We start from the raw sequence: 115,343 nt of genomic DNA on the forward strand, positions 1-115,343 counted from the left end.
CGCCGATGCCCGAGCCAACGCCGTTACCCGCGTCGATCGATCGCCCGGCCTTGCCGGATCCGCCGGCCAAGCCCGCGCCGATGCCACCATCGGCCCGGCCGAACAACACGGAGGCGGCACCGCGTCGCGGCAACGAAGCGGCTGGCGATTGCCCGTCGCCGCTGCCCGCCAACGGCGAGCCGATGACCATCGTCCGTATTGCGGATCGTCTCGGACCCGGCCAGCGTCGCGAGCGTTTGAACATCACAGTCGAAGGCTGCGGCACGCTGCGCATGGAGCTGAGCCGTGCGCGCCCCCGCGCCGAGCTTCGGGTGCGGGTGCCGCCGTCCGGCGCCATGTACCGGCTCGATGGCGACACCGACTACGACGATGGTCGACGGCTGACGATCGCCGGCGACGGCTGGCTGGACGCAGAAGCGGCGCGTTACGAACTGCGCCTGCTCGACGAGTACAGCGGGGTTTATCAGCTGGAGCCGCAGTATTGAGCCGCGGCTGAGTCGCGCGTGGCGCACGACTACAATGGTGGCACTGGCAGCGGAGGGTTGAGATGAAGATGCGGTCTTGCTTGCAGGCGGTGTTGATTGGCGCCGCCGCGTTGCTGGCGACAGCTTGTGCGTCGAACAAGGCCGTTGATGCGCGGTCGCCGCAGGCGGTCATTGACGCCGTCAACATCGGCGACGAAGTCGACATCAACACCAAGGGCGGCCAGCACTATCGGTTCGCGGTGACCAAGATCACCAACAAGGCGCTCTACGGCGACGGTTACCGCGTCGGCTACGGCGAGATCGAGCGCGTCGGCGTCAAGCGCAAGGACTCGGGCTCCTTCTTGTTCGACTGACTGCCGCGCAGGACGCGCCGCTTCGATCGGCGCTGTTACGCCAAGGCGGCGACCGCGGTCGGTGCCGTGGTCAGCGAGCGCAGCAGCACGCCGGCCAGCGCCGACACATGGCGGCGCAATTCCGGGACCGCCGTGGCTTCCCACAGCTGTGCACGCAAGAACGGTCCGACGTAATGCAGCGTCGTCGACGAATGCCCTTGGCGGTCGACGAGCCGGTATTCGTGGTCGACGATCAGGCCCAGGCCCAGCTCATCGGGCGTCAGTAGGCCGGCGTCGCGCAGCTGGGCGATCAGCGGTTCGCGCACGCTGCGCGTGTCGCTCTCCGGCCCGGTGCAATTGATCACGGTGCCGGCGGCGGTGCGTTCGATGCGATTGCTGCCGCGCGGGCGCCACAGCACCTCGACCCCATCTTGGGTTTCGTCGTAGCCGACCACGCGACCGGCGTGGATGCTCAAACTGCCATCGGCGCGCTCGGCATCCAGCAACCGGCCCAGCGCTGGCGCGCAGCGGTGACGATGCGTGTCCCAGAACGTGCGCAGATGCCGCAGGAAACGCTGCCGCTCGCGTAGCGACAACGATTTCCACAGCGCGGGCGTGGCGCCGCGCAGGCCGCCGATGATGTCGCGCCAGTCGACGTCTTCGGTACGCGCCAACTCCAGTTCGTGACGCAGCGCATGCAGCCAGTCGTGCACGTTCGGCGTGGCCGGCAGCCGTTGCGGCAGGCCGGTGGTGTAGACCGGCCGGATTTCGAGTTCGCGGTGCGCTTGCGGGAGCAGGCCGCGCCGCGACAGCGCATGGATCGGCGCGTGATGTCCGCGCGCCCGCAAGCTGAGCAGCGTGTCGAGCATCGTCAGGCCGGTGCCGATTAGAAACACCGGCTCGTCGGGACGCGCGACCCACAGCGCATCGGCACGCCAAGGGTCGCGGACGTAGCGCGGGCTGCCGTAGAAGTCGCCGCTGCCGGTCTCGACGCGAGGGTCGGCAGGCGCGAAGTTGCCGAGTGCCAACACGACGCGATCGGCCTCGATTTGCTGACCCCCGGCCAGGCGGACCCGAGCGCCAGCGGCCAGCGGTTGGATCTGTTCGACGTCGCCCACGATCGGGCGATAGCGGCTGCCGGCCGGAGCCCGCCGGGCGGCTTCGCGGGTGATCCACTCCAGGTAGTCGCCAAACAGCCGGCGCGATACGAAACTGTTGGCCGATACGTCGGCGTCGAAGCGCTGCGCGTATCGCAAGAAGCTGTCTTCGTCGTCTGGGAACGCACTCATGCGGCCCGCTGGCACGTTGAGCACGTGCTCGTCGGTACGCGTGCCGTAGGCCAGCCCGCGGGCCATCAAGCCGGACCGGTTCAGCAGCACCACGTTGATCGGTTCGGTGGTCCCGCGCAGCAACTGCGCGGCGGTCACAGCACCGCAGAAACCTGCACCGATGATGACGACGGTTTTCATGGCAGACGGACCGGTTGGGCGTCGGAAAGACGGTCACCCAAGGCTATCGGTCTGAAGAGCGCATCGACCAATAGCCAGTGCGTCTAAAAAATACGGCCAACCTGGCGTGTAAGAAAACGCTTACACGCCAGGTTGGCGTCGTGATGCGCCTCAGTTCAAGTCTGCAAATCGATCCGTTGCCGCAACCAGACGCGACAGGATGCCCGGCTCGCTGGCCGCATGGCCGGCGTCGGCGACGATTTGAAGGTCTGCCTCGGGCCAGGCGCGGTGCAGGTCCCAGGCCGACCGTAGTGGACAGACCACGTCGTAGCGGCCTTGCACGATCACCCCCGGAATGTGACGGATGCGGTAGGCATCTTCCAGCAACTGGTCGGGCGAGCGGAAGAAGCCGCCGTTGACGAAGTAGTGACATTCGATGCGCGCGAATGCCTCCGCAAACCGGTCTTCACCGAAGCGCTGCACCATGTCGCGACTCGGCAGCAGCTTGCTGGTCGCGCCCTCCCAGATGCTCCAGGCGCGTGCGGCTTCGCGACGCTCGTCGACGCGTTCGCTGGTCAGTCGGCGGTGGTAGGCGCTGACCATGTCGCCGCGTTCTTCCTTCGGAATCGGCCGCAGGAAATGCTCCCAGGCATCGGGGAAGATCCAGCTGGCACCCTCCTGATAAAACCAGCGAATTTCGGCCGGGCGGAGCAGGAAGATGCCGCGCAGGATCAGCGCCCGAGTGTGGTCGGGATGGGTCTGCGCATAGGCCAGCGCCAGCGTCGAACCCCAGGAGCCGCCGAACACGACCCAGCGGTCAATCCCCAGCAGCTTGCGGATTTGCTCCATGTCGCTGACCAGATCCCAAGTCGTGTTCTCGGCCAGCTCGGCGTGCGGCGTCGACCGGCCGCAGCCGCGCTGGTCGAACAGCACGATCCGATAGGCTTGCGGATTGAAAAACTGACGATGCCAGGGCTCGGTGCCGCCACCAGGGCCGCCGTGGACGAAGATCACTGGTTTGCCGCGCGGATTGCCGCATTCCTCGACATGGATTTCGTGCAGATCGGAGACTTTGAGGCGGTGAGTCTTGTACGGCTCGATCGCGGGGTAGGGCTGGGCCATCGTCGAAGATCCTGTTGTCGTGCGTGACAGTTGCAATCGGGTCGCGAGCGCGCGCTGCGCCGGGTCGCGAGTAGCGTAGCGTACCCGGCCGATGAACTTGCGATCGTCGCGGCCTGCGCGTCGACGGCTTGAGTTTGAGTGCACACTGACCGTGGGCTAGCATCGGTCGTCCCGACGTCAATTTTGTTCGTGAGTGCGGAGTTCGTAGTGGCTGCTCAGTTTGTGCGTGTTTTGACGATTTCGGCACTGTTGGCTGCGGTCGGAGTGGCAGCGGCGCAGTCGCCGGATCAAGAGCCGTCGGCCGTTATGGCGCCGGCTGAATCTCCGTCGCCCGCTGCCGATGCGCCCGACGCCCCAGCGTCACCGACGACGACGGCTCCCGCTCCGATCGACGAGCACTTGTTCCCACGCTACGAGGTGCTCAAGCCCAACGTTGCGTTCTGGACCAAGGTGTTCAGCCAATGGTCGGAGCATCAGAGCGCGGTGCATTCGACGCAGTACCCGAACAAGGTGTTCGAGCTGCTGGACTTCCGCGGCGAAGCGCGGGAGCTGAGCGCCGGCCAGCTGGCGCGATACAAGGCCGACGCCGAATCCGATGCCAAGGCGCGCGTCGACCGGCTGCTGCGCCAGGTGCACGAGTTGCGCAACGCGCCTGACCAGATGAACGAGCAACAGCGTCGCGTCTACCAGATGTTTGCCGACGTGCGCAGCGACAACCGCTTTCTCGATGCGGTCGGTACGTTCCGCGCCCAGCGAGGGCTCAAGGAACGCACCGCCGTGGCGCTGGAAACCTCGGGCAGCTACCTGCCGGAGATGGAAAGCATCTTCGGCCGCTATCGCCTGCCGCTGCAGCTGACGCGCCTGCCGCTGGTGGAATCGAGCTTCAACGTTGATGCGTATTCTAAGGTCGGCGCCGCTGGGCTTTGGCAGTTCATTCCGTCGAGCGCCAAGATCTACATGCGGCTCAACGAGCTGGTCGACGATCGCCGTGATCCGTGGACCAGCACCGACGCTGCTGCGCGTCACTTGCGCGACGACTACGCAGCGCTCGGTAGCTGGCCGCTCGCGCTGACCGCCTACAACCACGGCCGCGGCGGGATCGCGCGCGGCTTGCGCGAAACCGGCGGCTCGGCGCTGCCTGACCTGATCGCGCGCTACGACGCCAAGAGCTTTGGCTTTGCGTCGCGCAACTTCTACGCGGAGTTCCTGGCTGCTACCGACGTGGAACGCAACTGGAAGCAGCATTTCGGCGAGATCCGTCGCCGCGACGCGTTGCGCTTCGACACGGTCGAAACCAAGAACTATGTTCCGTATGACACCTTGCGCCGCTTGTGCGATGCCGACGACGAGGTATTCCGCCGTTTGAATCCGGCATATCGCCCCGAGGTGATTGAAGGCAAGTTGTACGTGCCTCCGGGCCATGTGATTCGCGTGCCGGCAGGCCGCGCCGACGCGTTCAACGTGGCCTACGCCAAGCTCGGCAGTTCAGAACGCTTTGATGCGCAGCGCAGCTTTTTCCTGCTGCATAAAGTCGGCAAGGGCGACAGCCTCGGCAAGATCGCGCGTCGCTACGGCGTGCCGCAGGCCGCGATCAAGAGCGCCAACGGGCTGAAGGATGCGTCCAAGCTCAAGCTCGGCCAGGTGCTGAAAGTGCCGCCGCGCGAAGAAAGCCGGCCGGGCCCGGTGGTCGTCGCCGTCGGCGAATCCAAGCCGACGCTGACTCGCGACCAGACCGTCGCTGCCGTCACCGAGCGGGTCCGCAGCGAGGCTGCTGTATCGTCGCCGCGCGGCAAGCGCGTGGCCGTGGCGCGCTTGCACAAGGTGCGCAGCGGACAGACGCTCGGCGAGATTGCCAAGCGCTACAAGGTCAGTGTCGCGGAGCTGCGCTCGGCCAACGGCCTGAACGAGAAGGGGCACATCCGCGTCGGGCAGCAGCTGAAGATTCCGGCCAGCTGACGCCGACCGCGCCGATCGCCTGACGCGGCTAGCGCAGCAGGCCGATCACGCCGACGGCGATCAGATACAGCGCCACGACGTAGTTCAGTAGCTTGGGGCGGATCAGGATCAAGACGCCGGCCAGCAGCGACAGCGTCGGAATCGGGTCGAGGTGCAGGGTCATTGTTTGCGTCCTTGCAGCAACAGCATCGTGGCGCCTGGCTTACACCAGCCAGGCGAAGGCGAACACGCCGATCATCGCCAGGCCAATGGCGAGCTTGGCGATCGTACCGAGCAGCAGGCCGACCCAGGTGGCAACGCCCGAAGCAGCAGCCTGATCGAGCCCGCGACGTGCGCCCAGTTCGCCGATGACGGCGCCGATGAACGGCCCGAGTATCAGTCCGGGCAAGCCGAAGAAGATACCCACCACGCTGCCCAGCGTGGCGCCGAGCACAGCCTTGGGGCTGGCGCCGACGCGCTTGGCACCCAGGCTGCCGGCAATGAAGTCGAGCGCCATGCCGACGGCCAGCATCACGCCGAGGATGCCGAGCGTCCATTTGCCGACATGGACAAAGCCGTCGACCCAGGCGCCGAGCAGCAGCCCGCCGAATAGCATCGGCAGTCCGGGCAGCAACGGCAGCACGGCGCCGGCAAGGCCGCCGAGCACCAGCGCGATCGCCAGCAGTCCGAGCACCATCTGCAAGGTCGGGTCCATCAGCGCGCCTCCGGTGCTGACAGGCCGTCGATCAGCGTCTTGGCCAGCAGCGCGTAATTGCCCTCGAAATGATGGCTGCCCGGCAGAATCCGCATCCGATGACGCGCTGGGTCAAGCTCGGGACAGATTGCAGCATCGTCGTTCTGGCCGCAGATGATCAGCAGGTCCTGTGCGCCCGCAAGCTGATCGACTTCTGGTCGCGTCTCGAAGTCGCCGGCCTGGCCGGCCCAGGCGCCGACATGGAACTCGAAGGCCGCATGTTTCGACAGCGCGATGGCGGCCGTCAGCGTGATCTGCTGACGCAGGCTCGGCGGCATCCGGTTCAGCGCAAACGGCAGCACGTCCGCTCCCTGCGAGTAGCCGATCAGCATCACGCGAGGGCGCTTCCAGGTCTCGACGTAATGGTGGATCAGCCGCCCGAGATCCAGCGCCACGTCGTCCGGCTTGCGCTCGGTCCAGAAGTAGCGGAGCGAGTCCAGCCCGACCACCGGGATGCCCTCGGCTGCGAGCCGGTCGGCGATCTCTTCATCCAGGCCGGCCCAGCCTCCGTCGCCCGACAGCAGCACCGCCAACAGGTCGCGATGGCTTGGATCATCACGGCTGGCGGCGACCTCGACCAGCGGCAGATCGGGTAAAGCCTCGGGCTTGCGATGGGCCGGGGCGATATTGGCTGCCAGTGTGCCGTAGGCCAGCAGCGCAGCACCGACCGCGCTCGGCGCGCCGGCTTGACGGCGAACCGGCCACCGCAGCTCGGCGCCGTCGACGCGGTTGGTGAAGTCGCGCGCGCCGCAGGCTTCGCTCGCTGGCGTCGCCACGGCAAAGAAGGGCGACTGCAAACGCGACGTTGGCAGGATCGTGCTGCCGCCGCCCGGCTCGTGACGCTGGCGCAGTCCAGTGCCCGCGCACAAAGGCGGCCGCAGCGGGCTGAACGGGCAAAAGCCCACGCCGACGCCGCCCGAAAAGCTCTTCGGCGGCGCTTGCGACAGCGCCCCGAACACCAGTGCGGCGGACTCGTCCAAGCCCATCAGCAGCGGCGGACGGTAGTCGTCCTGGCGTGTGTACGCCTGAACGAATCGGCTCAGGTTGTCGAGGTCGCCGTCGAGAAACTCGCAGTTGTCGCCGTCCTGCGCCAGCACCTTTAGCAACGCCGGCGTGTCGATGCCGGCGACCAGCGTTTTGCTGCTGCGCAGCGCCCTGGCATAAGCGTCCGCTTCGCGGTCCCAGCCCCGCTGGCTGGAAAACAGCAAGGCCGTGCTGCGCGCCGGGCCTTCGGGTTTGTACAGATACAGTGGCTTGAAGCGGCCGTGTTCGATGCGCTCGTCGCGGGCCGGGTCGGGTGGGCGTGACGCCAGTGCTGGCAGTGCCAGCAAGCCGGCAGCCAACGCCAGCGCGATGGCGGCAACCGAAGCCAAGCACTTCATTTACGCACCATCTCGCGCATGCCACCGGCAATCAAGGTTGCGGTGTCGAGCATGATCCGCGGCAGAGCCAAGCCGCCGGGCGATGCCAGGTAACGGGGCCGCCATACCGGCTGATATTTGTCCTTGTACTTGCGCAAGCCGTCGAAGTTGTAGAACGGCCCCCCGTAGCGGTGCACCAGCAGACCCAGACGGTGCCATAGCGGCGCCAGCGGATGTTGTTCCAGCCCGGCCAGCGGCGCCATGCCGAGGTTGAACCACTGATAGCCGCGCGCCTTGCCCCATAGCAGCAACTCGACGAACAGATAATCCATGACGCCCTTGGGTGCGTCCTGGCCGTAACGCATCAGGTCCACCGACAGCTCGGTTCCGTCGCCCGATTGCCACAGATTGGCGAAGGCCACGATCTGGTCGCCGCGCCGCGCGACCGCGCATGGAAAGTTCGCCAGATAGGCCGGGTCGAAGCGGCCGACCGAAAAGCTCTTTTCGGCCGCCGACTTGTCTGCAAGCCAAGCCGAGGAGACGCGTTCAAGCTCGTCGGCGCGCGCCGCGACTTGCCCCGGCTCTAGCACATCGAACACCAGGCCTTCGCGCGCGCCCTTGCGCTGCGACGTGCGCAATTCGCCACGGGCCTTGCCCTCCAGCGAGAACGTGGTCAGCGGCACTCGCGCTTCTTCGCCCAGCTTCGACAGCGACAGGCCGAGATCCAGATAAAGCGGAAGCTTGTCGGCGGTGACCTGATAGAACACGCACCAACCGCTGTGTTTGTCGCAGAGTTCGCGGAAACGCCATGCCAGTTCGGCATGACGGGCCGGGTTGCCGACCGGGTTGCCCATCGCGATCCAGCTGCGTCCCGATCGCCGATACATGATGAAGGCATCGCGCTGGTCGCTGAACAGCAGCTGCTTGTCGCCGAGCAACACCAGGTTGGGCACGCTGTCGGTGCCGTGGCCGAGACATTGACGCGCAGCTTCGATGTCATCGGCAGTCGGCATTTCGGGCTCGGGGCGGGCCGATCCGAGCAGCGACCACAGCCCGTAGATCAGGCCGACCATCACCGCGACGACGCCCGCGCGCAGCATGCGCGGCGCGTTCTCGTCGAACGCGAAGCGCCACCAGATTTCATCGTCGTACTGGACGTCACGGAACACCACAAAGCCGATCCAGATCGCCGCGCCGATCACCAGTCCCACGTTGACCAGCCATAGCGGTGACAGCCGCGCCTCGGTCAGTGGCGCATGGCGGTAGAAGCGGTCGCGCGACACGGCCAGCACGGCCAATACCACCAGCAGGATCAGCGCCTCCTCGAAGTCGCCGCCCTTGAGCAGCGACGCGGCGATGCCGCCGGCGAGCACGATCAGTGTCAGCCACCAAGCCGCTGCCAGCCGCCGATAAAGGCCGCGTGCCAGGATCAGCAATCCCACGCCCAGCGCGCTGCCGGCCAGATGCGAGGCTTCGAGCACACCCAGCGGCAGCGCTTGCGCCAGCCATTGGACGCGGCTGCCGATCGCCGGCAGCGAGCCGGATACCAGCAGCACGGCGCCGGCGGCGAACACGGCAATGGCAACGGCCTGCGGCACTATCGACTCCAGCGAGCGTCGCAGTGACGTGGCAGCGCGATGAAGCGGACCGCTGAGCGCCGTGGCTTCGCGCGTGGCCAGCATCAGCAGCGCCAGCGTGAACGGCGCGATGTAGTAGACCGCACGAAACAGCAGCAGTGATCCAAGCAGCAGCCCAGGCTCGGGTGTCGGCAGCATCAACAGCAAGGCCGACTCGAACACGCCCAAGCCGCCGGGCACGTTGCTGACGGCGCCCAAGGTAATCGCGATGACGTAGATGCCGAGGAATGTCGGGTAGTGGATCGCAGCTGATGCCGGCAGCAGCACCCACAGCGCGGCCGCCGAGCACGCAATGTCGATCGCGCTGACGAGGAATTGGGAGGCGACTTGAGGGGCGCGCGGCGTTGCGATGCGCCAGTGGCGCAGCTGCAGCGGACGCTGGCGCAGGCTGGCCACAGCGGCGTAGCCGATCATGCCCGACAGCAGCGTCGCGCCGATCAGATGGATCGTCGGGATGCTCAGGTGCAGCAAACGCGCGGCTGCATGCGGCTCCAGCAGCAGGGAGCCGCTCAGCAGTGTGCCGGCGCCGAGCAGGAAGGTCAGCGAAAACAGGCCTTGTACCAGCGCGATGTCGGCCGCGCTGATGCCTTCGTTGGAATAGGCGCGCAAGCGGACCGATCCGCCCGACAACGACGCCAAGCCCAGTGAGTGGGCCAGCGCACACGCGATGAACGAGATCGTCGCCACCCGCCGGTACGGAAGGGGCCGGCCGATGATGTCCAAGGCGAGCGCGTCATATAGTGTTAGGGCGAAGTAGCTGGCGGCCGTCCACCCGATCGCGCCAAACAACTGCTGGGCCGACAATTGGCGCAGCGGCACCAGCAAGTCGGCGGGATCGAGGTGGCGCAGGCTGTCGTCGAGCACCCAGAGCGCGGCCGCGAAGATCCCGAGCGTTAACAGTGCGGCGGCGATCGCGCGCCCTTTTCCCGGTTCCAGTCCTTGCATGCGCGCATTCTAGGGGCTCGGCGTCCGGACGGTATGGTGCCGCCGAAAAGTCACAAAAGTTGACGCGAGACCCTGCTGACGCACGATTCACGAGCCGATTTTCTGCTCAAATGTGCCGTCGGTCAGCGCCCCGGACGCTGTGTCAGCTTCCGTGGGCACCATCCGACCATGTCGTTCGCAAGCCAGGAGGGCAACTCAACCGCGGCCGACGTTCCACGACTAATGCAAGGGAAGCCATGTCATGAATCAGCCGCTCACTCCACTGATGCTCAAAGCGCTCGTGCCTGCTACTGCACGAGGCGAAGCCACGCGCCGCAAGTTGCTCGCTGCCGCCGAAATCGAATTCGGCGCCCGCGGGTTCCACGCCGCGTCGGTCAGCTCGATCACGACCCGCGCCGATGTCGGCCAGGGCACGTTCTATCTCTACTTCCATAGCAAGGAAGAAATCTTCATCACGCTGGTTCGCGAGATCGGCCGCGCCTTGCGTTCGTATGCAGCCAAGGCCGGGGCCGCCGCGCCGACGCGGCTGGCCGGCGAGCGCGAGGGCTTGGTTGCGCTGCTGCGTTACACCTTGGAGTTCCCCGGCCGCTACCGGATCGTCCAGGAGTCCCAGTTCGTCGACGAAACGGTGTTTCGCGAGTACCACGAGCGTTTGGCCCGTAGCTATGCGCAAACGCTGAGCGAAGGTGCGGACGCCGGCATCTTCAAGCCGGGTGACGCGGATACGCGCGCATGGGCCATTCTCGGTATCGGCCAGTTCCTGGCGCTGCGCTACTGCCTGTGGACCGGCCGTATGCCGGCCGACGAAATCATCGACAGCGCGATGGAGATGATCGAGTCGGGCTTGTTGCCCGACAACAGCCCGGCCCGCGCCACGCCGTAGCTCGCACCGCCTCGGCTGCACAGAGCGCCGCCTTCGGGCGGCGTTCTGCTTTCAGCCGGACTGCTTGTCGAATCCGGGTATGACCAAGTGACCAGAGTGCCGGTCGAGCCGCTCGACGGCGGCAGCCGACATCACTATTGGCAATTTTTTGTCACATGGCGTGGATAATGCCGCTGCTAGAATGCAGTAGCCGGTATTGTTCCGGCGCCTGCCGAGGCCTTTGCTTTTTCTATGTCTTCGTCCCCTGCTGACGATTCATCCGGTCAGCCCGTTGTCGCCGCAAAGCGGTCTTACAACTGGCCTGCCATCATCCTGTTTTCGCTGACCACGACGCTCGCCGTTACGGTGTTCCCGTGGTACGCATGGACCCACGATTTCAGCACCGCGGCCTGGGTCTGGTTCGGCGTGTTCCTGTACGCCAGTGGGCTGTCGATCACGGCCGGCTACCATCGCCTGTACTCGCACCGCGCCTACCAAGCGCACTGGAGCTTGCGACTGTTCTATGCGCTGTTCGGTGCGCAGGCGCTGCAGAACAGCATCTTGATCTGGTGCTCGATGCATCGCGTTCACCATCGCGAAGTCGATGATGTCGAACATGATCCGTACTCCGCTCGCCGCGGCCTGTGGTATTCGCACATGGGCTGGATGCTCCGCGACGAACCCTGCCACCAGTTCGACGACAAGATCGGTCGCGACATGACCCGCGATCCGATCGTCCGCTGGCAGCACAAGCACTATCTGGCCATCGCATTGGCAATGAACATCGCGCTGCCCGCGTTGGTCGGCTGGGCGTCAGGTGACTTGTGGGGCACGCTGGTGCTCGCGGGTTTGATGCGGCTGGTGGTGAACCACCACTTCACGTTCTTCATCAACTCGCTTGCGCACTACTGGGGCCGCCAGCCCTATACGACGGAAAACACGGCGCGCGACAACGATCTGTTGGCAGTGTTGACCTACGGCGAGGGCTACCACAACTTCCACCACTTGTTTCAGTGGGACTACCGCAACGGCATCCGCTGGTATCAGTGGGATCCGACCAAGTGGTGGATCGCTGCTTTCTCGTGGGTGGGACTGACCAGCGGTTTGCGCCGCACGCCCGAGTTCCAGATCCAGCGCGCCAAGTTGCAGCGGCAGTTCGAGCGAGCCAAGGAACGGATCGCCAAGGCCGATGCGGGTGGGCGGATCGCGCACCTCCAGCTGCTGCTCGAGCAGGAGCTTCAGACCTTTTCGGCCACGCTGTCCGAGTGGGCGCGGCTGCAGCAGGAAAAGTTCGAGCACGCCAAGCAGCAATTGTCTGATCACTGGGAAACCAGCGAGGTCCGTCGCCGCATGCAGGCGCTTGAGGAATCCCTGCGCTACCAGCAGCGCCGTGTCCGTCTGCTGAGCCTGCAGGCGGCCTGAGTTGGCATTGCCCGCGACACGTTCGCGGGCATCTTCGCGGTCACGGTTCTAGCGCTTGGCCACAGCCAATAAAAAACCCCGCCGAGGCGGGGTTTTTTATTGGGCGGGAAAGTAGCGACCGCTACTTAGACGCCTCGCATCAATCGCGATAACGGCTTTCGCGCGTGTATTCGACGCGACGCTCGTAACGACCGTCGCCACGCGACACTTCGCGCTGATAGCTGACGTTCCGCTCGTAGCCGCGATAACCGCCGTGGCCACCGTGATGATGGTGACCATGGTAGTAGCGCGGCGGCGGCGCGTAGTACACCGGAGCCGGCGCGTAGTAAACGCGGCGCGGTTCGTAATAAACCCGCTCACGGTAATAGACGGGCGGAGGCGGCGGCGCGTAGTAGCGGTCTACGACCACGCCTACCGGCACGCCGACGCCAATGCCGATCGAGACATCCGTACGGGCATTCGCAACGCCGATGCCGCCGATCATCAACAACGCGGCAGCTAACCATTTGTGTTTCATCGAAGCACTCCGACTGAAGGGCAATGTCGCGAGTGCACGATATCGACGTGCAATGAACCCGATCTGAACCAAGCTGAACGGCAAAATGCAGCAGCGGCTGCATTCTGCCGTTCATCGTGATCCAGCGTCCGTTAGTCGCCGGTGACTTTGAATTCGACGCGACGATTATTTTCGCGGCCGACTTCGGTGTCGTTGCTGTCGATCGGGACCGTTTCGCCGAAACCGATCGCCTTGAGACGCGCCGTTTTCGCGCCCTGCTCACCGAGGTAGCGGATCACGGCAATCGCGCGACGCTCCGACAGACTCAGGTTGTACGCATCGGTGCCGAGGCTGTCGGTGTGACCTTCGACATCGAGCTTGAGGTCGGGATAGGCCGAGAGGGTCGCGGCAACTTCATTCAGCGTTTCCTTGGCGGGTGCCGTCAGCCGGTCGGAGTCGAACTCGAACTTCACGCCGCGCAGTACGAAGCGACGATCGAGTGCGCAGCCTCGGGCGTCGACCGGCTCACCTGGGCGAGGCTTGCGGCAGTCGCCAACGGGCGCGCAGCCATCCGGAAGTACCTTGTAACCGGCCGGCGTGTTCGGGCAATCGTCCCGCGAATCGGGGATGCCGTCGCCATCGGAGTCGAGCGGGCAGCCATCCGGGCCAACCAGTTCGCCGCGCGGCGTGTTCGGGCAACGATCGGCGCTGTCGGGTACACCATCGCCATCCGCATCGCGGAAGTCGCAGCCGTTGGCATCGACCTTGACGCCTTTCTGCGTGCCGGGGCACTTGTCGAGATAGTCGGGCACCCCATCGCCATCGGCGTCAGCCGGGCAGCCTCGCGTGTCCACCGGCGTGCCCGGTGGTGTGCCAGGGCACTGATCGGCGTGATCGGGCACGCCATCGCCATCCGAGTCGATCGGGCAGCCGTCGGAGTTGATCGGCGCGCCGGGCGGGGTGTTGGGGCACTTGTCGAGGTAATCCGGCACGGTATCGCCGTCGACATCGGTCGGGCAGCCGTTGGAATAGACCGTCACGCCGGCTGGCGTATTCGGGCAGTCATCACGGCGGTCGGGCACGCCGTCACCGTCGGTATCACGTCCCCCGTCGGCACCGAAGGCATAGGTGAGGCCCAGGCCCAGGTTGTGTGAGCTGTATTCGCTCTCGATCGGCTGATTTAGCGAGGTCCGGTACTTGGGACGATCGGCATCGACGTAGCGATAGTCCAGCGACAGCGTCCAGTCGTCGCTAAGCAGCAGGCCAACACCACCACCCAGCTGGAAGGCGAAGGTCGTGTCCTTGCCATCGATGAAGTTGCCGATCTGGGTTTCGGTGCGCTGCGCGCCGATGCCGCCGCCGAGATACGGGATGTACCGACCGAAGTCGAGGTCGTACCAGAGGCTGCTCATCAGCCGCAACGCTTCGACCTTGCCGTCGGCGCCCGCGGACGGCGTGCCAGCGGTGACGGCGGTGAACGTATCGACGTCGGCCGTGCTGTAGTTCAGCGCCAGCTCCGGGCGCAGGCCATTCTCGAAGCGGTAGCCGAACGTCAGTCCGCCACCGAAGCCGGTCTTGAAGTCGTACGCGAAGTTTTGCGCCGGAATGCCGGCAATGGGATCGACACCGGGCGTGGCCGGTACGTCCGGGCCCAGAACGCAGAGACCGGGAATGCCCAAGTCGAGCGTCGCGCCGCCGAGCGACAGCAGGCAGCTTTGCCCAGGCATCGGCTCTACGCCGTTGGATCCCGGAATGGCAGACGCACGCGCGTCGGCGTCATCGGGCGCGGTAGCGAAGCCCTCGGCACCAACGTACCAGCCGGGCTGCCCGGCAGCCGTCGCCAATGTCGACGACAGCGCGAGGCTGACCCCGACGAGCCAATGTGCCGCGCGGCGGGCGGCAAGGCGGTTTGAAACCATTGTGTTCCCCGTATTGGCCCCGTGGGGGCCTCTTATTGACCTGACAGACGGTTCGTCTGCGGTCCGTATTTACGGGGAACTCCTCAGCAAACGCAAGCCACGACTGAGTAAAAGTCCTCAGTCGTCGCTGCACGAGCCTCGATTAGCCCGAACGCTTGCGCTCGTGTTCCTTCAGGAACTTCTTGCGGATGCGGATCGAGGTCGGCGTCAGCTCAACGAGTTCGTCTTCGTTGATGAACTCCAGCGCCTGCTCCAGCGAGTGCTTCACCGGCGGTGTCAGGATCACGTTTTCGTCCGATCCCGAGGCGCGCATGTTGGTCAGCTTCTTGCCCTTGAGCACGTTGACGACGAGATCGTTGTCGCGGGAGTGGATACCGACGATCTGGCCTTCGTACACCTCGACGGCGGGGTCCACCATCATGCGGCCGCGCTCCTGCAGGTTGAACAGCGCGTAAGGCGCCGTCTTGCCCTGCTCATTGGAGATCAGCACGCCGTTGTGGCGCTGGCCGATGTCGGCGTTGTCGGCTTTGGGGCCGAAGTGGTCGAAGTTGTGGAACAGCAGGCCGGTACCCGAGGTCATCGACATGAACTCGGTCTGGAAGCCGATCAGGCCGCGCGACGGGATCATGTACTGCAGGCGGACGCGACCCTTGCCGTCGACGACCATGTCGAGCATCTTGCCGCCGCGCTCGGCCAAGCCTTGGATGGTGCCGCCCTGGTGGGCTTCTTCCACGTCGGCAACCAGCGATTCGTACGGCTCGCAGATCTGGCCGTCGACTTCCTTGAGGATCACCTGCGGACGCGACACGGCGATTTCGAAGCCTTCGCGACGCATGTTTTCGAGCAAGATGCCCAAGTGCAGCAGGCCGCGGCCGGACACGCGGAACTGGTCGGGTGAATCACCCGGCTCGACCCGCAGCGCGACGTTGGTCTGGAGTTCCTTCTGCAGGCGGTCGCCGATCTGGCGGCTGGTGACGAACTTGCCTTCCTTGCCCGCGAACGGCGACTTGTTGACCTCGAACACCATGCTCATCGTCGGCTCGTCGACGGTCAGCGTCGGCAGCGCCTCGGGCTTCTTCGGGTCGCAGATGGTCTCGGAAATGCCCAGTTCGGTGATGCCGGTGACGGCGATGATGTCGCCGGCCTCGGCTTCCGGAACTTCGACCTTGTCCAGGCCCATGAAGCCCAGCACCTGCAGCACGCGGCCCTGGCGGACCTCGCCGTTGCGGTTGACGACCGACACCGGGGAATTTGCCTTGATCTTGCCGCGCGAAATGCGGCCGGTGCCAATGACGCCGACGTAGCTGGAATAGGCCAGCGAGATCACCTGCATCTGGAACGGGCCTTCCGGATCGACGGCCGGCGGGACGACCTTGTCGACGATCGTCTGGAACAGCGGGTCCATGTTGCCTTCGCGGACATCGGCAGTGTGGCCGGCGTAGCCGTGCAGCGCCGAGGCGTAGACGATCGGGAAATCGAGCTGCGTGTCGTTGGCGCCGAGCTTGTCGAACAGGTCGAACACCTGGTCGACGACCCAGTCCGGACGTGCGCCGGGGCGGTCGACCTTATTGATGACGACGATCGGGTTCAGGCCCATCGCGAACGCCTTCTGCGTGACGAAGCGCGTCTGCGGCATCGGACCGTCTTGCGCGTCGACCAGCAGGCAGACGCAGTCGACCATGCTCAGCACGCGCTCGACTTCACCGCCGAAGTCGGCGTGGCCGGGGGTGTCGACGATATTGATGCGGAAATCGGTGTTGGTGCGCTTGTCCATCCAGCGGATGGCCGTGTTCTTCGACAGGATCGTGATGCCGCGCTCGCGCTCCAGGTCGTTGGAGTCCATGACGCGCTCGCCGAGGTTTTCGCGCGCGTCCAGCGTCTGCGACTGACGCAGCAGCTTGTCGACAAGGGTGGTTTTGCCATGGTCGACGTGCGCGATAATGGCGATGTTGCGGAGGTTTTGAATCACGAGAAGGGCACCGGGAGAAACAAGCGGAGTACAGGGCGGCGACGCTGCCCCGAGTCGACCGTCCGGGCCAAAAAGAGCCCGGCTTTGGCCTGGTATGGCTAAAACGGCCGCGGAGTATACGTGGACGACGATGACACCGCATCTGTCATGCCAATGCCGGCCAGCTGATGACGCTAGAATCACCGATGGCTTTTGCCCCGCCCGAGTCGCATAACGAGACACCCCGCCCGCGATGACGATCCTGAACAAGGCGCGACGCCTGCTCGTCGGCGAGAAGCTCGATCCGTTCGACCCCAAGACCCGGCACAACATCGCGCTGGTCGCGATCCTGGCCTGGATCGGGCTGGGCGCCGACGGCCTGTCATCGTCGTGCTACGGCCCGGAGGAGGCGTTCCTCGCGCTGGGCAGCCACACCGACATTGCGCTGTTTCTGGCCCTCGCAACGGCGGCCACGGTGTTCATCATCGCGGCCAGCTACAACCAGGTCATCGACCTGTTTCCGTCGGGCGGCGGTGGCTACAAGGCCGCGACCAAGCTGATCGGCCCGCGCGCCGGACTGATCAGCGGCTCGGCACTGATCGTCGACTACGTGCTGACGATCGCCATTTCCGTCGCCAGCGGCGCCGACGCGCTTTTCAGCTTGTTGCCCCATTCGCTGGTCGGCTGGAAGCTGGCGACCGAGGCGTTGTTGGTGGTGACGCTGCTGGTGCTCAACCTGCGGGGCATGAAGGAATCGATCCGGGTGCTGGCGCCGATCTTCCTCGGCTTCGTCGTGTCGCATGTGGCCCTGATCGTCTACGGCGTCAGTGCCCACGCCGACGCGATCGGAACGCTGTGGCCCAACAGCGTCGCCGAAGCCGAGTCGCTGTCACGCGAAAGCGGCGTGATGTTCGTGATCGCGCTGTTCTTGCGCGCCTACTCGATCGGCGGCGGCACTTATACGGGTATCGAGGCGGTATCGAACAACATCAATATGCTGGCCGAGCCGCGCGTCAAAACCGGCCACTACACGATGTTCTACATGGCCGTGTCACTGGCCTTGATGGCCGGCGGCATCATCCTGCTGTACTTGCTGTGGGACGCCACGCCGACGCCGGGGCAGACGCTCAATGCCGTGACGTTTCGGCAGATCATTGGCCAGGTGTTCGGTGAAGGGCCTACCGCCGGCGTCGTGCTCGCGATCGTGCTGCTGCTTGAAGCCGGGCTGTTGATGGTCGCCGCCAACACCGGCTTTCTTGGCGGCCCGGCAGTGCTGGCGAGCATGGCGTCCGACCGCTGGGTGCCGCGCCAGTTCCGGCAGTTGTCCAATCGCATGGTCACGCAGAACGGCGTGCTGCTGATGGGCATCGCCGCGCTGGTGATCGTGCTGGCGACCCGCGGCCGCGTGTCGCTGCTGGTGGTGCTGTACAGCATCAATGTGTTCATCACGTTCACACTGACGCTGTTCGGCTTGTCGCGGCATTGGTGGACGCAGCGCCGCTACATCCTGCGTTGGCGTGGTCCGTTGCTGCTGTCGCTGCTGGGCTTGTCGGTGACCGCTTTCATGCTGGCCGTGATCGTCGTCGAAAAATTCCTGCTCGGCGGTTGGGTCACGCTGGTGATCACCGGCGCCGTGGCCGCTCTGTGCATCGTCGTGCGTCGTCACTACGACGAAGTCCGCCGGCTGATGCAGCGGATCGACCAGTACGCGCCGCGCGTGACTTGGATCGAAGATCTGCCGTCACCGCCGTTGGACCCGAAGGGATGCACGGCGATCATCTTGGTGGGTGCCAATCGGGGTGCTGGTTATCGCACGCTGGAATGGGTGCTCGACAAGTTTCCCGGCAAGTTCCGCAACTTCGTATTCGTTGCCGTGGGCGAGGTCGACCGCGACGCATTCGACAGCGAGCGCTCGCTGGTGGCGCTGCAGGCGCGCTTGCAGAATTCGCTGGCGTACTTCGTCGGCTACTGCGCCAGCCGCAATCTGGCCGCTGTCTCGTATGAGAGTTATGGCGCCGATCCGCAGAGCGAGTTGTTCGCGTTGGTCGACCACGTGTTCGACGAGTATCCCGACAGCGTCTGCTTCGCCAGCCGCATCGTGTTCCGCAGCGAAAACCTGTTCACCTCGCTGCTGCACAACCAGCTGCCGCTGGCGGTACAGCGTCATCTGCACGAGCGCAGCCGCGAGATGATCGTGGTGCCGGTCAAGCTGACCGAGACCGACGTGCGGCCGTCGCCGCCGACGCGGGCGCCGGTGCACTAGCGCCCGCGACGCCGACGTCGGCGTCGGCGTCGGCGTTAGACGACCGAGATCGCCGATGCGGCGCGCCGCGCCTTGGCGCGAGCCGCCTCGACATCGGTCGCCAGGGCCAGGGCCACGCCCATGCGGCGACGGCCGACGATTTCAGGCTTGCCGAACAGTCGCAGCTGCGTGTCGGGCTCGACCAAGGCGTCGGCAACGCCGGCGAAGCCCGGTGCGACCCGATCGCCTTCCAGCAGCAGCGCGCACGAGGCCGCCGCACCGCGCTGGGCGATGTTCGGGACCGGCAAGCCCAGGATCGCGCGAGCGTGCAGCGCAAACTGCGACAGGTCTTGCGCGATCAGCGTGACCAGGCCGGTATCGTGCGGGCGCGGCGACACCTCGCTGAAAATCACCTCGTCGCCTTTGACGAACAGCTCCACGCCGAACACGCCGCGGCCACCGAGGTCGGCGGTGATGGCGCCGGCAATCGCCTGCGCGCGCTCCAGTGCCTTGGCCGACATCGGGTGCGGCTGCCAGCTTTCGCGGTAGTCACCGTCGATCTGCAAATGGCCGATCGGCGCGCAGAACGAGGTCTGCACCGCATCGCGCTGCGCGCCATGGCGCACGGTCAGCAGCGTGATTTCGTAATCGAAGTCAACGAAGCCTTCGACGATCACGCGGCCCGCACCGGCGCGACCGCCGGCCTGCGCGTAGTCCCACGCCGGCTGGATGTCGGCCGCTGACTTGATCACGCTCTGCCCCTTGCCTGACGACGACATCAGCGGCTTGACCACGCACGGGATGCCCAGCGCGGCCACCGCGGCTCGATAGTCGGCTTCGTTGTCGGCAAAGCGATACGGCGACGTCGGCAGGCCGAGCGTCTCGGCCGCCAGCCGGCGAATGCCTTCGCGGTCCATCGTCAACCGCGCGGCGCGCGCGGTTGGCACCACGTTCCAGCCCTCGGCTTCCAGCTCGAGCAGCGTCGGCGTGTGGATCGCTTCGATTTCCGGAACGATCAGATGCGGACGTTCCAGCTCGACGATGCGGCGCAGTTCGGCGCCGTCGAGCATCTTGAACACATGAGAGCGGTGCGCGACCTGCATCGCCGGTGCGTTGTCGTAGCGGTCGCAGGCGATGCATTCGACGCCCAGCCGCTGCAGCTCGATGACCACTTCCTTGCCCAACTCGCCGGAGCCGAGCATCAGCACGCGGGTGGCTTGTGAGGACAGCGGGGTTCCGATCGGGGTCATGTTGCGCGCCAACTCAAAAATGAGCGGCGATGATACCTGTGCGAGGCGGCGGTCAGCGTTGGCAGCCGGGGCAGAAAAAACTCGAGCGTTGTCCGATCACCAATCGACGGATCGGCGTGCTGCATTGCCGGCAGGGCAGGGCTTCACGGCCGTACACGTAAAGGTCCTGCTGGAAGTAACCAGCGGCACCGTCGGCGCCAGCGAAATCGCGCAGCGTCGTGCCGCCTTGCGTGATCGCCTCGTCCAGCACGTCGCGGATTTTCTGAGCCAGCACGCGATAGCGTGGCAGGCTGATGTCGCCGGCCGGTCGCGTCGGCCGGATGCCGGCGCGAAACAGCGATTCGGCGGCGTAGATGTTGCCGGCGCCGACGACGATGCGTCCGTCCATGACAAAGGTCTTGACCGCCGCGCTGCGGCCGCGCGATACGCGGTGCAGGTAGTCACCGTCAAATGCGTCCGAAAACGGTTCGGGCCCCATGCCGGTCAGCAGCGGATGCGTGGGCTCGTCGTGCCGCCACAGCAGTACGGCGCCGAAGCGCCGCGGGTCGTGGAAGCGCAGCAGATGGCCGTCGTCGAGTTCGATATCGACGTGGTCGTGCTTGACCAGCGGATGCCCCTGCGCCAACACGAACAGCCGGCCCGACATGCCCAGGTGGATCAGCAGCCGATCGCCGCCATCGAGCGCCAGCAGCAGGTATTTGCCACGGCGGTCGGTGGACAGCACGCGCTGGCCGGCGACACGGCTGGCGAGATCGTCCGGCACCGGCCAGCGCATCCGCGACTCACGAACGACGACCCGCGTAATGCGTCGGTCGATCACATGCGGCGTGACACCACGCCGGATCGTTTCGACCTCGGGCAACTCGGGCATCGATGCGACTCTACGGCGCTGGTGCCGCTGGTGCCGCTGGCGTCGCCGCCGCGTCAGCCGGTGCTGCATCGGCTGGCTTGGGCGCCGGCAGCCGCAGCAGCGTGTCGACATCGGTGCGCGACAGCGTGTAGCGCACGCCCAGGTCGGCGCGCGCCAGCACCAGCTGCGGATCGCGAGCCACGATCGTGAAGCTCAGCGTGCGGCCGTCGGCCAGCGTCAGCGTGGCGGCTTCGCCTTGCGCGTCCTCCGGTTGGAGGCTGCCGTTGAACAGCGCCTTGGCCGAGGTCCAAGCATCGGCGATGGCCTTGAGTTGGTCAGCTTTGGCGTCGGCGTGATCCGGCGAGGCCCAAGCGCCGTCGGCCGACTTTTCCAACGTCAGGCCGGGCACCACGATCCGCGTGATCGCCGCGCCGGCCGGTACCAGATTCTTGGCAACCAGGTCGGAATAGTCGGCGTCGAACGCCGCGCTGCCGGGGTCGGCGATCAGCGCCAGCTCTTTTTCGTTGACGCGAACGTAGCGGCGGTACTTCAGCGGCTCTTCACCGCCGAAGTCGATCGTCTGGTCGTTGATCGTGATCCGGTAGCGCGCCGGCACCAAGCCCAGTTCCTTGAGATCGCCGCTGTCCAGCATCATCTGTACGCCGGTGTCCGACAGCCCCACCAACGCATTGACTTCGAATGGATCGGCGGCAGCCTTCACCGGCTCGGTGATCGCCCACTGGCCGTCTTGCTTCGCCAGCCGGATCGTCGGCGAACCGGGATGTTCGAGCGCGATGGTCTGCACCATCGACGGCGTCAGCGCCGTCAGCGGTGGTTTCTTTTCTTCATCGGGTTTCTGGCCGAGCCAAGCGGCCGTGCCGAGACCGGCCACAGCGACCAGCAGGCCGAGATTCAGATGGTTGCGGTTCATCGTCAGCGCTCCGGAGTTATTTGCGGCGGCGCGAAATCCAGCGTCCAATGCCGATGCCGATCAGCAGCAGCGGCAGCACCAGCACGAAGCCGCCCGCCAGCAATGCGATCGCCCAATCCGGCAGGAACAGATTCACGTCCGGCGCTTTGGGGATGTCGATGTTCATCTGGTTGTCGCGCGCGGCGAGCCACTGCACCGCGTTGAGTCCCAGCTGCTGGTTACCCAGCTGCCCGAGGTAGGCGTTGGAGATGAAGTCGGCGTCGCCGATCACGACCACGCGCTGCTGCGGCTTGGGCGGCGGCGGTGCATCGGGCGACGTGGGCGCCGCTGCCGGTGCCTCGGCGCCAGGCCGGTCGCGGGTCAGCGTCATGCCGATGTTCAGCGGGCCGGGGACGTCGCCGCTGCTCTCGTCCATCGATACCGGGCCACCATCGAGCTTGCCGGTTTCCAGCCACGCCGTTTCGGTGGTGACCAGCATCGGCGATGCCGTCCAGCCGCTGCCGCTGGCCGTGACCGAACGCACCAGCGGGAACAGCGTCACCTGCTGCAGATCGCGCGTCACCGGCGTCGGCGGATAGCCGAGCGCTGCGTAGATGCCCGGGTGGCCGGTGCCCAGCGCTTCGTACTCGGGAAAGATCGCATAGCCGTTCTGCCAGCGGATGCCGAGCGCGTCGGCCACCGCGTTCAAACCGGGGTCGTTCTCCGGGTCGGCCAGCCACAGCAGATTGCCGCCCTTCTCGACGTATTGCTGGATCAGCTTGATCTCGCCGTCGAGCAGCGCCGCGCGCGGGCTGGCGATCACCAGCAGCGAGGTGTTGTCCGGAATCTGCGGGGTCTTGACCAGGTTCAGGCCCTGAACCTTCAGGCCCTTGTCCTTCAGCGCCTGAGCAAACTGCGAGAAATCTTCGGGGCCATTGGCGGCCGTGCTGCGCTCGCCGTGGCCTTCGAGAAACACGATCCAGCTGTCGCCGGTGTAGCTCAAGCGCTGCAGTGCCGTGGTGATCTCCTGCTCCGACAAGCCGCGCAGATTTTCGCGGCGGCCCTGGTACTCGAGCACCACTTCGCCTGGCGTGCTGATCTTGTACTCGCGGACTTTCGCCGGCTGGCTGGCCGGGTCGACAAATTCCACTTCGATGTCCGGCTTGACGCGCTGGTAGCGGCCGACGAAGAAGTCGACCGACGCGCGTTCGTCGGCGCCAGGGTAGGCAAAGGCGATGAACTTGATCGGCGAGTCCATCGACTGCAACTGCTTCTGGCTGGCCTGCGTCAGCGTGTTGCGCTTGCCCACCGTCCAGTCCCAAACCACGTCATAGCGCTTGGACAAGTAGCCGAGCAGGACCAGCACGGCAACGAACAGCAGCGCGCTGATCGCCTGCTGCAACAACAGATTCTTCTTCTTCATGTTTCCAGTCTCACCGGTGTTGAGTCGTTGTGTGCCAGCGGCGTCAGTTGCGCTCGATATCGAGTCGCAGCACGGTCAGCCACAGGAACAACGCGGTGAACAACAGGTAGTAGACGACGTCCGAGCTGTGGAACAAGCCCGAGATCAGGTCTTGGTAGTGACTGATCAGCGACAGATATTCGAGAACGCTCTTGAAGCCGTTATCGAACTGCGCCGGCATCCGCAGCAGCCACACCAGCAATAGCAATCCGAAGCTGCCGATCGCGGCGATCGTCGGCTCGCGCGTCAGCGACGAGATGAACATGCCGGCCGCGCCGAACGACATCGTGATCAGAAACAAGCCGAGCAGGCCGGCGCCGAGTCGCCCCAAGTCGAGGTTGACCGCCGGCAGCAGCGCCGCCGGCATCGCGGCCAGCAGCAGCACCAGCGCGCCGACGAAGCTCAGCAAGCCGAAGAACTTGCCGAGCACGATCTGCGTCAGCGATACCGGTGCTGAAAACAGCAGCGTCAGCGTGTTGCTTTTGCGCTCTTCGGCGAACAGCCGCATCGTCATCAGCGGCATCACCAGCAGCAGCACGATCGTCGCCGTGCCGTACAAGCCGCCGCCGATGAAGTCGGACACGCCGGTGTATTGATCGGCGGTCTGATAGTTCTGCAGGTACTGCATCAGCATGCCGATGTAGACCCAGCCGAAGATCACTTGCGTGACCGCGAGCACGGCCCAGGCCAGCGGCGAGACGAAGATGCGGCGCGCCTCGTGGCGCGCAATGGTCCAGACAGCGTTCATGCGGCCTCCCGCAGCGTGGCATCGCCCGAGGTCAGTTCAACAAAGATTTCTTCCAGCGTGCGCGTTTCTAGCCGCAGCTCGAGCAGCCCCCAACCGCGCTGCACCGCCGCGTTGACCAGCTCGGCACGCGGATCGGCGCCGTCGGCGAGTTCCAGCAAAAAGCGGCCCGCCGGGCCGATGTCGACCTTCTGCACGCCGGTGAACTGCAGCTCGCTGGCGGCGGGTGCGTTGGCGAACTGCGCCACCAAGCCCTTCTTGCCCAAGTGCGCGTCGATGTGCGCGTCGTACACGAGCCGGCCGGCATTGATGATCATCACGCGGCCGCAAACGGCCTGGATCTCCGGCAGGATGTGGCTCGACAGAATCACGCTGTGGTTCTTGCCCAGCTCGGCGATCAGGCTGCGGATCTCGCGAATCTGGATCGGGTCGAGACCAACGGTCGGCTCGTCGAGCACGATCACGTCGGGGCGATGGATGATGGCCTGTGCAAGGCCGACGCGCTGCTGATAGCCCTTCGACAAGTTGCCGATCAAGCGGCTGCTCATATGCGTCAGACCGCAGTCGCGCTTGGCATCGGCCACCGCTTCGGCGCGCTGCTTCTTGCCGATGCCATGCAGGCCGGCGCAGAAGCCCAGGTATTCGTCGACGGTCAGCTCCGGATAGACCGGCGGCTGTTCGGGCAAGTAGCCGAGATGGCGCTTGGCCAGCTGCGGTGATTCGCGCAGGCTGATGCCACGAATCAGCACGTCGCCGCTGGTGGGCGCCAGATTGCCGGTCAGCATCTTCATGCTGGTCGACTTGCCGGCGCCGTTGGGCCCCAGCAAGCCGAGCACTTCGCCCTTGCGCAGCGTCAGATTCAGGTCGCCCACCGCGAGGTTGGGCCCGTATCGGCGCGTCAGTCCGCGCGCCTCGATCAGCGAATCGCTATCCATCGTCGTGTCGGGTTCTGGTGAGTAAGGGAATGAGGCCTGCTGGCCGCCGGACCACGCCGTGCGGGGCAAGGCGCGGCTCTGACCGCGCTCGGCCGGCACGGTTCCATGCCGAGCCGCGCGGCGCCGGCATTGTACGGGCGAAATCATCGCGTGCCGCGTCGCGCGCGTCAGCGCCGTCACCCGAGGGGTCGCTACACTAGTGGCCCCCGATGTGGCTTGGAGCCGACGATGCTGGACCCGCAAAAGATCGAAGACGTCGCCGCGCGCCTGGCCTCGGTGCTGCCGCCGGGCTTGCTCGGTCTGCGTCGTGAGTTGGAAGAAAACTTTCGCGCCGTGTTGCGCGCCAATCTCGAACGCTTCGACCTGGTGTCGCGCGAACGCTTCGACATCCAGGCGCAGTTGTTGTCGCGCACCCAGGAGCGCTTGCTGCAGCTGGAACAGCGCCTCGCCGCGCTGGAGTCGACCGACGCGAGCGGGCGTTCCAACGCCGGCTGAGCGCCGGGTTTGACGGCGCTGCTGTTGCACTGAGCGCTGGTTCGCCACGCCGCTGCGGCCTGCGCGGCATGCTTGGTGGATGTCGCTTGCCACCGTCCTCAGCCGCGCGCAGAACGGCCTTACGTCCGATCTGGTTCGCGTCGAAGTCCATCTCGCCAACGGCCTGCCGGGGCTTGCGATCGTCGGTCTGCCCGAGGCGGCGGTCCGCGAAGCCAAAGACCGCGTCAAAGCTGCGATCACCACCTGCGGATACGAGTTTCCGCAGCGGCGCATCACCTGCAACCTGGCGCCGGCCGACCTGCCGAAAGAGGGCGGCCGCTTCGATCTGGCGATTGCGCTCGGCATCCTCGCGGCGTCGGCGCAGATTCCGTCGGCGCTGCTGGATGGCCTCGAAGTGCTGGGCGAGCTGTCGCTGTCGGGTGAGTTGCGGCCGGTACGCGGCGCATTGCCGGCGGCGCTGCAAGCGCGTCGCGCCGGCCATGCGCTGGTCGTGCCGGCGGCCAACGCCGACGAGGCCGCGTTAGCCGCCGGCGTCCGTGTGGTCGCTGCAGATCATCTCGGCCGTCTGTGCGGAGCCTTGCACGGCGGAGTACTCACCGAACACGAACCCGGCGTATCCCTCGCGCCGTCGGCCAGCGCGGTATCGCTGCCCGACCTGGCCGACGTACGAGGTCAAGCCCAAGCGCGCCGCGCACTCGAAATCGCGGCCGCCGGCGGGCATTCGCTGCTGATGGCGGGGCCGCCGGGCTCGGGCAAAAGCATGTTGGCGGCCCGCCTGCCGGGCGTGCTGCCGCCGATGAGCGAAGACGAAGCGATCGAAGTTGCGGCCATCGCGTCGGTTGCCAGCAGCGGCTTCGACGCTCGGCACTGGATGCAGCGGCCGTTTCGTGCGCCCCACCACACCGCATCCGGCGTGGCCCTGGTCGGCGGAGGCTCGTCGCCGCGCCCGGGCGAGATCACGCTGGCCCATCGTGGTGTGCTGTTTCTAGATGAGTTGCCGGAGTTCGATCGCCGGGTGCTCGAAGTGCTGCGCCAGCCGTTGGAGACCGGGCAGGTCACCGTGTCGCGCGCGGCTCGCCAGGAGGACTTCCCGGCTCGCTTCCAGTTGATAGCCGCGATGAACCCCTGTCCCTGCGGGTATCTGGGCGACAACGGCGGGCGGTGCCGCTGCACGCCGGACCAGATCGCGCGCTATCGCGGGCGCATCTCCGGCCCGTTGCTGGACCGGATCGACTTGCAGATCTTCGTGCCTGCGGTTGATCGCGCGCAGCTGACGCGGCCCGCTGCCAGTGACGCGGAGCCGAGCGCGATGGTGCGCGAGCGTGTTGTCGTGGCCCGGCAGCGGCAGCTGCAGCGGGCCGGCAAGCGCAATGCGGAGCTACAGCCGGCCGAGTTGGATCGCGACGCGGCGCTGGACGCCGCGGCCCGAGCGCTGATGGAGTCGGCCATGAGCCGGCTGGCGCTGTCGGCTCGGAGCTATCACCGCGTGCTGCGGGTGGCCCGGACGATTGCCGACCTGGCGGGTGCCGATCGCGTCAGCTCGGCGCAGGTCGCCGAAGCGCTGCGATACCGCGGCTGGGACTCGGCTGGGGCTTGAGCGTGCGCCACGAAAAAGGCCCGCAGCTTGCGCTGCGGGCCTTGGGTGCAGTCGGCGGACGGGCCGCCGGGCTGCGCTTCGACTTACATGCCGAAGGTGTAGATCGCCTTCACGCCCAGCGTCGGCTGCGTGCCGGTGAAGTCGGTGCCGTCGATGTAGATGTCGGCATCGGCATCGTCGACGCGGCCTTCAAAGAACATCTTGAAGTTCGACGCCGGAGCGTAGGTCAGCGCCAGCGTGGCTTCGTTGATCGTCAGATCGGAGCCGGCATCCGGCTCGATGTTGACGTTCTCGAGGCGCACCGTGGCCGACCACATGTCGTTCAGCTTCAGCGTGGCGTAGCCGGCAACACCGACGACGTCGACCGTGTCTTCCTGAGAGAAGTAGTCGGCGTTGATGGCGAAGCTCAGCGTGTCCGTCGCGGTCAGCGTGCCGACGAAGTCGAGGTAGTTGGTGTTCTTGCCGGTGTCGCCCGCTTCCACGCCGAAGTAGTCGTAGATGCCGACCGTGACCGCCGGGCTCAGCGTGAACAGACCGCCGACTTCGATCGTCTTGGGGTCGTTGGCGTCAACCGAGGCGCCCAGCGCGGCGCTGTTGGCCAGGCCGAGGAACAGCGTGGCAGCGTCCGACGCCTTGTACGCGGCGCGAACGCCGGTGTGGAAGTACGGCTGCGCGTTGATGTAGACCAGCGAGCGCGACAGCGTGGTGTTGCTCGGATCGGCCAGAACTTCGTAGCCGGCCAGCGAGTTGTAACGGCCGGCGATGACCGTCAGGTCGCCCGCGGCGTAGGACAGGTAGGCCTGCTGAACGGCCAGCTTGTCGTCGGTGTCGCCATAGGACGGGTTGATCACGTTGGCGGCGTCTTCGCCGGCCAGCAGCATCACGGTGCCGCCGAAGCCTTCGGTCGGCGCGCTGCTGAGGTTCAGCACGGCCTGGTTCAGGACGAACGAGTCGGCCTGCACGTCAGCGACGCGGCCCTGGATCAGGCCATTGCTGTCGTTGAAGTTGTAGGCGTAGGAGCCGCTGATCCAGCCGCTGGCCGTAACTTCTTTGGCCAGGTCGGCAAGCGTGGCGGCCGAAGCCGTGGTGCAACCAAAAACGGCAGCCGCAGCCGCGAGATAGTGCATCTTCATTATCTGTGCCTCTCCTGAGATGAATAAAAACCCATGGTTGTGGCGCCATCAGCCAACGCGGGCGGCGACCGACCCGTAGGTCCTTGCAACAAACGGCAGAGTCGATCTGCTCGCGTCCTGCAAGGCCTCCCTTCTGATCGACGGCAGCTGTCGACCCCTTTCTTTGTATGCCGGTTGCTGAATCGCACGGCATTTCCCTGCACCGGGGGCTAAGCAAGGTCTGTACCGGACTGAGACATTACCCCTGATTTTTCGTCTGCCAATGCGGTAAGTGGCTCTTGCGTCGGGAATAAAGAGCCGGTGGTGCGCCAGGGCGGGGTCCCTTTTAAGGGATTCGGCGCACCAAGTTGGGGGTTTGCGCGTGCGCCGCGCCGTTGCGGTGCGTGGTTCTGGTGGATTTCCCGATATCGGGCCAAAAAAAACCCCCGAACGAGTCGGGGGCTGTTCCGCTTCTACCGATGGGGCTCAGTTGGAGCTCAATGCCGTCCGGACCTGCTTGACGGCGCCGAGCACGACGGCCTGTTCGGTCTCGTTGACGCTGTTGTGGCCGCTGTCGGTCTGGACCACCAGGCGATCGGTGTCGAGGTCGCGAACCTGGATCGAAAAGTCCTGAAGCCGCGGCAGCTTGTCCTGGACGCTGGTGTAATCGACCGTCGCCACCAGGCGTGGCTTGCTCGCCGCATCGGCCTCCGCCTGGCCTGCGCGAACCTTGGCGACCGCACGCGCGGCCTGTTGCATCGAGATCGGTTCGGCGGTCGTGGTGCCGCCGGCGCTCGCCGGAAGCGCGGTGCGAAGGTAATCGGCGATCAGCGGGCTTCCGACGACGTTGCGGTTGCCGACGGTGTCCGTATCGGTCTGGCCACGCTGAACCATGCCCACGACCCGGCCGTCGGCCGACAGCAGCGGACTGCCGCCGCTGGCGGCGTGCGCCATGCCGGCGACTTCGGCCTGGTGCGGCGTATTGGCCGACCCCGCAACGCTGACCATCGCCGGTGTCAGCTTGGGTTGATGAGCGCTGCTGCCGCGGCCCTGGGCATGTCCGATGGCATAGACCTGCTGCCCGAGCGCCAGTGGTGACTGATGTTGAACGGCCAGCGGCGCCACGTCGGATGAAAGGGGCGTGCTCAGCTTTAGCATCGCCAGATCGCGATCGTCCGAGCGGCTCAGCACGTCAGCAGAGTAGCGCACCCCGTCCAGCCAGACGGTGGCCTTGTCGTGGCCTTCGAGCGTGTGGGCTGCCGTTACCAGATGGCCGTCGCGCGAAACCAAAAAGCCGCTGCCCTCCGCTTTGCCGAGAAACTGCTGAGCCTCGACCGTGTGCACCTTGAAGCCCATGGCTTCGAACTGCTGCGCGACCCGGGGGAACAGCCCGCGGGGATCTTGCTCGGGCTTGACCAGATAAACGTCCTGGTAGCCCGTCGCGGCAAGCGGAGCTGCAGTCGGTGTCGACGCGCAGCCGGCGGCCAGGACGGTCGCCAGTGCAGCGCCGATCAGGTTCAGTCGTAGATTCAGGGGTTTGGCAGTTTTCATGGAAGTCCTCATTGTGGGGCCCAGTATTAGTGCGAACGGTCGTTATGGTGCGCACAAGTACGATCATGGGACATTTATGAATTATTCAAGTGCAGACGCACCAAAAAATATGAAGCGCTGCATTTCTTTGGTGCTTTGGCCCTCAGTCAACTGCCTGGCGCCCAGCGGCTAAACGAAAAAAGCCCCGCCCCCGACCAGTGACGGTGGGGGCGGGGCTTTTGCTTGAGACCGACGGTGCGGGTCGCGCCGTCGGCTGTTGCCATGCGACCGGGGCGGTGGTGCCCCGGTCGACGGTGCGTCTTCTTTAGACGCCGCTTTCCTTCAGCATCAGGGCGACCGCTGCGTGGATCTCCTCATCCGACAGATCCGGATCACCGCCGCGGGCCGGCATGCTGTTGATGCCAGCGATGGCCGACTTGGTCAGCCCATCGACGCCGCCCTTGGCCGCGGCACGCGCCGACCAAGTCGCCTTGTCGCCGACCTTCGGCGCGCCCAGCACGCCAGCGCCGTGGCAGGCGGTGCAAACCTGGGCCAGCACCTGCTCGGCCGCCAGCGGTGCCCGTGCAGGCTTGGCAGTGACTTTCAGCAGCGCGGCCGGGTCGGTGACGACCTGCGTGACCGGCTTGATGCGATCGCTCAGCACGGCGAGCTGCTCGGGGTCGGCCCCTTCTTTGTCCGGTGTAACCAAAGCGGCAACGCCGGCAATCACCAGGGCGATGCCGGCAAGAATGCCGAGCACGACACTGAAATTGACGAAGAAAACCTTGTCGTGATTCTGGTGTTCCAAAGCGAGCTCCCAACGAAAATGTCGCGACCTGTTAGCCGCAGGAGTATAACGGGCAAGCCGCTGAGCTAGTAAGGCGTATGCAGCAGGAATTTGCATGCCCGTGCGCCACTAGCCGAAGCAGGCAGCGCTTCCTGTAGAATCGCGGCTCGCAATACGTCGCGCTCGTAGCTCAGCTGGATAGAGTACTGCCCTCCGAAGGCAGGGGTCACTGGTTCGAATCCAGTCGAGCGCACCATCTCAGTAGCCCGCCCAGGTATTGCCCTGCGGTCGCGGCAATCTTCGGCACTCTCGTAAAGCTCGCTTGTTATTCCGGTTGCCGCCCGGTCTTCAACGCGCCCCGCGTTCGGGCCCAGCGAGTTTCCATTTGCGCGGATGATGCTGCCGACACAGCGCACCAGTGGGCTCTTCAGGGTTCCGTCTAGAGCGCTGCCGCCGAGTATCGCTATGGGGATTTGACGACGGCGGTGAAGTCGGACCACTGCTCGATGCGGAAGGCCCGGATGTCTAGGACCGACTTCGGGAACCAAGTGCGGGACTTCAGCGCCTGCATGGCAAGGAACAGAATCGCCATGTCCTCGTTGTCGCTGACATACAAGCTGCCCTATACGCGCCGAAAACCATGCTCACTCAGGATTGACCCGATGTCGGCATAGGCTTGCGAGACGCCTTTCGGATGATGCAGTTCGGTATCGGCGACAACGAGGTCGAACGCAACGGCATACATCTAACGCGCCTCTGGATCATCGTTCACATGCGTCAATCGACACTCAGCTTTCTCGCCTATCTCGACCAGCATCACTTAGACCATCCAGTCGCCGTCATCAAGCGCGCGCAGTGCCTCACGCACTTCGTACTTGGGGCCAAAGGCGCTCAAGCTTTTGATTTTCCCGACCGGAACGGGGGGCACGCCCAACTTGCCCATGCTCGCTCCTGCGACGATCCCGAGGAACGATAGCGGTGTCGCAATAGTGACGCGACGGCTTAACACGCTGGCGGCGGTCTGTAGTTGGGTTGGGGCGATCGGCCAGATCGATGGCGACATCGAGTGGATCCGTCGTCCACCACGCTAAGCAATTCACCCGTACGACATTAGTAACGGGCCGTCAGTGGAAACGCGCCAAGCAGGCCAGTCATGCGGAGCTGAACAAGCTCGAAGAGCGCGGCATCGACCTTCATGTCTTCACCGAGCGGTTGCTTGGTTGCGACCGTCACATCGCAAACTGTCCAAATGCCGCTTGTCATCCAGTTCGGTGAACGAGTTCACGCTCCTCGATTGATTCCAGCGGCCGGTTCGTGCGCAGAATTCTGTGCAGATCCCATCTTCTTGATCGCGAAAGCTGCCCGAGAGTGTGAATGGACCCGATTACGCCCTCCGAGCTGAAGTCGATCCTCCATCTGGATCCGCGGGCGTGATCACAGCGAGCTGCTATGGGTTGTCGGCGACAGCAGTCGCTTCAATGCCCATGGCGCGGTGCCGACCAACACCACAACGAGGGACATCTTGCGCAGCGACGATGAAAACGACTGGCATAGCCTGCAGATCATTCATCTGCTGTCAGCGCTCGCGTCCCTGCTGCACGATCTCGGCAAGGCCAGCCGCGCGTTCCAAGAGCGGCTCGTCGGTAAGCGTGTGGAGCGCAACGAGTATCGGCATGAATGGACCTCGCTGCGCTTGTTCCAAGCCTTCGTCGGAATGGATGCGACCGATGAGAGCTGGCTGGCACGGCTGATCGCGCCTTCGGCTGCCGACGACCAAAGCTGGCTCGTCAGGCTTCAACGTGATGGCTTGGACACGGTGGTCGACAAGCCGCTCGCTAGCCTGCCGCCGCTGGCTCAGGCCGTGGCTTGGCTGGTGGTGACGCACCATCGGCTGCCGGTGAAGCCGGCGACTGACCGCAGCGGCAAACATTTGTGGTTAGGGGCCAGAGATGACGGGTTCGCTGCCGGTCAGCTCGACAATCTCCTCAAAAAGATTACTTCCGACTGGAATGAACGCCCTTTGGGCCTCGATCGCAAACAGGTCGAAGCCTACTGGCATTTCCCGAATGGTTTGCCCGTGACCAGTGCACCGTGGCGCAAGCGTGCCGCGAAGATCGCCGAGCGACTGCTGACACTCACCAGCCGCGCAGGCAGTGAATGCTGGCTGGACGATCCTTATCTGATGCACCTGTCCCGCCTAGCACTGATGCTCGCCGACCATCACTACTCGGGGCTCACTGCGCTATCGGAACGTGAGAAAGGCGAAGACGGCCACGCCTTGTATGCCAACACCGATCGAAAGACCGGCCGCTACAACCAGCCGCTAGACGAACACCTGATCGGTGTCGAAAAGCACGCCGGCCTCATCGTCCACGCTTTGCCGGGCTTCGAGCGCGAACTGCCGCGGCTGGCGCGCCATAAGGGCCTGCGCAAGCGCAGCCAGGACGAGCGCTTTCGCTGGCAGGACCGCGCAAGCGACACCGCTGCATCGATCCGCGAGCGCGCGTCACGGCAGGGCGCATTCATCGTCAACATGGCCTCTACTGGCTGCGGCAAGACGCTGGCCAACGCACGGATCATGTATGCGCTGGCCGATCCGAACCAAGGCATGCGCTGTGCGTTCGCGCTTGGCCTGCGTACCTTGACGCTGCAAACGGGTCAGGCCTTCCGCGACCTGCTCCACGCCTCCGACGAAGAACTGGCGATTCGTGTCGGCGGAGCTGCGAGCCGCGAGCTGTTCGAGCACTTCGAGGCGCTGGCCGAGCGTTCGGGCTCTGCATCGTCTCAAGATCTGCTCGACGAAGACGGTCGCGTGCTCTATGAGGGCCATCTCGATCAGCCGCTGCTGAAGCGAGCAATGAAGGATCCGCAGGTGCGTGCGCTGCTCGCCGCGCCGTTGCTGGTCTGTACGGTTGACCATCTGGTGCCCGCTACCGAGAGCCAGCGCGGCGGCCGGCAGATCGCACCGATGCTGCGGCTGATGAGCAGTGACTTGGTGCTCGACGAGTTGGACGACTTCGATATCGGTGACCTGCCGGCGCTGACCAGGCTTGTGTACTGGGCCGGGCTGCTCGGCACCCGCGTACTGGTGTCTTCAGCGACGCTGCCGCCGACGCTGGTTAAAGGTATGTATGAAGCCTACCGAGCCGGCCGCGCCATTCATCAACGTCATCGTGGCCAGAGGCGCGGTGAGCCGGTCAACATCTGCTGCGCGTGGTTCGACGAATTCCACCAGCAGGCGCAGGACTGCGCCGCGAGCGACGACTTCGAGGCAGCGCACTTGGCCTTTGCCGTAAAGCGGCACGCCCGGCTCGGTCAGGACCTTGTTCGTCGTAGAGGCCGGCTGGAGCCGCTCAATCTAAAGGGACTGAAAAAGGATGCGATGCGCGAGCGTTTCGCCCTGCAGGCCCGCGACGCGGCGCTGTCGCTGCACGCCGAGCATCACGGGGTGGATCCAAAGAGCGGGAAGCGGGTCAGCTTTGGGCTGATCCGCATGGCGAATATCGACCCGCTGTTCGACGTCGCGCTGGCGCTGTATCGCCTCGGGGCGCCTCCCGGGTTTCGTATCCATCTGTGTGTCTACCATTCTCAGTTTCCGCTGCTGATGCGCTCGGCGATCGAACGGCGTCTGGATCAAACCTTGGATCGCCGCAACCCCGATGCGGTGTTCACGCTGCCGGACATCCGTAGTCGAATCGACGCCTCTGCGGAGGCCGATCAATTGTTCATCGTGCTTGGCTCGCCAGTGACCGAAGTGGGACGGGATCACGATTACGACTGGGCGGTGGTCGAACCGTCGTCGATGCGCTCGCTGATCCAGCTTGCCGGCCGCGTGCGGCGACATCGGCCGTCGGCCTGCGAAACTCCGAATCTGGCGATCTTCGATCACAACCTTAAATGCTTCGAGGCACCGAACGAGGCCGCGTACTGTCGGCCAGGCTTTGAGGGCGACGAGCCGTTCCGGCTTAGCGCGCGCAACTTGCAAGCTCTGTTGCGCGAGGACGAGCGCGACGTGATCGACGCCCGCCCGCGCATCGTCGAGCGACCACCATCGGAGCGACTGCCATTCAACAAACGACTGGTCGATCTGGAACATGAACGACTGCGCCATGCGATGAAGCCGCAGCAGGCGCCGCTCAACGCCAGCAGCTTCTGGGCGAGACCGCTACTGCATCTGACGGGAGTGGCTGCGCAGCAGCAGCCTTTCCGACAGCAGACAGTTCCGCAAGTCGAAGTCCGTCTTCTGCCGAATGAGGACGAAGACGGCTACCAGCTCCATCGATTGCATGAGCAGAAAGGCCAGGACGACCTCTGGGTCGAGGTCGATGGCACCTTGCATCGCATCCGTGAACAGGACGTGCGCGGTGTCGGCATCGAGGCATGGGCGGCAACCGACTACCTCACCGAACTGTCGGCCTTAGCGGAGGCTATGGAATTGCCATTGCGAGACTGCGCTGCGCGATATGGCGACGCGTCACTGCCGCAATCCCCGCAGGGTTGGAGATTTCATCCTGCACTCGGATTCTCTCGGACGAAGTAAGTAATGCTTTATCAGGCGGCGCAATGCCGCTTGATTCGATTCCCCGGCAGTCAGCGCGCGAATAGCAAAACTGTGGTCAATCGGTCGTGCGTCCGGTGTGCATAGCGTCGGGAAGACAGAAGGAAAGTGTGCGCCACGTCCAATTCGGTCGCTGCTTGCTCGACTAGTGGCGCGCCTCGATGAGTAGGCTTCCTTGCGAGGAGATCCTCAGCCAACCAGAAAGGTGCCAAATGACAGGAACCGCTCTGGATCGTCGATTGCAGTTTCAGCAAGCCATTGCCCGCTTTCTTCAAGAACGCCGCGATGCCAAGCTCGAAAAACTGCAAGCCGACGATCCCAAACGTAACGAACTGATTGCGCAGTTCGTCCCCGAAACCTGGCTCGACGATGCAGCGCGGCGCGTCGGCCAGATTCAGGCGGTAACGCACTCGCTAAAAGCCATCCACCCGGATGCCCGCGGTTCCAATCTCTATCGGCCGCCTGATCAGCTTCCGGTTCGATCCGAAATTGGCAGCCACTGTCTTGGGCAGGATTTTGCCGGGGACGTGGTCGGCAATGCGGCAGCCCTCGACGTCTACAAATTCCTGCGTGTAGTGGTGGATGAGCGCAGCCTGCTGGACTGGATGCTGGCCGGTGACGTCGATCTGAAGGCGGCGATGAGCCCGGTGTCTGCGGTGGCCGAGGCTTGGACCGAGGCATTCGTTGGCTTGGTCCAGCCACGTGGAGCGGTCGCCACCCACACGCGAGGCAAGCAGCTGTTCTGGCTCACTGGCGGCAACGCGGCTGATGACGCCGGCTTCCACTTGCTGGCGCCGCTGTATGCCAGTTCGCTGGCGCACGCGGTCTACCTGAGCATCCAGGAAACCCGATTCGGGGAGCTTGCAAAGGCGGCGCGGCAGGCCAAGCGCGAGCAGCTTCCACACGACGACGGCTACGCCGATTACCCGAACCTCGCCGTGCAAAAGCTGGGCGGCACCAAGCCTCAGAACATCAGTCAGCTCAACAGCGAACGGCGTGGCGACAACTACCTGCTGGCGTCATTGCCGCCGCGCTGGAAGTCGGAAGCGGTGAAGCCGCCGTTGGGGATCGAATCGGTGTTTCCGCGTTTCGCGCGGCGCGACGAGGTTCGGCGGTCACTGCGGGCCTTGGCGCTATTCCTCGCCAGCAATCCTGACCCGACGATGGAAACCCGTGACCGCGTCGACGAACTCATCGACGCTATTGCCGAAGAACTCGCGAGCTTTGCCGCCGAGCTTCATCAAGCCTTGACGCCGGGCTGGAGTGCGGATGATCGCTGCGTCTTGCCAGAGGAGGAATGCCTGTGGCTTGACCCGGAACGAGGGGATCCGGAACGGGCTGACAGCGATCCTGATTTCCACGGACGCTGGCTCCGCATGGAGTGGCCAGAGAAGATCGGCAAGCGCTTTGGTAACTGGCTGAACAGCCGGCTGGACGAAAAGCTGCCGGTTGGCAGCGTCGAACAGCGGCAGTGGTCGCGGATGCTATTGCTCGACGAGGAATGGGCCGGCCAGCTTCACGAGCAGCGATCCCGCCTTAACGCCCCGCATTACATCCCGACGCGAGGCGCGTCATGAGCCAGTTGCCTGATACCAGTGGCCTGCTGATTCTGCCGCGCCTGCGTATCCAAAACGCCAACGCCATTTCCAGCCCGCTGACCCACGGCTTTCCGGCGATGTCCGCGTTCGTTGGTCTTATGTGGGCACTGCAGCGAAAGTTGGCGCCCGAAGTTGCATCGGGCTTGCGCTTGCACAGTGTCGGGGTGATCTGCCACGACCACGATGAGCAGGTCACCGAAGACGGCTACACCCGCGCGTTTCGCCTCACTCGCAATCCGGTCGACAAAGATGGAACCACGGCGGCGATCGTCGAGGAAGGCCGCATCCACCTCGACATCACATTGGTGTTTGGCGTCGAGGGCGACCTAGTCAACGAAGCCGATGCGGAACGGGCGGCGCTGGCCAAACAGATTGCCGATGTCGTGGCGCAGTTGCGGGTCGCGGGCGGCTCGGTACTGCCGCCGGCGCGTTTGGGCCGGTGGTCGCAGCCGCAGTTGTTGCCCGTTCCAGAAGACCCGTCCGATCGCGGGGCGTGGTTCCGCGCGCTGCGCCGCCGCTGGTTGCCTGGCTATGCGCTGGTCTGTCGTGATGACCTTCTGCCGAGTGCGGCGGCAGCGAGCGATTCGGGGGCCAACGCGGTCGAAGCCTGGCTCAAGCTGTCGCGCCTGAACTGGTCACCGCCAGCGGAAGCGGACCCGAAAACCGGCAAGTACGAATGGCAGCCTGATCGTAAGCCGGGATGGATCGTGCCGATCCCGGTTGGTTATGGCGTGCTCGCCGAATACCCAGCCGGCGCCGTTGCCAACGCCCGTGACCCGTCCGTGCCTTTCCGCTTCGTCGAAAGCCTCTACTCGATAGGCCAGTGGATCGGCCCTCATCGCCTGCAATCGTTCCGAGAACTGCTCTGGTACGCCGATCACGATCCGTCGTCCGGCCTGTATCGCGTTCGTAACGACTACGCCCCTGTTGCCTCTGTTAACTGAATCCTGGAGCCACATCATGTCCGACAACAATCTCAAGACCGCTTCCGTCCTCGCCTTCGAACGCAAGCTCGATCCTTCCGACGCCTTGTTCTTCTCCGGCAACTGGAGCGAACGCACGGCCAGCAAAGCATGGCCCGGTATCGCGCTGAATGAGAAATCCGTGCGCGGCACCATTTCAAACCGACTCAAGACCAAGGATCAGGACCCCACCAAGCTCGATGCCGCGATCGAGAATCCCAACCTGCAGACCGTCGATGTCGCTGCCTTGCCCGCCGATGCCGACACACTGAAGGTGCGCTTCACGTTACGCGTGCTCGGCGGTACCGGCACGCCATCGGCCTGTAACGACGCGGCCTATCGGCAGAAGTTGACCGCCACCGTGGCGACGTATGTAGAGACGCACGGCTTCACCGAACTGGCCCGGCGCTACGCCATCAATCTGGCCAACGGCCGCTTCCTGTGGCGCAACCGCATTGGTGCGGAGCAGGTGGAGGTACAGATCGCACGGCTGATCGATGGCAAAGCCGACAAGACCTGGACATTCGATGCGCTGGCCTTGTCGCTGCGGGGCTTCGATATCGATGGCGCTGCATCGGCCTCGCTCGATGAATTGGCGGCGCTGATCGCCGGTGGTTTGGCTGGCCGCCATCATCTACTGCTGGAAATCTCCGCCTTTGTCCGGGTTGGCGCGGGCCAGGAAGTGTTCCCATCGCAGGAGCTGATCCTTGATCGTGGCCGCGGTGACAAGAGCAAGACGCTGTATCACGTCAACAACGTGGCCGGGATTCACTCGCAGAAGCTCGGCAACGCGATTCGCACGATCGACACCTGGTACCCCGAAGCTGCCGAGCTTGGTCCGATCGCTGCCGAGCCTTACGGGTCAGTGACGACGCAGGGCAAGGCGTACCGACAGCCGAAAGCGAAGGCGGATTTCTACACGCTGCTGGACAACTGGATGCTCAAGGACAAGATGCCCGACAAAGGCAATCAGCACTACGTGATGGCAGTGCTGGTGCGTGGTGGTGTGTTCGGTGAGGCAGGCTGATGCCATGGATCACTATCTCGACCTTCGATTGCGAGCCGATCCGGAGTTTCCGCAGCATCAGTTGATGGACGCCCTGTTTACCCGCCTTCATCGGGTGCTGGTGCAGCGGGGCAGCACAGCCATCGGACTTAGCTTTCCCGAGGCGCGTGGGCTCCACGGTGGTTTGGGTGCACGAATGCGCCTGCATGGAACCGCGTCCGCGCTGGAGCCGCTCGCTTCTCCGGCCTGGTTGGTGGGCATGAAAGACCATTTGGAGATTGCGGGCGTGCTGGAAGTGCCGGCGAACACGAGTTGGATTTCCGTTCGGCGGGTCCAGGCGAAAAGCAATGTCGATCGCCTTCGTCGGCGGCAGATGAAGCGTAAGGGCTGGACCGCAGAGGAAGCAGCCGCCGCCATCCCGGCGGCCGCCGCCGAGCGGCTCGACCTTCCGTTTCTCAGCATCCGCAGTGCCAGCACCGGTCAGACGTTCCGCCTGTTCATTCGCCAGCAACCGGCCGCCGTTATGCGGGCCGGCAACTTCAACGCCTACGGATTCAGTACCGAAGCGACGCTCCCAAGCTTCTGACCCAAATTTTTAGAGAGGCGGCACCGGCCAATGATTTCAAAGGCTTGGTGGCCGCCTCATTTTTTGGGTGTGCTACCGCCTGGCTGCTGATTCCGCTTTAATGTCGAGGCCTTGCCGGAGTTTTGTTCTAGTTCACTGCCGCGTAGGCAGCTCAGAAAGCACCGCCGCGCCCGCTGTAGCAGATCCGGCAGGTTCACTGCCGCGTAGGCAGCTCAGAAAAGCTCGACCGCGTCAGCATCAGCCGGCGCGGTGTTCACTGCCGCGTAGGCAGCTCAGAAAGACACGATCCGGAGGCCGCGATGCTCGACCGGCGTTCACTGCCGCGTAGGCAGCTCAGAAAGCAACGCGCTCGGCGCTGTCGCGCACGCTGCTGTTCACTGCCGCGTAGGCAGCTCAGAAATGAGCGACACGCCTGTCGGCGCACGCCCGAGCGTTCACTGCCGCGTAGGCAGCTCAGAAATGGTACGACTGGCGCTACAACGCAGACCGTATGTTCACTGCCGCGTAGGCAGCTCAGAAAGCTTGGCCAGCTGCTTGAACGTGCGGCTGATGGTTCACTGCCGCGTAGGCAGCTCAGAAATCGCGGCCGGTGACGCGCAGCCACAGTACGACGTTCACTGCCGCGTAGGCAGCTCAGAAATGGTAGCCAGCACCGTCGAGCGCCAATTGCACGTTCACTGCCGCGTAGGCAGCTCAGAAAAGCGGTCGAACGGTGCGGCGACGACGTGCAGAGTTCACTGCCGCGTAGGCAGCTCAGAAAAGTCGCAGATCGCCGACGCTGCCCCGTCCCTGGTTCACTGCCGCGTAGGCAGCTCAGAAATTGGCGCGCACGGTCTTGGCGTAATGCAGGACGTTCACTGCCGCGTAGGCAGCTCAGAAATCGCCGCGCAGCCTACCGTGACCACGCTCGAGGTTCACTGCCGCGTAGGCAGCTCAGAAAGCCAGCTACTGCTGCAGCGGGTAGCGGCTGGCGTTCACTGCCGCGTAGGCAGCTCAGAAAAGACGATCAAACTCGCGGCCAACAGCCTTCCTCGTTCACTGCCGCGTAGGCAGCTCAGAAAACACGATGCCGCGCATCCAGATGGTCGATCCGCGTTCACTGCCGCGTAGGCAGCTCAGAAAATGAAATGCGCTTGCCTCAGCGGCGTGTTGATGTTCACTGCCGCGTAGGCAGCTCAGAAATTGCGCAGCTCGCGCTCGAGCAGCAGCGTGGCGTTCACTGCCGCGTAGGCAGCTCAGAAATTTGCCGACGGCCGCTTCGCACAGCGCCAAATGTTCACTGCCGCGTAGGCAGCTCAGAAATCGTCCATCTCGGTCACAAGCTGGATGGACAGGTTCACTGCCGCGTAGGCAGCTCAGAAAGAGCTCAGCATCGTGTTCGACGACCCCGCGATGTTCACTGCCGCGTAGGCAGCTCAGAAATCTGCACCGCCTCGTTGAACTGGCCTTCCAGAGTTCACTGCCGCGTAGGCAGCTCAGAAATCGAAGGCGACCTCGACATCGACGGCGTTTTGGTTCACTGCCGCGTAGGCAGCTCAGAAACGTCGCATCGTCCTCCGGCAGCAGGCCGAGCGGTTCACTGCCGCGTAGGCAGCTCAGAAAGGGAACGAAACGAAAGCCGCAGAGAATCCACGGTTCACTGCCGCGTAGGCAGCTCAGAAATCGAGCAGCACGTCGGCGTGATTCGTCTACGTGTTCACTGCCGCGTAGGCAGCTCAGAAAAGTCGGGCATCGCGGTACTGAGCGAAATGATCGTTCACTGCCGCGTAGGCAGCTCAGAAAAACGGCTACCGGTCTATCGACGACGTGCGTGAGTTCACTGCCGCGTAGGCAGCTCAGAAAGCCACCGCCTCCGCTGCCCAGGCCCTGCGCTGGTTCACTGCCGCGTAGGCAGCTCAGAAAACATGCAGATCCGGCCAAGCCAAGGCAAAGCGGTTCACTGCCGCGTAGGCAGCTCAGAAATATGTCGTGGTCTACGACTGCGGCCGAAACAAGTTCACTGCCGCGTAGGCAGCTCAGAAACTGCATCCGCGAAGCGGGCGGCATTTCAATCAGTTCACTGCCGCGTAGGCAGCTCAGAAAGTTCGTTGGCCAGCTCGTCGGCCGCTTTCATGGTTCACTGCCGCGTAGGCAGCTCAGAAAGCTTGCACGTCGGCTCGTGCCTGTTCCGATGCGTTCACTGCCGCGTAGGCAGCTCAGAAATTCAGCGGATCGACCATCTGGATGCGCGGCATGCTCACTGCCGCGTAGGCAGCTCAGAAATGCGGCCCGTCAAGCAAGACATCGAGTTGTGGGTTCACTGCCGCGTAGGCAGCTCAGAAAAGATCCGGCACACGTGGGGGTCGAGGATGGTCGTTCACTGCCGCGTAGGCAGCTCAGAAATTCGCCTTCACCATCGCCGCCACCGTCACCGCGTTCACTGCCGCGTAGGCAGCTCAGAAAATACTACGGCGTCGATCAGGACCCGCGCCTGGAAGTTCACTGCCGCGTAGGCAGCTCAGAAAAGCACCGCGTTGGTGTCGAGCCGGCTCAGCGGGTTCACTGCCGCGTAGGCAGCTCAGAAAGATGAGACGGTCGCGTGCACGCTGAACATCTAGTTCACTGCCGCGTAGGCAGCTCAGAAATGGACAGGGAACCCCAGGTCACTGGTGACGCGGTTCACTGCCGCGTAGGCAGCTCAGAAAAACAACGCGGCCGACATCGTCAACAACAACTGGTTCACTGCCGCGTAGGCAGCTCAGAAAAGATAGATGATCAGGTCCGTCTCAGACGGCGGGTTCACTGCCGCGTAGGCAGCTCAGAAATGCCGCAGATGCCAGTGCGTCCCCAGCGCGGCGTTCACTGCCGCGTAGGCAGCTCAGAAAAATATCGGCCCCGCTGAACTCATCAAGCTCTGGTTCACTGCCGCGTAGGCAGCTCAGAAATCATCATCAATCGCATAGATGACCGCGAAGTAGTTCACTGCCGCGTAGGCAGCTCAGAAAGCAGCAAGCGCTGCCGTTCGTGACCGGCGACGGTTCACTGCCGCGTAGGCAGCTCAGAAACTCAGTTGCGTCAAGAAATAAGCGACGTGTGGGTTCACTGCCGCGTAGGCAGCTCAGAAATTGCCTTGCGCCACCGGCGTCAGGCCGAAGTCGTTCACTGCCGCGTAGGCAGCTCAGAAAGGGAAGTCGGCGACGAATCCGCTGAACGAGATGGTTCACTGCCGCGTAGGCAGCTCAGAAAATCCCACACGCCAGCAGTCCGGTGGTACTTTTGTTCACTGCCGCGTAGGCAGCTCAGAAATATCCGAAGAGGCCCGGCGCTATGAAGCGTTCGTTCACTGCCGCGTAGGCAGCTCAGAAAAGCACGCCAGGTTGTGCCCGCGCAGCGGTTTCGTTCACTGCCGCGTAGGCAGCTCAGAAAGCAATGACAACGATCTAGCCGCGCAGCCGACCGTTCACTGCCGCGTAGGCAGCTCAGAAAAGTTCGCGCGGCGACAGCATGCGCATGCCGATGTTCACTGCCGCGCAGGCAGCTCAGAAGCAGGACAAAGCTCCATGCCTTCGTATCTATTCCGTTCACTGCCGCGTAGGCAGCTCAGAAATGAAAGCGCTCCGCGCATGCGGCCTTGAGGACGTTCACTGCCGCGTAGGCAGCTCAGAAATGGCGCAAAGGCCGCGCTGGACCAGGGCGTCAAGTTCACTGCCGCGTAGGCAGCTCAGAAATGCTGGCGCTGCTGCGGGCCTGATGTCGTCGAGTTCACTGCCGCGTAGGCAGCTCAGAAAGCGACGCGCACGCCGACGGCCACCGCGTCGAGGTTCACTGCCGCGTAGGCAGCTCAGAAATCGAGGCGATGAGCCCGGCGGATCGGCTGGGGGTTCACTGCCGCGTAGGCAGCTCAGAAACAGAAAATGGCGCCGCACAGCAACAGGTGCAGGTTCACTGCCGCGTAGGCAGCTCAGAAACGCGACAGGCGCAGTAGCGCGCAGAAACGTATGTTCACTGCCGCGTAGGCAGCTCAGAAATCTCCGATTGTCTCCGGCACATGCGGCAGTGGGTTCACTGCCGCGTAGGCAGCTCAGAAACATATGGCCTGCCAGCGGCAGCGCTATGCCGTGTTCACTGCCGCGTAGGCAGCTCAGAAACTTGAGCAGAAGGTCGACACCATCAATGCCGAAGTTCACTGCCGCGTAGGCAGCTCAGAAATACCGCGTGAATGTGCACTCGCAACATATTGAGTTCACTGCCGCGTAGGCAGCTCAGAAAATGCAGGTCGCCAGCTGCAGCGCGTCGCCAGGGTTCACTGCCGCGTAGGCAGCTCAGAAAAGCGCAGCCGCACCGCAACGCGCTCCGCGCTGGTTCACTGCCGCGTAGGCAGCTCAGAAAAGTCACGGCGGCGTACACGTTCGCTACTCGTCGTTCACTGCCGCGTAGGCAGCTCAGAAATTACCGGAGTTACCCAATGAGTGACCATGCCGGTTCACTGCCGCGTAGGCAGCTCAGAAAGACAAGAAGGCCGAGGTAGCGCTGCGCAATCAGTTCACTGCCGCGTAGGCAGCTCAGAAAGCTGCGGCCCAAGTGGACTTCGCGTTCTTCCGCGTTCACTGCCGCGTAGGCAGCTCAGAAACTCTACCTGCGCCTGAGCGCCAACCAGTTAACGTTCACTGCCGCGTAGGCAGCTCAGAAACCCGACGCTGCAGCCGCAATCCAGATCAGTCGGTTCACTGCCGCGTAGGCAGCTCAGAAACAGTGCCCGCGCCCAGGCGCTGCGCCCGGCGAGGTTCACTGCCGCGTAGGCAGCTCAGAAATGACGCCGGCCCACACCCGCGAACTGATCAATGTTCACTGCCGCGTAGGCAGCTCAGAAAAGGGACAGACGATGATTTTCCTTTCGCGCGGGGTTCACTGCCGCGTAGGCAGCTCAGAAATCTGCGCGCGCAGCCGCCTCTGCTTGATCTTTGTTTACTGCCGCGTAGGCAGCTCAGAAAAAGAGTGAAGCCTCGACTTCATCGGTGGTCGAGTTCACTGCCGCATAGCCAGCTCAGAAATCGGCAGCAACACGTACCCGATCGCGGTGATGAACAAGGCCTTGCGTGTGGGCGTCAAGCGGATGGGCGAAATCGCTCATGCTGCTGCGACCACGGGCAAAAGCGAACGCAGCGCCTAGATTGTGGCTTCCATTTATGTCATCGCCGGTTTTGACGGCGCTGGAAAGTCATCGATCTTGGGCGAAGCCGTGTTGACTGCTGAGTCTGAATGCTTCAATCGGGATCTCGCGGCAAAGCGGCTGATTCAGGACAACCCCGGTCTGCCGCTCGAAGAAGCCAACAGTCGCGCACGGCAACTGGGTTTTGATGGCTTGCTCCGCGCACTCGAAAACGGTGGCACTTATGCGTTCGAGAGCACCCTGGGTGCTCGCAGCGTCACTAAGGCATCGATCAGTAGTCCGCCGCCGATTGGGCAACTCGTCGGCGCTTGGCTCGTTGCCGAGCCAACCCGTCATTGACCCTGCTGGTCCAGCCCGCCGCGCCCTTCCACGCCGCTTTGCTATGTTGGGCGTCCTGGCGCTTGGCGCCGACACCGCGCGTTGGCTGGCAATCGATGGCACAGGCAGCAGATGCAGAGTCAGAGCCCGTAACGCCTCGCGCACGCGGGCAGGGCGTGGAGCAGGCGATTCTCGATGCCACGCTGCAGGTGCTGGCCGAAGGCGGCTATGAGGCGCTGACGATCGACCGGGTCGCGGCTCGGGCGCGGTCGAGCAAGACGACGATCTACCGGCGCTGGAAGACCAAGGAGCATCTGGCGCTGGCGCTGCTGGCGGGCATGCCGGCGTTCGAGCCGCCGCTCGACGGCAGTCTCGAACAGAATCTGATCGCGCTGTTTGGCCAGTTTTTGCGGGCAATGCGCGACTCGCCGCTGGCCGGCGTGTTGCCCAAGCTGACGGCCGAATGCGTGAACAACCCGGCGTTGTCGGCGATGTTTGCGCAGGTCAACGACCGCCGCCGTGCGCCGATCCGCGCGGTGCTGCGCCGGGCCATCGAGCGTGGCGAGCTGGCCGCCGATGCCGACATCGAGCTGACGATCGACGTGATCCAGGGCGCGATCTCGATCCGTGTTTACTTCCTGCTCGACCCGCTGACCGACGACTGGATCGCCGGGCTGGTGCGCTTGCTGATTCACGGCATCGGCGGGCGACGCTAAGCCGGCGCCGCGCCGCGCGCCTGCCGGCGCTGGAGGGCTCATCCGTTCGGCTGACGTGATGTGTACGAAACGTATCGTACCGTTGGCGCATGAACCGACACGCCTTCATTACCGGCGGTGCCAGCGGCCTGGGTCTGGGCTGCGCGACCGCGTTCCGCCGGCTCGGCTACGCGCTGACGCTGGCCGACATCGATGGCGAGGCGGCGCAGCGCGCGGCCGACCGGCTGCGTCGGCAGCTGCCGGGGCCGGCACCGGTCCGCGTCGAGGTCGTCGACCTGTCCGACCCGGCCAGCATCGCGGCGCTCGGGCAGCGCTGGCACGCCGAGGGCACGCCGATCGACGTGCTGGTCAACAACGCGGGCATCTATCCGCCATCGCAGCGGCGGCTCACGGCCGAAGGCCATGAGCTGAGCTTTGCGATTGCCCATCTGGGGCACTTTCGGCTCAGCCAAGCGCTGTGGCCGTCGCTGCAAGCGGCGCCGGCTGCGCGTGTCGTGTCGATCTCCAGCATGGTGCAGCGCCAGGCGCGGTTGAATCTCGACGACCTGAGCCATGCCCAGCGCTACGAGCCGATCCGCGCCTATCAGGCGTCCAAGCTCGCCTGCCTGCTGTTCGCCCAAGAGCTGCAGCGACGCTTGTTCGCCGAGCGGAGCCCGATCCGCAGCTACGCCGCGCATCCTGGCGTGTGCCGCACGCAGATCGGCGCGCATCGGCCACGCGCTGCGGATGACCGTTTGTGGCAGCGGCTGTCGTCGGCGGCGCTGCAATGGGGTTTGCGCTACGTCGGGCAGTCGCCCGAGGCCGGCGCCGCGTCGGTGATCGCCGTCGCCACCACCGAGCGCTTCGCGCCGGGCAGCTTGGTCGGCCCGCGCTGGCTGGGTGAGAGCGTCGGCGCGCCGGCACTGTCGACGCTCGGGCCTGCGGCCCGCGACGCGGACCTCGCGCTGCGCCTGTGGGCGCGCACCGAGCAGATCACCGGATCGATTTGGAATCCGCGCTAGCAAAAGCGCGGATCGGAATGACCGGTGACCACACCGGCGTCGCGGTATGAGGAGAGCAGACGATGCGGAATCAGGGCAGCGCCGGTCGGCGCAGCACAGGGAATGTGCGTGTCGGCGCAGCACCGCCGACGATCGCGATTGGCACCGTGCTGGCCTGTTGCGCCGGCTTGCACGCCGCGCCTGCTTGCGCGGCCGAGTCCGACGCCGACACCCCGCTGCCGACGATCGCGGTCAGCGTCGAAGCGCCTCCAGCCGAAGCGCTGCCACGCGACGACGAGGCGTATCAGCTGGAAGAAATCATCGTCACCGCTCAGCGACGCGCGGCCTCGGTGCAGCAGACGCCGATCTCGATGGAAGCCTTCAGCAGCGACAAGCTGCAGCAGCGCGGCATCGACAGCGTCGACGACTTGGCCGGCAACGTGCCGAGCATGGTCATCGAGCCGCATCCGCTGTCGAGCACGACGCTGCGCATCACGATCCGCGGCGTCGGCGTGACCGACGCGCAAGTCACGCAGGACCCGGCGGTCGGTATTTATCTGGACGGCGTTTATCTCGCGCGCTCAGCCGGTCTCGCACTGGACCTCGCCGACCTCGAGCGCGTCGAAGTGCTGCGCGGCCCGCAAGGCGCGTTGTACGGCCGCAACACCACGGGCGGTGCCGTCAACATGATCACGCGCCGGCCTTCGGTCGATGGCTTTGCGCTGTCACAAGCGCTGACGGTCGGATCGCGCAATCAGCTCAGTTCCAAGACCTCGATCAACGTGCCGCTGGGCGACACTTTCGCCGCCAAGCTCGCCGTACTCGGCGCGCGTCGCGACGGCTTCGTCGAAAACACCGGGCCCGGTGGCGACTTCGGTGACCGCCGCGAGCAGGCTTATCGCTTGGATACGCGCTGGCTCGCCACCGACGCGTTGAACGTCGACTACAGCTACGACTTTAGCGATCTGCGTTACTACAACGCGTTCTTCCAAGCGATCAGCCCATCCGATGCGCCGCACGGCATGGCCGACCTGTTCAAGCCGTATGCGCAGTCTGAGTCGGTGTTTTCGACACGGCGACTGTCGAGCCTCGCCACCGGTGCGCCGTATGCCGAATCATCGGCGCGCATTCAGGGCCACACGCTGGTGCTGACGCAGACGCTCGGTGAACAGCTCAGCGCCAAGTACATCGGATCGTATCGCCGCTTGAACGACCGCCAGTACGCCGATCTGGGCGGTGGTGGCGGCTCGACCGGCTACCGTGTCGACACGCAGTCCTACGATGGGCCGGCTGGCATCGCGGCGGGTGGGGCCGATGGCACGCCGCTGGTGATCCCCGAGGTCTACCAGCGCCAGTGGTCGCACGAACTGCAGCTGTCCGGCACCGTGTTCGAGCGCGTCGAGTTCATCGTCGGTGCTTACACGTTCAGTGAAAAAGGCGGTGAGCGTGGCGGCCCGACGCATCACATCTTCAACACCAAGCTCGATCCGTCGCAGCTGAACTTTGCGCTCGATGCCGTGCCCGGCTTACGGCCGCTGTTGCGCGACACGCTGCTGCCGGGTTTGGCGGCGTTCTGGGATTACGACATCGGCATCGACAACGAAGCCACCGCATTGTTTGGCCAGCTGACGTGGACGCCGCCGATCCTCGACGACGATCTGCGCGTGACGCTGGGCTTGCGCCAGTCCTGGGATCGACGCTCGGCGCGCAAGGACTTTCTGCAGACGCAGTACATCGAAGGCACCGTGCTGGGCCAGGGTTTGATCGCGTTGCCGGTCCCGCAGGCGCTGTTGCCCGGCGTCGATGAGTTCGACAACGTGCGCGCACAGCGGCGCGATCGCAATTTCGCGCCGACCGTGAATCTGCAGTACGACCTCAGCAGCAGCGCGACCACGTACGTCTCCTACGCGACCGCCTATAAGAGCGGCGGCTTCAACACGCGCGACCCGCAGGTGTCCGGTGCATCGGGCCCCGCGTCCGACGGCACCAACTACGGCTTCGGCTTCGTCGACGGCTTCAAGCCCGAAACCGTGCGCTCGCTGGAAACCGGCTTGAAGAGCGAGTGGTTTCAGCGACGGCTGCGCTTCAACACGGCCGTGTTCGACACGCGCTATCGCGACATGCAGACCAACTTCATGATCCCCGGCACGATCTCCGACACCAAGTCGCGCAACTCGGGCAAGGCGCGGATACGCGGCTTCGAGGTCGAAGGCGGCTTTGCAGTCACGCAAGGCTTGATCCTGGGCCTGCAGTACGCGTACCTGGATGCCGTCGTGCAGGAAGTGCTCGATATCAACGGCAACAATGTCGCCAACCTGTATCCGTTCATCGCCGCGCCGCCGCATTCGTACGTCGGCACCGTCGACTGGACGTTCCTGCAGCGCGGCTGGGGCAATCTGCGCGCTTACCTGAGCTATCAGTACGTCGGCGATCGGCAGGGCTTTGTCATCACCGAAGACAAGCGCGGCCTGACGGCGATCGACGGCTACGGCTTGTACAACGCGCGCATTACCGCCGGTGAATTGCCGCTGGGCAAAGGCCGGCTCGATCTGTCGGCCTGGGGTCGCAACCTGGCGGATCGCGAGTACCCACTGACGGCGATCGACAATCTTCCGCACGCGGACCGCGCCGTGATCTGGGGCGAGCCGCGCGCCTTCGGCGTCGACCTGATTTACCGCTTTCAATGACCCGTGTGCGAATGCGCCCGGCGATCGCCGCGCTGATAGTCGCGGCCTGCATCGCGCCCTGTACCGCAGCGGCCGATGCTGACGCCGATCCGGCGCCGACCGCACCCGATCTGCGCGGCATCTGGTATGCCTATGAGGCTGCGGACCAAACGACGTCGACCATCGAGTTGTCTCTCGACGCGGGACGCTTATCCGGACGCATGCTGGCGATCGCCGGCGCCGACGGCCAGCCGCGCAACTGGCGCTGTGAACGCTGCGATGGCGACCTGCATCAGGCGCCGGTGGTCGGTGCGCGCTTCCTTCGCGACTTGAAGCCCGACCAAGGCCGCTGGATCGACGGCGACGTCGTCGACCTGCGTCCTGGGCTGACGCAAGGCGTACACGCAAAAGCCGAGCTGGCGCTCGACGAACAAGGCCGTCTGACGCTGCTCGGCTATCGCGGCTTGCGCAGCCTCGGTCAGTCGCGCGTCTGGACCCGCGACAAAACCGAGCGGCGCTGATGCACGTTACGCGCTACACCGCGCCCAGCTTCATCAGTGCGCCTTGCGTCAGATACTTGTTGTAGATCTCCGGATCGTTGGCGCCGCTCTTGTAGCGGGCTTCGAGTGCCTGCACTTGTTCGAGTCGCGTGATGCGGCCGGTCTGGATATCCGACGCGGTCACGTGCGCCCAACTCCAGTACGGATGCGCGCCGTCCTTGACCGTCTTGTCGCCGGCTTCGTACAGCGTGTAGGCGCCGTCGAACGAGCGATACGGCTGCCCTTTGCGGTCATAGGTGACCATGCCGACGACGACCTGATTGCGCGCATCGAACCAGACGCGTTTGCGTGACACCGGCGCACGCGGAAACTTCTGCGGCTCGGCTTCGACGATGATCGCCTCGGGTATCAGCTCGACTTCGGTATCCCAGAAGTTGTGACCCTTCGGTCCGCCGTGCGTGCCGCGCTGCCAGTTCGGCTTGTCCGGATTCCAATTGCCCGATACGCCGGCCAGAAACGGCCCACGCCCGACGATCCGGTAGTTACCCCAGGTATGCAGCGGGTCGCCTGCGGCCCAGGCATCGGACAGATACAGCGCCGAGCCGGGCACCAGCGGCTCGAAGCGCTGGTCGGTTGGAAACTGGCGGATGCGGCGGAACTCCGGCACGTAGCCGTACAGCAGCGGGAACGTGCTGTGGTCGTAGTCCCACACATTGAGGAACGAGGTGCCGCGGAAGCTCTGCGGCGACAAGAAGAACACCGACTGAAAGCGCAGCTTGTTGACGTGATCGGGCCAGTACGGGCGCGGCTCCATGACCACCCGTGCCACGGGCGACATTTCGGCCCAGCCGCCGTCGTACTGAAACTCCACCAGTCCGCTCGGTGCGACGTCGTACTCCTTGAATGCGTAGAACGAGGCGTCGTGACGCCCCCAGCTCAGCGTTTGTGCGGCAAACAACTCGATGCCGTTCGTTGGGTTGGGAAACGGATTGCCACCGATCCACGGTTTGCCGTCGGCCATGTTGACGACATTGCCCTTGGCATCGAAGCCCGCCTTGCCCGCGTTCTTCAGCGTGGCTTCGATGTATTCCCACGGCGACAGCCGCATCACGTCGGTGGTCGTCGCCCGCAGCTTCAGCCGGCGCCCTTGCTTGAGGATCTGCTGGTAGCGCACCGGCTCCAGCAGATCCTTGACCACCTCGACGTTGCTGGCGTCGATCACATCGCCCGCCTTGAGCCGGCCGCGCGTATACGCTTCGATCGACAGCAGCTCGTCTGGATACGCAGCGCTGACATCGCCCTTGTCGGCGATGGCTTTGGACAGCGGCATCAGCACGCCGGTGGCGAGCAGGCCGCGTGCGGCGTCGGACAAGAACTTGCGGCGCGAATAGTCGCGTGTGTAGCGGATCGGCGTCATGGCATGGGGCTCGCGATTAGCCCTGAACCTTCAGCTCGACACGGCGGTTCAGCTCGCGGCCTTCGTCGGTGGCGTTGTCCGACACCGGCTTGCTCTCGCCATAGCCCGCGCTGCTGAGTCGCGCTGCATCAATCTCCTTGCCGACCAGATACTGCACGACCGCTTCGGCGCGCGCCTGCGACAAGCGAAGGTTGTAGCTATCCGAGCCGCGGCTGTCGGTGTGGCCGCCGACTTCGACGCGAATCTGCGGTGCCGCCTTCAATGCATCGGCGACGCCGTCGAGAATCACGCGGGCATTGGGCGTCAAGCGTGCTTGGTCGAATTCGAAGGTCACGCCGTGCAGCACGATCACATCGCCGCTGGCGCAGCCGCTGATGTCCATCGCTTCGCCGGCCTTGGGTGCGTCGCAAGCCTTCGCCGGTTCTGCTGCCGGCAGCGGGCAGCCGCTGCTGTCGACGGCGGTGCCGGCCGGCGTATCGGGGCAGCGGTCCATGTCATCGGGCACGCCGTCACCGTCGCTATCGGGTACCGGCACCACTTCGGCGGGCACTTCGGCGACCGGCGCCGGTTCGGGCGCGGCGGCAGCGGGCGCAAACAAGGACACCGCAAGGCCGGCGCTCAGCACCACGTCTTCGCGAAACTCGGTGCCGTAAGTCTGGTCGAGGTCTTCGTGGCCGTCGATCCGATAGACCGCTTGCAAGCGTGCAGCGGCCGGTAAGCCGAACAGCGAAAACGGCTGCATCAAACCCAGGCCCGGCTCGAAGCTGACGCCTTCGTAGTCGACGCGCGTGGCCGTGGTGCCGTTGAAGCCGCCGGTGTTCTCGCCGACGTTCTGATCGCTGACGTCGAGGTACTGCACGCCGAGCGAGAAGTAGAAGTTGGCCAGCGTCGTCTTCAGCGGGAAGAACAGCAGGTTTGCGCCATAGCTGAGGATGTCGGCCGTGCCGTCGGTGCGCTGGTTGTCATGCTGGGCGTAGCCGGCCTGCGCTTCGATCGCCATGAACTCGAACAGCCGCGTGCCGATCGCCAGTGTGCCGCCCACCGCATCGTCAACATTGCGCGCCTTGTCGGCGAACGTGTAGTTGACCATCGGCGAGACGTAGAACGGCCGTCCCATCTGCATGATCGCGCGATGCTCGGCTGGTGCTTCGTACGATTCCTGCGCCAGTGCCAGCCCGCTTGCGCCGGTCAGCGTCGCGGCCAGTACACCGTTGAATACACCGTTGAATACACCGTTCGATACACCGTTGGATGCGGTTTTGGCTTTGCTCATGGTTAGCTCCTCTTGTCGTTCTAGTTTTTGTGGACGTGTCGCGGTGATCAGTTGATCGCGCGCGTGCGTCCCTCCCAATGCGGCTTGCGCAACTCGGTCTTCAACACTTTGCCGGCCGCTGATATCGGCAAGGCCGGGCGGACTTCAAAGCTGCGCGGGCATTTGTAGCCAGCGATCAGCTCGCGGCAGTGCTGCTGCAGCGAGGCCAGATCCAGCTCGGCGCCCGGCTTGAGCACAATCACTGCGTGCACTGTCTCGCCCCATTCGGCGCTGGGTACGCCAATCACCGCGCACGCGGCGATTGCCGGGTGACGCGCCAGCGCGTTCTCGACTTCGGCGCAGTACACGTTCTCGCCGCCGGAGATGATCATGTCCTTCAGGCGATCGACGATGTACAGATAGCCTTGCTCGTCGAGGTAACCCATGTCGCCGGTGTGCATCCAGCCGCCGGCCAGTGCGTCATCGCTGGCCTTGGGCTGGTTCAGATAACCGCGCATCACGTTGGGTCCGCGCACGATGATCTCGCCGACGCGGCCATGCGGCAGATCCTGGCCCTGGCCATCGACGACGCGAATCAATACATGGCTGAAGCTGCGGCCTGCCGAGCGTAGGCGACCGGGCGTGCGAGTGGCGGCGCGATGCTCCGACGGCGGCAGCGTTGTTGCGGTGGCCGCCAGTTCGGTCATGCCGTAGACCTGATAGAACGCGGTGTTCGCAAACGCAGCCGTCGCGCGGTCGATCAGCGCTTCGGACGCCGGCGAGGCGCCGTACAGCAGATTGCGAACGCTGTGAGTCTGGTAGCGCGAGAAATCCGGGTGGTCGACGACGGCCTGCATCATCGCCGGCACCAGCAGCAGCTCGGTGATCGCATGGCGCTGCACGATGTCGAGCAGCACATCGGGCTTGAACGCCGACAGCATCACGTGCGTGCCGCCGCGCAGCAGCAGGCAGCAGGTCATCATCATGTCGGCCAGGTGAAACATCGGCGCCGCGTGCAGGCCGATGCAGTTCTCGGCGAACGGACCTTCGGCCATCAAGCCGAGCGCCGACATCGTCAGGTTGCGATGCGTCAGCAGCACGCCCTTGGGCGCACCGGTCGTGCCACCGGTGTAGAACACGCCGTACAGCTCGTCGTCGCCGCCGTTGGCCTCGTCGGTCGGCGCACTGCGTTCGATCAGCGCATCCCAGCCGACCATGCCGGCCGGGCATTCCCCGTCGCCGCTGAACAGCAAGGCCTTCAGCGTCGGGCAGGCGGCGCGCAGTGCGTCGGCGTGCGCAGCAAAGCTGTCGTCGAGCACGATCGCCGTGGCCTGTGAGTCGCGCAGCGCATAGATGACTTCCTCGACGCTCCAGCGAAAGTTCAGCGGCACGCAGCGCGCGCCGAGCCAGGGCACCGCGAGATAGAACTCTAGATAGCGGTCGCTGTTGAGTGCCAGCATCGCCACCGGCTCGCCGGTCTGGATGCCGAGGTCACGCAGACCGCCAGCGAGGCGCTGCACTCGATCGAGCAGCGTATCGAAGCGTGTGCTGCGTCCGTTGCAGTGGCTGGCGATGGCGGCCGGGCGCTGTTGTACCGCGCGGCGCAGGGCTTGCGTCAGTCGCATCGTGTTCTCCGCGGATCAGTTGCCGATGTTGACGATCACCGACTTGTTTTCGAGGTAGTGCGCAAACACGTCCTCGCCGTTCTCGCGACCCCAGCCCGACTGTTTGAAGCCGCCGAACGGGATCGCCGGATCGGGCGCCAGTTGGGTGTTGACCCAGATCGTGCCCGCCTGGATCTTGCGCGCCAGTTGGTGTGCGGCCGACAGATCCCGCGTGTAGATGTGGGCGCCGAGGCCGTAGTCGCTGTCGTTGGCCATCGCGGCCAACTGATCAAGATCGTCGTACGGTGTTGCGGTCAGCACTGGGCCGAACAGCTCTTCGCGATACGCCGGGTTCTGTGCATCTTCGGTGACCAGGATCGTCGGCTCGATGAAGTAGCCGTCGCGCGACAGCCGCTTGCCGCCGCTGTGCACGCCGGCACCGGCCTTGATGCCCGCTTGCATCTTGCTCATCACCGACTCGGCCTGGCGTTCGCTGATCACCGGTCCGAGCATCGTGTCGGACTCAAGGCCGGGGCCGATCTTGAAGCTCGCGCCGACGCCGGCAATGCCGTCGAGCACTTGGTCGAACACTTTACGCGGCGCAAACAGACGCGTGCCGGCAAAGCAGATTTGACCGCTGTTGACGAACACCGCTTGCGCAGCGCCCGGGATCGCGGTCGCCAGATCAGCGTCGGGCAGGATCACGGTCGGCGACTTGCCGCCCAGTTCCAAAGTCACGCGCTTCAAGTCACGCGCGACGCTGCCGAGGATGCGCTTGCCCACTGGCGTCGAGCCGGTGAACGAAATCTTCTGGATGCCGGGGTGATCGACGATCGCCTGGCCGGTGGTCGCACCGTCGCCGAGCACAACGTTAAACACGCCCTTGGGGATGCCGGCTTCGTCGGCGAGCTGCGCCAAGCGCAACGCCGAGAACGGCGTTTGCTCGGCGGGCTTGAGCACGATCGTGCAGCCGGCGGCCAGCGCCGGTGCAAGCTTCCACACGGCCAGCACCAGCGGGAAGTTCCACGGCACGATCAAGCCGACCACGCCGACCGGCTCGCGCAAGGTGTAGGCCAGATGCTGGCTGCCCTGGATCGCTGGCGTAATCGACTTGCCGTGCAGCTTGCTCGGCCAGCCGGCGAAGTAGCGCAGCCACGACACCGAGTACGGCACGTCGAGCATGCTGGAAAACATCAGCGGCTTGCCGTTGTCGAGGCTTTCGATACGCGCGATGTTCTCGGCGTCGGCTTCGAGGCGGTCGGCGAACCGGTGGATCAAGCGTTCGCGCGCCAGCGGCGACAGGTCGCGCCAGGTCGGGTTGTCGAACGCGCGCCGCGCGGCTTGGACGGCTTGGTCCACCGCCGCTGGCGTGCTGCAGGGAATCTCGCCGATGACCTGCGCCGTGGCCGGATCGCGGACCTCGATGCGGGCCGCCGCGCTGTCGTCGACCCACTGGCCGTCGATGAAGTTCAGAGCGGGCGGCAGCCGGACCTCGGCCGGGGTCGGCACGGGCATGTTCATCGATGGTCTCCTCGTTATTGTGGGGTGCAGCCCCTGCAATGTGGCGGCAAGCCCCGTCGCGCTCCCCAAACTTTAGGTGAGGGGGTATGGCGCGATGGGCGTCATGCTGCGACCGTGCCGTGCACAAGAGCGACGCTGACCTATCAGCGTGACGCCAATTCGCGCCGACCAGGGAATGGAATGAAACTGCCTGCTGTATCTCGCTTTGCCGCTGTACTGCTGTTGTCGATGCCGGTCATCGCACAGGCCACCAACAGCGTTTTTTCCCACGGCTACGGCCAGACCTCTGAGGGCGCCGGCGGTGTCGGCGTCGTGCTCGCTGAAGACAGCGGCGCACTGGCTGCCAATCCGGCGGTGGCGCTGGCGGTGGCGCCGCGCTGGGACCTCGGCACCGACATCTACAAGGTGTCGATCCGCTCCACGCTGCGCGGTAATGCGGCCGGTGACGATGCCCGCTATCTGTCGGACGGCCAGGAAGTCTTCATCATTCCGCAAGGCGGCTTCGTGGCGCGCTACAGCGACCGCATCGGCTATGGCGCCACGCTGTTTGCTGCGGGCCTTGGCACCGACTACCCCGACAACCCGTATCAGCGCTTCGGTGGCTCGCCACGCGGCGGCGTCAAGCTCGGCCAGTCGATCCTGTCGTCGGCGCTGGCCTATGCACTGACGCCGCGACACACGATCGGCGTCGGCATCAACCTCGCGTACCAGTCGATCAGCGTCGTCGGTATCGAGTTTCTCGGCGCGCTGTCGGTGGCACCGCAGCAGGTCAGCAACCAGGGTCGCGAAGGGGCGTTCGGCTACGGCGCACAACTGGGCTATCGCGGCCAGTTGGCCGACACGCTGACGCTGGGCCTATCGTGGCGGTCGCGCACCAACTTCAGTCGCTTCGACGACTATCGCGGCTTGCTGCCCGACGGCGATCTGGACATGCCGACGACGTACAACGCCGGGCTGATGTGGACGCCGGTGCCGGTGCTGGCACTCGCCTTCGAAGCCCAGCGCGCCGAGTACTCCGACCAGAAGGCCACCGGCCATCGCGCCGAGCGCCTTGCTCAAGGTGAGGCCTTGGGTAGCCCGAACGGACCGGGCTTCGGCTGGCGCGACCAAACCGTGCTCAAGTTCGGCGCCGTGTGGACCGCATCGCCGCAATGGACGCTGCGCGCCGGCTACAGCCGCGCCACGCAGCTGCTGCCGCCGTCCGAAACCTTCCTCGGCATGATGGCGCCGTTGGTGATGCGCGATCACGTCACGGCCGGCCTGACCTGGCGCAGCGCGAACAGCGGCTGGGACTACACCGCGATGCTGGGCGCCGCACTCAGTGGCGCCGTCGACGGTCGCAATTCGATTCCGCCGGCACTCGGTGGCGGCGAAGCCGACGGCACCGCACAGCAGCGCTTCATCGGCTTGGCGATCGGCCGGCGCTTCTGAGCGCCGGCGCGATCGCCGGCATCAGCCGGTGATCTCGCGACCGAACACCTGACGGGCGACGACCCAGCGCTGCACCTCGTTGGCGCCTTCGTAGATTTCGCCGATCTTGGCGTCGCGGTAGATCGATTCCAGCGGGAATTCCAGGCCTGGACCGCTCAGCGTCTGCACGAAGCCGTAGGCGCCGCAGGCCTGGATCGCGTCGCGTGACAGGTCCACGGCCAGCTCCGATCCCGCAACCTTGGCCATGGCCGCTTCGGCTTCGGCGTTGCCGGTCTTGTCGTAGACCATCGCCGCTTTCTGATACAGGCTGCGGCACATTTCCAGCCGCATCGCGTAGTCGGCAAAGCGGAACTGCCAATGCTGGAAGCTGGCCACCGGCTGGCCGAATACCTTGCGCCGACTGATGTAGTCCGACGAATAGTCGAATGCCGCTTGCGCCATCGCCACGCCGATCGCACCGATGCCCATGCGGCCCAGCATCAGCGCACTGAGTGCCGAGCGCAGACCGCTGTTGGCGGTGCCGATCACATGATCGTCGGGCACGAACACACCATCGAAGTGCACGTCGGCGGTCAGCTGCGCGTGATTGCCCATCTTGCGGTCCGGATCGCTGACGCGGATGCCGGGCGCCTTCATATCGGCGAACAGGAACGTCTGCCGCTCGCCGCTGCGGCACAGCACGCAGATGTAGTCGGCGGCCACCGAATTGGTGATCCAGCGCTTGGTGCCGGTGACGCGATAGCCGCCGTCGACCTTCTCGGCAACGGTCCGCATGTTGCCGGCCGACAAGTCGGTGCTGGCCTCGGGTTCGCTGGTGGCGAAGCTGCCGACGAACTCGCCGCGCACCAGCGCTGGCAAGTAGCGCATCCGCAGATCACCCCCGGCGCGGTTCAGCGTTTGTCCGACCAGAATCGCTTGCCCGTCGTACAAGGCCGACGCCAGGCCGCGCGAGTAGTAGGCCAGCTCTTCGAGCACCGTGACCGTCGCCAGCGTCGGAAACTCTAGCCCCAGGCCGCCAACATCGGCCGGGAACGGAATCTTGTACAAGCCCGCAGCGCCCATCGCATTGAAGATCGCGCGCGGAAAGCCGTTGCGTGTCTCCGGTGTCGTGTTCAACGCATGCGCGGCCGGACGCAACACATCATCGGCAAACTGGCGAACTTCGCGGCGGATGCGCCGCGTTTCGTCCGGCAGTAGCAGGTCGTTGAATAGCGCATCAGCGCGGCGTCGTGCAGCGGTCATCGTCTTCTCCATTGTGTTTTTGTCCGAATCCTTGATGGACGACTCTAGGTGTCGGCCGCCGCATCGAGGCCGTGCTTTAGTTCGGCGCCGCGCGATACAAGGTTTAGAACAACAGCACCGGCTTGATCGCCGCGCCGCTTTCGGTGGCGTGGAACGCGGCGTCGATCTGGTCGAACGGGAACGTGCTGATCAGCTTGTCGAACGGAAAGCGGCCTTGCTGATACAGCGCCAGCAGACGCGGGATGAACTGCTGCGGCTGGCTGTCGCCTTCGAGAATCGCCTTGATGCCGATGCCGCGCATGATCATGCTCATGATGTTCACCGGCAGCGTCGCCTCCATCGGCGATACGCCGACCAAGCCGAGCATGCCATTGGGCAGCAGGGCGTCGGCCGCCGTGGCAATCACCGCCGGGATGCCGGTGGTGTCGAGCGCGCGATGGACACCGCCGCCGCTGATTTCACGCAGTTGCGTCAGTGCATCACGGTCGGGAGCGCGCGGGTCGATCACCGCGTCCGCGCCCAGCGACAGCGCCAGCTCGCGCCGCGCTGCCAGCGGCTCGACGACGATCACTTGCGCGGCATCGACGGCCTTGGCGGCCAGCAGTGCCGACAGTCCGACAGCGCCGCCACCGAAGATCGCCAGCGACAGCCCAGGGCCGATGCCGAGCGAATTGAGCGCAGCACCAGCGCCGGTCTGGATACCGCAGCCGAGCGGGCCCAGCAGCGGCAAGGGCAGGGACGCATCGACCTTGACCACGTTCGATTCGCGGACGATCGCATAGCTGGCAAACGACGACTGGCCGAAGAAATTGCCGTGAACGACGCTGCCGTTCTGGCTCAGCGGTGAACTGCCGTCAGCACGCGCGCCACCGAAGTTCAGCGGCATGAACTGGTGACAGTAGGCCGGTGCTTCGTGTTCGCAGTTGTGGCAATGCCCGCAGGCATTGAACGACAGCACAACCGCATCGCCGGGGTTGACGGACCGTACCGACGACCCGACCGACTCGACGATGCCGGAGCCTTCGTGCCCCAGCACGATCGGCATCGGCACCGGGAAGCCGTCGCGGCAGACAATGTCGGTATGGCAGATGCCGACGCCGACCATTCGCACGCGCACCTCATCCGCACGCGGCGGTGCAACATCAATCGATTCCAAGCTCATTTTGCCGCCGCTGCTGCGCACGATGGCGGCGCGCGCGCTGATCGTCGAAGTCATCAATCCCTCTCCTCGTTATCGGTCGCCGTCCGTTGCGGCGGCGTGGGCGGCATCGTCGTTGGCCGTCGGCCAACCCCGCCTATACCAAAGGTTGGGTTGCCCCAAACCGATTCGACGACACTGCAGACCTCAGGTTGCGGCACCTTGACCGGTGTCAATGCATGAGAGGACATCGGGCCCAACGAGAAACCCGACGCCATAGAGCAGGAGGAGAAGCCGAGCGCGCAGGCCAGCAGCCTGCGGCTTCGGGGCGTGACTGCCCCGAGCCATGCCACTTCCACTCCTCATCGATGCAGCTAATACGAGGTGTGTGTGGACGAGACGAATCAGATTCAGCCGCTGCGATTCCGGCTGGCCAAATGGATCATGGACCGGCGCGGTGCAGTGGCCATCGCCTTCGTGCTGGTGACGCTGGCGTTTGCTGCCGGCTTCCCGCGCGTCGAGATTCGCACGATCTTCAAGGATCTGCTGCCGCTCGATGATCCGTTCGTTCAGGTCTACAACGACCACCCGAACTTCGGCAATCCGCTGACCATGTCGATCATGGTCAAGCGCAAGGACGGCTCGATTTACAACGCCGAAACGCTCGGCAAGGTCTGGAAGCTGACCCGCGACATCGACTTGGCACCGGGCGTCGACCACGACCAGATCATCTCGATCGCCACGGAAAAGCTGCGCTTCGCGGAAGCCACCCCGTTCGGCATCGACATGCGGCCGCTGATGGACGATCACGTGCCGTCCACCGCCGAAGAAGTCAGCGACTTCAAGCGCCGCATCGAGCAGTCGCCGAACGCGCGGACGTTCTATGTGTCCGGTGACGAGTCCGCGACGCTGATCAACGCCACGTTCCTGGACTCTGTCGAGTACGGCGAAGCCTTCGACTACGCGCAGACACTGATCAAAGCCGCCGCCGACGACCAGCACGAAATCTATCTTGCCGGTCAGCCGGTGCTGACCGGCTGGGTCTACCAGCTGCAGAAGCAGACCTACAAGATCTTCGGCGTCACGCTCGGTCTGCTGACCTTGGCGCTGGTGCTGTACATGCGCAACATCGCCGGCGTCGTCACGCCGATCGTCTGCGCAGCGGTGGCCGCGGTCTGGGGGTTTGGCTTCATCGGCTGGTTGGCGCGGCCGATCGAGCCGCTGCTGATGATCGTGCCGCTGCTACTGGTCGCACGCACGTTCTCGCACTGCATCCAGTACACCGAGCGCTATTACGAAATCCTCGGTCACGTCGGTGATCGCCGCAAAGCTGCCGAAATCACGATGGGCGTGATGATGGCGCCGTCGATCCTCGGCATCATGACCGACGTGTTCGGCATCGTGTTCATCGCGATCGCACCGATCGAGACGATGTACAACCACGCACTGTTCTGCGGCGCCTGGGCGCTGTGGATCATCCCCACCGGCGTGTTCCTGATTTCGATCTTGCTGTCGTACCTGCCAGCGCCGCGCAATCTCGAACAGATCGCCGGCGGCGAGGCCAAGGAATCGGGCATCCATCTGTTCCAGAAGCGCGTGCTGCAGAGAACCGCACGGATTACCCACGGCCCGATGGCGCGGATCACCACGGCGATCGTCGTCGTGCTGTCGATATGGTCGGTGTGGCAGGCGATGCAGATCAAGATCGGCAACCCGGTCGAGGGCAGTAACCTGCTGTGGGAAGACAGCGAATACAACACCGCGGTGCGGGCGATCAACGGCCACTTCCCGGGTATGAACACGCTGGAGATCATTCTCGAAGCCAAGCAGCGTGACCCGAACGATCGCATCGCGCGCACGCCGGAAGTCGCCGCCGTGTCGGCGCAGATCCAGGCCATGGTCGAAGCCGATCCGGTGCTGCCGCCGCGTGCGACGCTGTCGTTCACCGACTACGCGATGGAAGGCAACCGCCTGTTCTCCGGCGGCAACCCGAAGTTTCTGCCGCTGGACCCGACCGTGTCATCGGTGCGGGCGGCGGGTACCGCCGTCACGTTTGGCACCAACCCGGTGAACTTCGGGCACATCTCCGACTTCGAGTTCCAGAACTCGACGATCTCGCTGTGGTATCGCGACAACAAGCAAGAGACGGTTGACGCTGCACTGGCCAGCGCGCAGCGCGCCGTCGATGCGGTCGGCGTCGACCACGAGAAGTTCACGGTGCGCATGGCCAGCGGCTTCATCGCGCTGCAGCAGGCGATGAACAACGTGGTCACCCGCTATCACTGGCTGATCCTGGGCTTGGTCAACGTTGCGATTCTGGTGATTTCGGCCTATGCCTACCGGTCGATCGTGGCTGCCGTGATTCTGCTGATCCCGGTCAACCTGTCGAACTTCCTGTTGATGGCGGCGATGGACTTGCTCGGCATCGGCTTGGACATCAACGCGGTCATCGTTGCGGTAATGGGCGTCGGCGTCGGCATCGACTACGGCATCTACATGCTGTCGCGGATCTGCGAGGAATACACGTCGCGCGGCAAGCGTTGGGACCTGGCGATCGATGCAGCGCTGACCACGACCGGCAAGGCGATCATGTTCACGGCCACGATCATGCTGCTCGGCATCCTGCCCTGGTACTTCCTGTCCGATCTGAAGTTCATGGCCGACATGGGCCTGCTGCTGGTCGCGATCATGTTGATCAACATGGTGCTGTCTCTGGTCGTGCTGCCGCTGCTGGTCTGGCTGGTCAAGCCGAGCTTTGCAGGCCGCGAAGACCTGATCGTCGGCGAGAGCGTCGATCTGTCCCAGTACCAGAAAGCAAAACCAGATGTCGCGCCAGCGTCAGATCTGCATCTGGCCGCGATCAAGTAGGACCTGGAGTCACCGCGAGCGCGGGTAATGGACTAAGCCGGATTCGCCCTACGGCCACACAGCGGGCGCTAGTCGAACAGTTGCTGCTTATTGCGAGGAGAACCAATGCATATCCGCAAGTACGATTTCAACTACGGCCGCCGTGAGTTGATGAAGAAGATCGCCGTCGGTGCCGGTGCCGGCGTACTGATGCCGCTGCACGAAGTCATTGCCGCCGGCAAGGACATCAGCAAGGCGTATCCCGACGAGTTGATGTCGATTGAGGCCATCACCAAGGGCAAGGTCAAGACCGGCGACTACATCACCGCCGCCAACGTCGAGCACGTGAAGGACCTGCTCGATCCGATCGTCTACGGCCAGATCAAGGACATGGGCCGCAAGATCAAGATCAAGGCCACCGAGCGCACGCCGACCAATCTGTTCCCGGGTCAGTTCTACGAGGCGATGCAGCGCAACAACGCGTCGGGCACCACGGCCAAGTTCAACGCTGACGGCAACGTCGTCACCCACGATAACAAGCCTTGGGTTGGCGGCCTGCCGTTCCCGGACCCGAAGAACGGCCTGGAACTGCAAGCCAACATGGCGATGAGCTGGGGTCGCGGCGACTACAACCAGTACGCGATCAAGGAAACCGATATCAATCCGGACGGCAACGTCGCCTACAACTACGACTTGGTCTGGGCCGAGTTGCAGACGCAGGCGCGCATGGACGGCAAGATCTTCCGCGACATGAAGGACCTGCTGCGCTTCCAGACCGTGTACTTCACGTCCACGGCCGACGTCGCCGGCAGCTCGTTCCTGAGCACCTGGTACTACGACCAGCGCAAGTTCCCCGAGCTGTACGGCTACCTGCCGCAGTTCAAGCGCGTGCGTCAGTTCCCGACCAACCAGCGCTTCGAGCCGCTGATTCCGGGCGTGACCTGGTTCCTCACCGATCCGTGGGCGGCCGGCGATCCGATGCTGACCTGGGGCGAGTACAAGATCATCGAGCGCAAGCCGATGCTCGGCGCCTACAACACCACGTGGAGCGGCGATCGTCCGAACTGGGAAAAGCCGGTGCATGGCGGACCCAAGGGCATCACGTTCTACGACACCGAGTACGAACTGGCGCCGGAAGTGGCGATTCTCGAATCCAAGCCGGTCGGCTATCCGCGTGCGCCCGTGGGCCGTCGTCTGGCCTATGTCGACGTTCGCAACTCGCTGTACTCCGGCAACATCCGCTTCGACCGTCAGGACAAGCCCTGGGTCAGCTTCGAAACGGGCTTTGGCCAGTACGTCAACGGCAGCAAGAAGGTCGTCGGTGCCGACGGCACCACGCCGGCGTACTCGTGGATCTACGTGATGAGCTATGACTGCCAGAACAAGCGCATGAGCCGCGCCGCGCATGCCGAGCAGTGCTTCGGTGGTTACAAGAGCATCTTCAACGGCGACCACGAGCAGATGTACAACAAGTTCTTCACGCAGCAGGCGCTGCAGCGTCTCGGCCAGGTTTGATCCCAGGCTGATTGACCGGATACAGCGCCGTGTTCGCGCGGCGCTGTATCCGGCTTTGCAGGATGGATAGCGGGACTGTTCATAAGGCCGTGAAAATGATGATTCGAATTCCTCGCTTGATGCGCTCGGTGCTGCCGCTGTCGGCGGTCGCCGCTGCGGTGCTGGTCGCCAATGCGTATGCCAATGCCAACGCACCGGCATCGACCGCAACGCAGCCGACCACGCTGCTGCGCGGCATCCCGCATCAAGCTCTGTTTGATGTTGATTTTGATGGTCGCAACGGCATCGCCGTCGGTGCCGGCGGCCAGATTGTTGTCAGCGGCGATGCGGGCAAGACCTGGGCGCCGCAGCCGTCGCCGTCACCGCTGAGTCTGCTCGGCGTGGCCACCCGCGGTGCGCACAGCATCGCCGTCGGCCAGATGGGCTTGGTGCTGACGCGCACCGACAACGGTCCCTGGACCGTGGTCAAGACGCCGACGACCGAGCGCTTGCTCAGCGTCGACCTGAATCCCTCGGGCCTTGCCGTGGCCGTCGGTTCGTTCGGCACCGTGCTGCGCTCCACTGACCACGGTGCGAGCTGGCAGGAAGCCACGCCCGATTGGCATGGCTTGTTCGCGTCCGAATCGGCAACGCTCGGCGATGGCTTTCGTCCGCACGTGTTTGCGGTGCAGGTGGATGACGACGGTCTGGTGACGATTGCCGGCGAAGTGTCGATGGTGCTGCGTGCCCGCGATGCACTCGGCTGGCGCGTGGTGCATCAGGGTGCCGTCAATGAGGGCCGCTTGGACCCGTCGCTGTTCGCGATGCAGATCCGCCGCGACGGTGTCGGCTTCGCGGTCGGCCAGTCCGGCTTGATGCTGAAGACCACCGATGGCGGCGAGCAGTGGGCACCAATCGCCAGCGGCAGCACCGGCTTGTTGCTGAGCGTGGAGACGCGTGACCGCAACGTGCTGGTCACCGGCATGCGCGAGATGCGTCGCAGCCATGACGACGGCCAGACCTGGACGCCGGTCACTGGTGGCGACATCGCCACCGCCTGGTACTCGGCGGCCGTGCAGCCCGAAGGCAGTCCGCAGGTTCTGGTCGCAGGCCAGGCCGGAACGATTCTGAGCATTCCATAACGCCCACGCCGCGACGCTGCACCACGCCAGCGTCGCGTAGCACGGGTATAGCAAGACACTGGAGAGGAGATCCGCATGAACAATGGGGGTAAGGGGGCACTACGTCGTGCAGGCCTGGCAACGACACTGGCGACGGCCGCATTGGCCGCGCCGAGCGCGCAGGCCGGCATCTTCGGCGACGACTTCAGCTGGGACATCGGCGGCTTCGTCCGTCAGGAAACGGCGGTCAGTACGGTCGGTATCGAAAACCCGAACAACCAGGGCGGCAACTTCCTGCAGAACCAGACTGCGACGCGGCAGGCCTTCCTGCCGCCGGGTCTGCTGCCGGGTGGGCAGCTGATCAACTGGGGTGACATCCCGCTGCCGTATCGCAGCGACGTCAAGCGGTCGGATTTCGTCGACAGCACCGACAACGACTTCAACTGGGTCGTGCTGCGTGGCGAAGTCGAGCTGGGCGCCAAGTTCGGCGAGCACTGGGACTTCGTCGCCCGACTGCGCGCGCTGTACCAGCCCGACGTCTACGACGACTTCAACGCCAACAGCCTCGACGGGCTGCAGGGTGGCATCGACGGTGGTGATCCGCGGCTGTATCACGGCAAGGTCAACTACTTCGACTACTTCACCGAGAGCGGCAAGCGCGGCAATCCGCTGGAGTGGACCGGTCGCAACTACCAGGCCTATTTCCCGGCGATGGTGCTCAACTACCGCGATGGGGGTTTGAACGTCCGCGTCGGCAACCAGACCATCGCCTGGGGTCAGTCGATCTACCTGCGCGTATTCGACGTGCCCAACGGTATCGACCTGCGTCGTCACTTGATTCTCGACCGCGGCCTCGAGGAGTTCTCCGACAAGCGCGTGCCGATGCTGTCAGCGCGCATGACCTACCAGGTCACCGACTCGATCCTCGCTGACGCCTACGTCGGCAAGTTCCAGCCTTCGGTGTTCGGCAATCCCGGCACGCCGTACAACGTGATTCCGGTGCAGTTCACCGTGCACGACCTGTACGAGCCGAGCTTGAACGACACGCGCTTCAGCGGCGGCATGCGCTTGAAGGGCGACTATGGTGACTGGGGCTGGCAGGCCGCCTACGTCAACCGCGTCAATCCGGACGGCGTGTTCCGCTGGACCAATAGCAATGTCGAAAAACCGCTGCAGGGCGGCCCTGGCAGTCTAGCTTCGCTGGTCAACACCGCGTATGCCGCCAAGTTGCCGGCGGCGGCTTGCGGCGCCAACTACGATCCGTCGCTGTGCCGTCGTTACGCCAACACCGGCGAAGCGATTGCCAACAGCCCGCTCGAAGCCTCACCCGGCGGCGTCTATAGCGCCGACGAGTGGTTTACGTATGCCGGCCACGTGCGCCTCAACGGCGTCACCGGCTTGAACGCGGCGATCAACGACTTCGATGGATCGCAGGACTTGTACGCCACCCCGGTCGAGAACTACGAGCAGGCCGCAGCCCAGCTCAACACCTTCTTCATCGGTGCCGGCGGCAGCTTGCGCGGCCACATCGCACGCGAGTACTTCCGCGAAGACGTGATCATGCTTGGCGGCAGCTACGTCAATTCCAGCGACAACGACTTCCTCAACGAGCTGATCTTCAACCTCGAAGCGCAGTACATCCCGAACCGCACGTTTACCGCGACTGACCTCGGCAAGAACTTCAAGCAGACCGACGAGTACACGATCTCGCTGGTGGTCGACAAATGGCACCGCTTCTTCAACGAGTTCCCGGGCACCTACATCGTGTTCGAGGCGCTGACGAAGAACCGCAGCGACTTGGTCGGCCGTTTGCTGGAAGGCTACGGCGGCACCAAGGAGCGCGCTGCACCCGGCAAGAAGGGCAATGCCAACTACCTGGTGCTCGGCTTCCTGCAGCCCTGGCCGAACAAGCTCTACGAGCTGGAGTTCGCGACGCTGTTCGACCCGGACGGCGGCATCTTCGTGCAGCCGGGCGTGCGCTGGCATCCAGGCGGCGACGTCACCGTCGAAGGTTTCTACAACTACACCAATGGGCACCTCTGGGGTAAGAAGAACAACAACCTGATCGACGGTCTGGACTTCGCCCAGGAATTCACGCTGCGCCTGAGCTACCAGTTCTGATCACTCCGCTTGGCCGGTCCGCGGGTTCTCCCTTCTTCCCGCGCGACGTCTTCACTCGATGCCGGCTCCTGACGAGCCGGCCGGCCATTTTTCTTGACAGGTAGGACCATGCCGCTACGCATCTCGACGATCGGCTCGGTATTGCCGACCTCTCGGCGGCTCCCGCTGGCCTTGCGCGGCTTGCCAAGCCGCGGCGGGTCCGCGCAGGCTATGCGCCCCATGTCGATCGCCACGGTCCATAGCCCGCCGTTTTTCGCCTTTTCGCCGGTGCGCACGCGCATGCTCGACGAACTGGGCGCGGCGCTGCGGCCGCCGGCCAAGCTGCTGGCGGTATCGGCACCGACCGGATACGGCAAGACGGTTTTTCTGTCGCGGTTGTTCGACCATTACCGCAGCAGCGGCGCCGAATGCCAGTGGCTGGCGCTCGATGACCGCGACACCACGGTCGAGCGCCTGCTGACGCTGCTCGAGGGTGTGCTGCTTCCGGGAATCGAATCGGTCGATCCAGGTCAGGCGCTGCATCAGGGAGACCGGTCGGTCGACGAACGCATCGCGGCTGTCATCGAGTCGCTGTCGCATGCGCACGACCCGGCCGTTTTGTTCATCGACAACCTGAACTACTGCGTCGACGAAACCTTGTCGGCGTTGATCGATGCACTGGTGTTCAGCACGCCGTCCTGGGTGCATCTGGTGTTGTCGAGCACCACCGACCTTCCGTTCGACCGCGCCCGCGCGCGACTCGAAGGGCGTGTGCGCAGCATCGGCTACAACGACCTAAGCCTCAATGCCGGCGAGATCGCGCAGCTGCTCGGCACCGAGTTGAGCGAGCGCATCGGTGCCGTCGGGCTCAATGCGATCATTGATCAGACCGAAGGCTGGCCTGCAGCGGTGCGGCTGATGCAGATCCTGTTGGCCAGCGCGGTCGATCCGCTGCAAGCCTTGCAGCAGTTCTCCGGCGCCGATGAGGATCTGGCCGATCTGCTGAATCGGCAGATTCTGCATCAGCTCGACCCGGCATCGCGGCAGTTTCTGCTGGAGATCGCGCCGCTGCGCGTGTTCGGCGTCAATCTGTGCCGACAAGCCACCGGCGACGACCGTGCCGCCGATCACGTGCGCCGGCTGCTGAAAGACAATCTGTTTGTGATTCCGCTGGACCGCAACCGCAGCTGGTACCGGCTGCATGCGTTGTTCCGCGAGTTTCTGATCGACGAAGCCGAGCGGCAGGTGCCGGCGGCGCGGCGCTACGAGGTGCTGTGCCGCGCGGCCGAATGGTGCGAGCACGCCGGACGTTGGCAGGATGCGATCGACTACGCGCTGATGGCCGAGCGCGGCGATCTGGCGGCCGCCATTCTGGAACGTGTCGCTGCGATGTTCGTCCGCGATCGCGGCGATCTCAACCAGTACATCGAATGGGTCGAGCGTCTGCACCGGATGGGTGTGCGTGGCGGCTGGGAAGTCGATTACTGGTACGTCTGGGCGCTGGTGTTCCACCGTCGCTACGAGTTTGCGCGGCGCCAGATGGAGCTGGTATCGCAGCGACTGCGCAGCGAAGCGGCAAGCCAGGGACGCGTCGACGAAGCCGAGCACGTGCAGCGTCGCATCGATGTCATCAGCTTCACGATCGACACCTATACCGACCGTCATGAGGATGCGCTGCGCCTGGCGATGCGCTGGCTGCCGCCGCGACCCGACGACGATCCCTTCGATGTCGCCACGGTCGCGGCCGGGTCGTGCTTCCAGTTGGTCAGCCGTCACCAGCTGACCGAAGCGCGCAGCTTGCTGAGGCTGGCGCAGTCGCACATCGCCCAGGCGCAGAGCGTCTACGGCGAATCCTGGGTTGCGATCGCCAGCGCATCCGTGGCGATCTACGACGACGACTACTCCCAAGTCCATCAGGACTTGATCGGTGCGCTGGCCAAGAGCCGCGCACAGCTCGGCGACAACGCGGGCATCAGCGGCACGCTGGCGATCGTCGCGTCCAAGTCGGCCATCGAATCGGGCCGCGACGACGAGGCTCGCGAGCTGTTGATGCTCGGCATGCGCCGCATCGAATCGCACGGCATCGTCGAGACGGCGCTGCTGGGCCTGGATGCGGCGATCAAGCTCTGGAACGGCGACGACCTGCCGACGCTGAACCGCTACCGCGAAATCGCTGCGGCGTATCCGCCGCGAGCGGCGCTGGGGCTGAGCTGCTTCATCGTGCGCCGCTTACTGAGGCTGGGCCGCTACGACGAAGCACTGGTGGAAGCCGCGCAGATCGGTTTGGTGCCCGAGCGCGGCATCGAGCAGCTGGCCAGTGCCGAGTTCGAGCAGTTCCACGGCATGCGGGCCATGGCCGCCGCGGTGCTGATCGAACTCGACATTGCCGGTGGTCGGCTCAAGGCCGCGACCGCGCTGATTGCCGACGAGACGCGCAACGCCAAGGCGGTCAATCGCAGCGGTCGTCTGGTCGAGCTGGCGCTGGATGAAGCGGCAATCACGCTGTGTTCGCACAATCCGGCGCCGGCGGCACGGCATCTGGCGCGGGCGGTCAGTCTGGCGGCCAAGCGCCGTTATATCCGGCCATTCCGCGACCGCGCCGAACTGGTGGCCGCGCTGGTCAACGAGACCAAGTCCAAGGACTGGGGATTTGCCGTCGAAGAAGAGCGGCGCTTCTTTGCCGAAATCTGCCGCGGCTTGCCGCTGGGTCAGCATCGCGACGACGTCGAGCTGGACGCCGACAGCAGCGTCCACACGCTGGCCGAGACGCCCACTGCGCGCGAGCTGGAGCTGCTGATGCTGGTCGAGGCCGGTTTGTCCAACCAGCAGTTAGCCGATCGGCTGTCGCTGTCGGTGGCGACCGTCAAATGGCATCTGTACAACCTGTACACCAAGCTCGGTGTGTCCAGCCGCGGCGCCGCATTGGCGCGGGCTCGGGCCTTGAACCTGCTGGTGCGATAGCGCGCGCTTGGCTACGGCGGTTCGCGGTCGCAGCCGCTCGGCTTGGCGTATATCGAAGTTCGACGGCGCGGCCGCGACCCCGACCAAACTAACGGTTGGGACCCCCGACACCGCGCTTGTCGACACTACGGTGGCGAGATGGCGACTCAGATCGCCGCAATCACCGGAGGACGACCGATGTTGGATTACCTGAAGTACACCGTTTCCACCGTCATTCTGGCCGCGACCACGGCAGGCCTGTGGATCGGTGGCGTTTATGTCTGGCTGGGTCTGGGTGTGCTGCTCGGCGTGCTCGGGCTCGATGCTTTCCTCAAGCCGGATCATTCGATCCGCGACCAACGCTATCCCTGGCTCTACGACGCGGTCGTTGCGTTCAACATGGCGCTGGGCTTTGCGCTGATCTGCCAGTACGCGTATCTGGTCGGTCAGGACCACTTCGTCACCACCAGCAGCGCCGTCGGTGCATTCGTCACGATGATGTTCGTGCAGTTCGTCGTCACCGCGCCGGCGCTGCATGAGATGTTTCACCGCGAGAACACCGGCTTGCGCTGGTACGGCCGCATCGGCCAGGTGCTGATCTTCGATCCGTGGCGCGAGATCACCCACGTGGTGACGCACCACATGGCAGTGGCCACGCCCTACGACCCTGACTACGCCCGCCGCGGCGATACCTTGTACGGGCATTTGTTCCGCACGTTCCGCAAGCAGATCGTCGAGTCCTATCACCTGGAAAAGACCATGTGGACCAAGCGCGGTCGCGCCTGGTGGGACCCGCGCAACGGCTGGGTGCAGCGCGCGGCGATGCTGGTCGGCTTCACCGCGATCCTGCTCGCTTGCGGCGGTGCCTATGGCGCGCTGCTGGCGATCGGCGTCTGCCTGCTCGGGCCGCGCCTGTTCCTGGAAGTGTTCAACTACTGCCAGCACTACGGTCTGGTCACCGGCACGCCGGGTCGCTTTGAGAAGCGCCACACCTGGAATCACCTGACGCCGTTCGTGCGCATCCTGGCGCTGGAGATCACCAATCACGCCGGCCACCACGAAGACAGCTACAAGCCGTTCTACGGGCTGGTTCCCGACCCGACCGGTCCCAAGCAGCCGCAGTTCCTGATGTGCGTGCTGCTCGCCTTCGTGCCGCCGCTGTGGTTCATGATGATCCGGCCGCTGCTGAAGCACTGGGACGAGCACTACGCCACGCAGCAGGAGCGCGAGTTGGCGCGGGCTGAGAACCTGCGTGCCGGCTGGGTCGACGAGCGCATCGACCAGTCGTCGCGCTTCACGCTGCCGCCGATGGCGATGGCGCGCTGACCGCCAGCGCCGTCCAGGACTCGATCCGTGATTACCGATAACCCAGCGGCGCCTGCCGCCGACGGCGGCCGCACGTCAACTTGCCGCATCCGTCTGAATGGCAGCGACGAGCAGTTCGACGTCGCCCGCAATGATTTGCTGCTGCTGTCGGCCATCGGCCAGGGCATCGACTATCCGCACAACTGCCGCGTCGGCGTCTGCGGTCGCTGCAAGACGCGGCTGCTGCAAGGCCGCATCAGCCCGATGGTCGATTTCGCGCTGTCGCCGCTGACCAACGAGGAACTCAAGGACGGCTACATCCTGGCCTGTCAGGCCAAGGTGCGCACCGATCTGCTGATCGACGTGCAGCTCGGCACGCAGGCGATCCTGCCGGTGTCGATGGTGGCCTCGCGGGTCGTGCGTTGGCGGCGCCTGCCGGGCGAGGTGATTGATCTGCGTCTGCAGCTGGAATCGCCACTGATGTTCAACGCCGGGCAATACGTGACGATCGCCGCCAGCGGCTCGTTCGTGCGCCGCTCGTACTCGATCTGCGACGCGCCGCCGGACCCGTCCGGCGAAGGGGCCCGCGAGATCGGGCTGATGATCAAGCGTCTGCCGGGCGGTGAGTTTTCCGAATGGCTGTTTGCCGAAGACCGTACCGGCACCCGCATCTGGGTCGAAGGTCCGTTCGGCATGATGGGCATCGACGACGAGCCGCGCGACGGCTTGTGCGTCGCCGGTGGTACGGGTCTGGCGCCGGTGTTGTCGATCGCATCGGACCGCTTGGCGCGACATGAGGCCACCACGTTCACGATCGTGCTCGGCTTGCGCTCGCAGCAGGACGCATTCGCCGACTCCTACCTCGAAGCGCTGCAGCGTCGTTATCCGACGCGTCTGCGCGTGCTGCGCATCCTGTCGCACGAGCCGGCGGACTCCAACTGGTCCGGCCTGCGAGGCTTGGTCACGGCCGCGCTCGATGACGCACTCGGCATCGACTATCGCGCGGTATCGGCCTTTGTCTGCGGCAGCCTGCCGATGGTCGAAGCGGTCGAGCGCGTCTTGCTGCGCCAAGGCGTGCCGGCATCGCGGATCCACGCCGACAAGTTTCTGCCCAGCCGCTGAGCGGTTTCCTTTCTTTTGCAGACGGTCCTGGCGCGGGTCGCGCCGGGGCGGTCATCGCCTGAACTTTCATCCGGAGAGCGGTATGACGGACGCGTTGATTTACGACCATGTGCGAACGCCGCGGGGTCGCGGCAAGCCGGACGGTGCGCTGCACGAAGTCACTTCGATCCACTTGGGCGCCACCGTGCTGTCGGCACTGCGCGATCGTCACCAGCTCGATACGAGCCTGGTCGATGACGTGATCTTCGGCGTCGTCGCGCCGGTCGGCGAGCAAGGCCAGTGTCTGCCGCGTCTGGCGGCGATTGCCGCCGGCTACTCGGAAAAAACCGCTGGTGTGCAGATCAACCGCTTCTGCGGTTCGGGCCTGGAGTCGGTCAACATGGCGGCCGGCAAGGTCGCAGCGGGTGGCGCGGATTTCGTCGTGGCCGGCGGCTGCGAATCGATGTCGCGCGTGCCGATCCTCAGCGACGGCGGCGCCTGGAGCACCGACCCCGCGCTGGCATACACGGCCAACTTCATTCCGCAGGGCATCAGCGCCGACTTGATGGCCAGCAAGTACGGCTATCGCCGCGAACAGCTCGACGATCTGGCTGTTGAAAGTCATCGCCGCGCTGCGCACGCCTGGGCCGATGGCCGCTTTAACCGCTCGGTGGTGACGGTGCGCGATCTGCTCGGCGAGATCCTGCTGGAGCGTGACGAGACCGTGCGCGCCGGCTGCACGCGCGCCGATCTGTCCAAGCTCAAGGCCTCGTTCGCCGAACTCGGTGTCAAGGCCGGCTTCGATGCACTGGCGATTGCGCGCTATCCCGACGTTGAACGCGTGATCCACGTGCATCACGCCGGCAATTCGTCCGGCATCGTCGACGGCGCTTGCGCGATGCTGATCGGCAGCAAGGCCGCTGGCGCTGCGGCGGGCCTGCGGCCGCGAGCGCGCATCCGCGCGTTCGCCGAGATCGGCTCGGAGCCGACGATCATGCTGACCGGCCCGGCTTATGCGGCCGAGAAGGCGCTGAAGAAAGCCGGCATGAGCGTGCACGACATCGACCTGTTCGAGGTCAACGAAGCCTTCGCCGCGGTGCCGATGCGCTTTGCTGAGGTGCTCGGCATCGATCCGGCGCGGATCAACGTCAACGGCGGCGCGATCGCGATGGGCCATCCGCTGGGCGCAACCGGCGCGATCATCCTCGGCACGGCGCTCGACGAGCTGGAGCGCAGCGGCAAGTCGACGGCGCTGGCCACGCTGTGCATCGGCGCCGGCATGGGCGTCGCCACCATCATCGAGAGAATCTGATGTCGAGCACCTCCATCCCAACGGCGGCTTCGGCGCCGCACGTCACCACGCGGATCGAAGACGGTATCGGCCTGCTGACGATCGACCAGCGCGACCGGTCGATGAACGTGTTCACGCCGGAACTCGATCGCCAGTTGCGCACGGCGTTCGACGCACTGCTGGCCGATGCGGCCGTGACCGGCATCGTCATCTGCAGCGGCAAGAGCAGCTTTCTGGCCGGCGCCGATCTGGCGCAGATGGCAGCGTTCAACGAGCCAGGCTCGACGCCAGCGCAGACGCTCGATCGCATCAGCGCCTTCGGCAATCTGTTCCGCCATATCGAAACCGGCGGCAAGCCGGTGGTCGCCGCTGCCAGCGGCACCGCGCTCGGCGCCGGACTGGAGCTGATGCTCGGCTGCCATTACCGGATCGCATCCGATGCGCCCGGCGCGCAGTTCGGCCTGCCCGAGGTCAAGCTCGGCTTGCTGCCCGGTGCCGGCGGCACGCAGCGCGTGGTGCGCATTGTCGGCATCGCCGCCAGCATTCCGCTGCTGACGCAAGGCACGGCGCTGAGCGCGGCCGAGGCGCACAAGCTTGGTTTGATCCACGAGGTCGTGCCGGCCGCCAGCCTGATCGATGCGGCCAAGGCCGCGCTGCGCGACGGTCGCGTCAACGCGGTGGCGCCTTGGGACCAGAAAGGCTTTCGTCTGCCGGGCGGTGATGCCTATGCACCGGCGCCGACGCAGGCACTGGTCGCGGCCAATGCGAGCCTGCACGCGGCGCATCGCGACCATATGCCAGCGCCGCTGGCGATCCTGCGCTGCGTCTACGAAGGCGCGCGGTTGCCGATCGACAAGGGTCTGCGGCTGGAGCAGAAGCTGTTCACGACGCTGGTGCGCGACCCGGTCGCGCACAACTTGATCCGCACGCTGTTCTTCGCCCGGCAGTCGGCCGACAAGCTGGTGCGCCGGCCGATCGGGGTCGCGCCGTCGAAGGTGCAGCGCCTGGGTATCGTCGGCGCTGGCTTCATGGGCGCGGGCATCGCCGAAGTGTCGGCACTGGCTGGCATCGAGGTGGTGTTGATCGACCGCGATAAGGCCAGCGCGCAGCGCGGCTACGAGTCGGTCCAGCGCGCGCTGGACGCCGCGGTGGCGCGTCAGCGGCTGACGGCCGATCGTCGTGATGCGGCGCTGGCGCGCGTGCGCGCCGTCGAGCACTACGCTGATCTGGCCGGCTGCGATCTGGTGATCGAAGCCGTGGTCGAAGACGCCGGCATCAAGGCCAAGGTCACCGCGGCTTGCGAAGCGGTGCTCGGCGATCGCGCGATCCTCGCCAGCAACACCTCGGCCTTGCCGATCGGCGAACTGGCTGCCGCAAGCTCGCGCCGCGATCGCTTCATCGGCCTGCACTTCTTCTCGCCGGTATCGAAGATGGCGCTGGTTGAAGTGATCCGCGGCCGTGATACGTCCGATGAGACGCTGGCGCGCGCACTCGATTACGTACGCCAGATCCGCAAGACACCGATCATCGTCAACGATGGTCCGGGCTTCTACACGACGCGCTGCGTCGATGCCTATCTGCGCGAAGGCTTGCACTTGCTGGCCGACGGCGTCGATCCGGTGTTGATCGAAAACGCGGCGGTGGCGCTGGGGATGCCGGTCGGTCCGCTGGCGCTGGCTGATGAAGTCGGCATTGATGTGGCGCATCACGTCGCGCATTTCCTCGCGGCGCGCGAAAGCGGCCCGGCTGCGGTCGATCGCCATGCACGCGCCAATGCGCTGCTCGACGCCAAGGTCGGCGCCGGACAACTCGGCCGCAAGAGCGGCGCCGGCTTCTATGCGTATCCCGAAGGCGCGCCGCGCCATCTGCAAACCGCATTGCGCTCGGCGGCGACGGCCGCGACGCAGCCGACATCGTCGGCGGTGCAGCAGCGGCTGCTGTACGCGCAGGTGATTGAGGCAACGCGTTGCTGGGCCGAAGGCGTGGCCACCGATGCGAGCGACACCGACCTGGGCGCGGTGCTCGGCTGGGCGTTTCCGGCTTACTTGGGCGGCCCGTTGTCGGTCGTCGATCAGACCGGCGCTGCCGAATTCGTCCGTCGCTGTGATGCGCTGGTCGCCAGCTGCGGTGCACGCTTCATGGTGCCGGTGCGGCTGCGCGATTTCGCAGCCAGCGGCGCGCGTTTCCATACGACCTGAGGACGACCGATGGCACTGGCTGAGTTGCAGATCGACACCGCAACCGGTGTCGCGACGATCCGGGTCAATCGGCCTGAAGTGCTCAATGCGATCGATGTGCCGACCGCGCAAGCGATCCGCGACGCGGTGCTGCCGCTGGATGGCGATGCGCGCGTGCGCTGCATCGTGCTGTGCGGTGCCGGCCGCGCGTTCATTGCCGGCGGCGATCTGGCGCGCTTTGCCGACGACTTCGACCGCGCGCCGGAGGTGCTCGACGGCCTGCTCGACGCGCTGCATCCGGCGATCCTGACGCTGCGCCGTCATCGCGCGCCGGTGCTGGCGAGCGTGCACGGCGCGGTGGCCGGTGCGGGCCTGAGCTTGATGGCGGCCTGCGATCTGGCGGTCGCCGCGCAAGGCACGCGCTTTCTGGTGGCCTATGACCGTATCGGCGCGAGCCCCGACTGCGGCGGCACCTGGTTTTTGCCGCGCGTGCTCGGCGAGCGCCGCGCGGCGCAGTTCATGTATCTGAGCCAGGGCTGGGACGCCGAGACCGCCGAGCGCTACGGGCTGGTCAACGAAGTCGTCGCCGCCGATGCGCTGGCGGCGCGCACGCAGCAGCTGGCGCAGCAGATCGCCAGCGGACCGACCTCGGCTTTCGGCGCCTATAAGCGACTGAGCCGACAAGGCCTGGATGACGACGGCTTGGCGGCGCATCTGGAACAGGAGCGAGAAGCCTGGCGCGCGGCGACGCATACGCAGGACTTCCGCGAAGGCGTCAGCGCCTTCCTGGCCAAGCGCCCGGCGCGCTTCACCGGCAACTGAGTTCACGAGGACGCAGCGCATGTTCAGCGACGAACAATTGATGATCGAAGAGGCTGCGCGGCGCTTCTCGCGCGACGTGCTGGCGCCCGGTGCCGCCGCGCGCGAACGCGCCGCCGCGATCGAGCCGGCCGTGATCGAAGGCCTGGCGCAGATCGGCTTGCTCGGCGTCACCGTATCGCCCGAATACGACGGTGTCGGCGCCGACTACGTCAGCTATGCGCTGGCGCTGATGGCGATCGCCGAAGGCGACGGCGCCGTGTCGACGATGGTCAGCGTCCACAACGCGCCGTTCTGCGCGATTCTCGAACGCTACGGCTCCGAGGAGCAGAAGCAGCGCGTGCTGCGGCCTGCGGCGCGCGGTGAGTTCATCGGCGCATTTGCGCTGACCGAAAGCCACGCGGGCTCCGACGCCAGCGCGCTGCGCACGCGCGCGCGACGCGGCGGCAAAGGCTGGATCGTCGACGGCAGCAAGCAGTTCATCACCAGCGGCCGCATCTGCGGCCAGGTCGTCGTGTTCGCCGTCACCGATCCCACCAACCCGAAGCGCGGCATCAGCGCGTTTCTGGTGCCTAGCGACACGCCGGGCTTCAACGTGGCCAAGCTCGAACACAAGACCGGGCAGAAGGCCAGCGATACCGCGAGCCTGAGCTTCGATGCGATGGAGCTGCCGAACGAGGCGCTGATCGGCGCCGAAGGCGAGGGCTACCGGATCGCCCTGTCGAGCCTGGAAGCGGGGCGCATCGGCATCGCCGCTCAGAGCGTCGGCATGGCTCAATCTGCGCTCGATTACGCGATCCGCTACGCCACCGAGCGCCAGTCGTTCGGCAAACGTTTGCTCGACCATCAAGCGGTGTCGTTCCGCTTGGTCGACGCCAAGACCCGCGTCGAAGCGGCGCGCCAACTGGTGCTGTCGGCCGCGCGGCTCAAGGACGCCGGCCAGCCTTGCCTGGAGCAGGCCTGCATGGCCAAGCTGTTCGCGTCCGAGACCGCCGAAGCGGTCTGCTCGGCTGCGATTCAGACGCTGGGCGGTTATGGTTACGTCGAGGACTATCCGGTCGAGCGCATCTGGCGCGACGCGCGCGTCTGCCAGATCTACGAAGGCACGTCGGATATCCAGAAGATCATCATCGGCCGCAGCCTCGCGGCCGCTGCCTGATACGAGCACACAAACCGAGCGCCGCAGGCGCCGCACAGGGAGAGAGCGACATGCAAATGCTGGAAATGGCGTTTTGGTGGATGGCCGCGATTGCCGCGGGTGGCCTGGGCCTGACGCTGCTGGTGGGGCTCAAGGTGCGATTCCCATCGTGGCTCGGTGCGGCACATGGCCTTGGCGGGCTGGCCGGCCTGGCGCTGCTGTTCACGGCCAATTTGCGCGCGGCCGACACCTTGCCTGATCTGGCCTGGTGGTCGCTGGGCGTGTTCACGGCGGGTTTCTTCGGCGGCTTGCTGTTGTTTCGCGTGTTGTTCAAAGACCGCGCCACGCTGCCGCTGGCGCTGATGCACGGCAGTGTCGGCAGCCTGGGCCTGTACCTGCTGTACGGCGCGCTCCACGCCGCCGCCTGAGCGCCGCTGCGCGCTCGTCGTCCCACCCTCACCAACAGGAAACTCGCAATGAATCTCAAGGATCAGGTCGCGCTCGTCGTCGGCGGCGCCTCGGGTCTGGGCGCCGCCACGGCGCGCAAGCTCGCGTCGCTCGGCGCTCGCGTCGCCGTGCTCGACTTCAACCTCGAAGCGGCGCAGCGCGTCGCGGCCGAAGTCGGCGGCGCCGCGTATGCGTGCAACGTGACCAGCGCCGAGAGCGCCGAACAGGCGATCGCCGCGGCGCGCGCCGAACTCGGTGCCGCGCGCGTGCTGGTCAACACCGCCGGCATCGCGCCGGCCGCCAAGATCGTCGGCAAGAACGGGCCGATGCCGCTGGATGATTTCCGCAAGGGCATCGAGGTCAATCTGGTCGGCACGTTCAACACGATGCGGCTTGCAGCCGCCGAGATGATGAAGCTCGACCCGCTTGAAGACGGCGAGCGCGGGCTGATCGTCAACACCGCGTCGGTGGCCGGCTACGAAGGCCAGATCGGCCAGGCCTCGTATGCAGCGTCCAAGGGCGGCGTGATCGCGCTGACAATTCAGGCCGCGCGCGAGTTCGCGCAGGTCGGTATCCGCGTTTGCACGATCGCACCGGGCCTATTCGAAACGCCGATGATGGCCGGCCTGCCGGAAAACGTACGCGCCAGCCTCGGCGCGTCGGTGCCGTTCCCGCCGCGTCTGGGACGTGCTGACGAATACGCCAAGCTGGTGGCGATGATCGCCGACAACGTGATGCTCAACGGCGAGACGCTGCGCCTCGACGGCGCGCTGCGGATGCAGGCGCGCTGATCGGCGCCGGCAACACCGCGCGGGCTGCCGGCCCTCAGCGCAGGTAGTCGAGCAGCAGCGCGTTGACGCGGTCGACGGCGTTGACGGTCATCCAATGACTGACGCCGTCGATCTGCTCGTATCGCCACGGCGCCGCCATATAGGCGGCGCTGTCGGTCATCTGGTCCTGGCTGAGGAAGCGGTCGCCGCTGCTCCAGACGCCGAGCACCGGCACGCGCACCGGCGGGTAGTCGGCCGGCAGCACCATGCGCACATTCGCGCGGTAGATGTTCAGTGCCGCCGTCAGCCGACCCGGGCGCGACAGCCGCGCGATCCAGCGCGGGGCTTCGACTGGCTCCTGCGTGAACGCGCGCATGAACGCCCAATCGCCGGCCTTCAGCAGCGCTTCGGTCAGGCCGCGCAGCTGGAACATCAGCGTGTACCAACCCTTGAGCTTCTGCCGCCAGCTGGCGCGCGTGTACGCGGACGGATGGCCGACCGACAGCGCGGCATAACGCTCGACTCGCTGCGGATGATGGATCGCCAACTGCCAGCCGATCGCCGCGCCCCAGTCGTGGCCGACGACGCGCGCCTGGGCGACACCGAGCGCATCGAGCACGCCGATCAGGTCGGCCAGCAGCGCTTGCACCCGGTAGGCGCGCACGGGTGCCGGCATGTCGCTGTCGCCGCAGCCGCGCAGGTCCGGCGCGATCACTCGATAACCCGCGGCGATCAGCGCCGGCCATTGATGACGCCACACCTGGTGATCGTCCGGAAAGCCGTGAATCAGCAGCACGGCCGGGCCATCGGCCGGGCCGCCAACGCCGACGTTCAACGCAACGCCGTTGACCGAGATGCGGGTGTACTGGAGTGTCATCGGGCGGGCCCTCAATCTGCGTGTGCTACCCAGGAGCGGGCGCAATCCGGCCGCCAATATACGGCGCTGACGATGCGGCGATGGCGGCGGCGCGGTCGCAGGCGTACGCCAGCAGCCGCTACGATCCGCACCCGATGCCGCCGATCACGCTGACCGACAACCCGACCTCGCTGATTGCGCTGCTGCTGCTGGCGCTGATCTCGTTCCCGATCGGTTTGAAGATGCCGCCGCTGGCCTCGGTCCCGTGGCGTCAGCAATCCAGGGCGCTGACGGTTGGCGTCGCGCTGCAGTGGTTGGGACTGCCGCTGCTGACCGCGATGCTGATCGTCGCGGTGCCCGTGCCGCCCGGCGCGTCGAACGCGCTATGGCTGGTGACGGCGACGCCCGGCGGCTACGTGCTGCTGACGTTTGCGTTGACGGCTCGATCGGACCTGCTGACGGCGCTGGGCTTGAGCTTGACGACCACCGCGCTGAAGCTGCTACTGACGCCGCTTCTATGGTGGATCGGTGTGCGCTATCTGTTGCCAGAGGCAACCGCGGCGTCCACGTTCGACAGCGTCGCCGCGACCATGTCGCAAGTCGTGCCGGCGCTGTTGCTGCCGCTGCTGATCGGCTGGCTGATCCAGCAGCGCTGGCCGGCCGCAGTGCCGCGGGTGGCGCGCGTCACCTTGGTACTGACGCTGCTGATGGTGCTGGCCGGCTTGGTCGATGCAGCGGACGCGCTGCGTCCGGGCTTGCAGCTGAACTGGCCGCCGCTGCTGGCCTTGGTCATCGTCCACCACGCCCTGGTCTGCCTGCTGGCTTACGGCCTCGCCTGGCTGGCGCACTTGGCTCCGGCGCAGCGTCGCAGCGTGGTGCTGGCCTGCTCCACGTTCAACGCCGGCCTGGCGATACCGCTGGCGCTGCTGTTGTTTCCGTACGACGGCATCGCGCTGCTAACGCTGGGGTTCTGGGCGTTATGGCGGGTCGCCATCGGCACGGCGATCGCGTTCTACTGGCGCTGGCGGCCGATCCGCTGATACCCGTGGCCGCTGCGCCAGCCGGCTGATGCAATGCGCTACTGCGTGACCTTGATCTTCATCCGCATCGACGGATGCAGCGCGCATTCGACGTCGACGACGCCCGGCTGATCGAGCGTGACTTTCTTGGACGTGTTCGGCGCCGACGATCCGAGGTCGAAGGTCTTGGCGTCCGACAGCGAATAGACGTTGTGCGCCATGCTGTCGCGGTTGCTGAAGCTGACGGTATCGCCGACTTTCACGGTCAGGTCGGTGGCGCTGAAACTCATGTTGCTCTGTGTGACGACATGGTCTTCGGCGTCGGCATCGCCGGTGCTGGCCATGACCAGCACCATCAGCGTCAGCGCGTACAGCGCCGTCTTCATCATCGACGGCGGCAGGGCTTGCGTGGTGGCTTGAACGTTCATCGGATTCCTCGACAGAGTGATGCGCGGGCGGCTCATTTGCCGGCGACCGGCAGGTGCGATACGCGGGTTGATGCGGCGGCAATCGGTGCCGGAATAGGGCTGCTCAAGGCCTGCATGAAGGCCACCAGATCATCCTTGTCCTGCTGCGTCAGCGGGCCGGTCTTCAGGTTCGGCGACAGATTGGTCTTGACGTCGCCGCCACGCGCGTAGTGCTCGACCACGTCCATCAGCGTCGCAGCGGAGCCATCGTGAAAATACGGCGCGGTTTCGGCGATGTTGCGCAGTGTCGGTGTCTTGAAGGCGCCCTTCAGAACCGCGATCGGCTTGTGTGCGAAGCGACCCGGATCGGCGCCTTCGCGGCCGAAAGATGACAGTCCAATGTTGTGAAAGCCGTTGTCGGTAAACAGCGGCGCACGGTGGCAAACCGCGCAATTGCCGGTATTGGGGTCGACGAAGATCTGGAAGCCGCGTTGCTGCTGCAGCGTCATTGCCGTCACGTCGCCGGCCAGCCAGCGGTCGAACGGTGCATTGCGTGCGACCACCGTGCGCTCGAAGCTGGCGATCGCCTTGGCGATCAGCAGCTTGTCGATCGGCGCGTCCGGATAGGCGGCTTGAAATGCGGCACGGTAGGTCGCATCGCGGCCGAGCAGCGCCATCAGCTTGTCGAAATCGGTCGCCATCTCATCCGGCGAATCCATCGGGCCCATCGCCTGATCTTCGAGGCTGGCCTTGCGCCCGTCCCACATCTGGATCGTGTTGTATGCCGCGTTGATGATCGTCGGCGATGCGCGCGGCAAGGTCTTGCCGTCCAGACCGCGCGATGTGGCCAGGCCGTCGCTCCATCCTTGCGCCGGATCGTGGCAACTGGCGCACGAGGTCGTACCGTCGCGCGACAAGCGCTTGTCGAAATACAGCATGCGGCCCAGCTCGACGCGCTGTGGCGTCGGCTCGTTGCCATCGGGATACGGCACATGATCCGGCAGCCGCCATTCGTGGGGCGGCGGCGTCGGTGCGGTGATGGTTTCAGCGTTGCTAAAGGCGTGCACCAGAAACAGGGACAGCACGCACAAACGGGGAATCATCGAAGGCTGCATCGGCCTGCTCCGCTGACGGTCGCATCATGGGGTCATCGGATATCGGCCCTGCGCGCCAACACTTGAACGCGGCTGGCTTGCCGTACGTCGGCCGACCGCGACCCCATGCCCTCCGGCGCCTCGTCTCAGGTTTTCATGTCTGGAGCCGATACCTGAATCTGAAAAGGGCAAGGCGCCACCGATTGGGTATCGGTCGGTGCGGCATCGCGCACCTCGTTCGTCCATGACGCTCGCCAGCGAGCGTGTCTCGATCAGCAGCCGATACGGATGTCGCGTACTGAACGTCGTATGGCGTGCGTCATGGCGTGAGCTGTGCCCGCGGGCTCGCCACCACTCAAATGCATGGCAGACGATGCGGAGATGATGATGATCAAACTGGATCTGTTGCTGCGTCGCCGGCTACAGGATGCACAGCGACGTTTGGCGCAATGGCGTATCGGCGTGCGCTTGCGCGCGGCTTTCGCCGGCTTGCTGCTGGTCACCGGCGCGCTGGTCGCACTGTGCTTGTACTCGATGAACACCATCGAGCAGCAGATGAGCGACATCGTCGTTCGGAACAATCACAAAACCGAACTGCTGCACCACTTGCGCAGCGTGATGCTGTCGCAGTCGGTGACCGTGCGCGATCTGATTCTGGAGACGATCGACGAGCAGAAGCAGCAGCATGCCGCCACGCTGGGTGAGCAGCGAGCCGCCTATCGCCGCTATGGCGATGAGGTGACGCCGCTGTTGGTCGATCCGGAGGAGCAGGCGCTATACGCCCAGGCGACGTCGGCGATGGCGGGCGTCGACCAAGCGCTGGATAAGGCGGTGACGCTGGCACTCGATGGCCAGGCGGCGGCAGCGGTGGTCTTTGTCAATCGTAGGGCCGGTCCGCTGCAGCGCCAGGTGCTGGACGCACTCGATACGATGATCGACATGCAGCAGAAGCTGAATCAGCTGACGCTACTGGATGTGGGCCATCAGACCGCAGCCGCCGGCCGCGTGACCGTCGCCCTGGCATTGGTCTTGTTTGGCCTGGGTTGGGTGGTCGCGCTACTGATCACGCGCAGCATTACCGATCCGCTGGCCGTCGCAGCACGCATGGCGGCCAACATCGCACGTGGCGAACTGGATGCCCAAACCTTGCAGACGTTTGATCGTGACGAAGTCGGCGACCTGCTGCGTTCCATGACCGATATGCAGCAGATGCTGGTGCGCTTCGTCGAGTCGCAGACCGAGATGGCGCAAGCCCATGCCGAGGGGCGGATCAGCCAGCGCATGGTCGTGACGCCATTTGCCGGCGTCTATCGCGACATGGCCACGTCGATCAACGAACTGGCTGCGTCGCATATCGCGGTACAGCAGAAGTGCGTCGCGATCATGGGTCACTATGCCCGCGGTGATTTGTCACATGAAATGGAAGTGCTGCCGGGCGAGCAGAGCGCCCTGTCCGACACGATGTCGCAGGTCCGCAGCAAGCTTCAGGCGGTCAACGCCGAGTTGTTGCGGCTGGTCCAGCAGGCCGCGGCCGGCGACTTTTCGGCGCGCGGCGAGGCCGCGCGGTTCGAGTACGACTTCCGGCAGATGATCGAGGGCCTGAGCCGCCTGATGGCGATTGCCGAGCAGGGACTGGGCGATGTCGGCACCCTGCTCGCCGAGATCGCGCGCGGCAATCTGACCGAGACGATTCAAAGCGAGGCCAGCGGCACGTTTGCACGGCTCAACGATGACGCCAACACGACCGTGCAGCAGTTGCGGCAGATCGTGTTCGGCATACGCGAAGCGACCGAGTCGATCCATGTCGCATCGCAGGAAATCGCCAGCGGCAACACCGATCTGTCGAGTCGCTACGAGCGACAGACGGCTGCATTGGAATCGGCAGCGCGCAACATGGGCACGCTGATCGACACGGTTCGCGGCAACGCATCGCAAGCGGCGCAGGCGCGCGAGTTGGTCGGTGGTGCGGCACAGCTGGCGATGCGCGGTGGCGAGGTCGTCGGTCAGGCCGTGAACAGCATGCAGGCGGCCACGCAGGCAATGACGCGGATCGGTGACATCGTCAGCCTGATCGACGGCATCGCATTCCAGACCAACATCCTGGCGCTGAATGCGGCCGTCGAAGCCGCGCGGGCCGGCGAAGCAGGCCGCGGCTTTGCGGTGGTCGCCGCCGAAGTGCGTGCGCTGGCGCATCGCTGCGCCGGCTCGGCCCGTGAGATCAAGGATCTGATCGGGCATTCCCACGCGGCCGTCGACACGGGCGCGCGGCAGGTCGGCACGGCGGGCGACACGATGACCGAGATCGTCGCCTCGGTGCAGCGCATCGCGCAGATCATCAGCGGTATCAGTGAGGCATCGCAGCGCCAGACCGATGACATCGAGCAGGTCAACGGCGCCATCGCCCTGATGGAGCGGGACATGCAGCAGAACGCGGCGCTCGTCGAACAGACCGCGTCGGCGACGCTGTCGATGGCCGACCAGGCGCGCAACCTGTCGGACCTGGTCGCCGTGTTCCGGATCGATGACGCCGATCAGACGGTCATCACGGCGCAGGCCGCGTAGCCAGAACGCGGCCCGACCGTTGGGGCGGAGATCGCCGCGCTTAAGGCAAGGCGTCCAGAAACGCTCGCAGCGGCGGATTGACGATCGCCGGGTGCGTCAGGTTGGCGGCATGCGCTGCGCCGTCGACGCGGATCAGGCCGCGACTGTCGCCGAGGCGGCGGCTCAGTAGCTCGGCGCGATCAAAGCCGATCGCGGTATCGCGGCTGCCATGAATCACCAGCGCGGGTTGATGAATCTCGCTGAGGCGGTCGACCACGTCGTCGCGGTCGAGCAGGCAGTTCATTGGTGCCAACAACTGGCTTGCCGGTGCATAGGCTTTCCAGCGCGCGATCCAGGCGTCGTTGTGCGCCGGGTCGTCGATGATGATTTGCGCGATCACCTGCGCCACCTCATCGCTCAAGCCGTGGTCGATCCAGCCTTGCAGCATCGCGCGATACACTTCGCGTTTGTCGGCGTGCTCGGCATCGGCTTGCGTGTCGATCAGCACCAGTGCGCGCACGCGCTGCGGCGCCAGCAGCGCCGCGCGCAACGACAGATAACCGCCTTGCGACATGCCGGCGAATACCGCGCGGTCGATGCCGAGGTGATCGAGCAGGGCCAGCGCATCGCGGGCGGAATCCCAATACGTGAACGGCTGTCCGTCGTAGCGCGTGTCACCAAAGCCGCGCTGATCCCAGGCGATCACCCGATAGCGTGGTGCCAGCGCGTCACGCTGCGCATCGAACATCGTGCGGTCCATCAAAAAGCCATGGCTGAACAACACCACGGGACCGCTGCCACCGCTGTCGTCGTAGCGCAGGGTCTGACCGTTGATCGTGGCATGCGGCATCGGGGTGCTCCGGGGCGAACGTGGGCCGAGCGTACGCGCTTGGCTGACCCGTCGGGGCCACCCGGTGCGGCTCACCCCTTTGCAGCAGGACAGCGCGGCGCGGGTGCGCAATAACCGGGGCCGGCATCACGCCAGACAAAACCAAGCCGGGTACGCAGCCCGCAGGGGAGACCGATCCGATGAACCCGATCCGCCGCACCGTGCGTGCCGCGCTCTACGCCGCCGCCAGCGCTCTGCTGGTCGCCGCCAGCGGCCAGGCCGCCGCAGTGATCGACAACGCCGCGCTGTCCAACGAGGCCGACGGCCGCGACTGGGCCGCTTACGGCCGCACGTTCAGCGAGCAGCGCTTCAGCCCGCTCGACCAGATCAATCGCAGCACGGTTTCGCGGCTGAAGCTGGCGTGGACGCTGGACCTGGACGACGTCTGGAACGTGTCCACAGCGCCGGTCGAAGTCGACGGCGTGATCTACTTTGCCGCCGGCTACAGCGTCGTCCACGCGGTCGACGTGCGCAGCGGCAAGCTGCTGTGGAAGTACGACCCGAAAGTCGACGGCAAGAAGATGCGGATGGCCTGGGGCAGCCGCGGCATCACCTACTGGAATGGCAAGCTGTACACCGGTGTGCAGGACGGCCGTCTGTTTGCGCTCGACGCCAAGACCGGATCGCTGGTCTGGGAGACGCTGACGACGACGCCGGGCGACAACCGCTACATCACCGGCGCGCCGCGCGTGTTCAACGGCAAGGTCATCATCGGCCATGGCGGCGCTGACTTTGGCCATGTACGCGGCTACGTCACCGCCTACGACGCCGAAACCGGCACACAGGCCTGGCGCTTCTACATCGTGCCCGGCAACCCCGACGACGGCTTTGAGAACGCGGCGATGGAAGCCGCGGCCAAGACCTGGACCGGGCAGTGGTGGAAGTACGGCGGCGGTGGCACCGCGTGGAACGCGATGACCTACGACCCGGAGTTCAACCGCGTCTACATCGGCACCGGCAACGGCTCGCCGTGGAACGCCAAGCTGCGCTCGCCCGAGGGCGGCGACAACCTGTACCTGTGCTCGGTGGTCGCGCTTGACGCCGATACCGGCGAGTACTTGTGGCACTACCAGACCACGCCGGGCGAGACCTGGGATTTCAATTCGACGATGGACATCGTGCTGGCCACGGCCGAGATCGATGGCCAGCCGCGCAAGGTGCTGATGCACGCACCCAAGAACGGGTTCTTCTATGTGATCGATCGGCAGACCGGCAAGCTGATCAGCGCCGAGAAGCTCGGCAAGGTCACCTGGGCCGAGCGCGTCGACATGAGCACCGGCCGTCCGGTTGAGATCAAGGGTTCGCGCTATGAGGACGGCGAGGCGCTGATCTGGCCTGGCTCCGGCGGCATGCACAACTGGCAGCCGATGTCGTACAGCCCCGACACGCGGCTGGCCTACATCCCGGTGCGCGAACTGCCCGGCTACTACAACGACGAAGGCCGCAAGGCCAGCACCTGGACGATGACGCCCGGTGACGTGCTCGGCTTGAAGGGCTTCTTCGACGACGTGCCGAAGAATGCCGGCAGCAGTTCGCTGCTGGCCTGGGACCCGGTGCAGCAGAAGAAAGCCTGGAGCGTCGAGACGCCGGGTGCGACCAGCGGCGGCGTGCTCAGCACGCGCGGCGGTCTGGTGTTCCAGGGCCGCGCCGACGGCAAGTTTCAGGCGCACGATGCCAGCACCGGCGAGACGCTGTGGAGCAGCGACATGGGCGTCGGCACGCAGGCGCCGCCGATCACTTATGAAGTCGACGGCAAGCAGTACGTCAGCGTGCTGGCCGGCTGGGCCGGTGGCCAGATGCTGCTGGGCACGCTCAGCGCGCAGCACGGCTGGGTCGGCCGCGAACATCCGCGCCGCTTGTTGACCTACGTACTCGATGGCGAGGCAACGCTGCCGCCGACCGCGGCGCCCAGCTTTGCCAAGCCGATCGATGACCCGGCGATGCAGCTCGACCCGGCCATGGTCGCCAAGGGTCGCGAGCTGTACTCGTCCTGCGTGATCTGCCACGGCGTGTCCGCAGTGGCCGGCGGCTACGCACCCGACCTGCGCGCCTCACCGATCCCGCTGTCGGCCGATGCGTTCAAGGCCGTGGTGCAGGGTGGCGGGCTCGAAGCGCGCGGCATGCCGCGCTTCGAAGAACTCAGCGACGACGATCTGACCGCGATTCGCCACTACATCCGCGAGCGCTCGCGCTACAAGCCGAGCATCGGCGAACAACTCGGCGCCGCTTGGGACTTCATCAAGCTGCTGATCAAGATGAAGTGGAAGCAGTACTTCGGTTGAACGCGCGCCGCGGGCGCTAAGCGGGGCGAGGTGGAGGTGGCAGCAGCGGACGCACTTCGGTGTGGCCACGGCTGCCATCGCCGACATTGGGGCTGCGCGCCGCCCAGTCGAGCGCCTCGCCCAGCGTCGTCACATTGATGATGAAACAGCCGCCGATCGCCGGGCTCTCGGTATCGGCCGCGCCATAGCGTCGTTGCGGGCGTCCGTCGGCAACGCTGACCGTTGCGCCGGTCGACGGTGCCTGCAACAAATTGCCGCCGACGACGATACCCGCTTGCACCATCGCGTTGATATACGCGTTCCAGTCGCGCCAGTAGGTGGGCGCTTCGGCCGGCGCTTCACGCCGCGCGAAGTCGCGCGGCATCTCGTTGAATATCAGCATGAACAGCATCGCGATTCCGTTAGTGAATGAATGTACTCATTCATTCGAACACAGACACCACGCCGATGCCGAGTCTCGGTCACGATGCGCTGCTATTCGTGCAGCTCCGCGCGCCATCGAATCGCTTGGTGCCTCTGATTGCTGCGCTGCAAAAACCGACGGGCAAGGCTAACTACCCTTTAGGGTGGCGTCGGATTTACGAAGCGAGCTTGTAATGCTTCCACTACTACAAGAGCGTCGACTCGACCCCCGTCATACGGCGGGTATCGAACGGGCAACTCAATAGCCTTCATCAGAAGGCGTGCGGAGGATGATTGAAAACAGTCGATGTCATGGCCATCGGGCCCGGCTTGCCTGCGATTGATGCGGACTGCTCGCCGACACGTCGCCACGCGCGTCTCCGTTGCAGCTGATCTCCTTTTAATCACACGTCGGGCAGCGAGCGGCTACGCCGCTTCGAGGAAGAATATGTTCTCTTTGCGTCAACGGATCGCGATCTGGATCATCGGACACCAGAAGATCTCCTGGGCGGTATTCGTCGCGATCACCGCGTTCTTCGCCGTCGGGCTTCGCAACGTCGAGCTGAAGACGATCTTCTCGGACTTGCTGCCGAAGGACGATCCCTTCGTGCAGGTGTTCAAGGATCATCCGAACTTCGGCAATCCGTTGACGATGACCATCATGGTCAAGCGCAAGGATGGTGACATCTACAACGCTGAAACGCTGCAGAAAGTGTGGCAGCTGACGCGCGACATCGACCTTGCGCCGGGCGTCGATCACGATCAGATCCTGTCGATCGCCACCGAAAAGGCGCGCTATGCCGAAGCCACGCCGTTCGGCATCGACATGCGGCCGCTGATGGAGAATCGCGTACCGCAGACACCAGAAGAATTGGCCGACTTTCGCGGTCGCGTCGACAAGTCGCCGAACTCGCGCACGTTCCTGATCTCGGGTGACAACGCGGCGACGCTGATCAACGCCACGTTCATCGAGCAGCGCCTCGACTACGGCGTGGCCTTCGACTACGTGCAGGGCTTGGTGGAGAAAGCACGCGATGCCGATCATGACGTCTATCTCGCCGGCCAGCCGGCGCTGACCGGCTGGGTGTATCGCTACCAGTCGCAGATGTACATCATCTTCGCAGTCACGCTCAGCGCGCTGATCCTGTCGCTGGTGCTGTACATGCGCAACGTGGTCGGCGTCGTCACGCCGATCGTCACCAGTGCCGTCGCCGCCGTCTGGGGCTTTGGCCTGACCGGCTGGCTGAAGTCGCCGATCGAGCCACTGCTGATGATCGTGCCGCTGCTGCTGGTGGCTCGCAGCTTCTCGCACTGCGTGCAGTTCACCGAGCGCTATTACGAAATCTACGCGCACGTCAAAGATCGCTCCAAAGCCGCCGAAATCACGATGGGCGTGATGATGGCGCCGTCGGTGCTCGGCATCTTCACCGACATCGTCGGCGTGTTCTTGATCGCGATTGCGCCGATTCCGGCGATGGAACGCTTTGCGCTGTTCTGCGGCTTCTGGTGCATCTGGCTGATTCCGACCGGCGTCGTGCTGATCTCGCTGCTGCTGGCGGCGCTGCCGGCGCCGAAGAACGTCGACCGGCTGGTCGGCGGTGATGGCCGCGAGTCGCCGTTCCAGAAGAAGTTCCAGAGTCTGCTGCGCTCGATCTCGCATCTGAGCTACGGCAAGCCGGCACGGATGACGACGGTGGTATTTGCCGTCGTCGGCAGCATCGCCGTCTACCAGGCCTTGCAGATCAAGATCGGCAACCCGGTCGAGGGCAGCAATCTGTTGTGGCCGGATTCCGAGTTCAACGAAGCGATCCGCCAGATCAACAGCCACTTTCCTGGCGTCAACACGCTGGAGATCGTGCTCGAAGCCAAGAATCCGCGTGATCCGGCGCGTGTCGCGCGCCAGGCCGACACGGTCATGACGATGTTCAAGCTGCAGAGCGAACTGGAGAACGGCGAGGCACCGCCGCGTGCGACGCTGTCATTCGGCGACTACCTGATGGAAGGCAACCGCTTGTTCGCCGGTGGTAATCCGAAGTGGCTGCCGCTGGATCCGACCAACCCGGCGGTCAACGCCGCGGCGATCGCCGTGACGCTGGGCAGCAGCACCAAGGCGTTTTCGCATGTGATCGACTTCAACATGCAGAACTCGACGGTGTCGCTCTGGTACAAGGACAACAAGCAGGAAACTGTCGACGGTGCGCTCGCTGCCGCTCGCGCTGCCGTTGATCGCGTCGGCATCGATCACGATGCGTTCCGCGTTCGCCTCGGCACGGGCACGATCGCGCTGCAGCAGGCCACCAATCTGGTTGTCGAACGCTACCACTGGGCGATCATCGGCCTGCTGAATCTGGTGATTCTGATCGGTTGCAGCCTGGCGTATCGCTCGCTGGTGGCCGGCCTGATTCTGCTGATCCCGGTCAATCTGTCGAACTTCGTGCTGAACGCGTCGATGCACATGATCGGCATCGGTCTCGACATCAATTCGCTGATGGTCGCGGCGATCGGTGTCGGTGTCGGTATCGACTACGGCATCTACCTGCTGTCGCGGATCTGCGAGGAATTCCACGCGCAGGACAACGATTGGGGTGCTGCGATCACCGCATCGCTGACGACCACCGGCAAAGCGATCATGTTCACCGCGTCGATCATGCTGATCGGCATCCTGCCGTGGTACTTCCTGTCGGAGCTGAAGTTCATGGCCGACATGGGCTTGCTGCTGGTGCTGATCATGCTGATCAACATGGTGTTGGCGCTGGTGGTGCTGCCGCTGCTGGTCTGGCTGATCAAGCCGGCCTTCGTGCGCCGCAATGATCTGCTGGTGGGTGAAGGGGTTGACCTGTCGGCCTACACCGCGCAGCGCGAATCGTATATCGCCAATCGCCACGCCGAACTGGCCGTGGCCAAGTGATAGGGCGGTTATCTAGAAAACCTGCAGCCAAAAATGTTTTGTCACCGTAGAAAGTAGCGGCGGCCCATCGGCGTAGTGATGTCGCTGCACCGGAAAACAAGCGACGGAAAACCAGCTTGTCACGAGAGGAGAATCAAAATGCATATCCGTAAATTCGACGTCGACTACGGTCGCCGCACGCTGATGAAGAATGCAGCGCTCGGTGTCGGTGCCGGCGTGCTTGCACCGCTGTGGCCGGCGATCGCCAACGGCGCCGATCTGGGCAAGGTGTATCCCGACGAGCTGCTGTCGATCGAAGTGCTGACCAAGGGCAAGATCAAGCCGGGTGACACGCTGACCGCCGCCAATGTCGACGTGGTCAAGGATCTGCTCGATCCGATCACCTATCGGCAGGTCAAGGAGATGGGCCGCAAGATCGGCATCATCGCGCCGCCGAAGGACACGTCGGTGCTGTTCCCGTCGGCATTCCTCGAGTCGTCGCTGAAGAACAAGGGCAAGGCCAAGTTTGGCCCGGATGGCAATATCTATGCACCGGACGGTGGCGCCTGGCTCGGCGGCTTGCCTTTCCCCGACGCCAAGACCGGCGAAGAAGCGATCAGCAACCTGACGCTGTCGTGGGGTCGTAGTGACTACTGCCAGTATGCGATCCGTCAGTGGGACATGCAGCCCGACGGCGATCAGGCTTATCAGTACGACTTCGTCTGGGCCGAGTTGCAGGCGCAGGCTCGCGTCGACGGCACGACGTTCCAGAACCGCAAGGATCTGCTGCGCATTCAGTCGGTCTGGTTCACAGGCCCGAGCGACACCGCCGGCAGCTCGTTCCTGAGCACCTGGTACTACGACCAGAAGAAGTATCCCGACCTCTACGGCTACCTGCCGCAGTTCAAGCGCGTACGTCAGTTCCCGACCAACCAGCGCTTCGAGCCGCTATTGCCGGGCATCACCTGGTTCCTGTCGGACGCATGGGCCGCTGGTGACCCGATGCTGACCTGGGGCAACTACAAGATCATCGGTCGTCAGCCGATGCTCGGCTCGGTCAGCGAAGGCTGGGCGGGTGACAAGAAGAACTGGGAGCCGAGCGTGCACGGCGGACCCAAGGGCAAGACGTTCTGGGATACGACGATGTCGCTGTGCCCGGACTGCATCGTGCTCGAAGCCGAGCCAACGGGTTATCCGCGTGCGCCGGTCGGCAAGAAGCGCGTCTGGATCGATGCGCGCAACCAGCAGTTCATCGCCTACATCACCTACGACCGCCGCGGCGAAATCTGGAAGTCGTTCGAAGCGGGCTGGTCGCAGTACAGCAAGGGCAATGTCGCGATGAAGGACGAGAGCGGCAAGCCGGCCTGGTCGTGGACGTATATCCACAGCCATGACATTCAGTCCAACCGCATGACGCGCATCATGCACACCGAGAACACCACCGGCGGCTACAAGAGCCAGTTCTCCACGCAAGGTGTCGACGTCTACAACAAGTACCTGACCAACCAGGCGATCCAGCGCCTCGGTCAAAGCTGATCGCAGCCGCGCTGCAAGCGCAGTGAGTGGAGGCATCCGCCGTCGTCACGTCGTCGACGGCGACGGATGCCACCGCTGCTGCGGCAACACGATGCACGCGTGACCGCCTGCATCGCATGGAGTCAGTCGTTGTTGTGAGGGAACCATGAAGTACAAGCAAACATTCAAGCGTGGTCTGACCGCGTTCGCTGCAGCCGTGTGGCTGTCAGCAACGTCGATGACGGCGCATGCAGCCGGCGCGACGATGACGATGGAGCCCGTCGTCAGCGGCAAGGCACACGATGCGCTGTTCTCGGTGGCCTTCAGCCAGAGCCAGGGCATTGCCGTCGGTGCGGCCGGCGCCATTCTCGATACCGCCGATGGCGGCAAGACTTGGAAGCCCGTTGCGCCGTCACCGACGCAGCTGAGCTTGCTCGGCGTCGACGTGCAGGGCAGCGAGGCGCTGGCCGTCGGCCAGATGGGCCTGATTCTGAAGCGCGATGCGAACAAGGCGTGGAAGACGATCGCCAGCGGTACCGAGGAGCGCCTGTTCTCGGTCAGCATGAACACGCGGGGTGTCGCCGCGATCGTCGGTTCGTTCGGCACCGTGCTCAAGTCGCAGGACGGCGGCGCCACATGGGCGGCCGTCGCACCGGACTGGACCGCGTACACCGAAGACGGCGCGCAGCCCCATCTGTATGCCGTCCAGGTTGATGCCAGTGGCGCGGTGATCATCGCCGGTGAGTTCGGCTTGATTCTGCGCCTGCCGGCCGGGCAGACCGCATGGCAGCTGCTACACAAGGGCGATGCGTCGATCTTCGCGATCGACATCCGTGACGACGGCGTCGGCTATGCCGTGGGCCAGAGCGGCGCCGCACTGCGGACCGCCGACGGCGGCAGCACCTGGTCTGCGTTGACCACGGGCAGCGACGCGATTCTGCTGGGCGTTCAGTCGGCAGCCGACGGCAGCGTGATCGCCAGCGGCATGCGCGACATGGTCAGCAGTCGCGACGATGGCCGTAGCTGGACGCACATCACGGCAGGCGATGCGCAGTCGGCCTGGTATGCCGGAATCGGCAGCCCCGCGGGTGGCGGCGCGTTGCTCGCGGTGGGCCATACCGGCCGCATCGTGCGCCTTCAGGCGCCGTAGTTTAGTTGCGGCGACGCAGGCCGTTGCCGCAGCAGCATCAGCAGCAAAACGAGTGACGACGGCAGGTCATCGAACCCGCCGCGACGAAGATGGAACCGTGCGAGTTAGACAACAACATCCGCGCTGCCCCGTGCCCGCGGATCAACGTAGAAGGGGAGAATCAATGGACGGATCGAAAGCAGGACGCTGGCTCAAGACCGGGCTGGCGACGGCGGCGATGCTGGTCGCCAGCGGCACCGCATCGGCACAGGCCGAAGGTGACGGCAGTTTCTTCGACGGCTTTCTCGGTGGTGTCGACGTCAGCATCGGCGGCTTCATCCGGGTCGAGAACGCATTCCAGACCGGAGACGAGAATCCTTTCAATCAGACCGGCAACATCTACAACAACCAGACCGTAGCGCGTTTGCCCGGCGTGCCGGTGCCCGGCTCGCCGGCACTGAGCTTTGCAGTGCCCAATCCGCTACTGGCCGACACCACGCAGCGCACCGGTATCGAGACGTCGAACAACTGGTCGAACTACCACATCCTTCGTGGTGAAGTGGAAACCGGCATCCGTCTGAGCAACGACCTGTCGCTGATCGGCCGCATGCGCGCGATCTACGATCCGGGCTATGACGACTTCAATGCCAACAGTGTCGACTTTGATCGCGGCGGCATCACCGGTGGCGACCGCAAGCTGTATCGCGGCAACAGCCCGAACTACTTCGAGTTCCGGCCCGAGGGCAAGCGCCACGCCAATCCGCTCGAACTGGCTGGCGAAAACTATCTGGTCTATCTGCCGTCGTTGTTCTTCGACTACAACCGCGGCCCGCTGAACCTGCGCGTTGGTAACCAGCAGATTGCATGGGGACAGGCGCTGTTCTTCCGCGTGTTCGACGTGGCCAACGGCCTGGACTTGCGCCGCCACTCGGTACTCGACTACGCGCAGGAAGAGTACGCCGACAAGCGCGTTCCGCAGTTGTCGATCCGTGCGGGTTATCAGATCACCGACGAGATCCTGGCCGACGCCTACGTCGCCAAGTTCCAGCCGACGATCTTCGGCAATCCGAACACCCAGTACAACATCATCCCGGCGCAGTTCACCGTCCAGGATCGCTACGGCGACTTCGACGACAAGTTCAGCTACGGCCTGCGCTTGAAGGCCAACTACGGTCAGTGGGGCTTCCAGGGCATGGCGGTACGTCGCTACAACCCGGATGGCGTGTTCCGCTGGACCAAGTCGAACGTCGACAAGGATCTGCCGACCAACAATCCGCTGGGTCTGACGGTGCACACGCTCAACGGTTTCGAGTCCGGCCAGACGCTGGCCAACACCCCGTTCGAGGCATCGCCCGGCGGCGTCTACTCGGCCGAGGAATGGTTCGAATACGCGGCGATGGTGCGGCTTGATGGCGTTGCCGGCCTGAATGCGGCAATCAATGACTTTGCGCCGGCCACGACCAATCTGCTGGCGTCCGAGGTCAACACCTTCGACCAGGCTCACAACCAGCTCGACACGTTCTTCATCGCTTCGGGCGGTAGTTTGCGCGGCCACATCGAACGCAAGTACTTCCAGGAGACGGTGCTGGGTCTGGGTGTCAGCTACGTCGTCGAAGCCGAGCCGGGTTCGCCGCTGGATCAGTTGATCATCAACCTCGAAACCTCGTACACGCCGGACCGCGTGTTCACCGGTATCGACCTGGGTCAGAACTTCGAGAATCACGACGCGTCGGTCACTGCGCTGGTGATGGAGAAGTACCAGCGCTTCAGCCAGAGCTTCCCGGCAACGTACTTCGTGTTCCAGGCGATGCACCGCAATGCTGACGACCTGTTCGGTCGCTCATTGCGCGGCTATGGCGGCAGCCGCACGTCGACGCCCGATGGCGTCGGCAGCGCGAACTACGTCGTGCTCGCTGCACAGCAGCCGTTCCCGAACGACATCTACCGTGCTGCCTTCGCGGTGCTGTACGACCCGCGCGGCAGCATCCTGGTGCAGCCGGGCGTCAAGTGGAAGCCGCGTGGATCGATCACCGTCGAAGCGTTCTACTCGTACATCAACGGCGATCTGAACGGCAATCCGAATGACACGCTGCTGTCGACGGCGAGCTTTGCCGACGAACTGACGCTGCGCGTCGCCTACCAGTTCTGAGTCTGATCTCTCTGTACCGCACGAGGTAAACCGGCATGCACATCCGCCGCTTCGATCATGACTATGGTCGGCGCCACTTTCTGAAGAGTGTCGCTGCCGGTGTGTTCGGCGGCGGTGTGCTGATGCCGGTCTGGGACGCGATCGCCAATACCGGCGATCCGTCCAAGGCCTACCCCGACGAGCTGCTGTCGATCGAGGGCTATACCAAGGGGCGCATCAACACCGGCGACGAGATCACGGCCGACAACGTCGACCTGGTCAAGGAGCTGCTGGAGCCGATCAAGTACCAGCAGATCAAGACCATGGGCCGGCGCTTGAAGATCGTGCCGACCACGCGCGATATCATGCGGCTCAGTCCCTGGGAATACATGGAAGCGACGTTGAAGAACGCCGGGCAGGCGCGCTTCGACGAACGCGGCAACATCGTCACGCTGCAAGGCAAGCCCTGGATCGGCGGCACACCGTTCCCCAACGCCACGTCGGCACTGGAGCTGTACGCCGGCCTGACGATGACCTGGGGTCGTCACGATGCGTGCATGTACGCGATCCGCGAATACGATCTGTCGGCTGATGGCGATGTGCAGTTCAACTACGACTGCGGTTGGGCCGAGCTGTCGCCGATCGGTCGGGTGTCGATGAATCCCAAGCCGTATCTGCCGGGGCGTGAAAACAAGCTGCGCTATCAGTCGGTCTTTTTTACGCGACCCGACAGCATCAAGGGCACGTCGTTCCTGAACATCTGGGACTACGACCAGAACACATTCCCCGAGCTGTACGGCTATGTGTCGGCGTTCAAGCGCATTCGGCAGTTCCCGACCGACCAGCGCTTCGAGCCGCTGATTCCCGGCTCGACGCTGTATCTGTCGGACGCGTGGGCGGCGGGTGATCCGCTGTACACCTGGGGCAATTACCGCGTCGTCTCGCGCGGCCCGGCGCTGTCGGGTGTGTCGGGCGGCTGGAATGCCGAGCATCCGAACTGGGAGCACAAGACCCACGGCGGGCCCAAAGGCAAGACCTTCTGGGACACGCAGGTCGAGTTCGTGCCAGAAGCCGTCGTGATCGAAGCCGAGCCCGTGAAGTTTCCACGTGCGCCAGTCAGCAAGAAGCGCGTGTGGATCGATGCGCGCACGCAGTTGCCGATCGCGATGGTGTCGTACGACCGTCGCGGCGAGCCGTATCGCTCGTTCGACGGTGCCTACGGTTTGTATGAATCCGGCGGCAAGTCATTCAACGATGGCGCTCACCCCTATTGGTCGTGGGCTCACGTCCATGCATTCGATATTCAGACCGGCCGCATGACGCGTCTCGAGCAGGTGCGCGAGATCGCCGGTCACAAGACGATGGTCAACGATGCGGTCATCTACGACCGCTATCTGACTAACGCCGCCTTGATGCGCATTGGCGGTAGTGATTGATTCGACGATCGCGATGCGACTACCCGCACGGGTAGCGGAATCACGATCGACGCAGTCGTAGTCTCGTAGCCGATGTCATCAGCCCGTCGGACATAGAACGGGCGAAAACGATCATGCGAGCAGGAGAGACAACATGAGCGGCAGCGCCATGCTTCGGCGAGCCGGGCACAGGGAGGTCCAATGAGCCGCCTGCTGCAATGCTACGACGCTGGCAACGGCGCCCAACTGCTGTGGATCGAGGCGCAGGACTATGCCGCGCAGCTGCTCTGCGGTGGCACTCCACCATGGACGGATGCGGCATCGGCGCTGGCGTATCTGAACAAAGTGCAGGGCCTGATCCGCAGCGACGTGATCGTGCTGCCGGTCGCTACCATCATCGCCGCCTGGCTCGAACACCACGCCGATCTGCGCGCCGCCATCGCCACCAAGACGCGGCTGCTGTCCCCGCTGAAGATCGTGCTCGGCGATTCCGCGCTGCGCACGCACTTGAACCAGATTGCCCAGGGCTTGCGCGCCAGTCATCGCGAGCGGCCGCTGGTGCTGTCGGTGCCGTCGCCTCGGCATTGGCCTGCGTTGGCTTACGCACAAGCTTTTGTGGATGCAACATCGCCCGTGGTCGAAGCGGACGATGCGGATGCTGCATCGGTCTATATCGCCGACTTCCTGCGCGGCTTCGGCGAGATCGACATCGATGGCTTGTTGCTGCACGAGTCGACCGACAGCGTGCCGGCCAGTGATGAGGATCTGGCCTGCTATGGCGCCGTCGCCAATCTGGCGAGGCACTACCGCTGGGCGCTGGTGCTGCAGCAACCGCGGGCCGGTGATTACGACGCCTCGACGATCGATCTGGTGCTGACGCCGCAGCCTCAGCGTGGTGCCGTGCGCGACATGCGCAGCGCCACACTCGACGCCACGTCCGTGCCGGTGGGACGGCATCTATTGATTCCGGCGCATGGCCTGTCGCCTGAGCGCGTGCTCGAAAGCCTGGCGGCGCTGCGCCACGACGGCGTGACCTGCTGACCAAGCCCACAACCCATTCGATCCCCGCCATTTTCTGGAGCTGCCGATGCTCGACTATCGCCTCGATCACTTATTCACCTTTGTTGCCCAGTTGCAGCCGCCGCAGGTCTTGGGCGCGATGGCGACCGGCGTCCGCGTCAACTTCGCGATTGCCGGTGGCGACGTCAGCGGTCCGCGGCTGAAGGGGCGCCTGCTTGCCGTGGGTGCGGACTTCTTCAATCTGCAGACCGACGGCGTCGGTACGCTCGACGTTCGCGCCGCGATTGAAACCCACGACGGTGCCTTGATCGACGTGCGCTACCAGGGCGTCGGCGACTTGGGCGAAGACGGCCATGCGCGCTTCCTGCGCGGCGAGTTGCCGCCGACCTTGGCGCTGCGCACGGCGCCGCGGATGGCGACCTCGCACCCGGATTATCTGTGGGCCAACCGACTGCAGTGCATCGGCATCGGCGAGGCGGATTTCTCCACGCTCAAGGTTCGCTACGACGTTTACTCGGTTCGCTGAAGCAGCACGACAACGAAGGACATCTCATGACATCGACTTCTCAAGCAGCGTCTACCCGCAGCCTCGACGCCAGTGCGCGTCAGGTACTCGACTTGATGGCCAACTCCGGTCATCCGGCGATCGAAGACCTACCGGTTCCCGAAGCGCGCGTTGCGGCGCGCATGGGCTTCATTGCGATGCAGGCCCCCAAGGTCGAGGTGCGCGAGGTCCGAGACCTGCAGGTGCAAGGCGCGGACGGCATGCTGCCGGCGCGCTTGTATCGCCCCGGCGACGCCGCGATTCAGCCGGCGCTGATCTACTTCCACGGCGGCGGATTCACGATCGGTGATCTGGAGCTGTATGACGCGTTCTGCCGGCGCATCGCCGTGGCATCGAACTGCGCGGTGCTGTCGGTCGATTATCGCCTCGGGCCGGAACACCGTTTTCCGGCTGCGGCCGACGACTGCATTGCCGCCACGCAGTGGGTTGCTGCTCACGCGGCATCGCTGGGCCTAGACGCGGCGCGCCTGGCGGTCGGTGGCGATTCGGCCGGCGGCAATCTGGCGGCAGTGACGACCTTGGCGCTGCGTGGCCAGCTGTCGATTGCGCATCAGCTGCTGATCTGCCCGCTGACCGCATTCGACTCGACCACCGAGAGCTTCCGCCGCTGTGCCGAAGGCTACTTCCTGACGGCCAAGCTGATGAGCTACTTCGGCGGCCATTACCTCAATGGTGAGCAGGATCTGCAGAACTGGCGCTGCGCGCCGATCCGTGCCGAGCGTCTCGACGGACTGCCACCGGCCACCGTGCTGATCGCCGGCTTCGATCCGCTGCGTGATGAGGGCGAGGCGTATGCGCAGCGGCTCGAAGCGTCCGGTGTGCCGGTCAAGCTGATCGAATATCCCGGCCAGTTCCATGACTTTCAGCTGGTCGACGGCCTGATCCCGCAGGCGATCACGGCCGTCGATGATCTGGCTGCCGCTCTGCGTCGCGCGCTGCATCGCTAGTGGGAGCCGCCATGAGTCCTGATCCACTGGCGGCATTCCGCCTCGACGGCAAAGTCGCGCTGATCACCGGCGCAGCACAGGGCCTCGGCGCCGAAATCGCGACAACGCTGGCGGGCGCCGGTGCGGCCGTGTTCGTCACCGACATCCAGGCCGATGCGATCGCCGCGCGTGCCGCAACGTTGCGCGGCGCTGGCGCACGCGCTGCCCACGCGGTGCACGACGTCACTCAAGAGTCGCACTGGGAATCGGCGATCGCCGCCGCGGTCACCGAGCTCGGCGGCATCGACATTCTGGTCAACAATGCGGGCGTCGAGGACATGGCGCTGCTGACCGATTGCGCACTGGCCGACTTCGAGCGCATCCAGCGGATCAACGTCACTGGCACGTTCCTCGGACTGAAGCACGCGATCCGCTCGATGCGGCCCGGTGGCAGCAGCGGCCGTGGCGGGGCGATCGTCAATCTGTCGTCGCTCGCGGCAATGCTGGGCGTTACGGGCTTGTCGGCGTACTGCGCCAGCAAAGGCGCGGTGCGCTCGCTGACCAAGGCCGCGGCGATCGAGTGCGCGCAACTGGGCATGGGTATCCGCGTCAACTCGGTCCATCCCGGTGTGATCCGCACGGCAATGGGCAACCACCTGCTCGATGGATTCGTCCGGCTGGGACTGGCGCCGGATCTGGCCATGGCCGAAGCGGCGATGAACCAACTGCATCCGATGGGCATGGGCCAGCCGTCCGATGTTGCCAATGCGATTCTGTATCTGGTGTCCAACGCCGCGCGCTGGACCAACGGTGCCGAGATCGTGCTCGATGGAGGCGCCAATGCACAGTAAGCCGCGCGTCGGCCGCGTACAGGATCGCGTTGCCCTGATCACCGGCGGTGCACGCGGGCTGGGCTATGCCGCGGCCGAAGCGCTGATCGCCGAAGGCGCCCGCGTGATGATCACCGACCTGAAAGCCGGCGATGTCGAAGCGGCCGTCGCACAGCTCGGGCCTTCGGCTGCCGGACGGGTGCAGGATGTGACCGAGCGTGCCAGTTGGCCGCGCGTGTTCGACGCGGTGCTCGCGCGCTTTGGTCGCGTCGACATCGTCGTCAACAACGCCGGCGTCGCGAATCTGGCCAGTATCGAGCAGATATCCGACGCCGACTGGGCTCGCACGATCGATATCAATCTGAATGCGGTCTACCTCGGCACCCAAGCGGCGGTCGAGCGGATGAAGCACAGCGGTGGCGGCAGCATCGTCAACATCGCATCGATCGAAGGCCTGGTCGGCGAAGCGGCGCTGCCGGCCTACAACGCCAGCAAAGGTGCGGTGCGCTTGCTCAGCAAGTCGACCGCGATTCACTGCGCGCGCAGCGGCTACGGCATTCGCGTCAACAGCGTCTGCCCCGGCTTTGCCGAGACGCAGATGGTCAGCGGTGCGCTGGCCGCTCTGGAACCGGAGCAGGCGCAGCAGTTTGCTGCTGTAACGCTGCAGCGCATCCCGATGGGACGCTTCGCCAAACCCTCCGAAATCGCCGCCGTGGTGCTGTTCCTCGCATCCGACGACGCCAGCTATGTCACCGGCGCCGACTTTGTCGTCGACGGCGGTATGACGGCCTGAAAGCCGAACCACAACCCCCACTCAGCAGGGAAGGATCAATACGATGAGCACGAGCAAGAAGCCGGTCGTCATCTACGGCGTCAACGGATATACCGGTCGTCTGGTGGCCGAATATCTGCGCGAATACCGGATGCCGTTCATTGCGGCGGGCCGCAGCGCCGCCCGCATCAAGGAAGTCCTCGACAAGGTGCCGGGCATCGAGAACGCCGATTACGAAATCGCCGAAGTCGAACACACCACCGAGGCGCTGACCGAGCTGCTCAAGGGCACCAAGGTGCTGTGCAACATGGTCGGCCCGTTCATGAAGTACGGCGGCGAAGCGGTTGAAGCCTGTCTTGCGGCCGGTGTGCATTACACCGATACCAACGGCGAGCAGAACTGGATGATGCACGCCGAGGCGACCTGGGGCGAACAGTTTGCCCAGCGCAATCTGTTGCTGGCGCCGGGCATCGCGCAGATGTACACCACCGGCGAGATCGCGGCCAATCTGTGCCTGGAAACGCCGGGCCTGGACACGCTCGACATTCTGGTGCTGTGGAAAGGCTTCCCGACGTACGCGTCGACGCAGACGATCTTCAGCATCCTGACTGCCAACTTCTACTACTTGGACCAGAAGCAGTACGTGCAGTGGCCGGCAACGGCCAAGGCTGAAGTCATCGTGCCGGGCCAACATGCCACGGCGATGGCGCTGCCCTGGGGCGGCACTGCGCATCCGGTCTGGTTCAAGAACGATCCGCGCGTGGCCTCGTGCAAGGCGATGGGCGGCGTGTTCGAGCGCACGGTGATGGAAGGCGTCGTGCAGATCGCCGCCGTCGTCGAAGAAAAGATCAAGCCGATGCCGAAGGCCGAAGCCGAGAAGGCGCTGTCGGACATGGCCGCGAGCCTGCAGGCCGGCATGCCGCCGCGCGAGAACACGCGCATCAACACGTCGGTCGACTCGGTGCACGCCAGCGGCCCGGCGGGTCACGCGCATTGCGTGATCCACGGCATCTGCAACTACAAGCAGACCGGTCTGCTCCAGGCCTACGTCGCCTACCATCTGGTGCAGGCGCCGCCGAAGCGTTACGGCTTTGCTTCCGGTTGCCAGGCTTTCGGCCATCGTGAGCTGCTTGGCGTGCTGCAGAACTTTGGGCTGGTCAGCGATCCGGTGCTGACGGTCAACGCCAGGAGCGTGCGTCATGGCGGATGATGCGCCTGCGTCGGCGCCGTCGCCCGGTGTGCGCGAAGGCCAGTGGCTCTGGTCGCCGCGTGCCGAGTTCGCTGCGGCGTCGAACATTGCGCATTATCAGCGCTGGTTGAAGTCCGAGCGCGGGCTCGACCTGCCCGACTACAGCGCGCTGCATCAATGGTCGGTCACCGAGATCGCGCCGTTCTGGGCGTCGATCTGGGACTACTTCGATGTGCAGTCGGCCACGCCGTACGCGCGGGTGTTCGACGAGCGCAAGATGCCGGGCGCGCGGTGGTTCGAAGGCTCGCGCGTCAACTACGCTGAGCATCTGCTGCGCCACGAAGCGGTGGCTGCCGACGGTGAGGCGGCGTTTCATCACCTGACCGAGACACGGCCGCTGGCGCAGATGAGCTGGCAGCAGCTGGGCCGGCAGGTGCGCATCCTGGCGACGCAGCTGCGCGCGCTGGGCGTCGTGCCCGGTGATCGTGTCGTGTCGTATATGCCCAACGTCCCCGAGACGGCCGTCGCGATGATCGCCACGCTCGCCGTCGGCGGTGTGTGGTCGTCGGCGGCACCGGAGTTTGGCGTCAAGACGGTGATCGACCGCTTCTCGCAGATCGCGCCGAAAGTGATGTTCGCCTGCGACGGCTACCGATTCGGTGGCAAGGATTTTTCGCGCGTCGACGAAGTCGCCGAGATCGCGTCGCGCTTGCCCAGCCTGGGCTGCATCGTCTGGCTGCCGTATCTGCAACCCGCATCGGGTGTGCCAGACAAGATCCCGCAGGCGCTGCTGTGGTCGACGCTGATGGATCAGCCGGACGTACCACGCGAGCAGTTCGTCTACGAGCGCGTGCCGTTCGATCATCCGATCTGGGTCGTGTTCTCGTCGGGCACGACCGGCTTGCCCAAGGCGATCGTCCACAGTCACGTCGGCGTGCTGGTCGAGCATCTGAAGCTGATGCACTTCCACTTGAACCTGCGGCCCGGCGCGCCGATGTTCTTCTACAGCACGACCGGCTGGATGATGTGGAATCTGCTGATCGCCGCGTTGCTGACCGGCGGATCGGCCGTGCTGTATGACGGCAGCCCGATGCATCCGGGCCCGGACTTCCTGTGGCAGCTGGCAGCGCGCACGCGCTGCGTCAGTTTCGGTGCAAGCCCGACCTTCGTACAGATGATGGAGAAAGCCGGGCTCAAGCCGGGCAGCGACCATGATCTGTCGGCACTGGAATCGATCGTCGTCGCGGGCTCGCCATCGACGCCGGAAACCTTCGACTGGTTCTATCGCTGCGTGAAGCAGGATTTGTGGGTGACCTCGCAGTCGGGCGGCACCGAAATCTGCAGCGGCTTTGTTGGCGCGGTGCCAACCTTGCCGGTGTATGCCGGCGAGATCCAAGCGCTGATGCTGGGCATGGACGTGCAGGCCTGGAACGACGACGGTGTCAGCGTCGTCGACGAAGTGGGCGAGTTGATGGTGATGAGTCCGTTTCCATCGATGCCGCTGTACTTCTGGAATGACGACGGCGATCAACGCTACCGCGACAGCTACTTTGCACATGCGCCGGGCGTCTGGCGGCACGGCGACTACATCAAGATCAACGCGCGCGGCGGCTGTTACATCTACGGTCGCAGCGATTCGACGCTGAACCGCTACGGCGTGCGCATCGGAACCGCCGAAATCTACCGTTGCGTCGAGCAACTGCCCGAAATTGCCGACAGCTTGATCGTCTGCTGCGAGCTTGCCGGTGGTCGCTACTTCATGCCGATGTTCCTGCAACTGCGCGCCGGGCATGTTCTCGACGATGGCCTGCGCGAACGGATCAGCCGCAAGCTGCGCGCCGACTGCAGTCCGCGCCACGTGCCCGACCAGCTCTATGCGGTCGAGCTGATTCCGTACACGCTGACCGGCAAGAAGATGGAGTTGCCAGTGCGCAAGATCCTGATGGGATGGCCGGTCGAAAAAGCAGTCAGCCGCGACGCGATGATGCAGCCGGCGGCGATCGACTGGTTCATCGATTTCACACAGCGCAACAGCGAAATGCTCAAGGGCTGACGGACGATCGGCACGGCGCGACGCCGTGCCGATACGACGATTGATGCGGGCTCAGACCAGCCCCATGCGTCGCGCGGCATTGATCGCCTGCAGCCGGCTGCTGGCGCCGAGCTTGCCGTAGATGTTCTTCAGGTGAAACTTCACGGTGTTCTCGGACACGAACAGTTCGGCGGCGATCACTTTGTTCGACACGCCGCGCGCCAGGAAGCTCAGGATGTTGCGCTCGCCGTCGGTCAGGGGCTCGGCCAGCGTCATCGGCGTGCGCGTGCTGCGTTCGTCGGCGCTGCCGTCGACGCTGTCGCCTCCGAGCAGTCGGGCGGCAAACGTCAGCAGCGAGTCGCTGCCATGGCCGTGGCGCTCGATGCCGGCGTCGTGCAGTGACGGGAACAGCTCGCGCAGCAACTTGAGCACCTCGTCGCCTTCGTCGAGAAAGCTGCGCACGAAGCCCTGCGGGGCCGCCAGTTGCAGCGCATGGCGCATCGCGTGATAGGCCGGCCGCGGCCGGCCGCGCTGTGCATGGGCCAGGGCTTCGAGAATCCGCAGCTTGATCAGGCGCCGCACGCGGCCGTTGCGCTGCGCCAGATCCAGTTCATGGCTCAGTCGTGTCAGCGCGTCGTCGCCGTGGCCACGATGAATCAGCAAGCGGATCTGGCCGATGGCATCGCCTTCGCTGTCTTCGGAGAACAAGGCCACGCCGTCGGGCAGCGTGAACTCGGGGCGCTGCGGAATCCGCGATGCGATCAGCTGCGCGCGATCGCGCTCGCCGCGCAGCAGATGCCGACGCACGCGCTCGCGGTCGATGATGCGGATCATCCGCGGCCATGCGGCCAGATGGCCGATGTTCTCAGCTTCGTCGAGCAGCTCCTGCGCCTTGGGCGCGGCGCCGCGCGCGTCGTGGATGCGGGCCATCGACACGTAGGCCACCGCCATGAAGTCGAGCAGCACACCTTCGCGGATCACGTCGTGAAACTGCGCGAACAGCGACTCGGCCAGCGTCAGTTCGTCAGCGTCGTACAGCGCCATGATGTAGCAGCTGACCAGCGACGCCGATGCCACACTGGTTTCGGCGTCGGCATGCTGTTCGGCGAGCCCGGCGCGAAAGCGTTCGATCGCCTGCTGCAGCTCGCCTTGTACCAGCAGGTTGATGCCGGCGACGGCCACCGAATAACCGCCGCTGAAGCGCGCATGCGCCTTGTCACTGTAGGCGCGTGAGCGCATCACGTATTCACGTGCCCGCTCGTACTCGCCGATCGCCACCGCGTGGTAGCCGAGCACGTTGCAGGCCGCCGACAGCTCGAACGCCCGGAACGGTTCGGGCTCGCTGACGTTGATCTGCAGCTGATGCACCAGTTCGAAGGCCCGCGGAATATCGTCGAACAGCAGCGCCACCATCGTGCGCACGACATCGGGGTTGGCGTCGTTGATCAGCGTTGACGAGGCCGGTGTATCGAGCACTTCCATCAGCGGCCGCAGCTTGCGGTGGCGACGTAGAAAGCTCAGCGCATACGCGATCTTGACCGCCAGCTCGCGACGCGGCGCGATCTCGTCCAGCGGCAGCCGGTCGTACCAGCGCTCCACCGTCGCCAGATGGCCTTCGGCCACCAGACGCGAACTCCACAGGTTCATCACGCCGGCAGCGAAGCTGAATTCGCCGGCTTCCACCGCATGGTGCATCGCCTCGTCGTGGAAGCCGTGGGCGTGATACCAATGCGCAGCGCGGCCATGCAGTTCGCGCAGCGAGGCGGGGTCGCTCTCGTTGAGTTGCTCCTGCAGAAAGCCGGAGAACAGCGTGTGGTACTTGAACCAGCGCAGATCGGAATCGAGGCTGCGCAGGAACAGGCCATTGCGTTCAAGAAACAGCAGGATGCTCTGCGAGTCCTGCCAGCCCAGCAGCTCGTCGCACAAGGGCGCACTCAAGCGCGTCAGCAAGCTGGTGCGCAGCAGAAACTCGCGGATTCTCGGTGTCTGCAGGCTGACGACGTTGTCGGCCAGGTAATCGGCCAACTCGCGCGGGCGATACGCGTTGAGATTGCCGAGCGCGCCGCGCACGTTCGGGCTGGCCAAGCTCAGCCGGAACAACTGCAGCGCTGCCGGCCAGCCTTCGGTCTGGCGGTGGATCTCCGCCACTTCGTCCTGCTGCACGCCGAGGTCGCGTGCTTCGGCAAAAAACTGCTCGGCTTCAGCGGTGCTGAAGCGCAGTTCGTCGGCGCGCAGCACCATCGCACGGCCATTGACCAGCAACCGCGCCAGCCCCAGGTCGGGCAGCGCGCGCGAGCCGAAGAACACCGTGATCCGATCCGGCAGACGTTCGAGCAATTCCCGAAGGAAGCCGAGGATTCCCGGGTTGCTCAGCTCCTGTAGTTCGTCGAGGAACAGCGCGGTCGGCTCGCTGCGCTGCAGCAACCGCGCAATGGCCGCGTCGGAGCGCCGTGCGCGCGATCCCGGCGCGGTGGCGCGCGACCGGCTGTTGCTGTCGCTCGCCTCACCGACGATGCCGTCGAGCAGCGCGTCGAAGTGGCTGGTGAAGCGCCGCATGTCGTTGTCGGCATCGTCAAAGCTCAGCCAGCCGGTCAGCCAGCCGCGCTGCTGACACTGCGTCATCACTTGCTGCAGCAATGTCGATTTGCCGTGGCCCGCCGGTCCCTGGAACAGGAACACGCGCACCATCGGCTCTGCAAAAACCCGGTCGAGTATCGCGCGCCGTGACACCACGCCGCGATAGGTCGGCGGGGCATACAGCTTGTGCGTACTGATCTGGGCCGAGGGTCGTTCGCCCTCTGGTCTTCCAGTCGTCATTGGCGGCTCCTCCGCACTCGCACTGGAATATAGCGACTACGTCACAGACTGGGGAGCTTGCAGCGCGTTGAACGCGTCGATGGCCTGCGACAGCGATTGATTCGAGCCGACGCATGCGGTCGGTCGGGCAGCCCGCCCGACGCCGATCGTGCTCGGCGCTGCGGTGGCGATAGCGCGGGCGGGCGCGTGTCGCCGGGATCGGCTGGCGCTACGCGCTCGGGCGCAGCGCCAGCGTGTGGCGCGCTAGTAGCGCTGCGCCTGATGCCAGCGCCAAGCGCTGGCGATGATCTGCGTCAGATCGGCTTTCTGCGGCGCCCAGCCGAGCACGCTGCGCGCCTTGCTGGCGCCGGCGACCAGCACCGGCGGATCGCCGGCGCGCGCCGGGCCGACTTCGGACGGGATCGGCCGCCCGACGACGACTTCGGCCGCGCGCAGCACTTCGAGTACCGAAAACCCTTGGCCGTTGCCGAGGTTGTACAGCTGATAGGCCGGCAGGTCGGCTTTCTCCAGCGCGTTGGCGGCCAGCAGATGCGCGTCGCACAGATCGCTGACGTGAATGAAATCACGGACGCAGTACCCGTCGCGCGTGTCGTAGTCGCTGCCGAACAGCCGCACCAGCGGCGCCTTGCCGGCCGCCACGCGCAGGATGTTCGGCAGCAGGTGCGTTTCGGGCTCGTGCGCTTCGCCAATGTCGCCGGCATCGTCGGCGCCGGCCGCATTGAAGTAGCGCAGCACCGCCGCGCGCAGGCCGTAGCTGCGGCAGGCGTCTTCGATCATCCGCTCGGCAAACAGCTTGCTCCAGCCGTAGGTGTTGATCGGCTGCGTCGGGTGGTCTTCGTCGATGCGCCGCTTGGTCGGCAGGCCGTACACGGCCGCCGTGGAACTGAACACCAGCCGGGCGCGGCCATGGCGGCGCATCGCTTCGAGCAGGTTGAACACGCCGCAGACGTTGTTGCCGTAGTACAGCGCCGGCTCGACCATCGATTCGCCGACCAGCGAGCGCGCCGCAAAATGCAGCATCAGGTCCGGCGCGAAGTCGGGCAGCGCGCGGTCAAGGTCGGCCGGGTTCAGCAGGTCGCCCTCGTAGACCTTGAGGCCCTCGACCGCGGCGCGGTGTCCGGTGGAGAAGTTGTCGAATATCGCGACGTCGTGGCCGGCGCGCTGTAGCGCGCGGACCATGTGGCTGCCGATATAGCCGGCGCCACCAATAACCAATGCTTTCACTCGTCTGTAGTCCGTTTTGGCCGGGCTCGTCCCGGCTCCGTCGATTGACCGCTGCGCAGCCTAGCAGCGGCGGCGCCGGCTCACCGGGCATGGGTCAAAGCCTCTAAACTGCCCGCCTGTTTCGCTGCCCACGCCTTGCAATGAGCCTGCCGAATTATCCCGCCGCCCCGCAGTTGCAGCAGCTGCTGGGCGAACGCTATGTCGCGGCACCCGAGCGTGTCGAGCGCTACGAGGTGCTCGAACGCGGGCCGCGCGGCCATACCGGTGCCGTGCTGCTGCCGCAGACCGAAGCCGAGGTGCAGCAGATTCTGCGGCTGTGCAACGCGCAGCGCACCCCGCTGGTGATCAGCGGCGGCCGCACCGGCCTGGTCGAAGCGCAGCGTCCGCTCGGCGAGCCGGTGCTGAGCCTGGAGCGGCTCAACCGCCCGCTGAGCCTGACGCTGGCCGATGGTCGCGAGTTTGTCTGGCCGGCCGAGGCCGCCAGCGGCGACGCCGCGCGCGACGCGCTGCTGGCCTGGTGGACGGCGCTGGGTCAGCCCGATGCCGAAGGCGCGACCGTGACCGTGCAGACCGGCCTGGCGGTCGACGCGCTGAACGACCTGCTGCGCCCGCTGAACCGGATGTTCCCGATGGAGATGGGCTCCAGCTCGGCTGCGACCGTCGGCGCTTGCGCTGCCAATGCCTCGGCCGGCTCGAACGCGGTCTGCTACGGCACCTCGGCGCACATGACCGACACCGCTTGGGGTTTTTGGGGCAACGGCGAACCGGCCGGCCCCTGCCGATCGACGCCGTGGACCGCGCCCGATCCGCAGCGCTTCGCGATCAATTCGGCGCAGATCGACCCGGCCTGGGGGCTGATCGGTTCGCAGGGCGCGTTCGGGATCATCACGCGGCTGCGGCTGCGCACCTATGCGATCCCGGCGCAGCGCGAAGCCGCGCTGATCCCGGTGGCCGACATGGTCGGTGCGATGCGCATTCTCGACGCCGCGCGCGGTCGCTTCGGCGCCGACGTCGAGGAGTTCGAGTTCATTTCGCGTTCGGCGATGGCGCTGGTGCGCGCGCTGCACGGAGAGGCGTTCCGGCTGCCGTTTGCTGGCGACGTCGACAGCCCGCTGTTCCTGCTGCTGCAGATCAAGTCGGCCGACGCCGATGCCGACCTGGCGGCGGCGCTGTACGAATTCCTGGCCGGCGACCTGGCGCTGCCGGACGAGCAGATCGGCTACGCGCCGCTGGCCGCGCTGAAAAAGATCCGTCACTCGATCACCGAAGCCAGCAATGCGCGGATGCGCGCGCTTGGCGGCGGCCGCTTGAGTTTCGACACCGCCACGCCGCTGGCCGGCTTTGGCGAGTATCTGGACGCGATGCGCGCCGAGCTGCAGCGCGCCGCGCCTGACACCGAGCTGGTCGCGTTCGGCCATGCCGGCGTCGGCGGCGCGCATCTGCACGTGCTCGGTAGCGCCGACCGGCCGGTCAGCGCGGTCGGCAAGACGCTGACCCGGCTGGTCATCGACGTCACGCTGGCGCACGGCGGCAGTTTCAGCGCCGAGCACGGCATCGGCTCCAAATGGGCCGACGAGTATCTGGCGCATACGCCGTCCGAGCAGTTGCAGACGATCAAGGCGCTCAAGCAGGCGCACGACCCGCACAACATCCTCAACCCGCGCAGCTTTGGCTTCGACCGCCTGCTGGCGGCTTGAGCGGCGCATCGTGAGCGGGATCCTGCTGCTGTTGCTGTGCCCGGCGATCGGCATGCTGGCCGCGCGCCGGCGCTGGATGCCGCCCAATGCGCCGGCGACGATCAACGCCTGGCTGATCCGCGTTGCGCTGCCCTGCGTGATCCTCGAGCAGATCCCGCAGCTGCATTTCGATGCGCGCCTGCTGCTGCCGTTGCTGGGCCCATTCGTGCTGATGTTCTCGACGATGGCGGTGATGGCGGTCCTCGCGCGCCGGCTCGGCTGGGATCGCGGCACGCAGGGCGCGATGACGCTGTGCTGGGGCTTGGGCAACACCTCGTTCGTCGGCTTTCCGCTGCTGCTGGCGATCATCGGTCCGCCGGCGATGGGCGCGGCGCTGATCGCCGACCAGGCGACGTTTCTGGCGCTGACGCTGATCGGCCTGCCAGTGGCCGCGTATTTCGCCGGGCAGACCACGCGGCCGATCGACTTGATCAAGCGCGTGCTGATGTTCACGCCGTTTCTGGCGCTGATCGTCGCCGGCATCGCCGCCGTGCTGCTCGACGACGGCCACTGGCCCGAGCCGGTCGACGTGGTCCTCAAGCGCCTCGGCGACACGCTGACGCCGCTGGCGCTGGCGGCGGTCGGCTTCCAGTTCAAGCCGGGCGCCGCGCGCCGCTATGCCGGCCTGATCGGCATTGGCGCGCTGTGGAAGATGCTGCTGCTGCCGGCGCTGATGTGGGGCGGTGCGCTGGCGATGGGCCTGCACGGCATGCCGATCACGATCGGCATCCTGCAAGTGGCGATGGCGCCGATGATCACCGCCGGCATCCTCGCCTCGGAACACGGCTTGGCGCCGGAGCTGTCCAGCGCACTGGTCAGCGTCGGCATCGCGATGAGCTTCGTCACTGTGCCGCTGTGGGCCTTGGTGATCGGCGGCTACTAGCGGCATCGCAACACCGGCCGCTGCCCGGCTCAGGAGCCGAATCAGCCTGCCGCGTCGTCCCAGGGATTCAGCACCGGCACCATGCCCTCGAAGTCGCCGACGTCGCGCGTGACGACCCGCATGCCGTGCTGCAAGGCCGTTGCCGCGATCATTGAATCGCGCAGCGGCCGGGGTTGCGGACGGTTCAAGCCGGCACAGCGGATCGCCGACGGCAAGTCGAAGTCGAGGATGCGGCCGGCGAAGGCCGACAGCACGAAGTTGTCCATCCAGCTGCGAAGCGCGCTGTATTGATGTGGGTCACGGCCTCGGACGGCTTCGATGCCGTTCTCCAGTTCCATGATCGCCACCACCGACAGGTACAGCGCCGACGACGGCACGGACTGCGCCCAAGCCGTGACGTTTCGGTCGGCGCGGCCCGCGCGTGCCTTGCGTAGTTCCGATACCACGTTGGTGTCGAGCACGAACATTCAGCGGAACTCGGCGCCGGTGGCGGGCTCGCGGTTTTTGGGCGGCAGATCCAGTGCGACGTCTTCGATGCCCGGCATGCCGAGCAGGTCCACGATGTTGGCGTTGCTGCCCAGCAAGGCCTTGTAGTGGGCGATGGACATCAGCACGTGGGACGGCTGGCCGCGATCCAGGATGAACACCGGCTCCGCCAGCGCGTCGCGCTTGGCGCCCGCCGTGTCGTGATTGAATTCGCGTGCGGATATAGCGCGCATGGGCTGCCCCGATGACCAAGGTTTCTACAATGTAGCAACCAAGGTCGGCGCGGCCAAGCCATCCGTACACACCGCCGTTGGCCGGGTTGTCGGAATAGCCGACCCAGGCGCCGCGCCGCTTACTCTTCGATCGCTTCGGCGTGCAGGTCGTGCTCGTTGGATTCGAGCACCTTGGCGCGGACCATCTGGCCGGGCTTCAGCGGAAAGTCGCATGACAGGTAGACGCGGCCGTCGATCTCGGGTGCGTCGGCATAGCTGCGGCCCGACAGCACGCCGTCTTCGTCGATTTCGTCGACCAGCACGTCGAGCGTGCGGCCGACCATCTTCTTGAGCCGCGCCTTGCTGATCTTGGCCTGGGTCTTCATGAAGCGCTCGTAGCGCTCGGCCTTGACGTCGTCCGGCACCGGGTCGGCCAGATCGTTGGCGGTGGCGCCTTCGACCGGCGAATACTGGAAGCAGCCGACGCGGTCGAGCTTGGCTTCCTTGAGCCAGTCGAGCAGCTCCTGGAATTCGGCTTCGGTTTCGCCAGGGAAGCCGACGATGAACGTGCTGCGGATCACCAGCTCGGGGCAAATCTTGCGCCAGGTCTTGATCCGCTCCAGCGTGTTTTCGGCAAACGCAGGACGCTTCATCCGCTTGAGCACGCTCGGCGAGCCGTGCTGGAACGGGATGTCGAGATACGGCAGCACCAGGCCCTGCGCCATCAGCGGAATGATCTCGTCGACGTGCGGGTACGGGTAGACGTAATGCAGCCGCACCCAGACGCCGAGTTGGCCCAGGCCGCGGCACAGGTCGAGCATCGACGTGCGGTATTCATGGCCGCGCCAGCTGCCGCCGGCGTACTTCAGGTCGGAGCCGTAGGCCGAGGTGTCCTGCGAGATCACCAGCAGTTCCTTGACGCCGGCTTTGACCAGCTTTTCGGCTTCGGCGAGCACGTCGACGACGCTGCGCGAGGCGAGCTTGCCTCGCATCGACGGGATGATGCAGAAGCTGCACTTGTGATTGCAGCCTTCGGAAATCTTCAAATATGCGTAGTGCTTGGGCGTCAGCTTGACGCCGACGTCCTGCGCGGCCTGCGCGCTGGCCGAGCGGCGCTTGGCCGGCAACAGGTCGACGAACGGGTCGTGCTGGTAGGGCACGGCGCTGTGCACCGCGTTCATCACGGTGGCGTAGTCCTGCGGGCCGCTGATCGACAGCAGGTCGGGGAACTTATCGCGGATCATGTCCGACTTGGCGCCGAGGCAGCCGGTGACGATGACCTTGCCGTTTTCGTTCATCGCCTCGCCAATCGCGTCGAGCGATTCGGTGACCGCGCTGTCGATGAAGCCGCAGGTGTTGACGATGACCACGTCGGCCGCGTCATAGGTCGGCGCGGTCTGGTAACCCTCGGCGCGCAGCTGCGTCAGGATCCGTTCGGAATCGACCAGCGCCTTGGGGCAGCCGAGCGAGACGAAGCCGACCTTGGGCGCAGTGGATTTGGAGCGGGTACGGCGAACAGGGGCGACAGAGGACATCGGCGGGGCACGGTCACGCGGGGATCGCGCATTGTAGCGGCGCGGCGTGCCCGCCGCGCCTCGCTCAGCCGCGTGCGGCGTTGGCGGCGATCAGCCCCGACCACTGCGGCATCAGACTCGGTGCCAGGTCGTGGCCCATGCCGGGGATCATTTCCAGCCGCGAGCCGCGGATGATCTGCGCGCTGCGCTGGCCGCAGGCCGGACGCAGCAACGGGTCGGCCAGGCCGTGGATCACCTGGGTCGGCGCGCTGATCTGCGGCAACAGGTCTTCGAAACTGCCGGTGGCCAGGATCGCGTGGGTCTGGCGCAAAACGCCCGAGGGTCGGAACGCGCGGTCATAGGCCATGCCGACGATCCGCGCCCGGTACTCGTACGGCGTCGGGAAGCCGGGGCTGCCGATGCGGCGCAGCATCGTCGTCGACCGCCGGATCACGGCTTCGCGCGTCTTGGGTCGCGGCGTCAGCCCCGACATGTGCAGCAGCACGTCGAGTCGCGCGCCGGGTAGCTTGGGGTGATTGGTGCTCGACATGATCGAGGTCAGCGAGCGCACCCGCTTCGGGTAACGCGCGGCAACGATCTGCGAAATCATGCCGCCCATCGAGACGCCGGCCAGATGCGCGCGGGCGACGCCGAGCGTGTCGAGCAAGGCGACGGTGTCGGCCGCCATGTCATGCAGCGTGTAGTTGGCATCGACCGGTTGGCCCCAGCGGCTGCGCAGCCAGTCGCGCGGCAGATGGATCGGTACGCCCCGGTTGGCGTCGCCCGACAGTCCGGCGTCGCGGTTGTCGAAGCGGATCAGCTTGAAGCCGCGGGCGACCAGGTCTTCGCACAAGGCGTCGGGCCAGTGGATCAGCTGCCCGCCCAGACCCATCACCAGCAGCAAGGGTTCGCCGTTGTCAGGGCCCGCTTGTTCCCACTGCATCGGCAGGCCGTTGACGACGGCGCTGCCTGCGTTCCAGCAAAGTTTCATGACGGCTTGATGTCGGTGACGTGAAGAATTCAGGACATCGACCGTAGCAAGAAACAAAAATTATCGTCACCTCAGGTGACCGGGGGTGCAGTGCCCCCGGTCAATGGTGCTTGCCGTCGTGTTGCTCAGGCGGCCTTGGCGACGAAGTCCGGCTTTTCGCGCACGGCGCACTGCGGGCACGCCCAGTTGGCCGGGATCTGCGCCCACGGCGTCCCCGGCGCAAAGCCTTCGTGGACGCAGCCCGTGGCCGGCTCGTAGCAGTAGTCGCAGTTTGGGCACTGGTAGCGCGCATCGGTGTCGGCGACCGGCGCGGCGGCATCGTTGGCCGGCGCGGTGGCACCGGCTGGCGCCACGCTGTCGGTTTTTGCTGCCGGCTGCCAGCGACGCAGCAGCTCGGCGCGACGCGGTTCGTGCAGATGCGCCTTGCTCAGGTCGCCACCGTGATGGGCAACGACGCGCGGGTCCATCACCTTGAACCACAGCGCCGGGAAGTAGGCGAGCAGCACCATCGACGAATAGCCGGACGGCAGCTGCGGGCTGTCGTCGAAATGGCGCAGCGCCTGGTAGCGCCGCGTCGGGTTGGCGTGGTGGTCGGAATGGCGCTGCAGCTGGTACAGAAACAGATTGGTGACGATGTGGTTGCTGTTCCAGCTGTGGCGCGGCTGGCAGCGCTCGTAGCGGCCGTCGGCGGTCTTTTGCCGCACCAGGCCGTAATGCTCCAGATAGTTCACGACTTCCAGCAGCGAGAAGCCGAACACCGCCTGCACCAGCAGGAAGCCGAGCGCCCATGGCCCGAGCCAGGCGGTC

The 115,343-nt window shown here is 65.1% G+C and carries 87 protein-coding genes, 1 tRNA gene, 1 pseudogene and 1 CRISPR repeat array (2 of these 90 running past the window's edge); of the genes and pseudogenes, 50 read left to right on the plus strand and 39 right to left on the minus strand.

The genetic code is table 11. The annotated features are described in order from the left end of the window. Both BUB09_RS05200 and BUB09_RS05205 read left to right on the plus strand, forming a co-directional pair. On the plus strand, positions 1 to 485 hold the 3' portion of the coding sequence (locus BUB09_RS05200) for a hypothetical protein (protein WP_072895045.1). Its footprint begins 349 nt before the window's first position; the window shows 485 of its 834 coding nt (coding positions 350-834); its start codon lies beyond the left edge, outside the window; it ends in the stop codon at positions 483 to 485. A 62-nt stretch (positions 486 to 547) separates the two neighbouring features. Beyond that, on the plus strand, positions 548 to 838 hold the full coding sequence (locus BUB09_RS05205; protein ID WP_072895048.1) for a hypothetical protein: 291 nt from the start codon (positions 548 to 550) through the stop codon (positions 836 to 838). 35 nt (positions 839 to 873) lie between these two features. Here the strand turns inward: BUB09_RS05205 and BUB09_RS05210 are convergent, their stop codons facing one another. Both BUB09_RS05210 and pip read right to left on the minus strand, forming a co-directional pair. Next, complete coding sequence (locus BUB09_RS05210; RefSeq protein ID WP_072895051.1) at positions 874 to 2,286, minus strand: FAD/NAD(P)-binding protein; 1,413 nt, start codon at positions 2,284 to 2,286, stop codon at positions 874 to 876. 150 nt (positions 2,287 to 2,436) lie between these two features. Continuing rightward, positions 2,437 to 3,387 (minus strand): prolyl aminopeptidase, encoded by a 951-nt coding sequence (gene pip, locus BUB09_RS05215; RefSeq protein WP_072895053.1) that lies wholly within the window; start codon positions 3,385 to 3,387, stop codon positions 2,437 to 2,439. 207 nt (positions 3,388 to 3,594) lie between these two features. On the opposite strand from pip, the gene BUB09_RS05220 reads away from it, so the two are divergent. After that, positions 3,595 to 5,343 (plus strand): lytic transglycosylase domain-containing protein, encoded by a 1,749-nt coding sequence (locus tag BUB09_RS05220; protein ID WP_245793140.1) that lies wholly within the window; start codon positions 3,595 to 3,597, stop codon positions 5,341 to 5,343. Positions 5,344 to 5,371: 28 nt separating this feature from the next. Here BUB09_RS05220 and BUB09_RS05225 read toward each other — a convergent pair whose 3' ends face one another. From BUB09_RS05225 to mprF, 4 genes are read right to left on the minus strand one after another with little or no spacing between them, the layout of a single operon-like run. Then, positions 5,372 to 5,506, minus strand: a complete 135-nt coding sequence (locus tag BUB09_RS05225) for a DUF3096 domain-containing protein (protein ID WP_072895056.1) — start codon at positions 5,504 to 5,506, stop codon at positions 5,372 to 5,374. A gap of 39 nt (positions 5,507 to 5,545) precedes the next feature. After that, complete coding sequence (locus BUB09_RS05230; protein ID WP_245793141.1) at positions 5,546 to 6,037, minus strand: DUF456 domain-containing protein; 492 nt, start codon at positions 6,035 to 6,037, stop codon at positions 5,546 to 5,548. Beyond that, positions 6,037 to 7,458: an AcvB/VirJ family lysyl-phosphatidylglycerol hydrolase gene (locus BUB09_RS05235; protein WP_072895058.1), complete on the minus strand. Its 1,422-nt coding sequence runs from the start codon at positions 7,456 to 7,458 to the stop codon at positions 6,037 to 6,039. Before BUB09_RS05235 ends, BUB09_RS05230 begins: the two co-directional genes overlap by 1 nt. After that, entirely contained in the window at positions 7,455 to 10,019 is a 2,565-nt protein-coding gene (gene mprF / locus BUB09_RS05240) for a bifunctional lysylphosphatidylglycerol flippase/synthetase MprF (RefSeq protein WP_072895061.1), read from the minus strand. Before mprF ends, BUB09_RS05235 begins: the two co-directional genes overlap by 4 nt. 241 nt (positions 10,020 to 10,260) lie before the next feature. Between mprF and BUB09_RS05245 the strand changes: the two genes are divergently transcribed. After that, positions 10,261 to 10,902 carry a TetR/AcrR family transcriptional regulator gene (locus tag BUB09_RS05245; RefSeq protein WP_084083176.1) on the plus strand — a complete coding sequence of 214 codons (642 nt, stop codon included), beginning with the start codon at positions 10,261 to 10,263 and terminating at the stop codon, positions 10,900 to 10,902. A gap of 231 nt (positions 10,903 to 11,133) precedes the next feature. After that, entirely contained in the window at positions 11,134 to 12,303 is a 1,170-nt protein-coding gene (locus tag BUB09_RS05250) for an acyl-CoA desaturase (RefSeq protein WP_072895064.1), read from the plus strand. Between the two features lie 139 nt (positions 12,304 to 12,442). Here the strand turns inward: BUB09_RS05250 and BUB09_RS17475 are convergent, their stop codons facing one another. The 3 genes from BUB09_RS17475 to typA form a co-directional block, all read right to left on the minus strand. Further along, entirely contained in the window at positions 12,443 to 12,820 is a 378-nt protein-coding gene (locus BUB09_RS17475; protein ID WP_084083177.1) for a hypothetical protein, read from the minus strand. Between the two features lie 131 nt (positions 12,821 to 12,951). Next, entirely contained in the window at positions 12,952 to 14,718 is a 1,767-nt protein-coding gene (locus BUB09_RS05260) for an OmpA family protein (protein WP_072895069.1), read from the minus strand. 142 nt (positions 14,719 to 14,860) lie between these two features. Further along, a complete protein-coding gene (gene typA / locus BUB09_RS05265; protein ID WP_072895072.1) occupies positions 14,861 to 16,687 on the minus strand; it encodes a translational GTPase TypA in 1,827 nt (608 codons plus the stop codon). A gap of 232 nt (positions 16,688 to 16,919) precedes the next feature. On the opposite strand from typA, the gene BUB09_RS05270 reads away from it, so the two are divergent. Beyond that, entirely contained in the window at positions 16,920 to 18,929 is a 2,010-nt protein-coding gene (locus tag BUB09_RS05270) for an APC family permease (RefSeq protein WP_072895075.1), read from the plus strand. A gap of 35 nt (positions 18,930 to 18,964) precedes the next feature. Here the strand turns inward: BUB09_RS05270 and purT are convergent, their stop codons facing one another. Genes purT through BUB09_RS05300 form a run of 6 tightly spaced genes read right to left on the minus strand, consistent with a single transcriptional unit; the run spans position 18,965 to position 25,060 of the window. Then, positions 18,965 to 20,158, minus strand: coding sequence for a formate-dependent phosphoribosylglycinamide formyltransferase (purT, locus tag BUB09_RS05275; RefSeq protein WP_072895496.1), 1,194 nt, complete (start codon positions 20,156 to 20,158; stop codon positions 18,965 to 18,967). A 52-nt stretch (positions 20,159 to 20,210) separates the two neighbouring features. Beyond that, entirely contained in the window at positions 20,211 to 21,029 is an 819-nt protein-coding gene (mutM, locus tag BUB09_RS05280) for a bifunctional DNA-formamidopyrimidine glycosylase/DNA-(apurinic or apyrimidinic site) lyase (protein ID WP_072895499.1), read from the minus strand. A 10-nt stretch (positions 21,030 to 21,039) separates the two neighbouring features. Continuing rightward, entirely contained in the window at positions 21,040 to 21,939 is a 900-nt protein-coding gene (locus tag BUB09_RS05285; protein ID WP_072895079.1) for a DUF4340 domain-containing protein, read from the minus strand. Between the two features lie 16 nt (positions 21,940 to 21,955). After that, on the minus strand, positions 21,956 to 23,341 hold the full coding sequence (locus BUB09_RS05290; RefSeq protein WP_072895082.1) for a GldG family protein: 1,386 nt from the start codon (positions 23,339 to 23,341) through the stop codon (positions 21,956 to 21,958). Positions 23,342 to 23,384: 43 nt separating this feature from the next. Beyond that, positions 23,385 to 24,128, minus strand: a complete 744-nt coding sequence (locus BUB09_RS05295; protein WP_072895084.1) for an ABC transporter permease — start codon at positions 24,126 to 24,128, stop codon at positions 23,385 to 23,387. Next, positions 24,125 to 25,060 carry an ABC transporter ATP-binding protein gene (locus BUB09_RS05300; protein WP_072895087.1) on the minus strand — a complete coding sequence of 312 codons (936 nt, stop codon included), beginning with the start codon at positions 25,058 to 25,060 and terminating at the stop codon, positions 24,125 to 24,127. The genes BUB09_RS05295 and BUB09_RS05300 overlap by 4 nt, the downstream gene beginning before the upstream one ends. Positions 25,061 to 25,288: 228 nt before the next feature. On the opposite strand from BUB09_RS05300, the gene BUB09_RS05305 reads away from it, so the two are divergent. After that, positions 25,289 to 25,555: an accessory factor UbiK family protein gene (locus BUB09_RS05305; RefSeq protein ID WP_072895502.1), complete on the plus strand. Its 267-nt coding sequence runs from the start codon at positions 25,289 to 25,291 to the stop codon at positions 25,553 to 25,555. 79 nt (positions 25,556 to 25,634) lie between these two features. Beyond that, positions 25,635 to 27,152 (plus strand): YifB family Mg chelatase-like AAA ATPase, encoded by a 1,518-nt coding sequence (locus BUB09_RS05310; RefSeq protein ID WP_072895090.1) that lies wholly within the window; start codon positions 25,635 to 25,637, stop codon positions 27,150 to 27,152. 83 nt (positions 27,153 to 27,235) lie between these two features. On the opposite strand, the gene BUB09_RS05315 is transcribed toward BUB09_RS05310, so the two are convergent. From BUB09_RS05315 to BUB09_RS05325, 3 genes are all read right to left on the minus strand, one after another. Further along, the gene (locus BUB09_RS05315; RefSeq protein ID WP_072895093.1) at positions 27,236 to 28,285 is read right to left on the minus strand and encodes an outer membrane beta-barrel protein; all 1,050 of its coding nucleotides are present in this window, start codon (positions 28,283 to 28,285) and stop codon (positions 27,236 to 27,238) included. 465 nt (positions 28,286 to 28,750) lie between these two features. After that, positions 28,751 to 29,815: a S1 family peptidase gene (locus tag BUB09_RS05320; RefSeq protein WP_072895096.1), complete on the minus strand. Its 1,065-nt coding sequence runs from the start codon at positions 29,813 to 29,815 to the stop codon at positions 28,751 to 28,753. 304 nt (positions 29,816 to 30,119) lie between these two features. Further along, a complete protein-coding gene (locus BUB09_RS05325) occupies positions 30,120 to 30,602 on the minus strand; it encodes a c-type cytochrome (protein WP_072895099.1) in 483 nt (160 codons plus the stop codon). 158 nt (positions 30,603 to 30,760) lie between these two features. Here BUB09_RS05325 and BUB09_RS05330 point away from each other — a divergent pair. After that, positions 30,761 to 30,837, plus strand: a tRNA-Arg gene (locus BUB09_RS05330). 207 nt (positions 30,838 to 31,044) lie between these two features. Here the strand turns inward: BUB09_RS05330 and BUB09_RS17630 are convergent. Next, positions 31,045 to 31,326: pseudogene (locus BUB09_RS17630) on the minus strand (virulence factor). A 75-nt stretch (positions 31,327 to 31,401) separates the two neighbouring features. After that, the gene (locus BUB09_RS17635; RefSeq protein WP_217650233.1) at positions 31,402 to 31,644 is read right to left on the minus strand and encodes a DUF5397 family protein; all 243 of its coding nucleotides are present in this window, start codon (positions 31,642 to 31,644) and stop codon (positions 31,402 to 31,404) included. A gap of 357 nt (positions 31,645 to 32,001) precedes the next feature. On the opposite strand from BUB09_RS17635, the gene cas3f reads away from it, so the two are divergent. The 10 genes from cas3f (at position 32,002) to BUB09_RS05390 (ending at position 49,641) form a co-directional block, all read left to right on the plus strand. After that, positions 32,002 to 35,121 (plus strand): type I-F CRISPR-associated helicase Cas3f, encoded by a 3,120-nt coding sequence (gene cas3f, locus BUB09_RS05345; protein ID WP_281249912.1) that lies wholly within the window; start codon positions 32,002 to 32,004, stop codon positions 35,119 to 35,121. Positions 35,122 to 35,300: 179 nt separating this feature from the next. After that, a complete protein-coding gene (gene csy1, locus BUB09_RS05350; protein ID WP_217650234.1) occupies positions 35,301 to 36,716 on the plus strand; it encodes a type I-F CRISPR-associated protein Csy1 in 1,416 nt (471 codons plus the stop codon). Then, a complete protein-coding gene (csy2, locus tag BUB09_RS05355; protein WP_072895121.1) occupies positions 36,713 to 37,681 on the plus strand; it encodes a type I-F CRISPR-associated protein Csy2 in 969 nt (322 codons plus the stop codon). The genes csy1 and csy2 overlap by 4 nt, the downstream gene beginning before the upstream one ends. A gap of 16 nt (positions 37,682 to 37,697) precedes the next feature. Continuing rightward, positions 37,698 to 38,726: a type I-F CRISPR-associated protein Csy3 gene (csy3, locus tag BUB09_RS05360; RefSeq protein ID WP_072895124.1), complete on the plus strand. Its 1,029-nt coding sequence runs from the start codon at positions 37,698 to 37,700 to the stop codon at positions 38,724 to 38,726. A gap of 4 nt (positions 38,727 to 38,730) precedes the next feature. Then, a complete protein-coding gene (cas6f, locus tag BUB09_RS05365; RefSeq protein WP_072895127.1) occupies positions 38,731 to 39,291 on the plus strand; it encodes a type I-F CRISPR-associated endoribonuclease Cas6/Csy4 in 561 nt (186 codons plus the stop codon). A gap of 130 nt (positions 39,292 to 39,421) precedes the next feature. Beyond that, positions 39,422 to 44,321: direct repeats of the CRISPR family, unit length 28 nt; unit sequence GTTCACTGCCGCGTAGGCAGCTCAGAAA. 176 nt (positions 44,322 to 44,497) lie between these two features. Next, positions 44,498 to 44,779 (plus strand): hypothetical protein, encoded by a 282-nt coding sequence (locus BUB09_RS05370; RefSeq protein ID WP_072895129.1) that lies wholly within the window; start codon positions 44,498 to 44,500, stop codon positions 44,777 to 44,779. 155 nt (positions 44,780 to 44,934) lie between these two features. Further along, the gene (locus tag BUB09_RS05375) at positions 44,935 to 45,474 is read left to right on the plus strand and encodes a TetR/AcrR family transcriptional regulator (protein ID WP_072895132.1); all 540 of its coding nucleotides are present in this window, start codon (positions 44,935 to 44,937) and stop codon (positions 45,472 to 45,474) included. Positions 45,475 to 45,563: 89 nt separating this feature from the next. Further along, a complete protein-coding gene (locus tag BUB09_RS05380) occupies positions 45,564 to 46,475 on the plus strand; it encodes an SDR family NAD(P)-dependent oxidoreductase (protein WP_072895134.1) in 912 nt (303 codons plus the stop codon). Between the two features lie 62 nt (positions 46,476 to 46,537). Then, positions 46,538 to 49,141, plus strand: a complete 2,604-nt coding sequence (locus tag BUB09_RS05385; RefSeq protein WP_084083180.1) for a TonB-dependent receptor — start codon at positions 46,538 to 46,540, stop codon at positions 49,139 to 49,141. After that, entirely contained in the window at positions 49,138 to 49,641 is a 504-nt protein-coding gene (locus BUB09_RS05390) for a DUF2147 domain-containing protein (protein WP_084083181.1), read from the plus strand. Before BUB09_RS05385 ends, BUB09_RS05390 begins: the two co-directional genes overlap by 4 nt. A 13-nt stretch (positions 49,642 to 49,654) precedes the next feature. Here BUB09_RS05390 and BUB09_RS05395 read toward each other — a convergent pair whose 3' ends face one another. The 4 genes from BUB09_RS05395 to BUB09_RS05410 are packed head-to-tail and all read right to left on the minus strand — an operon-like array spanning position 49,655 to position 55,414. Then, a complete protein-coding gene (locus tag BUB09_RS05395; protein WP_072895139.1) occupies positions 49,655 to 51,037 on the minus strand; it encodes a DUF1329 domain-containing protein in 1,383 nt (460 codons plus the stop codon). A 16-nt stretch (positions 51,038 to 51,053) separates the two neighbouring features. Further along, the gene (locus BUB09_RS05400) at positions 51,054 to 52,310 is read right to left on the minus strand and encodes an OmpA family protein (RefSeq protein WP_072895141.1); all 1,257 of its coding nucleotides are present in this window, start codon (positions 52,308 to 52,310) and stop codon (positions 51,054 to 51,056) included. Positions 52,311 to 52,357: 47 nt separating this feature from the next. Further along, positions 52,358 to 53,914: a long-chain-fatty-acid--CoA ligase gene (locus BUB09_RS05405; protein ID WP_072895144.1), complete on the minus strand. Its 1,557-nt coding sequence runs from the start codon at positions 53,912 to 53,914 to the stop codon at positions 52,358 to 52,360. A 15-nt stretch (positions 53,915 to 53,929) separates the two neighbouring features. Next, the gene (locus BUB09_RS05410) at positions 53,930 to 55,414 is read right to left on the minus strand and encodes an aldehyde dehydrogenase family protein (RefSeq protein ID WP_217650235.1); all 1,485 of its coding nucleotides are present in this window, start codon (positions 55,412 to 55,414) and stop codon (positions 53,930 to 53,932) included. A 180-nt stretch (positions 55,415 to 55,594) separates the two neighbouring features. Here BUB09_RS05410 and BUB09_RS05415 point away from each other — a divergent pair, with 180 nt between their 5' ends. Then, positions 55,595 to 56,845, plus strand: coding sequence for an OmpP1/FadL family transporter (locus BUB09_RS05415; protein ID WP_072895147.1), 1,251 nt, complete (start codon positions 55,595 to 55,597; stop codon positions 56,843 to 56,845). A 21-nt stretch (positions 56,846 to 56,866) separates the two neighbouring features. Here the strand turns inward: BUB09_RS05415 and BUB09_RS05420 are convergent, their stop codons facing one another. Both BUB09_RS05420 and BUB09_RS05425 read right to left on the minus strand, forming a co-directional pair. After that, positions 56,867 to 58,087, minus strand: coding sequence for an acyl-CoA dehydrogenase family protein (locus BUB09_RS05420; protein ID WP_139250128.1), 1,221 nt, complete (start codon positions 58,085 to 58,087; stop codon positions 56,867 to 56,869). A 103-nt stretch (positions 58,088 to 58,190) separates the two neighbouring features. Beyond that, entirely contained in the window at positions 58,191 to 59,303 is a 1,113-nt protein-coding gene (locus BUB09_RS05425; protein ID WP_072895151.1) for an NAD(P)-dependent alcohol dehydrogenase, read from the minus strand. Positions 59,304 to 59,615: 312 nt separating this feature from the next. On the opposite strand from BUB09_RS05425, the gene BUB09_RS05430 reads away from it, so the two are divergent. From BUB09_RS05430 to BUB09_RS05445, 4 genes are all read left to right on the plus strand, one after another. After that, on the plus strand, positions 59,616 to 62,093 hold the full coding sequence (locus tag BUB09_RS05430) for an efflux RND transporter permease subunit (RefSeq protein ID WP_245793142.1): 2,478 nt from the start codon (positions 59,616 to 59,618) through the stop codon (positions 62,091 to 62,093). Between the two features lie 105 nt (positions 62,094 to 62,198). Continuing rightward, on the plus strand, positions 62,199 to 63,587 hold the full coding sequence (locus tag BUB09_RS05435) for a DUF1329 domain-containing protein (protein ID WP_072895154.1): 1,389 nt from the start codon (positions 62,199 to 62,201) through the stop codon (positions 63,585 to 63,587). Positions 63,588 to 63,685: 98 nt separating this feature from the next. Then, positions 63,686 to 64,708 carry a WD40/YVTN/BNR-like repeat-containing protein gene (locus BUB09_RS05440; RefSeq protein ID WP_139250129.1) on the plus strand — a complete coding sequence of 341 codons (1,023 nt, stop codon included), beginning with the start codon at positions 63,686 to 63,688 and terminating at the stop codon, positions 64,706 to 64,708. A 75-nt stretch (positions 64,709 to 64,783) separates the two neighbouring features. Further along, complete coding sequence (locus BUB09_RS05445) at positions 64,784 to 66,808, plus strand: DUF1302 family protein (RefSeq protein WP_072895159.1); 2,025 nt, start codon at positions 64,784 to 64,786, stop codon at positions 66,806 to 66,808. Here the strand turns inward: BUB09_RS05445 and BUB09_RS17150 are convergent. Next, positions 66,796 to 67,089 carry a hypothetical protein gene (locus tag BUB09_RS17150; protein ID WP_175550112.1) on the minus strand — a complete coding sequence of 98 codons (294 nt, stop codon included), beginning with the start codon at positions 67,087 to 67,089 and terminating at the stop codon, positions 66,796 to 66,798. The genes BUB09_RS05445 and BUB09_RS17150 overlap by 13 nt on opposite strands. Here BUB09_RS17150 and BUB09_RS05450 point away from each other — a divergent pair. The 9 genes from BUB09_RS05450 (at position 67,088) to BUB09_RS05490 (ending at position 78,796) form a co-directional block, all read left to right on the plus strand. Next, positions 67,088 to 69,748: a helix-turn-helix transcriptional regulator gene (locus tag BUB09_RS05450; protein ID WP_175550113.1), complete on the plus strand. Its 2,661-nt coding sequence runs from the start codon at positions 67,088 to 67,090 to the stop codon at positions 69,746 to 69,748. The genes BUB09_RS17150 and BUB09_RS05450 overlap by 2 nt on opposite strands. A gap of 177 nt (positions 69,749 to 69,925) precedes the next feature. Beyond that, positions 69,926 to 71,053 carry a fatty acid desaturase gene (locus BUB09_RS05455; RefSeq protein ID WP_072895165.1) on the plus strand — a complete coding sequence of 376 codons (1,128 nt, stop codon included), beginning with the start codon at positions 69,926 to 69,928 and terminating at the stop codon, positions 71,051 to 71,053. Between the two features lie 27 nt (positions 71,054 to 71,080). After that, positions 71,081 to 72,154: a 2Fe-2S iron-sulfur cluster-binding protein gene (locus BUB09_RS05460; protein ID WP_072895168.1), complete on the plus strand. Its 1,074-nt coding sequence runs from the start codon at positions 71,081 to 71,083 to the stop codon at positions 72,152 to 72,154. Positions 72,155 to 72,236: 82 nt separating this feature from the next. After that, positions 72,237 to 73,445 carry an acetyl-CoA C-acetyltransferase gene (locus BUB09_RS05465; protein ID WP_072895171.1) on the plus strand — a complete coding sequence of 403 codons (1,209 nt, stop codon included), beginning with the start codon at positions 72,237 to 72,239 and terminating at the stop codon, positions 73,443 to 73,445. Beyond that, complete coding sequence (locus tag BUB09_RS05470) at positions 73,445 to 75,622, plus strand: 3-hydroxyacyl-CoA dehydrogenase NAD-binding domain-containing protein (RefSeq protein ID WP_072895173.1); 2,178 nt, start codon at positions 73,445 to 73,447, stop codon at positions 75,620 to 75,622. Before BUB09_RS05465 ends, BUB09_RS05470 begins: the two co-directional genes overlap by 1 nt. Before the next feature lie 9 nt (positions 75,623 to 75,631). Continuing rightward, positions 75,632 to 76,423, plus strand: coding sequence for an enoyl-CoA hydratase/isomerase family protein (locus BUB09_RS05475; RefSeq protein WP_072895176.1), 792 nt, complete (start codon positions 75,632 to 75,634; stop codon positions 76,421 to 76,423). 19 nt (positions 76,424 to 76,442) lie between these two features. Further along, a complete protein-coding gene (locus BUB09_RS05480; protein WP_072895179.1) occupies positions 76,443 to 77,579 on the plus strand; it encodes an acyl-CoA dehydrogenase family protein in 1,137 nt (378 codons plus the stop codon). Positions 77,580 to 77,629: 50 nt separating this feature from the next. Beyond that, on the plus strand, positions 77,630 to 77,986 hold the full coding sequence (locus tag BUB09_RS05485; protein ID WP_072895182.1) for a hypothetical protein: 357 nt from the start codon (positions 77,630 to 77,632) through the stop codon (positions 77,984 to 77,986). Between the two features lie 48 nt (positions 77,987 to 78,034). Beyond that, complete coding sequence (locus BUB09_RS05490) at positions 78,035 to 78,796, plus strand: SDR family NAD(P)-dependent oxidoreductase (protein WP_072895183.1); 762 nt, start codon at positions 78,035 to 78,037, stop codon at positions 78,794 to 78,796. Positions 78,797 to 78,830: 34 nt separating this feature from the next. Here the strand turns inward: BUB09_RS05490 and BUB09_RS05495 are convergent, their stop codons facing one another. Then, positions 78,831 to 79,652, minus strand: a complete 822-nt coding sequence (locus tag BUB09_RS05495; RefSeq protein ID WP_072895186.1) for an alpha/beta fold hydrolase — start codon at positions 79,650 to 79,652, stop codon at positions 78,831 to 78,833. Between the two features lie 80 nt (positions 79,653 to 79,732). On the opposite strand from BUB09_RS05495, the gene BUB09_RS05500 reads away from it, so the two are divergent. Then, a complete protein-coding gene (locus BUB09_RS05500; protein ID WP_072895189.1) occupies positions 79,733 to 80,671 on the plus strand; it encodes a bile acid:sodium symporter in 939 nt (312 codons plus the stop codon). A 38-nt stretch (positions 80,672 to 80,709) separates the two neighbouring features. Here the strand turns inward: BUB09_RS05500 and BUB09_RS05505 are convergent, their stop codons facing one another. Continuing rightward, positions 80,710 to 81,078 (minus strand): plastocyanin/azurin family copper-binding protein, encoded by a 369-nt coding sequence (locus tag BUB09_RS05505; RefSeq protein ID WP_217650236.1) that lies wholly within the window; start codon positions 81,076 to 81,078, stop codon positions 80,710 to 80,712. 32 nt (positions 81,079 to 81,110) lie between these two features. After that, positions 81,111 to 82,172 carry a cytochrome-c peroxidase gene (locus BUB09_RS05510; RefSeq protein WP_072895191.1) on the minus strand — a complete coding sequence of 354 codons (1,062 nt, stop codon included), beginning with the start codon at positions 82,170 to 82,172 and terminating at the stop codon, positions 81,111 to 81,113. 366 nt (positions 82,173 to 82,538) lie between these two features. On the opposite strand from BUB09_RS05510, the gene BUB09_RS05515 reads away from it, so the two are divergent. Further along, on the plus strand, positions 82,539 to 84,713 hold the full coding sequence (locus tag BUB09_RS05515) for a methyl-accepting chemotaxis protein (RefSeq protein ID WP_175550114.1): 2,175 nt from the start codon (positions 82,539 to 82,541) through the stop codon (positions 84,711 to 84,713). 40 nt (positions 84,714 to 84,753) lie between these two features. Here BUB09_RS05515 and BUB09_RS05520 read toward each other — a convergent pair whose 3' ends face one another. Continuing rightward, positions 84,754 to 85,542: an alpha/beta fold hydrolase gene (locus BUB09_RS05520; protein ID WP_072895196.1), complete on the minus strand. Its 789-nt coding sequence runs from the start codon at positions 85,540 to 85,542 to the stop codon at positions 84,754 to 84,756. A 179-nt stretch (positions 85,543 to 85,721) separates the two neighbouring features. Between BUB09_RS05520 and BUB09_RS05525 the strand changes: the two genes are divergently transcribed. Then, entirely contained in the window at positions 85,722 to 87,863 is a 2,142-nt protein-coding gene (locus BUB09_RS05525; protein ID WP_245793143.1) for a PQQ-dependent dehydrogenase, methanol/ethanol family, read from the plus strand. Positions 87,864 to 87,879: 16 nt separating this feature from the next. Here BUB09_RS05525 and BUB09_RS05530 read toward each other — a convergent pair whose 3' ends face one another. Beyond that, on the minus strand, positions 87,880 to 88,254 hold the full coding sequence (locus BUB09_RS05530) for a YciI family protein (protein ID WP_072895199.1): 375 nt from the start codon (positions 88,252 to 88,254) through the stop codon (positions 87,880 to 87,882). Between the two features lie 459 nt (positions 88,255 to 88,713). On the opposite strand from BUB09_RS05530, the gene BUB09_RS05535 reads away from it, so the two are divergent. The 12 genes from BUB09_RS05535 to BUB09_RS05590 all read left to right on the plus strand — a co-directional run bounded on the left by BUB09_RS05535 (position 88,714) and on the right by BUB09_RS05590 (position 104,694). Next, entirely contained in the window at positions 88,714 to 91,173 is a 2,460-nt protein-coding gene (locus tag BUB09_RS05535; RefSeq protein WP_072895201.1) for an efflux RND transporter permease subunit, read from the plus strand. Positions 91,174 to 91,311: 138 nt separating this feature from the next. Continuing rightward, a complete protein-coding gene (locus tag BUB09_RS05540; RefSeq protein WP_072895204.1) occupies positions 91,312 to 92,688 on the plus strand; it encodes a DUF1329 domain-containing protein in 1,377 nt (458 codons plus the stop codon). 145 nt (positions 92,689 to 92,833) lie between these two features. Further along, positions 92,834 to 93,817, plus strand: a complete 984-nt coding sequence (locus BUB09_RS05545; protein ID WP_072895207.1) for a WD40/YVTN/BNR-like repeat-containing protein — start codon at positions 92,834 to 92,836, stop codon at positions 93,815 to 93,817. Positions 93,818 to 93,980: 163 nt separating this feature from the next. Then, positions 93,981 to 95,945, plus strand: coding sequence for a DUF1302 family protein (locus BUB09_RS05550; RefSeq protein ID WP_084083185.1), 1,965 nt, complete (start codon positions 93,981 to 93,983; stop codon positions 95,943 to 95,945). A gap of 35 nt (positions 95,946 to 95,980) precedes the next feature. Further along, positions 95,981 to 97,360 (plus strand): DUF1329 domain-containing protein, encoded by a 1,380-nt coding sequence (locus tag BUB09_RS05555; protein ID WP_072895210.1) that lies wholly within the window; start codon positions 95,981 to 95,983, stop codon positions 97,358 to 97,360. Positions 97,361 to 97,540: 180 nt separating this feature from the next. Then, complete coding sequence (locus BUB09_RS05560; protein WP_072895213.1) at positions 97,541 to 98,380, plus strand: hypothetical protein; 840 nt, start codon at positions 97,541 to 97,543, stop codon at positions 98,378 to 98,380. 46 nt (positions 98,381 to 98,426) lie between these two features. Next, on the plus strand, positions 98,427 to 98,885 hold the full coding sequence (locus BUB09_RS05565; RefSeq protein WP_072895215.1) for a DUF3237 domain-containing protein: 459 nt from the start codon (positions 98,427 to 98,429) through the stop codon (positions 98,883 to 98,885). A 26-nt stretch (positions 98,886 to 98,911) separates the two neighbouring features. After that, positions 98,912 to 99,871, plus strand: coding sequence for a LipP1 family hormone-sensitive lipase (gene lipP1 / locus BUB09_RS05570; RefSeq protein WP_084083186.1), 960 nt, complete (start codon positions 98,912 to 98,914; stop codon positions 99,869 to 99,871). Between the two features lie 11 nt (positions 99,872 to 99,882). Beyond that, on the plus strand, positions 99,883 to 100,701 hold the full coding sequence (locus BUB09_RS05575; RefSeq protein WP_072895220.1) for an SDR family oxidoreductase: 819 nt from the start codon (positions 99,883 to 99,885) through the stop codon (positions 100,699 to 100,701). Beyond that, on the plus strand, positions 100,691 to 101,473 hold the full coding sequence (locus BUB09_RS05580; RefSeq protein WP_072895222.1) for a glucose 1-dehydrogenase: 783 nt from the start codon (positions 100,691 to 100,693) through the stop codon (positions 101,471 to 101,473). Before BUB09_RS05575 ends, BUB09_RS05580 begins: the two co-directional genes overlap by 11 nt. Before the next feature lie 43 nt (positions 101,474 to 101,516). Next, positions 101,517 to 102,662 (plus strand): DUF5938 domain-containing protein, encoded by a 1,146-nt coding sequence (locus tag BUB09_RS05585; protein WP_072895225.1) that lies wholly within the window; start codon positions 101,517 to 101,519, stop codon positions 102,660 to 102,662. Further along, entirely contained in the window at positions 102,652 to 104,694 is a 2,043-nt protein-coding gene (locus tag BUB09_RS05590; RefSeq protein ID WP_072895228.1) for an acetoacetate--CoA ligase, read from the plus strand. Before BUB09_RS05585 ends, BUB09_RS05590 begins: the two co-directional genes overlap by 11 nt. A 51-nt stretch (positions 104,695 to 104,745) precedes the next feature. On the opposite strand, the gene BUB09_RS05595 is transcribed toward BUB09_RS05590, so the two are convergent. Next, positions 104,746 to 107,490 carry a winged helix-turn-helix domain-containing protein gene (locus BUB09_RS05595; protein ID WP_072895230.1) on the minus strand — a complete coding sequence of 915 codons (2,745 nt, stop codon included), beginning with the start codon at positions 107,488 to 107,490 and terminating at the stop codon, positions 104,746 to 104,748. Between the two features lie 243 nt (positions 107,491 to 107,733). Continuing rightward, positions 107,734 to 108,714 carry a UDP-glucose 4-epimerase GalE gene (gene galE, locus BUB09_RS05600; protein ID WP_072895233.1) on the minus strand — a complete coding sequence of 327 codons (981 nt, stop codon included), beginning with the start codon at positions 108,712 to 108,714 and terminating at the stop codon, positions 107,734 to 107,736. Positions 108,715 to 108,854: 140 nt separating this feature from the next. Between galE and BUB09_RS05605 the strand changes: the two genes are divergently transcribed. Together BUB09_RS05605 and BUB09_RS05610 are read left to right on the plus strand one after the other, a co-directional pair. Continuing rightward, entirely contained in the window at positions 108,855 to 110,411 is a 1,557-nt protein-coding gene (locus BUB09_RS05605) for an FAD-binding oxidoreductase (protein ID WP_072895236.1), read from the plus strand. 10 nt (positions 110,412 to 110,421) lie between these two features. Then, on the plus strand, positions 110,422 to 111,333 hold the full coding sequence (locus tag BUB09_RS05610; protein ID WP_084083187.1) for an AEC family transporter: 912 nt from the start codon (positions 110,422 to 110,424) through the stop codon (positions 111,331 to 111,333). A 41-nt stretch (positions 111,334 to 111,374) separates the two neighbouring features. Here BUB09_RS05610 and BUB09_RS05615 read toward each other — a convergent pair whose 3' ends face one another. The 5 genes from BUB09_RS05615 to BUB09_RS05635 form a co-directional block, all read right to left on the minus strand. Then, a complete protein-coding gene (locus BUB09_RS05615) occupies positions 111,375 to 111,800 on the minus strand; it encodes a type II toxin-antitoxin system VapC family toxin (protein ID WP_072895239.1) in 426 nt (141 codons plus the stop codon). Continuing rightward, the gene (locus BUB09_RS05620; protein ID WP_072895242.1) at positions 111,801 to 112,052 is read right to left on the minus strand and encodes a type II toxin-antitoxin system Phd/YefM family antitoxin; all 252 of its coding nucleotides are present in this window, start codon (positions 112,050 to 112,052) and stop codon (positions 111,801 to 111,803) included. Positions 112,053 to 112,171: 119 nt separating this feature from the next. Next, a complete protein-coding gene (gene rimO, locus BUB09_RS05625) occupies positions 112,172 to 113,566 on the minus strand; it encodes a 30S ribosomal protein S12 methylthiotransferase RimO (protein WP_072895244.1) in 1,395 nt (464 codons plus the stop codon). A 64-nt stretch (positions 113,567 to 113,630) separates the two neighbouring features. Further along, entirely contained in the window at positions 113,631 to 114,536 is a 906-nt protein-coding gene (locus tag BUB09_RS05630; RefSeq protein WP_072895246.1) for an alpha/beta fold hydrolase, read from the minus strand. Between the two features lie 125 nt (positions 114,537 to 114,661). Continuing rightward, a protein-coding gene (locus BUB09_RS05635) for a fatty acid desaturase (RefSeq protein ID WP_245793144.1) crosses the window boundary here: on the minus strand, positions 114,662 to 115,343 show its 3' end. Its footprint extends 734 nt past the window's final position; only the last 682 of its 1,416 coding nucleotides appear in the window; its start codon lies off the right edge, out of view — the gene reads right to left on this strand; the stop codon is at positions 114,662 to 114,664.

This window comes from Hydrocarboniphaga daqingensis, assembly GCF_900129825.1.
GTDB classification, from domain to species: Bacteria; Pseudomonadota; Gammaproteobacteria; order Nevskiales; family Nevskiaceae; genus Hydrocarboniphaga; species Hydrocarboniphaga daqingensis.

Coding starts and splice junctions, on each gene's coding strand:
- BUB09_RS05205 (WP_072895048.1), top strand. CDS start 548: ATGAAGATGCGGTCTTGCTTGCAGGCGGTGTTGATTGGCGCCGCCGCG.
- BUB09_RS05210 (WP_072895051.1), bottom strand. CDS start 2,286: ATGAAAACCGTCGTCATCATCGGTGCAGGTTTCTGCGGTGCTGTGACC.
- pip (WP_072895053.1), bottom strand. CDS start 3,387: ATGGCCCAGCCCTACCCCGCGATCGAGCCGTACAAGACTCACCGCCTC.
- BUB09_RS05225 (WP_072895056.1), bottom strand. CDS start 5,506: ATGACCCTGCACCTCGACCCGATTCCGACGCTGTCGCTGCTGGCCGGC.
- BUB09_RS05230 (WP_245793141.1), bottom strand. CDS start 6,037: ATGGACCCGACCTTGCAGATGGTGCTCGGACTGCTGGCGATCGCGCTG.
- BUB09_RS05235 (WP_072895058.1), bottom strand. CDS start 7,458: ATGAAGTGCTTGGCTTCGGTTGCCGCCATCGCGCTGGCGTTGGCTGCC.
- mprF (WP_072895061.1), bottom strand. CDS start 10,019: ATGCAAGGACTGGAACCGGGAAAAGGGCGCGCGATCGCCGCCGCACTG.
- BUB09_RS05245 (WP_084083176.1), top strand. CDS start 10,261: ATGAATCAGCCGCTCACTCCACTGATGCTCAAAGCGCTCGTGCCTGCT.
- BUB09_RS05250 (WP_072895064.1), top strand. CDS start 11,134: ATGTCTTCGTCCCCTGCTGACGATTCATCCGGTCAGCCCGTTGTCGCC.
- BUB09_RS17475 (WP_084083177.1), bottom strand. CDS start 12,820: ATGAAACACAAATGGTTAGCTGCCGCGTTGTTGATGATCGGCGGCATC.
- BUB09_RS05260 (WP_072895069.1), bottom strand. CDS start 14,718: ATGGTTTCAAACCGCCTTGCCGCCCGCCGCGCGGCACATTGGCTCGTC.
- BUB09_RS05270 (WP_072895075.1), top strand. CDS start 16,920: ATGACGATCCTGAACAAGGCGCGACGCCTGCTCGTCGGCGAGAAGCTC.
- purT (WP_072895496.1), bottom strand. CDS start 20,158: ATGACCCCGATCGGAACCCCGCTGTCCTCACAAGCCACCCGCGTGCTG.
- mutM (WP_072895499.1), bottom strand. CDS start 21,029: ATGCCCGAGTTGCCCGAGGTCGAAACGATCCGGCGTGGTGTCACGCCG.
- BUB09_RS05285 (WP_072895079.1), bottom strand. CDS start 21,939: ATGAACCGCAACCATCTGAATCTCGGCCTGCTGGTCGCTGTGGCCGGT.
- BUB09_RS05290 (WP_072895082.1), bottom strand. CDS start 23,341: ATGAAGAAGAAGAATCTGTTGTTGCAGCAGGCGATCAGCGCGCTGCTG.
- BUB09_RS05295 (WP_072895084.1), bottom strand. CDS start 24,128: ATGAACGCTGTCTGGACCATTGCGCGCCACGAGGCGCGCCGCATCTTC.
- BUB09_RS05300 (WP_072895087.1), bottom strand. CDS start 25,060: ATGGATAGCGATTCGCTGATCGAGGCGCGCGGACTGACGCGCCGATAC.
- BUB09_RS05305 (WP_072895502.1), top strand. CDS start 25,289: ATGCTGGACCCGCAAAAGATCGAAGACGTCGCCGCGCGCCTGGCCTCG.
- BUB09_RS05310 (WP_072895090.1), top strand. CDS start 25,635: ATGTCGCTTGCCACCGTCCTCAGCCGCGCGCAGAACGGCCTTACGTCC.
- BUB09_RS05315 (WP_072895093.1), bottom strand. CDS start 28,285: ATGAAGATGCACTATCTCGCGGCTGCGGCTGCCGTTTTTGGTTGCACC.
- BUB09_RS05320 (WP_072895096.1), bottom strand. CDS start 29,815: ATGAAAACTGCCAAACCCCTGAATCTACGACTGAACCTGATCGGCGCT.
- BUB09_RS17635 (WP_217650233.1), bottom strand. CDS start 31,644: ATGTCGCCATCGATCTGGCCGATCGCCCCAACCCAACTACAGACCGCC.
- csy1 (WP_217650234.1), top strand. CDS start 35,301: ATGAGTAGGCTTCCTTGCGAGGAGATCCTCAGCCAACCAGAAAGGTGC.
- csy2 (WP_072895121.1), top strand. CDS start 36,713: ATGAGCCAGTTGCCTGATACCAGTGGCCTGCTGATTCTGCCGCGCCTG.
- csy3 (WP_072895124.1), top strand. CDS start 37,698: ATGTCCGACAACAATCTCAAGACCGCTTCCGTCCTCGCCTTCGAACGC.
- cas6f (WP_072895127.1), top strand. CDS start 38,731: ATGGATCACTATCTCGACCTTCGATTGCGAGCCGATCCGGAGTTTCCG.
- BUB09_RS05380 (WP_072895134.1), top strand. CDS start 45,564: ATGAACCGACACGCCTTCATTACCGGCGGTGCCAGCGGCCTGGGTCTG.
- BUB09_RS05385 (WP_084083180.1), top strand. CDS start 46,538: ATGCGGAATCAGGGCAGCGCCGGTCGGCGCAGCACAGGGAATGTGCGT.
- BUB09_RS05390 (WP_084083181.1), top strand. CDS start 49,138: ATGACCCGTGTGCGAATGCGCCCGGCGATCGCCGCGCTGATAGTCGCG.
- BUB09_RS05395 (WP_072895139.1), bottom strand. CDS start 51,037: ATGACGCCGATCCGCTACACACGCGACTATTCGCGCCGCAAGTTCTTG.
- BUB09_RS05400 (WP_072895141.1), bottom strand. CDS start 52,310: ATGAGCAAAGCCAAAACCGCATCCAACGGTGTATCGAACGGTGTATTC.
- BUB09_RS05405 (WP_072895144.1), bottom strand. CDS start 53,914: ATGCGACTGACGCAAGCCCTGCGCCGCGCGGTACAACAGCGCCCGGCC.
- BUB09_RS05410 (WP_217650235.1), bottom strand. CDS start 55,414: ATGAACATGCCCGTGCCGACCCCGGCCGAGGTCCGGCTGCCGCCCGCT.
- BUB09_RS05415 (WP_072895147.1), top strand. CDS start 55,595: ATGAAACTGCCTGCTGTATCTCGCTTTGCCGCTGTACTGCTGTTGTCG.
- BUB09_RS05420 (WP_139250128.1), bottom strand. CDS start 58,087: ATGACCGCTGCACGACGCCGCGCTGATGCGCTATTCAACGACCTGCTA.
- BUB09_RS05425 (WP_072895151.1), bottom strand. CDS start 59,303: ATGACTTCGACGATCAGCGCGCGCGCCGCCATCGTGCGCAGCAGCGGC.
- BUB09_RS05435 (WP_072895154.1), top strand. CDS start 62,199: ATGCATATCCGCAAGTACGATTTCAACTACGGCCGCCGTGAGTTGATG.
- BUB09_RS05440 (WP_139250129.1), top strand. CDS start 63,686: ATGATTCGAATTCCTCGCTTGATGCGCTCGGTGCTGCCGCTGTCGGCG.
- BUB09_RS05445 (WP_072895159.1), top strand. CDS start 64,784: ATGAACAATGGGGGTAAGGGGGCACTACGTCGTGCAGGCCTGGCAACG.
- BUB09_RS05450 (WP_175550113.1), top strand. CDS start 67,088: ATGCTCGACGAACTGGGCGCGGCGCTGCGGCCGCCGGCCAAGCTGCTG.
- BUB09_RS17150 (WP_175550112.1), bottom strand. CDS start 67,089: ATGCGCGTGCGCACCGGCGAAAAGGCGAAAAACGGCGGGCTATGGACC.
- BUB09_RS05455 (WP_072895165.1), top strand. CDS start 69,926: ATGTTGGATTACCTGAAGTACACCGTTTCCACCGTCATTCTGGCCGCG.
- BUB09_RS05465 (WP_072895171.1), top strand. CDS start 72,237: ATGACGGACGCGTTGATTTACGACCATGTGCGAACGCCGCGGGGTCGC.
- BUB09_RS05470 (WP_072895173.1), top strand. CDS start 73,445: ATGTCGAGCACCTCCATCCCAACGGCGGCTTCGGCGCCGCACGTCACC.
- BUB09_RS05475 (WP_072895176.1), top strand. CDS start 75,632: ATGGCACTGGCTGAGTTGCAGATCGACACCGCAACCGGTGTCGCGACG.
- BUB09_RS05480 (WP_072895179.1), top strand. CDS start 76,443: ATGTTCAGCGACGAACAATTGATGATCGAAGAGGCTGCGCGGCGCTTC.
- BUB09_RS05485 (WP_072895182.1), top strand. CDS start 77,630: ATGCAAATGCTGGAAATGGCGTTTTGGTGGATGGCCGCGATTGCCGCG.
- BUB09_RS05490 (WP_072895183.1), top strand. CDS start 78,035: ATGAATCTCAAGGATCAGGTCGCGCTCGTCGTCGGCGGCGCCTCGGGT.
- BUB09_RS05495 (WP_072895186.1), bottom strand. CDS start 79,652: ATGACACTCCAGTACACCCGCATCTCGGTCAACGGCGTTGCGTTGAAC.
- BUB09_RS05500 (WP_072895189.1), top strand. CDS start 79,733: ATGGCGGCGGCGCGGTCGCAGGCGTACGCCAGCAGCCGCTACGATCCG.
- BUB09_RS05505 (WP_217650236.1), bottom strand. CDS start 81,078: ATGAACGTTCAAGCCACCACGCAAGCCCTGCCGCCGTCGATGATGAAG.
- BUB09_RS05510 (WP_072895191.1), bottom strand. CDS start 82,172: ATGCAGCCTTCGATGATTCCCCGTTTGTGCGTGCTGTCCCTGTTTCTG.
- BUB09_RS05515 (WP_175550114.1), top strand. CDS start 82,539: ATGATCAAACTGGATCTGTTGCTGCGTCGCCGGCTACAGGATGCACAG.
- BUB09_RS05520 (WP_072895196.1), bottom strand. CDS start 85,542: ATGCCGCATGCCACGATCAACGGTCAGACCCTGCGCTACGACGACAGC.
- BUB09_RS05525 (WP_245793143.1), top strand. CDS start 85,722: ATGAACCCGATCCGCCGCACCGTGCGTGCCGCGCTCTACGCCGCCGCC.
- BUB09_RS05530 (WP_072895199.1), bottom strand. CDS start 88,254: ATGCTGTTCATGCTGATATTCAACGAGATGCCGCGCGACTTCGCGCGG.
- BUB09_RS05535 (WP_072895201.1), top strand. CDS start 88,714: ATGTTCTCTTTGCGTCAACGGATCGCGATCTGGATCATCGGACACCAG.
- BUB09_RS05540 (WP_072895204.1), top strand. CDS start 91,312: ATGCATATCCGTAAATTCGACGTCGACTACGGTCGCCGCACGCTGATG.
- BUB09_RS05545 (WP_072895207.1), top strand. CDS start 92,834: ATGAAGTACAAGCAAACATTCAAGCGTGGTCTGACCGCGTTCGCTGCA.
- BUB09_RS05550 (WP_084083185.1), top strand. CDS start 93,981: ATGGACGGATCGAAAGCAGGACGCTGGCTCAAGACCGGGCTGGCGACG.
- BUB09_RS05555 (WP_072895210.1), top strand. CDS start 95,981: ATGCACATCCGCCGCTTCGATCATGACTATGGTCGGCGCCACTTTCTG.
- BUB09_RS05560 (WP_072895213.1), top strand. CDS start 97,541: ATGAGCCGCCTGCTGCAATGCTACGACGCTGGCAACGGCGCCCAACTG.
- BUB09_RS05565 (WP_072895215.1), top strand. CDS start 98,427: ATGCTCGACTATCGCCTCGATCACTTATTCACCTTTGTTGCCCAGTTG.
- lipP1 (WP_084083186.1), top strand. CDS start 98,912: ATGACATCGACTTCTCAAGCAGCGTCTACCCGCAGCCTCGACGCCAGT.
- BUB09_RS05575 (WP_072895220.1), top strand. CDS start 99,883: ATGAGTCCTGATCCACTGGCGGCATTCCGCCTCGACGGCAAAGTCGCG.
- BUB09_RS05580 (WP_072895222.1), top strand. CDS start 100,691: ATGCACAGTAAGCCGCGCGTCGGCCGCGTACAGGATCGCGTTGCCCTG.
- BUB09_RS05585 (WP_072895225.1), top strand. CDS start 101,517: ATGAGCACGAGCAAGAAGCCGGTCGTCATCTACGGCGTCAACGGATAT.
- BUB09_RS05590 (WP_072895228.1), top strand. CDS start 102,652: ATGGCGGATGATGCGCCTGCGTCGGCGCCGTCGCCCGGTGTGCGCGAA.
- BUB09_RS05595 (WP_072895230.1), bottom strand. CDS start 107,490: ATGACGACTGGAAGACCAGAGGGCGAACGACCCTCGGCCCAGATCAGT.
- BUB09_RS05605 (WP_072895236.1), top strand. CDS start 108,855: ATGAGCCTGCCGAATTATCCCGCCGCCCCGCAGTTGCAGCAGCTGCTG.
- BUB09_RS05615 (WP_072895239.1), bottom strand. CDS start 111,800: ATGTTCGTGCTCGACACCAACGTGGTATCGGAACTACGCAAGGCACGC.
- BUB09_RS05620 (WP_072895242.1), bottom strand. CDS start 112,052: ATGCGCGCTATATCCGCACGCGAATTCAATCACGACACGGCGGGCGCC.
- rimO (WP_072895244.1), bottom strand. CDS start 113,566: ATGTCCTCTGTCGCCCCTGTTCGCCGTACCCGCTCCAAATCCACTGCG.
- BUB09_RS05630 (WP_072895246.1), bottom strand. CDS start 114,536: ATGAAACTTTGCTGGAACGCAGGCAGCGCCGTCGTCAACGGCCTGCCG.